The following is a 115,343-nucleotide window of genomic DNA, read 5'->3' as shown; positions in this document are numbered from 1 at the left end:
GCCATCGTCGCAGAGCGTGCGCGCGGCTTCGACCAGACCGAACGGGTCGGGCTGCAACGTGTCGTGGTCGCCGATCACTTCCAGCTTGATCCAGTTGGTGCCGAAGATTTCACGCGCCATTTTGGCCGTGGTCACCGCTTCGCGCGGCGTGTGGCAGCCTGCCGTATTGGGCAGAACGGCCACGCCCAGTTTTCGGATCAGCGCCCAGAAGTCCTGTCCGGCGCGCGCATCGCCGCTTTCACGGCGCAGCGACACGGTGACGATACCGGCCTTTGATGCGCGCACCGCATCGGCCAGAATGGCGGGCGAGGGATATTGCGCCGTGCCGAGCAGCAGGCGGCTTTCGAACTTTTGGCCATAAAACTCCAGCATCTCAGCCTCCCTGCATCGGGGCCAGAACTTCGATGCGGTCGCCAGCCGACAGGACCGCGGTCGCGCGTTCGTCGCTGGCCACGAACTCGCCATTCAGCGCGGTTGCAACAACCGCTTCATCCAGTTCGATCTCGGTAAGCAGTGCCGCCAGATTGACGGCTGCCGTGGTGATGACCTCACCGTTCAGCACGATAGTCATGCATAGTCCTCCACAAATTCAGGGATAGGCTCTGGCGCATCTTCCGGCATGGTCGCGCTCGCAACCGCCATGCGCGCTATCGCCGGCGCAAGCAGGAAGCCGTGGCGGTAAAGCCCGTTGACGTAAATGGTTTTGCCGCGTCGTCTTACGCGAGGCAGGTTGTCGGGAAAGGCCGGTCGTGCATCGACGCCGATTTCGAGAATTTCAGCCTCGCCAAAGGCCGGATGCAAGGCGTAAGCAGCACTTAAAAGTTCCAGCGTCGAGCGTACGCTGATGCCGTGGCGGTCGTCGCTTTCGATCATAGTCGCGCCGATCATGTGCACGCCGTCACCGCGCGGCACGATATAGAGCGGAATGCGCGGATGCAGGAGGCGCACGGGCCGCGTCAGATTGATGTCGCGCGAGCGGACAATCAGCATTTCGCCCTTGACCCCGCGCAGATCCTGCAAGGTATCGCGGGCGGCAAGGCCCCGCGCATCCACGGTGATATCCGCCTCCACGGATATGTCCTTGGCGTCCACGCCGAGATGAAAGACCGCGCCCTGCTTTCGCAGCCGTTCGGCGAGTTCGATCAATGTCTGGCGCGGATCGAGATGGCCTTCTCCGGAAAAGAACAGGCCCTGCCGGAACCGCCCGGCCAGATCCGGCTCCAGCGCATCAATGCATTCATGGTCGATTGTGTCGAAGGCTTTCGTCCGGCGGGCGAAACGGCGCAACTCGCTCATGTCTCGCGTGTGGGAGAGCACGAGCGTCCCCTTGCGCCTGACGGTCGAGACATGACGCTCCCACCAGCCAATGGACTCCTGCCCGAGGCGCACCACCGGTTCCTCGGCGCTTTCGCCCTCGCACCATGGCGCGAGCATACCGCCCGCAAACCATGAGCAGCTATCCGAGCCAATCTCGCTGCTCTTGGCGATGATGGTGACGGTATGGCCTTGATCGGTGAATTCTGCGGCTGTGGCAAGGCCGGCGACGCCCGCTCCGATAATGGTGACCCGCATCACGCAATCTCCTCTGTTCGGGTTTTCCAGAGGTCATGGAAATGGTGCACCGGCCCATGGCCGTGTCCGATCTTCAATGCGTCGGCAGCGCGGATTGCCCCTTGCAGATAGGTGTGGGCTGCAAGCACTGCCTTTTCGAGCGGCAGGTTCCTGGCAAGTTCTGCGGCAATCGCCGATGAAAGCGTGCAGCCTGTGCCATGGGTGTTGGCAGTCAGGATACGTCGCGCTTCAACACGCAACGTCGGTTGATCGCGGCGCACCAGCAGGTCGACGCATATTTCGCCCTCCGCATGGCCGCCCTTCATCAAAACGGCTTTTGCGCCGAGTTCGAGCAATGCGCGGCCTTGTTGTTCGGCGTCCTCGTCGTCGAGCGCCAGACCGCTGCCGAGCAGGCAGGCCGCTTCAGGCCGGTTGGGGGTCAAAAGCGTTGCCAGCGGCACCAGTTTCTGGCGCAAAAGTGCAATGGCGTTTTCGCTCAAAAGCCGGTCGCCCGACTTGGCCACCATCACCGGATCGAGAACGATGGGACCGGAAAAATGGGCAAGCCCCCGCGCAATGGCCTCGATGGTTTCAGGCACGGAAACCATGCCGATCTTCACCGCAGCAACGTCGAGATCGCTGAAAACGGCGTCGATCTGCCCCGCGACAATGGCGGGCGGGATGTCGTGCACTGCGCTTACCGTGCAGGTGTTCTGTACGGTCACGGCGGCAATGACGCTCGCGCCGTAGACGCCGAGTGCCGAAAATGTCTTGAGGTCGGCCTGAATGCCAGCGCCACCGCCACTATCGGAACCGGCAATGGTCACACAGATGGGGGTCACGCATATGGGCACAGATCGCATCTGGCCATTGTTAGATTTGGTTCGGGAGAAACTGTCGTTTTGGTCCATCATGTCGTCTCTCATTCCGAACGGAAAGATGAGACGTCATGAACCTTTGTGGAGCATAAGCTCCTGGTGGGGCGAACCCCGTCCGCGACGCGTCAAACTCCGTTCCCTACGCAGGTATTACCCGGATCAGGTTCAATGGGTTAACGCGAGAACGCGCCTCTCAGCCTCTTTCGAGGCACCCCAACGAATTTTGCTCCCATAGGCATAGGCCGGAAGTTTTGAGCGGTCAAGCGGTCTTCGGCAATCTCCTGTTGTGTCTGGTTCTGCGCCTGACGCGATAAAACGCCGTTGTCAGGAAAAACTTATATGAAAGGGCTTTTCATATATGGTTTGTTAAAACCATTGGTCGTACTCTCCCTGCGGGGAAGTGTGCCCGGGTGGTGATCCTCGCCTGTGGTTCGTGAACTTTTCTGTTCATGAACTCATGCGGAATATGATGTTCCAGTGAAAGGTTTTGTTGGCTAAATTAGACAGGCGACAAGTGTCGGCTCGGAGCAAGGGGTACATGATGGTGAAGCGGAGAGCCGGTCCGGAACGGGCGGAATGCACCATGGCGAGCACGTCCCAGCAGGATTTCCGCATTCTTTTCACCACCCATCCGACGCCGATGTGGGTCTACGATCCAAAAACCCTGGGCTTCATCATCATGAACGATGCGGCCTATGCGCTTTACGGTTACACGCCCGATGAGTTGCCGGGCATGACTGTTCTCGATATTCGTCCGCAGACCGAGCGCGAGCGTATGCTGAGCGCCGTTCGCGAGCGCAGCGATCTGGAGCGCCCGGAACGCTGGCAGCATTTGCGTGCCGATGGGGAGGTCATCGAGGTTCTGACCTACGGTCGGGAAGTGCAGTTCGACGGCAAGGAAGCAATTCTGGCTATTGTTCAGGATAGAACGGAGTTGGCGGAAGCCAATCGTCAGGCAAGTCACGCCCAATCCTTGCTGGACAGTCTCGTCAACAATCTGCCACTCGGTGTTTTCGTCAAGGATATGCACGACGATGGCCGTTATGTGCTTTACAATCAGGCTGCGTCAACAGCGAGCGGACAGCCGATAGAAGAAGCTATTGGCTCGACCGACCTTGATCTGTTTCCCGAGCGCGAGGCTGCTGTTTTTAGCCAGCAGGACCGCATGGCGATGCGACGCCGCGAGGTGTTGAGCGTTGAACGCAAGGTTACGCGCAAGGATGGGACTTCGCGCACGATGCGGATCATCAAATGCTCGATCCCACCGGTCGAGGACAACGAGCCTCGCTATTTGATTGGGCTTGTTGAAGATATAACCGAACGGCGCGAGATCGAGGAGCGCATGGCACATATCGCCATGCATGACAGCCTGACCGGCCTGCCGAACCGTGCCTATTTTGCGCACCATGTTGAGAGCCTGCTGAAAAAAGGCGGAGATTCCGAACCCTTCGCATTGTTCTATCTCGACATAGACCATTTCAAGAACATCAACGACAGCATCGGCCATCAGGCAGGTGATCAGCTTCTGCAGGAAGTGGCGCGTCGGCTGAAGCAGATCACGACTTCAGATGAATTCATCGTTCGACTTGGTGGCGACGAATTTGCCATCGTTTATCGCAGCGGAACGCTGGCCCAGATCGCGATGTTCGCCGACCGTATCCTTTCCGCTTTTCAGGATCCGTTCAAACTGGTTGGCAATTCGGAGTTTGTCACTTGCAGCATGGGTATTGCTCAAGCGCCATTGCACGGCGACACCCCCGATGCGCTGATGCGCAATGCCGATCTTGCGCTTTACGCTTCAAAATCAGGCGGACGTCGCACATTCCGTTTTTATCAGCATTCCCTGCGCCTGGCAGCGGAGAAGCGTCATGTCATGACCGGTGAACTTCGACAGGCTCTGCTGGACGAACAGTTCGAGCTTCATTACCAGCCGATATTCAATCTTGAGAGCGGTAAGATTTCCGGTTTTGAAGCGCTGATCCGCTGGCGTCATCCGGGTCGCGGTATGGTTTCGCCTGCAGAGTTCATCCCATTAGCCGAAGAAACAGGACTGATTGGACCGATTGGGGACTGGGTTTTGAGGGCGGCATGTCGGGAAGCTGTTCTCTGGCCGGAGGACATCAAAGTTTCCGTCAACCTCTCGCCGGTCCAGTTCAGCCAGACAACGCTTTTGCACTCCGTCATGGACGCGCTCGACGCGGCGCGCCTTTCACCGGACAGGCTTGAGCTTGAAATCACGGAGTCGGTCTTTCTTTCCAACAGCAAGAACAATATCGAACTTCTGTTCGAACTGCGCCGATTGGGCGTTCGTATTGCAATGGATGATTTCGGAACCGGGTATTCATCGCTCTGCTATCTGCGAGCATTCCCATTTGATAAAATCAAGATTGATCGCAGTTTCGTTTCGGGGATTGAGGTCGATACGCGCGATCTGGCAATCATCCAGGCTGTAGCAACGCTTGGCGCAGGCTTCAATATTGTCACCACGGCTGAGGGCGTGGAAACTGCACAACAACTGGAACGTTTGAAGACAGAGCGTTTTGGCGAAGTGCAAGGCTTTCTGACCGGGAGACCTATGCCCGCCGGGGACGTGCATTCCTTTATCCAGAGCCGCAGCAATGTTGGTCTGGAAATGCCCGCGGCGCAAAACAGATTGCCAATTTAAGATATGCTACATCGCCAATGCGCGGAGCTTGAGAAGCGTTGGCGCCAAATGAAAACCCAAATCGAACACTGCTTCGAAAAGGGGCTTGACCTTCCAACGGTGGGAAGGACTATCTAAGGAGCAACTCTCGAATTGTGCCCTTCAGGGCAATGAAAAGGGATTGCCATGAACAAGCCTGTTAATCACGAAACCATCAGTTTTCCTGTGCCTGTCGAAGGGATGAGTTGCGCATCCTGCGTGTCGTCCGTGGAAAAAGCCGTATCCAAAGTTCCGGGCGTCGACAAGGTTTCCGTCAACCTCGCAACGGAACGCGCCGACGTGACTTTCAAAGGCGCGCCGGACCTGCCTTCGGTGATCGATGCCATTCGCAAGGCAGGTTACGAAGTCCCCGCAGCCAGCATAGACTTGGCAATTGAAGGCATGAGTTGTGCGTCCTGCGTCAGCAAGGTCGAGAAGGCGTTGAGCGGCGTGCCAGGTGTTACCCGCGCCAGCGTCAATCTCGCAACCGAACGGGCTCATGTCGACCTGGCGGGTCCGGTGCCGGTTAGCGAGCTGATGAAGGCGATTGAAAATGCCGGTTACGAGGCGCGGTCGCTCGACAGCAAGCAGGGCAGCGACAAACAGGAAACTCAAACGGAGAAACGGGATGCGGAAGCGGCTGAGCTGAAGAAAAGCGTCATCCTTGCCGCCATTCTTACATTGCCCGTATTCGTGCTCGAGATGGGGTCGCATCTCATCCCGGCGGTTCATATGTTCGTCATGGACCGGATCGGGATGCAGAATAGCTGGTATCTGCAGCTTGTGCTCACCACACTGGTTCTATTCGGACCGGGACTACGTTTCTTTAATAAAGGCATACCGACGCTCCTGCGTGGCACACCTGACATGAATTCTCTTGTCGTGGTGGGTACACTTGCGGCTTGGGGCTTCTCCGTCGTCGCGACATTCTTTCCCGGTGTGTTGCCCGAAGGTACGGTAAACGTCTATTTCGAAGCTGCCGCGGTCATTGTCACGTTGATCCTGATCGGGCGTTATCTGGAAGCGCGCGCCAAGGGACGCACCAGTGCAGCGATCAGCCGGCTGGTCGGCTTGCAGGCAAAATCAGCGCGGGTTCTGCGTGATGGTGAAGCTATTGACGTACCGCTGGAAGATGTTCGCGCTGGCGACATCGTTCAAGTTCGCCCCGGCGAGAAAGTTCCAGTCGATGGCGAAGTGATTGAAGGTTCGTCCTATGTCGATGAATCGATGATCACCGGTGAGCCCGTGCCCGTTGCCAAGGAAAAGGGCGCAGAAGTGGTCGGCGGCACGATCAACAAGACCGGCGCTTTCACCTTCCGCGCGACCAAGGTTGGCCGCGACATGGTGATCTCGCAGATTATCCGCATGGTCGAGGATGCGCAAGCCGACAAACTTCCTATTCAGGCTAAGGTCGACAAGGTGACAGGCTGGTTTGTTCCCGCGGTGATGGCAGCCGCTGCATTGACCTTCGCTTTGTGGCTTGTAATTGGCGGCACAGCTATGCTGGGCTATGCACTGGTGAACGCGATTGCAGTTCTCATCATCGCCTGCCCATGTGCCATGGGTTTGGCCACGCCAACGTCCATCATGGTTGGCACTGGTCGTGCAGCCGAGTTTGGGGTTCTGTTCCGTCGCGGTGATGCGTTGCAGACCTTGCGCGATGCTTCGGTGATCGCCGTCGACAAGACCGGTACGCTGACACAGGGAAAGCCTGCACTGGCGCATTTCGCAGCCGTCGAAGGCTTCGAAAAGGACGAACTTCTGGCGCTTGTTGCGGCCGTTGAAGCACGCTCCGAACATCCGATTGCCGACGCGATCGTGGAAGCAGCGAAAGCGAAAGGATTGAAGCTCGCAGATGTGTCAGCCTTTGAAGCCGTGCCCGGTTTTGGTTTGAAGGCTCATGTCTCCGGTCATGAGGTTGCCATCGGCGCCGATCGTTATATGGCGAAGCTCGGTCATGACGTTGCTGTCTTTGCAGAAGATGCGAAGAGGCTGGGCGATGAAGGCCAGTCGCCGCTCTATGCCGCTGTTGACGGCAAGCTTGCGGCCATAGTGACCGTTGCTGACCCGATGAAGGAAACCACGCCTGCGGCCATCGCTGCCCTGCACGAACAGGGGCTCAAGGTGGCGATGATCACCGGCGACAACCGCCGCACTGCACAAGCCATCGCAAAACGCCTGGGCATCGATGAAGTGGTGGCGGAAGTGCTGCCGGACGGCAAGGTCGAAGCGTTGAAGCGTCTTTCGGCAGGCGGCAAGAGGATCGCCTTTGTCGGTGATGGCATCAACGATGCGCCCGCGCTGGCTGCTGCCGATGTCGGTATCGCGATTGGCACCGGCACGGATATCGCGATTGAAAGCGCCGATGTGGTGCTGATGTCGGGTGATTTGCGCGGCGTGGTTAATGCCATCGCCATATCGAAGGCGACGATCCGCAATATCGGTGAAAACCTGTTCTGGGCTTTTGCCTATAATGTCGCCCTGATCCCTGTTGCTGCCGGTGTTCTTTATCCGTTCACAGGAACGCTGCTGTCTCCGGTTCTAGCAGCGGGAGCTATGGCATTTTCAAGCATTTTCGTGCTTAGCAATGCCTTGCGGCTCAAAGCTTTCAAAAGCCCTATCGAAGTATAATCTAACAAAAAAGGCGCGGTCTTGGCCGCGCCTTTTTGTTTCAGTGGGTTCCGACGGCCTTGCCGTAAATCCGCACCACGTTGCGGACGGCTTCCACCATCAAGGCGTGGGGCGTCGGTTCAATCTCACCCGATGCGACTGCCGGATAAAGCGTGCCGAGATACTGGCTGATCAGCGTTTCAGGTATTTTGCGGCCTTCAAGGCGCTTCAAAAGCACGTCCACGGCAGCGGTTGCGGCCGGATGCGGCCAGTAATAGCGAATGCGGTCACTATAGGAGAAATGGCGTTGCAGGCGCAGCTCCTCCGCATCGCCGTGGTAATATTTTTCCCAGTTCTTCGGCTCAGCCAGAAGTAGTGCTTCCATCTTGCCGCGCAGGGTTTCTTCTTCCGGCAGCTTGTCGAGGAAAGCCGCAATCTGGTCGAGGCCATAGAGCGCCTCGCGCAGTGCGAAAGTCAGGCCGGGCCCGACTTTCAGAATGGCGAACCCGTCATCCACCAGATCGGAAAGTGCTTCCACCGGCTGATAGTCGGTCGAATGCGCTTCAAAGACGAATTGCGGCATTTCGCCGAGAACGCCGCTGAGAGCTGTCGCCTTCTCGCTGTTGTAGAACACGACATTCTCATTGCCGAACTCGACGCCCGGCTGTACCACGACGCCGATGGCGCGGGCAAAGGCATCTTCCAGCCCCAGTGCCGCGAAAGCCTTGCGGTGAATGGCGACAGTTTCAACTGCCGCGCCCGGCCTGGTCAGCTCCAGCTCTTCGATTTCTTCCATCGCCCCGCCGGGGATAGGTACTTCGGTGCCGATAATATAGACCGGCAGGTCGTATCCGGCTTCGCGGGCCGCCGTTTCGGAAACCTTGGCCAGACGTGCGGCACGCTCGGCGGTGACAGCATCGGGCAGCGCAACCGGTTCGCCAGCGCAGCCCATTGATGTGTCGAGATGGATCTTGGTGAAACCCGCACGCACGAATGCATCAATCATGATATCCGATTTCAGCAAGGCTTCTTCGGCAGGCAGGTGCTTCCACGGGTTCGGGCCGAGATGGTCGCCGCCCAGAATGAGCCGCTTGGTGTCAAAACCGACGCGGGCGGCGATGTCCTCCACGAAGCGGCGGAAGTCGGCAGGTGTCATGCCGGTATAGCCGCCCTCCTGATTGACCTGATTGCAAGTGGCCTCGATCAGAACATCCGTATTGGTCGCGACGCCTTCAAGGAGGGCTGCTTCGATCACCAGAGGATGCGCAGAGCAGATCGACGTGATGCCGCCACGAACTCCGCTGGCGTAACGTGCGGGAAGTGCGCTCAGAACTTTCGTGCTGCTCATGCTGGAACTCCGTTTTTCTGAAGGAAGGCTTCAATTTCGGCCATGGTCGAGGTGCCTTCCATCGGCCCTTTGACACCGACGGCGCGTGCGCCGGTGGCATTGGCGATGACGAGGGCTTCTTTCGGTGCCATGTCGCGCAGCCAGTAGGTGACGAATGCCGCGCCAAAACTGTCGCCTGCTCCGGTCGGGTCGATTTCCTCGACCTTGAAAGCGGGCGCGAAAACTTCGCCGGACTGGTCGAAATAGCTGGCGCCTTCAGCGCCGCGCTTGATGACGATGGCCTTGATGCCGCGTGCCAGCAGTTCTTCCACGGCGGCTTTTTCCTCGGTCGCCTTGGTGAAGAGGAAGATTTCCGGGCCGCTCGGCATGAACAGGTCCGTGTTTTCCAGCGCATGGGCCAGCGCCTGGCGCATGCCCGGCAATTCCAGCATTTCCTTGCGGATATTCGGGTCGAAGGACACGGTGCCGCCCTTCGCCTTGATGCGGATGGTTGCCTCGTGGATCGCCGAAACAATGCCGTCGGAGAACAGGGCCGATCCCATGATATGCAGGTGATCGGCGGTCTCGATCAGCTTTTCGGCTTCAGGCGTCAGGCCGATAGCGCTGCATGCGCTGTGCTTGATGTTGAAGATGAAATCGCGATTGCCATCCGGGCGATAACGCACGAAGGCGCTGCCGGTCGCGGCTGTCGGATGCACACCGATGGCCGATACATCCACGCCGTCCTTTTGCAGGCGCTCGACATTGAGGGCACCAAAATCGTCATTGCCGACCGCGCTGACCATGCCGCAAGGCTGGCCCATTTTTGCGGCCTGATCGATGAAGATTGCAGGCGCACCGGAGGCGAAAGGCCCGATCAATGGGATGGCGGTTTTGAAACCGTTGCCGGTTTCCACGGCCATGATTTCGACGACGATCTCGCCGATGGTGATGATCTTTTTCATTAGGTACACCGCGATTATGTGCGCATGGATTTTGAGCGCACGTCGAGCCAGACAGCGACCAGAATGACCACGCCCTTGACGATGAGCTGATAGAAATAAGGCACCGACAGCATGTTCATGCCGTTGTTGATGACACCGATGATAAGTGCGCCGAGAATGGTGCCGACCATGGTGCCGACGCCGCCGGCAAGCGAGGTGCCGCCAAGCACGACTGCCGCAATGGCGTCGAGTTCGTAGCCCATGCCCGCATTGGTCTGCGCTGAGGACAGGCGCGACGAGAGCAGAATGCCGCTAATCGCCGCCATGACGCCGGAAAGCATGAAGACAATGATCTTGATGCGATCGACGCGAATACCCGAATAGATCGCAGCTTCCTTGTTGCCGCCGGTCAGGTAGATGCGGCGACCGAAAACGGTCTTGGACAGGAGGACATAATTGAAGATGAACAGGATACCGACGATCCAAATGATGATCGGCAGGCCGAGCCAGCTTTCCGAACCGATGGCGAGCCAGGTGTCGTTTTCGATGATCTCCGGAGCACCGTTGGTCGGAAGGCTCACCATCCCGCGATAAATGCCCATTGTCGCGACCGTCACGATGAAGGAGGGCAGCATCAGTTTGGCGGAAAGCACACCGTTCAATCCGCCCATGATGGCGCCTGCGGCAAGCGTGAACACGACGGTCGGCAAAAAGCCGAACCCCATCGCGAATGCCTGCGCCGCCACCATGCCGGAAACCGCGATGATGGAGCCTATGGAAAGATCAATTTCACCAAGCAGGATCACATAGGTCATGCCATAAGCGGCAACGGCGATCACCGCCACCTGCTGCATGATGTTCATGAAATTGTTGAAGGCGAGAAAGCGCGGATTCAACACCGCAAAGACCACGCAGAGCACGGCCAGAGAGATGATGATGCCGCCATATTGGCGAACCAGCGGGGAGCTGAAAAGCGAACGGCGGACTTCCGCGTCCACGGCTTTCTTCTGAATATCTGCATTGCTCATTGATGCATTCCTGCTGCGTAGCTCATGACGGTTTCGGGCGTGAGGCCATCGGCATCGACAATGGCAGCAACATGCTTGTTATGCATGATCGCCACGCGGTCGCTGAGACCCAGCACTTCCGGCAGTTCGGAGGAAACCATCAGGATCGCCGCGCCATTGGCGGCAAGTTCACGGATGATACGATAGATTTCGAATTTCGCGCCGACATCGACGCCGCGCGTCGGCTCATCGAGAATGAGGATGCGTGGCTTGGTCTGGAGCCATTTGGCCAGCACGATCTTTTGCTGGTTGCCGCCGCTGAGCGATCCGGCAACGGTGTCAAGCGACGCGGTCTTGATCGCGAGGCGCAGGACCTCTGCCTTGGCCGAAGAACGCTCCGCCCTGGAACGCATCAGGCCGAACGGGCCTGCTAGCTGGCCAAGTCCCACCATATTGATATTGCGCTCGACACTATGCTGAAGAACGAGCCCTTCTTCCTTGCGGTTCTCGGTCACGAACGCAATACCGTTGCGAATGGCATCGGTCGGTGAGGCAAGGGTGATGATCTTGCCGTCGAGCCTGATTTCGCCGGTGGGCCGCAGCATCCCGAACAGGGCTTTCATCACATCAGAACGACCGGAGCCAACAAGGCCGAAAAGGCCCAGTACTTCGCCCGGCTTCACATTGATGGAAACATCGTTAAATTTGCCCGGAACGGATAGGTTCTTCGTTTCGAGAATTGGCGGAACGCTTGTCGCAGGGCGCGGCGCTTCACGCGGCGGATAGATGTCGTTCATCTCGCGACCGACCATCAGTGCGATCAGCTTGTCGATGCTGGTCTCGCTCTTTTCGGCGGTCGTGACATATTCGCCATCACGCACGACGGTAATGTCGTCGGAAAGCCGCATGATTTCTTCCATGCGGTGCGAAATATAGATGACAGCAGTGCCCTTCGCTTTCAGGCGGTCGATGATCGAAAACAGGATTTCGGCCTCGCTGTCCGACAGCGACGAGGTTGGCTCATCCAGAATGACCACATCGGCAGGAAGGCTGAGGCCCTTGGCGATTTCGACCAGTTGGCGCTGGGCAATCGACAGGTCGCCGACCTTGGCGCGGGCATCGACCGGCAGGCCGAGGTCGGCCACCAGCTTCATCGCTTCCGCGTTCAATTCGCGCTCGCGGATGAAGCCGAAACGGCTTGGCTCGTGGTTTGCGAAAATGTTCTCGGCAACCGTCAGATTGCGGGAAAGGCTCAGTTCCTGAAAGACAATGGCAATGCCATGCGCACGCGCGTCGCGTGGGTCTCTCGGCGCATAGGGCGCGCCTTTGAGCAGGATGGTGCCGGAGGTCGGCTTGAAAACGCCAGCCAGAATCTTCATCAGCGTGGATTTGCCCGCGCCGTTCTCACCGAGCAGCGTATGCACGCGGCCCCGTCGAACGGTGAGGTTCATGCGCTTCAGCGCAACCACGGGGCCGAAGGATTTCGCGACGTCGCGAATTTCGAGCACGACATCAGGGGCTGCTATCGGTTCGGATCTGGTGGCGGTCACGGGATCTGTCACTTTGGGGCCTCCTGCTATCTAAGGGGATGCGGCGGCGGCAGGCGCGTGGTGTTCGCCGGGCCGCCGCACGCAGAATGGAAACAGCGACTGGGAGGAGTGTCACTGTTTCACGCGGTGTTACTTGGTTTCGCCGTCCTTGGTGACGACGCCCGGAACGATGGGCTGCTTGGCCGGAACTTCCTCGCCCTTGATGACCTTGGCCGCGGTTTCAACTGCAACCTTGCCCATCTGGTCCGGATACTGTGCGATAACGCCGACCATGACCGGGTCGTTTTTCACGGCATTGCGGGCTTCTTCCATACCGTCGAAACCGATCACCTTGACCTGGCTTTCAAGCTTGGCCGACTTTACAGCCGAGGCGGCGGCAAGTGCTGCATCGTCACCGAAGCCGAAAATGCCGACGATATCAGGATTGGCCTGAAGGATGTTCTGTGCAGCCGAAAGCGCTTCCGGACGGGTGATGCCCGGCTGGATCGCCACGATCTCGACGTCCGGATATTTGGCGATGCCCTTCTTGAAGCCTTCAACGCGGTCCACGACCGACTGAACGGTCGGGTAGTCGATGATCGCGACATTGCCTTTTTCACCGATGGACTTGGCCATCAGTTCGGCAGCCTTTTCGCCGCCCGCGAAATTGTCCGTGCCGACGAAGGAAGTCACGTCGACATTGTTGGCCGGAACGTCGACAGTGATGACCTTGATGCCAGCCTTTTCAGCCTTGTTGATGGCCGAGCGAACGCCCTTGCTGTCAACCGGCGAGATGATGATGACGTCGACGCCCTTGGTGATGAAGTCTTCCACATCGGCGAGCTGCTTGCTCAGGTCCTGATTGGCGATGGAGACTTCCAGCGGCACATTCTCTGCCTGCGCTTCCTTCTTCATCGCGTCTGCGAGCGAGATGTAGAAAGGATGCTGCTGGGTCAGAAGCGATGCGCCGATGCCTTCGGCAGATGCAGCACCTGCCATCATGGCCAGAGCCACGCCGGAAAAGAGAATACGGCTGAGCGATTTGCGAAACATGATTTCCTCCGAATGACCGGCGCTCGCCGGGACGTCCTTCTATGGGACATGAACAACGGTTTTCCTGCTGGCTCGTCAGTTGTCGCCAACTGCAAACCTCCCGAAGGGCAGGGCCTTCAGCCCATGATTGAGCTCCCCTAGACATGCTAGAGCTTGTTCAGTGTGTCAATATAAAATTTTTCACGTGTAAAAATTATAACGATTGAATTTAGGCGCGCGACACGGGTGTGAGCTGCAGAAAAGAGGTGAATGCGTCGGCTACTGATCACTAATGTGCTGAAATTTGTTGCTTCTGATCGGAAATAAATTTACGCATGAAAAGAAAAGTGGGCAGCACCGAAAAATCGCTTCGATACCCCAATGGGAAAAGCAGGGCATGACCGAACAGAAGATCAGGACGATGGAAGAGTTCGCGGCGGCAAGCGGATTGTCTCGTCCTACGGTCTCGAAATATTTCGACAATCCTGAAAGCGTAAAGCCTTCCACGCGGGCTCGTATCGAAAAGGCGCTGAAAGACTATAGTTATCAGCCGAATATTTTTGCAGTCAGCCTCAATCGCAAGAAGCCGAAGAATATCGGTGTTATCGTTCCGCATATATCCGATCCATTTTATGCGGAGATCATCCGCCAGATCGAAATGCGTTGTCTGGCGGAGGGCTACTGGACCATCGTGCTGTCATCTCATGGTGACAGAAAACTCGAAGCGCGAGCGATGCGCACGTTGATGTCTCTCAAGATTGCGGGTGTTCTGATGGCTCCGCTCGGTTTCGATACCGATGAGAAGCTTCTTTCCAGTCTGTCGAACTCGACACCTGCGGTCTTCCTGGACAGTCGCATCAGCGATGACCAACCGTTCGTCGGCACGGATAATCGTCAGAGTATAGGGAATATCACTGAATATCTTTATCGAACGGGGGAGCACCCCTGCTTCCTCGAAATGCCGGCTGTAAACCAGAATGCGCTGGAGCGGCGTTCGGCCTATATCGAAACCATGGAAAGGCTTGGCGTTGAACCGATCGTCCTTCCCATAGCTGCGAAGAACTGGAATTTCGAGGAACTGGGCTATCAGGAGGCAGGCCGGATTTTTGATCGCGGCGGTTTTCCGACGCGCACGGTTCTATGTGCCAATGATCGTCTGGCCTTCGGCGTTATCTCCGCTGCATTCGAGCGTCGGCGCCATGTCGGACGCGAAGAGGGCTGCGATCTTCGTGTCGCAGGTCATGACGATCATCCTCTCAGTCGCTTCACTTGTCCGCCGCTGACGACGGTTGCGCAGGATTATCGGCAAATCGCGCAGTTGGGTCTCGATATGCTTTTCTCGCGGATCAATGCACAGGAAAGCGGGGCGGCAGTCGAGAAGGAAATACGCCGTCTCGATAGCCACCTCATCATGCGCGGCTCTGCATGATGCCGCCGAAAAGCCTCCTGAAAGCCGGAATATACACAGTTTTGCCATGCGTTCGCCGCAATTGATGGGCGAAAATATGCATGCTCCGGCACCGTTTTACGTCTTTTGACTGCCCAAAGACCCTTTTCTGCACTCTGCCTTAATTAAGGATGGCGCTTGAATGGAGGCCAGTCCCTTTCGATCTTGCCGGGGTAAGAATTACTCTGCCGCTCCCTAGATTTTTTCCATGCTCGCCTATGTGGATATCTAGGCAGCATGGAGTTGTGCGGCACACGGATTGCTGCAAGACTTGCAACCTATATCTGGAATGCCTCGAAATTGGTGAGCGGCTAATCCGCACGGTTTCCCTGCGCGTATGACAGGATGCCGTTTATGCTGGAAGGGGTAATGTCTTGCTTATCTGGTTAACTTCCATCGTTCTTTTTCTGATTGGACTTGCGCTCGGCGCAGGAGGTATCTGGCTCGCCGCACTCGGCGGCAGTTGGTATTACATACTCGCGGCGATCGGCTTTCTGCTGACCGCCGTTTTGCTTTCCCGGCGCAGCGCCTCGGCATTATGGGTCTATGCGCTTGTTATCCTCGGATCGCTCGGCTGGGCCGTTTATGAAGTCGGCTTCGATTGGTGGCAGCTTGGCGCACGCGGCGGCATCATCGTACTGCTCGGCTTCTGGATGCTGACGCCCTGGATCAGGAAACCACTGAACAACGGGGCAGGCGATAGCGGTCTGCCGCTTGCCATTGCCTCGCTTGTCGCCTTGGTCGTTGCCGTCTACTCGATGACGCAGGACCCCTACAACATAGCAGGCAACCTGCCGACCGAAAAGGTTGCTGCAACGCCGGATATGGGCGGCAACGTTCCTGACGGCGAGTGGCATCAGTATGGGCGCACGCCCTATGGCCAGCGCTATTCGCCGCTGGCTGAGATAACGCCGGAAAATGTTTCCAAGCTTCAGGTTGCCTGGCAATATCAGACCGGCGATGTGAAACAGCCGCAGGATGTGGGAGAAACGACCTATCAGGTTACTCCACTCAAGATCGGCGATTCCCTTTATCTCTGCACGCCGCATAACTGGGCCATCGCGCTGGATGCGGCAACCGGCAAGGAAAAGTGGAAATTCGATCCGAAGGTTGGCTTCAATACGGATCGCCAGCACCAGACCTGCCGTGGTGTGAGCTACTGGAAGGATGCGACCGCAACGGCGGGAGCAAAATGCGCCGAGCGTGTCTATCTGCCGACATCTGACGCACGATTGATTGCACTGGATACGGCCACCGGAGAAATCTGCACGGATTTCGCCAATGGTGGTACGCTCGATCTCAGCCATGGCATGAAATACAATCCAGCGGGGTATTATTACTCCACGTCACCGCCTGTTGTCGTCGGCGACAAGATCATCGTTGGCGGTGCCGTCAATGACAATTACTCGACGGAAGAACAGTCCGGCGTCATCCGCGCATTTGATATCCGCACCGGCCAACTGCTGTGGAACTGGGATTCGGGCAATCCGGATGTAACCACGCCGCTGCCGGAAGGCGAGCACTACACGACCAACTCACCCAATAGCTGGTCCGTTTCCAGCGTCGATGAAAAGCTTGGTCTGATTTTTGTGCCGCTCGGCAATAAGGTGCCGGACCAGCTTGGCATGGACCGCAGCGAGAATGTGGAGAAGTTTTCCTCGTCCATCGTCGCTCTCGATGTGAACACCGGACAACTTCGCTGGGTGCGTCAGACGGTTCACCATGATCTATGGGATATGGACGTTCCAGCCCAGCCGGTCCTGCTGGAAATCAACGGGGTCCCGGCGCTGGTCGGCCCGACCAAACAGGGCGATCTCTATGTTCTGGATCGACGTACCGGCGAGCCGATCATTCCGGTCAGGGAAATTCCGGCGCCGACCGGCGCGATCCCGGAGGATCACACGGCACCGACACAGCCGATCTCCGACCTCACTTTCAGCCCGCCACCCTTGCGTGAAAGCGACATGTGGGGCGTGACCATGTTTGATCAGCTCGCTTGTCGTATCAAGTTCCACCAGCTTTTGTATGAGGGGCGCTACACGCCGCCATCGCTGCGCGGAACGATTGTCTATCCGGGCAATTTCGGTGTGTTCAACTGGGGTAGCGTGGCAGTCGATCCGGTACGGCAAGTCATGTTCGGCATGCCGACCTATCTGGCCTTCACCTCGCGTCTGGTGCCGCGCGCGGATATTCCTCCTCGCGGTCAGGATGAAAAGGGCAGCGAACAGGGGCTGAACCGCAACGACGGCGCCCCCTACGGAGTCTTCATGGGGCCGTTCCTCGGCCCGCTCGGCATTCCCTGCCAGACGCCGCCATGGGGTTATGTCGCTGGTGTTGACCTGCGAACCGGCAAGATTGCCTACAAGCACCGGAATGGAACGATCCGCGATATGTCACCGGTTCCACTTCCGCTGAAGGTTGGCGTTCCGGGCATTGGCGGACCGATGATTACCGCAGGCGGCGTTGCCTTCCTTGGTGCAGCCGTGGATGACTATCTGCGCGCCTATGACCTGACTTCGGGCAAGCAGCTCTGGGAAGCACGGCTTCCTGCTGGCGGTCAGTCGACGCCAATGAGCTATACGGTCGGCGATCAGCAGTTCGTGCTGATGGTGGCCGGTGGGCATGGTTCCATTGGAACCAAACCGGGTGATTATGTGATTGCCTATACTTTACCGAAAGGTTGAGCCGGAGACGCAACAGAAAAACGCCGGAAGCAGTTCCGGCGTTTTCATTTGAAAATCTCAGATTTTGCCGTGCAGCAATTCACCTTTTCGCGGAGCCGGACGTTTGCGGCTCTCCACGCTGTTTTCTGCAAGCTGGTGAATGATCGGGCAATCGGGACGGTTATCGCCGTGACAGTTTTTCGCGAGGTAGCGCAGCGTATCAGCCATTTCCTGAAGCTGGCGCATCTTGGCTTCCAGCTCCTCGACATGACCGAGGGCCACCTTCTTGACATCAGCCGATGCGCGGTTGCGATCGCGCCAAAGCGTCAGGAGTTCCTTGATCTGCTCGACCTGAAAACCGAGATCGCGGCTGCGGCGGATGAAGCGCAGGGTCTCGACATCTTTCTGCGTATAGACGCGATAGCCCGAACCGGTTCTCTCGGCAGCTTCAATGAGTTCGATTGTTTCATAATGGCGGATCATCTTCGCCGATATGCCAGATGCTGCGGCTGCCTGCCCGATGTTCATCCCGTTCCTCGCTGGCTGGTCGTTTGCAAGGATATAGGAATGCGGTGGCGTCTTTCAAAGGCCCCGTCCGGAACGTTTCAGGAGATAACGCTCAATTGCCTGAAACCCATCGAAGATGAGTATGGCAAGTGCCGCTACAACGAGTCCGCCTTGCAAAACGAAAGCAAGGTTGTTGGAAATGAGACCGGCTATGATGACTTCCCCAAGTGTTCTGGCGGCCACCGTCGAGCCGATGGTGGCCGTTGCAAGGCCGATCACGGCGGAAAGTCTGATACCCGCCAGAATAACCGGCATGGCGAGGGGAACCTCGATTTTCACAAGCCGTTGCGCGCTGGTCATCCCCATGCCGCGCGCAGCTTCGACAACCGGAGGCGGCAAAGTCGTTAGTCCTGTCAGCGTATTCTCAAAAATCGGAAGCAGACCATAGAGGAAGAGGGCAATCAGGGTCGGTTTGTCTCCGAAACCGAAGACCGGCACTGCAAGTGCCAGCACTGCAACTGGGGGGAAGGTCTGGCCGATATTCACAAGGCTGCGTGAGAGCGGCAGAAACTCCGCACCCTGCTTTCTGGTAACAAAGATTGCCATCGATACAGCCACAATCGTGGAAGCCAGTGCGGCCAGAGCGACCAGACCGAGATGCTGCAAAGTCAGCGTGACGAAGTTTGCACGATCATAAATGACCGGAACACCCTCGTCGACGAGCGGTCGAAACAACGGCTCGAAAAGATGAGGCTGCCACAAAAACAGCAACAGAACGCCCAGAAGCAGCGCACGCGGAACAAGGGACAGGAACAATTTCATGCCGGACGCTCTGCCTGATGCAGAAGCCTGTCGAGCGTGACTTGTCCAAGTGGTCTGCCATCATGGTCAAGAACGGGAAGGGCCTTTCGTCCTGACCACAGAAGCTCGGCAAGGGCATCACGTTGCGACGCCGTTACCGGCATTGTTGCACCGCCCGCATCACCGGGCTGGAGCACGGTTTTCAGGTCCATCAGAGAGAGGAGACGGAAGGGCCGTTCGCCCGTACCGACAAGGCGCTCGACGAAATCGGTTGCCGGGCGGGCGAGAATTTCTGCCGGCGGACCATATTGCAGCAGTTTTCCGTCATCCATGACGGCGATACGGTCCCCCAGCGATATCGCTTCCTCCATGTCGTGCGTGACAAGGATAATGGTTGTGCCAAGCCGCTTCTGGATCGCCTTCAGATCTTCCTGCGCCTTGGCCCGGATAACCGGATCGAGCGCCCCGAACGGCTCGTCCATGAGAAGGATGTTCGGTCCGGCAGCGAGCGCACGCGCCACACCGACGCGTTGCTGTTGCCCTCCGGAAAGTTCATGCGGATAGCGGTCGCGGTAGTCCACCGGTTCAAGCTGGAAAAGGTCAAGCAGTTCATCGACGCGGATATCGATGCGCTGTTTTTGCCAGCCGAGCAGAAGGGGTACCGTCGCAATGTTCTCTGCGACGGTGCGATGCGGAAACAGTCCGTTCTGCTGGATGACGTAGCCGATCCGCCGCCGCAGAACATGGCCGGGCTCATCCATGATGCTGCGGCCGTCGATAAGGATTTCTCCATCAGTCGGCTCGACCAGACGATTGACCATCCGTAAGAGGGTCGTCTTGCCGGAACCTGACGTCCCGACAATGGCAGCAATACTGTGAGGTTCGATGGTGAAGCTCACCGCGTCCACAGCCGCGCGTCCGTTATAGCGCTTTGTGATATGGTCGAACTCGATCATAGGGAGCTGCCTCTTTCGGTGATTTGTATCGCTGCATCGAGAATGACCGCAGCACCAAAGGCGAGGAGAACGGTAGGCAAGGCGCCCAGCAGAACGAGATCCATTGCCGTTTGCCCAATGCCCTGAAAGACGAATGTTCCGAAGCCACCACCGCCAATCAATGCCGCAATGGTCGTCAGGCCGATATTCTGCACCATGACGATCCGTATGCCGGTGAGAATGACCGGGAAGGCCAGTGGAAACTCTGTCTTGAAGAGACGCTGCAGGCGCGTCATTCCCATGCCGCGGGCTGCGTCCGTTACCGGTTCAGGCACCTGTGCCAGCCCCGCGACTGTGTTTGCCACGATAGGCAGCAGCGAATAGAGGAAAAGTGCGACGAATGCCGGTGCAGCGCCGATTCCACGGATACCGATCGCGCCCGCCCATGGAAACTGCGTGGCGACCCAACTGAGTGGCGCAATCAAAATACCGAACAGGGCCATTGACGGAATGGTCTGCACGATATTGAGGCTGTTCAGAACGAAAGCGCGCAACCCGGCCAAGCGATGGCAGACAAGCCCCAGCGGAATGCCCACTGCGGTCGCCGCTGCAAGCGATCCCAAAGCCAAGGCTATATGCCGTTCTGCTTCGTTCCAGAAGCTGTCCGCGCGGCTTTGATATTCCTTCATGAATGAGATGCTGTCCCAGAGTCCCGAGGAAAGCAGCGCGGCAAGCAGCAATCCCGCAATGACCAGCAGTCCGACCCGTAAAAACGGGCCGGCACGCAACCGGACCAGCCCATCCGCGACATAAAGCGCGCTCGCGAAGAACAGCAGCCAGAAGCCGGAAGCTGGAGAAACGCGCGCATATCTGTTTCCTTCGGGCGACAGATATGACGCGGCCAGGCCGATTGCCACCATGACGGATGCGAGGCAGAACAGAGCCGCGAATAGCCGCAACAAATTGTTGCTACGGGCAAAGCCGATCAGCAGTCCTGCCGCTACGACAGCGGCGAACAGCAGCGCCAACGAGGTCGGCAGGGCATCCAAAAGATAACGCGGCTCGCCTTGAACGATGCGGTTTGCCCGAAAGTTTGCAAATGGCAGAAGCAATCCCGATAAGCCGATTGCCGCTATGACCAATCCGAGCTTGTCGATATATGCAAACAAGCTCTTCGTGCCATTTGCCTGGATCGTCTGGTGTGTTGCACTCATGCCCGGCAATTATCCGTTATCGCGCTCTCTACTTCAGAAATCCGTTGGTCTTGAGAAAATCCTCGGCGACCGCCTTTGCCGGTTCACCACCAAGCTGCACGCGACCGTTGAGTTCCTGAAGGGTTGTCAGGTCAAGCTTCTCGAAAACCGGCTTCAGAAGTTCCTCGATCTTCGGGTTCTTCTTCAGAACCTCTTCGCGGATGATCGGGGCGGGTTGATAAACCGGCTGCACATGCTTGTCGTCTTCCAGCACGGTGAGCCCGGAAGGGGCGATGCCGCCATCGGTGCCGTAGACCATGGCCGCATTAGCGCCATTGGTCTGATTGGCTGCGGCTGCAATCGTCGCCGCAGTGTCGCCACCTGAAAGCGTGATGAGCTGATCGGGTTTCAGGGTGAAGCCATAGGCGGTCTGGAAGGCTGGCAGGGCGGCTGCCGAGTTCACGAACTCCGATGATGCCGCAAGAATGGTCTTTCCGCCTCCCGAAATGTACTTTCCGAACTCGCTCAGATTGGTAAGCTTGTTCTCGTCGGCCACATCCTTGCGGACGGCGATGCCCCATGTGTTGTTGGCGGGAGAGGGGGCGAGCCATACGATCTTGTTGGTGTCGTAATCAAGTTTCTTGGCTGTTTCGTAAGCCTTGGCCGGGTCTTTCCAGAGCGGATCGTCCGCCTTGTTGAAGAAGAAGGCGGCATTGCCGGTATATTCAGGATAAATATCGATTTCGCCAGCGGTGATCGCCTTGCGAACGACCGGCGTTGCGCCGAGCTGAATGCGATCCGTTGTCTGGATACCATTCGCATTGAGAACGGCAAGAATGATGTTGCCAAGGACGCCGCCCTCAGTGTCGATCTTGGAAGACACGACCACCTGTGCCTGCGCGAGGCTGGAAAATTGAATTGCGCCCGCAAAGAGGGCAAGTGCGACGGCACTTCCCTTGAATAGATTTCCGTACGACATGCTTTTCATCCCATCGCGCTGGTTGTTCCTTGTGGAGGTAAACTATAGCGCAGGCGGGAAAAGGAAACCGCCGTTCGACACCCCTCCTGACAGCGGGCTGGCAGGAGGGGTGATGTCAAAAGGCTGGATCAGGCAGCAAAATCGTTTTGCGTGCCGTGTGCTTCAATAGCCTGTGCAAGACGCTGCAGCGCATGAACATAAGCTGCCGAGCGAACTGTCACATTGTGCTGCTTGGCATGGTTCCAGATGGCGCGGCCTTCACGCTCCATGATGGTTTTCAGGCGCTCATGGATTTCTTCAAGCGTCCAGTAATAGCCCTGACGGTTCTGCACCCATTCGAAATAGGAAACTGTCACGCCACCGGCATTGGCCAGAATATCCGGCAGAACGATGACGCCGTTATTCGCAAGGATTTGGTCTGCTTCCGGCGTGACAGGACCATTCGCAAGCTCGACAATCAGCTTTGCCTTGATGGATGCCGCATTGTCTGCGTGGATCATGTTTTCCATGGCGCTTGGCACGAGAACATCGCATTCGGCTGCAACCAGCTCATCCGGCGTGATCGCTTCATGGCCGTTCTTGCCAGCCGTTGAAACAACCGACTTGTTCTGTGCCTTAGCTTCCAGAAGCGCATCGAGATCAAGACCATTGGCGCAATAAACAGCACCGGACGAATCCGATACGGCAACGATCTTGTGACCATCGCTCGCCATCAGCTTGGCGATGAACTGACCGGCATTGCCGAAACCCTGAACCGTGACGCGAAGCTGCGAGGCAAGGCCCAGATCGTGTGACAGATGACGCACCAGATAGAAGCCGCCGCGTGCGGTTGCATCATTGCGTCCGAGCGAACCGCCAAGCGCCAGCGGCTTGCCGGTGATGACGGCAGGCGAGGACTGTCCGACGATCTGGGAATATTCGTCTGCCATCCAGCCCATGATCATGGAATTGGTGTAGACATCCGGTGCCGGAATGTCGCGATCCGGCCCGATAATGCCGGAGAAAGCCTGGATGTAGGCGCGTGAAAGACGTTCCAGTTCAGCCTTTGAAAGTTGACGTGGATCGACCTGGATAGCACCCTTGCCGCCGCCATAAGGCAGGTTCATGACCGCGCATTTGAAAGTCATCCAGAAGGCCAGCGTCTCGACTTCTTCAGCGGTCGCTTCCGGGTGATAGCGGATGCCACCCTTCGTCGGGCCGCGCGTATCATCATAACGGCAGCGCCATGCAAGAAAGGATTTGCGCGAACCGTCATCCATACGAATCATCAGACGCACTTTCATGGTCTCACGCGCATATTTCAGCTTCTCGATGACATCCGCATCGATGTTGATGTGGCTTGCCGCTTCGTCCAGACGAACGAGTGCGCTTTCGAGTAGATTCTCCTTAGTCACGGAATCACCTTTCTTGCGTTTCTTTTATTTTGGGCGCGATTTTACGAAAGAATGCCTAGACCTTTGCGCAATAAAAGAAAAGGGAAAAGGACAATAATGTTGTCCTATTTTACAGGGGCGATTTTTGAAACTGCTTTGCCGTCAGGTTGCAGACGCGGAGCCACTTGTTTGGGGCGGACGAGATGTCGCGAAATGGTGGGCATGTCGTATTTGTGGCGTCTTTTGACGCAAGCCTGCTGTCGGGTTTGAAACGGAAACAATAGAAATATCATCAAAGGCTTCGCTTGCGCCGACACGGCGCTTGCGGTCGCGAAACTGGTGGTTGTCCATGTCCCGTTTTTCTGCAGCTTCTATTATTAAAAATGCGCTTTCCGGCAACAAGAACTGGAAGCCGCAATGGCCGAATGCCGAACCCAAGGCCGAATATGACGTAATCATCGTCGGCGCAGGCGGGCACGGTCTGGGTGCCGCCTATTATCTGGCGAAGGAACATGGCATCACCAATGTCGCGGTTATCGAAAAAGGCTGGCTTGGCGGCGGCAATACGGGGCGTAACACCACGATCATCCGCTCCAACTATCTCTATGATGAGAGCGCGCATCTTTACGAACATGCGATGAAGCTGTGGGAAGGCTTGAGCCAGGACCTCAACTACAATGTCATGTTCTCGCAGCGCGGTGTTATGATGCTGGCACATACGGTGCATGATGTGCAGAGCTTCAAGCGCCATATCCATGCCAATCGTCTCAATGGCATCGACAATGAATGGCTGACCAAGGAGCAGGCGAAGGAATATTGCCCGCCGCTCGATATTTCAGCCAATGCCCGTTATCCGGTTGTTGGTGCAACCTTGCAGCGGCGCGGCGGCGTGGCCCGTCACGATGCGGTTGCCTGGGGCTATGCACGCGGTGCGACGGAGCGCGGCGTTGATATCATCCAGAATTGCCCCGTCACAGCAATCCGCCGCGATGCATCGGGTCGCGTGACCGGCGTGGATACGCCACGCGGTTTCATCAAGGCGAAGAAAGTGGCGGTTTCTGCTGCTGGCAGCACATCCATTGTCATGGACACGGCAGGCGTTCGTATGCCGCTTGAAAGCTTCCCGCTACAGGCGCTGGTGTCCGAGCCGGTCAAGCCGATCTTCCCTTGCGTGGTCATGTCCAACACGGTTCATGCCTATATCAGCCAGTCTGACAAGGGCGAGCTGGTGATTGGTTCCGGTACTGACCAGTATGTGTCTTACAGCCAGCGCGGTGGTCTGCCGCTGATCGAGCATACGCTTGCGGCCATCTGCGAAGTCTTCCCGATCTTCACCCGTATGCGAATGCTGCGCAAATGGGGTGGTATTGTTGACGTCACGCCGGATCGTTCGCCGATTATTGGCAAGACCCCGGTTCCGGGCCTCTTCGTGAATTGCGGCTGGGGTACGGGCGGCTTCAAGGCAACGCCGGGTTCGGCGCATGTCTTTGCGCATACGATCGCCCGCGATGAACCACACTGGATCAATGCGCCGTTCACGCTTGAACGTTTCACCACCGGTCGCCTGATCGATGAAGCGGCTGCTGCCGCCGTTGCGCACTAAGGGAGATAAAACATGCTTCTTATCCGTTGCCCTTATTGCGAGATGGAACGGCCGGAACTGGAATTCGCCTATGCAGGCGAAGCGCATATCGCGCGGCCTGCCGATCCGTCCACTCTGAGCGATGACGAATGGCGTGATTTCCTGTTCACGCGTACCAATCCGCGCGGCACCCATTATGAACGCTGGCGGCATATCAACGGCTGTGGCCGCTTTTTCAATGCTGTACGCGACACGGTGAGCGACAAGTTTGTCACCACCTACAAGGCCGGTGAACCACGCCCAAAGCTTGAACAAACTCCGGCTGCGGAGACGAAATAATGACCGATATGCGCATTCATAATAAAGGCCGTGTCAACAAGGCCAAGTCCGTGCGGTTCAGCTTCAACGGCAAGACCTATTCCGGCTTTGAAGGCGACACGCTGGCATCCGCCATGCTTGCCAATGGCGAGCATCTGGCCGGTCGTTCGTTCAAATATCACCGCCCACGCGGCATTCTTTCTGCCGGTTCCGAAGAGCCAAATGCGCTGATGGGCGTTTCACGCGGGCCGGGCCGGTTTGAGCCGAATACCCGCGCCACGGTGCTGGAACTCTATGACGGACTGAAAGCCGAAAGCCAGAACCATTGGCCGTCGCTCAAGCACGATGTCGGCGCGATCAATGACGCGTTCTACATGTTCTTCTCGGCAGGCTTTTACTACAAGACCTTCATGTGGCCGAAGAGCTTCTGGAACAAGGTTTATGAGCCTTTCATCCGAGGCGCTGCCGGTCTTGGCAAATCGCCATCCGAACCCGATCCGGACACCTATGCCAGCCGCTATGCATTCTGCGATGTGCTGATCGCGGGTGGTGGACCTGCCGGTCTGGCGGCTGCTTTAGAGGCCGCAAAAAGCGGTGCGAAGGTTATCCTCGTTGACGAGCAGGCCGAATTTGGCGGCTCGCTTCTGTCGGAACCGGAGCCGGTCATCAATGGCCGCGCAAGCTGGGACTGGCTCAATGAAACCATAGAAGCGCTGAAAGCCAATCCGAATGTCACGCTTTTGCCGCGCACGACGGCCATCGGCTATTACCATCAAAACATGGTCGGCCTTTGCGAACGCCTGACCGATCATCAGGCAAAGCCTGCCGCCAATGCACCGCGTGAACGCATGTGGCGCGTGCGCGCAAAACAGGTGGTGCTGGCGCAGGGCGCTATCGAAAAGCCGCTGGTCTTTGCAGGCAATGACCGTCCCGGCGTGATGCTGGCATCGAGCGCACGCACCTATCTCAATCGCTATGGCGTCAAGGTCGGCAATCAGGCTGTCGTCGTCACCTCGCATGACAGTGCATGGCTTGCGGCTTTCGATCTCGCTGTTGCAGGCGTCAAGGTCCCGGCCATCATCGATGTGCGTTCAAGTGTTGCCGACAGCCTCGTCAACCGCGCCAAAATGCTCGGCATCGAGACGCTGACTGGCTGGACTGTGACGGATACCGGCGGACGCCATCGTGTGTCGTCCGTGCGGGCTAATCCGGTTTCTAACGGCTCTGTCGGTGCTGCGCGCACGATTGCCTGCGATGTGCTGCTGATGTCAGGCGGCTGGAATCCAAGTGTGCATCTGTTCTCGCACACAAAGGGCTCACTCGTCTGGGATGAGGCGCGCCAAATCTATCTGCCGGGCGAACGCACCGAGGAAAGCCGCTGTGCCGGTGCAGGCAATGGCAATTTCGATCTGCAGGCTGCTCTTCGTGAAGGTGCAGAAGCGGGTGCCGCTGCTGCCAATGATGCCGGGCATAAGGCTAAGGCGTCTGAATATGCGGTTGCCGGCGATTTTGTCTGCGATGGCGTGAGCTGTCGCGAATTGCCAACCGATCGCGATCCGGGCAAAGCCAAGGCTTTCATCGATTTCCAGAACGATGTGACCGCCAAGGATATTCGTCTGGCGGTGCGCGAGGGTTTTCACTCCATCGAGCACGTCAAACGCTATACCACCAATGGCATGGCGACCGATCAGGGCAAGACCTCGAACATCAACGGTCTGGCTGTTGCAGCCGATGCGCTCATGCGTCCGACGCCGCAGGTTGGCCTCACAACGTTCCGTCCGCCTTATACGCCGACGACCTTTGGCGCTTTCTGCGGTTACAATCGCGGCAAACTGTTTGATGTGACACGCAAGACGCCAATCGATAGCTGGGCCGAACAGCACGGCGCTGCTTTCGAGCCTGTGTCGCTGTGGCGTCGCGCATGGTACTTCCCGAAAACCGGTGAAGACATGCATCAGGCCGTGGCACGCGAATGCAAGGCGACCCGCCAGTCGCTCGGCATGTTCGACGCCTCCACGCTTGGCAAGATCGAAGTGGTCGGTCCGGATGCAGCCGAATTCATGAACCGCATGTACACCAATCCATGGACGAAGCTTGGTGTCGGGCGCTGCCGTTATGGTCTGCTGCTTGGCGAAGATGGCTTCATCCGCGATGACGGTGTTGTCGGCCGTCTGACGCAGGATCGCTTCCATGTGACGACCACAACCGGCGGTGCCGCGCGTGTTCTCAACATGATGGAAGATTATCTGCAGACAGAATGGCCGGAGCTGAAAGTCTCGTTGACCTCGACCACCGAACAATGGGCAGTGGTGGCAATCAATGGCCCGAATGCGCGCAAGCTCATCGAGCCGATGGTTGAAGGTCTGGATATTTCGGACGAAGCCTTCCCGCATATGTCGGTTGCTGAATGCACATTCCTTGGCGTGCCGGCGCGTCTGTTCCGCATGAGCTTCACCGGCGAACTGGGCTTCGAGATCAACGTGCCGTCGCGCTACGGTCTGTCGTTGTGGAAGGCGCTTTATGAGGCCGGCCAGCAGTACGACATCACACCTTACGGCACCGAAACCATGCACGTTCTGCGCGCTGAAAAAGGCTATATCATTGTCGGTCAGGATACTGACGGCACGGTGACACCGGATGATGCAAGCCTTGGCTGGGCCGTCGGCAAGCAGAAGCCGGATTTCGTCGGCAAGCGTTCGCTGGCGCGTCCGGACATGCTGAAATCAGATCGCAAGCATCTCGTGGGCCTGCTCACCAACGATCCGAAGCTGGTGCTGGAAGAAGGGGCGCAGATTGTCGCCGATCCAAAACAGGCGCTGCCGATGACCATGCTTGGTCATGTTACTTCGTCCTATTGGAGCGAGGCGCTTGGCCGCTCTATCGCCATGGCCGTGGTATCAGGCGGCAAGGATCGTATGGGCGAAACGCTTTATATGCCGATGCCTGATGGTACAGTACATGAAGCGGTTGTTTCGGGCATGGTCTTCTATGATCCCGAAGGCAAGAAGTTGAACGGATAAGGATTGAACCATGCTTGTTGAGACAAAACCTTATTCGAACCGCAAGGTCGTCATTCCCGGTCGTCTGGAAATCCATGCAGCCGATGACGCCGCCCGCTTCATCCTGCGCATTGCTCCGGCAAAACTCGCTTTGGCTGAAAAGGCACTGGGCGCAAAAATCCCGGCCAGGATCGGTGGTCTTGCGCGCACCGGCGATATTGCTGTCGCCTGTATCGGACCGGATGAATGGTATATCTGGGCCGAGGAAGCCAAGGGCGCAGCTATCGTGCAGGCCTTTGCCAAGCTTTATGAAACCGAGCCTCATAGCCTCACTGAGGTTAGTCATCGCGAAACCGGCATCGATATTTCCGGACCCAAAGCCGAATGGCTGTTGAATGCTGCGTCACCGCTTGACCTTTCGCAGATGAAGGCTCCGGGTGCTGCCCGCACGATCTTCGATCACGCTCAGATCATTCTGTTGAAGTGGGATGCCGATCACTACCGGATCGAAGTGTGGAACTCATTCGCAGATCACGTCTGGACCTTGCTGGAACTGGCCAGCAATGAGGTTTAACACGCAATCGAATTCATCAAATAGCGACTGAAAACGCCGCCCAACCGGGCGGCGTTTTTGCATTCTAAGCCCAATTTCAGTCTTGCCTTCCATAAATCCATATGTGAAGACTATATTCACATAAGAAATTCATGAGGAGGGAATTTCCCGATGTCGGAAAGCGAACTGCCGCTGAGCGGGCTTGTTGTTGTCGATATGAGCCAGTTTCTGTCGGGGCCTTATTGCTCGTTGCGTCTGATGGATCTGGGCGCACGCGTTATCAAGATTGAACGGCCCGATGGCGGCGATCTCTCGCGCAGGCTTTATCTGAGCGACACGGAGATTGGCGGTGATTCCACGATTTTTCATGCCATCAATCGCGGCAAGGACAGCCTTGCGATCGACCTCAAGAATCCCGACGATCTGGCTGCGTTGAAGAAGCTTCTCACGCAGGCCGATGTGCTGATCCAGAATTTTCGTCCCGGTGTCATCAAGCGTCTTGGTCTTGATTACGAGGCAGCCAAAGAAATCAATCCGCGTCTCGTCTATGCATCGATCAGCGGCTATGGCGAAGAAGGTCCATGGGTCGGTCGTCCCGGACAGGATCTGCTGGCGCAGGCGCGTTCGGGCCTCATGTGGCTGAATGGCGATGAAGGGCAGGGGCCCGTGCCCTTCGGTCTTGCTGTTGCCGATATGCTGGCAGGGGCTGCGGCCGCACAGGGAATTCTTGCAGCGCTGGTTCGCCGCGGCATCACCAACAAAGGCTCTCATGTCGAAACCAGCCTTCTCGAAGCGCTGGTTGATTTCCAGTTTGAAGTGCTGACCACCCATCTCAATGATGGTCGTCGCCTGCCGAAACGTTCCGATTTCCGCAGCGCCCATGCCTATCTTGCTGCACCCTATGGCGTCTATCCGGCTGCGGACGGCTATCTTGCCATTGCCATGATGCCGATTGCGAAACTGGCGCCACTGTTGGAGGCGGATACGCTCATCCCGTTTGCCGATGATCCCAAAAGCGCTTTTGCCAAACGTGATGACATCAAGCGCCTGATCGCTGATCGCATTGCCGAGAAGACCGTCGATGAATGGCTCGCCATTCTGGAACCGGCTGATATCTGGTGCGCCCGCGTTCTCAACTGGGAAGAACTGCTTGCAAGTGAAGGCTTTTCGGTCCTCGACATGCTCCAGACAGTGACGCGTGAGGATGATGTTTCCATCACCACCACACGTTCACCGCTGCGCATCAATGGGCAGCGCCCGAAGGTGGCACGCGCCGCACCGCGCATTGGCGAAAATAGCGAGCAAATACGCGAGGAGTTCGGTCTATGAGCAAGATCAAGCTTAAAGGCATGACCTGGAGCCACCCGCGCGGCTACGATCCGATGGCTGCAGGGGCCGAACAATGGCTCGCGGACAAAGGCGTTGAGATCAAGTGGGAAAAGCGGTCGCTACAGGATTTCGAGACCTTTCCGGTTGAGGAACTGGCGCGCAATTTCGATATGATCGTGATCGACCATCCGCATGTGGGTCAGATCACCAAGGAAGGCTGTCTGCTGCCGCTTGATGTGCCGGGCCGCGAAACCGAGTTGAAGGCGCTTGCCGATGGCTCTGTGGGTCAATCCTTCCCAAGCTATAACTGGCAGGGGCGGCAATGGGCGTTTCCGCTGGATGCTGCAACGCAGGTTCAGGCATGGCGTTCGGACCTGATGGACAAGCCAGCCACCTCATGGGGCGAGGTGCTGCGTCTTGCCCGCGCCGGGAAAGTTCTGCTGCCACTGCGCTCGCCGCATTCGCTGATGTGCTTTTATACACTCGTTGCCAATGCCGGAACGCCTTGCGCGGTCGAAGGCGAGTTGGTCTCTGTCGAGGACGGCTCACAAGCTTTCGAGCAACTGCGCGAAATTGCTTCGCTCGTAAAGCCGGAATGTTTCGGCATGGATCCGATTGCCGTGTTCGAGGAAATGGCAAAGCCTGAATCCGAAATCGCGTGCTCACCGCTGATCTACGGCTATGTGAATTATGCCATGCCGGGTTTCCGCGACCGCCTGATCCGCTTTGCCGATATTCCAGCGGGCGCCGCAGGTGTTGCAGGCTCTGCTCTGGGCGGCACGGGGATTGCGGTTTCAGCCTTCAGCAAGCATTCGGAAGCCGCTATCGATTTTGCCTATTGGGTTGCGAGTGGCGACGTGCAGAAGGGGCTTTACGCGGCCTCCAATGGTCAGCCGGGACACGCGGAAGCATGGGAAGACGACACTGTGAATGCCGCGACGTCCGACTTCTATCGCGACACGCGTGCAACGCTGGAAGGCGCATGGGTGCGTCCGCGTCACGATGGCTATATGCCGTTTCAGGAAGCGGCCTCCGAGCGTATCAACAAGGGCTTGCTGGACAATGAGAAGGCGGAAGATGTTATCGCCGATCTCAACTGGCTTTTCCGCGAAAGCTTCTGATTTATACGGAAAGGCTGGCGGCTTGCCGCCAGCCTGATCAATTTTAAAGTTTCCAGAGACGCGTTGCATTCTCGGAGAGAAGCAGCGCTTTTTCGTCTTCGCCGCATCCTTCAAGAAGCGCATGGGTTGTTGCCACCCATGTTGAAAGACCTGCATCGATATTGCTCGCTAGTGTGCAGACCGGCCAGTCGCTTCCCCACACGATCCGCTTCCAGCCAAAGGCCTGAATGACATGCTCGACATAGGGGCGCACGGTGTCGACGGTCCAGCTTTCAGCATCGGCATAGGCAACCACACCGGAAATCTTTGCCGTCACATTGTCGCGCTGCGCAATCTCGGTAATGCCCTTCTGCCAGACTTCCAGCGCACCTGACTTGATGTCTGGAACGCCGCAGTGATCGAGCACGAATTGCACGTCCGGCGCTAGATCGGCCAGTGCCGTCACCTTGTCGATCTGGTGCGGCAGTGTGCAGAGATCGAAGGTCAGGCCGGTGCCTTCCAGCCGCTTGATATTCTCGCGGAAAAGAGCACCCTCAGAAACGTCATCAGGCACGACATGCAGCACGCGGCGAAACCCTTTGACGAAAGGATTGCTGCGCTGTCGCTCCAGATATTCCGCGAATCCCGGCTCTTCCGGGCGACAGGAGGCAATTGCACCTTTTATGAAACCACCATTCGCGATTGAAATCTCCTGAATGTGGTCCGTTTCAGCCTGAATGGCATCGGCTGCCACATCCACTTCCATATGCAGTGCCGCCTTGATGCCGCAGCGCTCAGCCTGCTTCCGATAGGTCTCAAACAGAAAGTTGCGGTCGAGCGCCGGAACACCGCCCAGCCACGGATAATTAAGCGCGCTTTTGTCTATCAGATGCAGATGGGTATCGATAATCATGGAAACTCTCCTCCGATGACATACTTTCAAAAAAGAAGAGAGTTTTCAAATAAGAATTTCCGCAGTCCCTAATCCGCAGCAACGATATCAGAGCCAACCAGTTTCGAGAGGTCTTTGACGGTCTTTTGCAGTAGGCTGATGGTCTGCGTGATATCGGGTGCGGAAGCCGAATTGACGAGCGTAACATAGGGGCAGGTAAGCGCTGCAATGCATGTGCCGTCCGGTCCGAGAATGGGAGCCGAGAGGTTGTAGACGCCCGCGACCTGGGCGCTGGGCATCATTTCGTATCCGCGTTCGCGAATCTGATCGAGACGTTCATAAAAACTCTGATCGAGCTTTACGCTTTCACTGTCTTTAACATATTCGGTAATCATCATCTTGCGGTCTTCCGGGGATCGGAAGGCGAGAAGCACATGGCCGGAACCGGTGTCGAACAGGCTGATATGCGAACCGACACGGATCGAAATCCCCCAGTAGTCCGGGGCTTCCTGCTGTGCGATGACCACGACAGAGCCGCGATCGAACACGGCAAGCTGGTTGGCCTGTTTCGAACGATCGGCAAGCTCGCGCATGAAGGGCGTGGCAAAGGAAGCAAGTCTGCGCACCGGTGCATGAAGGTGTGCAAGACCGAACAGCTTGAGCGTCAGTGAATAGCGGTCGCCTTCGAGCTTTGTGACGTATCCGCGCTTCACCAGCCGGTCAAGCATCCGATAAAATTCGTTGGGGCTGCGGTCGAGGTGCTTGGCAATCTCGGCCTGGCTGAGACCTCCATCAACGCTTGCCAGCAATTCGAGAATGTCCAGCCCCTTGTCCAGCGCTGGCGCGCGATAACGGTCATCTGTTTCCAAACTCGTCCCCTTCATGAATAGCCTTCTTCATATACGAACATTGCAAATGACGAAAGTCGTGAACGCATCGAAAGCGCCTTGACCGGGTGTGAATATTATGTTTGCATATAAATACCAAATTCACAATTGGGGGCGGGCCGGGGAAAAGCCCGTCGTGAGGAGGAGAAGCATCATGAATTTCAAAGCGTCCTGCCTGGCGGGAACTGCTCTATTGGCATTGGCAATGGGGTCCGCTGGTGCGGCCGATCTGCCGGGTAAATTTGAAGGCGTAACCGTAAACGCCAAGCTGATCGGCGGTCAGCAATATGAAGCGCTGTATTCGCGCATTGCCGAATGGGAAAAGGCGACCGGTGCCAAGGTCAATATCCTGTCCAAGAAGAACCACTTCGAGCTGGACAAGGAAATCAAGTCGGACATCGCGTCGGGCTCGATCAACTGGTGCGTCGGCTCCAACCATTCGTCTTTTGCACCGCAATATCCTGATCTCTATGCCGACTTGAATGGTTTGCTTCCATCGGGCGAAATCGAAGGTTTCGTGCCTTCGGTGATCAAGGCTTCGACGCTCAACGACAAGCTGGTCATGCTGCCGCGCGCGCAGTTCGACGTCTCGGCGCTCTACTATCAGAAGAGCCTTTACGAAGACGACGCCAAGAAGACCGCGTTCAAGGAAAAATACGGCTACGATCTGGCGCCGCCAAAGACCTGGAAAGAAGTTTCCGATCAGGCTGTGTTCTTTGCCGATCCGCCGAATTTCTATGGCACGCAGTTTGCGGGCAAGGAAGAAGCCATCAATGGCCGCTTCTATGAAATGCTAGTCGCTGAAGGCGGCGAATATCTCAAGGACGGCAAGCCAGCTTTCAATTCCGAAGCCGGTGTCCGTGCGCTCGACTGGTTCGTCAATCTCTACAAGGCCAAGGCCGTTCCTGCAGGCACCACCAACTATCTCTGGGATGAGCTGGGCGCTGGCTTTGCATCCGGCACCATCGCAATCAACCTGGATTGGCCGGGCTGGGCGACCTATTTCAACGATCCAAAGTCGTCGAAGGTCGCAGGCAATGTCGGTATCGTTCCGCCTCCGACAGGTTCTTCCGGCAAGCGCACCGGCTGGTCGGGCCATCACGGCTTCTCGGTCACCGAATCCTGCGCCACCAAGGAAGCTGCTGCTTCGCTCGTCTGGTTCCTGACCAACGAGGATTCGCAGAAGCAGGAATCGGCTGCAGGCACGTTGCCAACCCGCACCGCTGTCTGGGATTATGTCATCGAACAGGCTGCTTCCGATCCATACAAGAAGGAAGTTCTGTCGGTATTCCAGGAAACGGCAAAGACCGCTTTCCCGGTTCCGCAGACCCCGTCATGGATCGAAATTTCCAACGCTGTCTATCCTGAACTTCAGGCAGCGATTCTTGGCGACAAGACCTCACAGCAGGCGCTTGACGATGCAGCCAAGAAGGCAACGCAGATCCTTGAGGATGCTGGCGAACTCTGAGCACGCCGTTTGATTTAAACTATGACTTCATGGCCCGTTCTGAACGGGGCGGGCCATTCCAAGCGCATCCCAAAAAGTGCGTAGCGGTTTTTGGATAAGATGCGCGTATGCCTTGATGCTGCTTATCAACGCACCGCTTCGGAAGAACAATGTTTAAACGAATTTCCCCGCCGGTTCTGCTTTTGCTTCCGGCCATTATCATCCTTGCAGCGGTGGTTCTGTTTCCCCTCGCGCTTTCGCTTTATTCAAGCTTCACGCCGTTCCGGCTGACGCGCCCTGACAGCCTGTTCAACTTCATCGGCTTGCGCAATTATCAGCGCATCATGAGCGATTGGGTGTTCTGGGCTGCATTCATCCGCACGGTGATCTTCCTCACCATCGCGCTCAATCTGGAAATGCTGCTCGGCCTTGGACTGGCGCTGCTCATCAACAAGGCGACCCATGGCCAGCGCGTTTTGCGCACGCTGATGATGTTCCCGATGATGTTTTCACCGGTTCTGGTCGGCTTCCAGTTCAAATTCATGTTCAACGACAATATCGGTCTCGTGAACAATGCGCTGCAATCGCTGGGTATCACCGACACCGCCATTCCATGGCTGATCGACGGCAATCTGGCGCTGTTTGCGATTTTGCTCGCAGAAGTATGGATGTCGACCTCGGTATTCGCAATCCTCATTCTGGGCGGTCTTCTGTCCATGCCGCAGGACCCGGTTGAAGCCGCGCGCGTTGACGGCTGCACGCCATGGCAGACGTTCCGCTATGTCATCTGGCCTTACCTGATGCCATTTGCTTTCATTGCAATGACCATTCGTTCGCTCGATGTGGCGCGCGCTTATGACATCGTGAAGATCATGACCGACGGTGGCCCGGCACGGCGAACCGAGCTGATCTGGACGCTGGTTGGGCGCACCGCCTATTCGGATGCGCAGATGGGCTTGGCCAATGCCATGGCCTATGTCGCGATCCTGCTTTCGATCCTCTTCACCGTAATGTTCTTCCGCAAGCTTGCAGCCGCACGCGCGCAAATTGGAGCGGAGTGGTAATCATGGCATCAACAACCCTCTCTAATGATCAGCATCGCCTGCTACGTCGCGTCAAGAAAGTCGCCTACCTGATCGGCCTGTTTCTGGCGATGGCGATCATTTGCCTGCCCGGCCTGTGGATCGTGCTGTCCTCGCTGCGTCCGCCGGTGGAAATCATGGCAAAGCCGCCGGTCTGGATTCCGCAGGAAATCACCTTCGAGGCTTATCGCGCCATGTTCTCAGGCGCAGGCGGTGGTGGTATTCCGGTCTGGGATTATTTCCGCAACTCGCTGATTATCTCGGTCACATCCACCTTCATCGCGCTGATCGTTGGCGTTTCGGGCGGCTATGCCTTTGCGCGCTTCCGCTTCTGGGGCAAGTCGACCACCTTTCTGGGCCTCATGCTGACGCGTTCGGTGCCGGGCATTGCGCTTTCGCTGCCGCTCTTCATGGTCTTTTCCCGTATCGGCATCATCGACACGCATTTCGGCCTCATCCTGACCTATGTGGCGCTCAATGTGCCATTCACGATCTGGCTGATCGACGGCTTCTTCCGTCAGGTGCCAAAGGATCTGGCGGAAGCAGCCCAGATTGACGGTTGCACGCGCTGGCAGGCTTTCTGGCAGGTGGAATTCCCGCTGGCTGGTCCCGGCATTGCGACCGCAGGCATCTTCGCCTTCCTCACCTCATGGAACGAATATGCGCTGGCTTCCCAGCTTACCCGTTCCGTCAATTCCAAGACCCTTCCTGTTGGTCTTCTCGATTACACCGCTGAATTCACCATCGACTGGCGCGGCATGTGCGCGCTGGCGGTCGTGATGATTATTCCGGCGCTGACCCTCACATTCATCGTCCAGAAGCATCTTGTTGCTGGTCTGACGTTCGGCGCGGTTAAAGGTTGATATTACAATGGCTCAGCTTTCCATTAAAAATCTCGTCAAGCGCTACGGCAATGTCGAAGTGGTGCATGGCATCAATCTCGAAATCGCCGACAAGGAGTTTGTAGCGCTGGTCGGTCCATCCGGCTGTGGCAAGTCCACGACGCTGCGCATGATTGCGGGTCTTGAGAGCATTTCCGACGGTGCGCTCGAAATCGGCGGCAAAGTCGTCAATGATCTGCCGCCGCGTGACCGCAACATCTCCATGGTGTTTCAGTCCTATGCGCTTTATCCGCATATGTCGGTGCGCGAGAACATGGGTTTCTCGCTCAAAATTGCCAAGCAGCCGCAAGCGGAAATCGACCGTCGCGTCAATGAAGCGTCAGCCATTCTTGGCCTCGAAGCCTTGATGGAACGCCGTCCGGCACAGCTTTCGGGCGGTCAGCGCCAGCGTGTTGCCATGGGTCGCGCTATCGTGCGCAATCCGGAAGTGTTTCTGTTCGACGAGCCGCTGTCGAACCTCGATGCGAAGCTGCGCACGCAAATGCGCACGGAGATCAAGAAGCTTCATGCCAAGGTGCAGTCTACAGTCGTTTATGTGACGCATGATCAGGTTGAGGCCATGACGCTGGCCGACCGCATCGTCATCATGCGCGATGGACATATTGAACAGGTCGGAACGCCGGATGAAGTGTTCAAGCGTCCGGCAACGCAGTTTGTTGCGGGCTTTATCGGCTCGCCGCCGATGAATATGGCCGAGGCCACCGTGCAGGGTTCGGAACTGGTCTTTGCCAGTGGCGACCGTCTGCCAGTGCCAGCACAATTCAAGGCCAAGGTCACGGATGGTGCAAAGGTCACATTCGGTCTGCGTCCGGACGATATCTTCCCGAAAGGTCACGGCATTTCCACCGGCGACGCCGTGCACGAAAAAGACATGCGCGTTTCGATCACCGAGCCGCTCGGCAATGAAACACTGGTCTTCGCCGAGTTCGCAGGCAAGGAATGGGTGGCACGTATGCTCAACCCGCGCCCTCTCAATTCCGGTGAAGCAATCTCCATGCATTTTGATTTGTCGCAGGCGCATCTGTTTGATGCGGCAAGCGGCAAGAGTTTGGCGGTATAATCATGGCACGCATTGAAAAAGTCGAACTGCGCATGGTCGACCTTCAGCCGAAGGTCAAGCGTACCGATGCGATCCAGAGCTTTGTCAGCCAGGAAACGCCTATCGTTACCATCACCGATAGTGATGGTGCGGTCGGCACCGGCTATAGCTACACCATCGGCACTGGCGGCTCGTCCGTCATGCGCCTGTTGAACGACCATCTGGTGCCGTTGATTATCGATGAAGATGCGGATTGCATTGAGGCGATCTGGCGTAAGCTCGAATTTGCGACCCACGCCACAACCATTGGCGCGATTACAGCCTTAGCACTTGCTGCCATTGATACTGCCCTCTGGGATCTGCGTGCGAAGAAACAAAACCTGCCGCTGTGGAAACTTGCAGGCGGTGCCAAGGATCGTTGTCCGCTTTACACGACCGAAGGCGGCTGGCTGCATATCGAAAAAGAAGCGCTGGTCGAGGATGCTCTGCAAGCCAAAGCCAAAGGTTTCTCCGGTTCCAAGGTGAAGATCGGCAAGCCGCATGGCTCGGAAGACTATGCGCGTCTGGCGGCTGTTCGTGCAGCCGTTGGTGACGGCTTTGAGATCATGACCGACTGCAATCAGGGCTTTACGGTGGATGAAGCGATCCGTCGCGCAGAACGTCTGAAAGAACTTGATCTGGCGTGGATCGAAGAGCCGCTTCCGGCGGATGATCTTGATGGTCATATCCGCCTGACGCGCTCGACCGCGACGCCAATTGCAGTGGGTGAATCGATCTATTCGATCCGCCATTTCCGCGAATATATGCAGAAGGGCGCTTGCTCCATCGTACAGGTCGATGTGGCGCGCATCGGCGGCATCACGCCATGGCTGAAAGTGGCACATGCGGCGGAAGCCTTCGATATTCCGGTTTGCCCGCACTTCCTGATGGAGCTGCATGTCAGCCTCACCTGCGCGGTGCAGAATGGCCGTTATGTCGAATATATCCCGCAGCTCGATGATCTGACCACCAAGAGCATGGAAATCCGCGATGGCCACGCCATCGCGCCGTCCGAGCCGGGCATTGGTATCGAGTGGGATTGGGACGCCGTTCGCAGCCGTTCTGTTGCTGAGTTCACCCGTGAGATCGTGAGCGCGGCATGAGTACACGTATGGGCATGGTTATCGGGCTCAAGCCTGAAAAGATCGCAGAATATAAAAAGCTGCATGCGAGCGTGTGGCCGGAAATTCTGGCGCTCATTTCCGAGTGCAATATCACCAATTATACGATCTTTTTGAAAGAGCCTGAGAACCTGCTTTTCGGTACGTGGGAATATGTCGGCCAAGACTTCGAGGCCGACATGAAGAAGATGGCTGATAACCCTAAAAATCAGGAATGGTGGTCGGTTTGCATGCCATGCCAGAAGCCGCTTGAAACCCGTAAAGAGGGCGAGTGGTGGGCAATGATGGAGGAGGTTTTCCATCATGACTGAGACCTTCGATCCCAAAACCTTGCGCCAATGGTGGGCCAAGCCGTCTGAGCCGAAGCCCATCGTGATCTTCGGTGCAGGTAGCATTGTCGGCGACGCGCATCTGCCCGCCTATAAGCAGGGCGGCTTACCGGTTGCTGGGATTTTTGATCCCAATTTCGAGAAGGCCAAAGCTTTGGCTGACCAGTGGGGAGTAAAGGCTTTTGGAAGCCTTGAAGAAGCGATTGCGGTTGAAGGCGCGATCTTCGATCTCGCAACGCCGCCTTCAGCCCATGCTTCGATCCTCGCGCAATTACCGGAAGGTTCTGCGTGTCTCATTCAGAAGCCGATGGGCAGTGATTTAGGTAGCGCTACGGAAATCCTGAAGGTTTGCCGCGCGCGCAATCTCAAAGCTGCGGTCAACTTCCAGCTTCGCTTCGCCCCGATGATGTTGGCACTTTACGATGCCGTCGATAAGGGCTTGCTCGGCGAAGTCGTGGATTTCGATGCATGGCTGGCGCTTGCGACTCCTTGGGGTCTGTGGCCTTTCCTAAAAGGCCTGCCGCGCATTGAGATCGCCATGCATTCGATCCATTATCTGGATTTCGTGCGCGGTCTGCTCGGTAATCCGCAAGGCGTTCACGCGAAGACTATCGGGCATCCAAACCACGAAGTTGCCCAGACGCGCACGGCTGCAATCCTCGATTATGGCAACCGTGTCCGCTGTGCTCTGTCGATCAATCACGATCATGATTTTGGCCGCAAGTTTCAGGCCTGCGAGTTCCGCATTTGTGGAACTGAGGGTGCTGCCTACGTGAAGCTTGGCGTTAATCTCGACTATCCGCGTGGCGAACCGGACGAGCTCTGGATCAAGCCGAAGGGTGGCGACGATTGGGTGCAGGTCGCGCTTGAAGGCGCGTGGTTCCCGGATGCATTTCTCAATCGCATGGCGCAGTTGCAGCGTTTTGCGTGCGGTGAAGATGCAGCACTCATCGGCTCGGTCGAGGATGCCTGGCATACAATGGCATTGGTCGAAGCGGCCTATCAGTCAAGTAGCTCACCCGCTACCCCGCTCGTTGCAAAGCCGGAGTTTTAATCATGTCCGAACAGACGATCTATTTTGAAGATTATGAACTTGGCCATGAGCGCGTAACCTATGGCCGCACCATCACCGAAACGGATTTCGTGGTGCACGCTGGACATACGGGTGATTTCTTTCCGCACCATATGGATGCGGAATTTGCCAAGACATTGCCAGGTGGTCAGCGCATTGCCCATGGCACGATGATCTTTGCTATCGGCGTTGGATTGACGGCGACGCTTATTAACCCTGTTGCGTTTTCCTATGGCTATGATCGCCTTCGTTTCGTGCGTCCGGTGCATATCGGCGATACGATCCGCACGCGCGTGACGATCAGTGCCAAGGAAGATGATCCGAAACGGACAAATTTGGGCCGCGTTATTGAGCGGTGCGAAGTGCTTAATCAGCGGGACGAAGTGGTGCTTGCTTGCGACCACATCCTGCTTGTTGAACGGAAGGCATAAAGATGACGATACGATTTGATGGAAAAACCGCGCTGGTGACAGCCGCAGCTCAGGGCATTGGTCGTGCGAGTGCGCTGGCTTTTGCTGAGGCCGGTGCCAAGGTCTATGCGACTGACATCAACGAGGCAGCACTCAAAGAACTCGAAAGTGTCTCTAACATCATCACGCGCAAGCTCAACGTGCTTGATGAGGCGGAAGTGAAGTCACTCGTTACTGAAATCGGTCAGGTCGATATCCTGTTTAACTGCGCAGGTGTTGTCCATGGCGGTTCGATTTTGGAAATGAAGGATGAAGACCTCGACTTTGCGGTCAATCTAAACGTCAAGGCGATGATCCGCACCATCCGTGCGGTGCTGCCGGGAATGCTGGAACGCAAAGACGGCGCAATCGTCAACATGGCGTCGGTTGCTTCAAGCGTGAAGGGCGTGCCGAACCGCTTTGCTTATGGCGTCACCAAGGCTGCCGTCATCGGTCTTACCAAGGCTGTTGCTGCCGATTATGTTGCCAAAGGCATCCGCTGCAATGCCATCTGCCCCGGTACAGTTGAAAGCCCGTCGCTGCAGGATCGTCTGCGCGCGCAAGGTGATTATGAAGAGCAGCGCGCAGCCTTCATCGCCCGTCAGCCGATTGGCCGTATTGGCCAGCCGGAAGAGATCGCGGATCTCGCGGTCTATCTCGCTGGTGCCACCTATACCACGGGTCAGGCTTACAACATCGACGGTGGCTGGACGATCTAGTCCAAGCTGCCAATTCTATCCCCGCAAAGGAGTAAACTCATGAAATTTCTTCGCTATGGCGAAACCGGTCACGAAAAGCCGGGCCTTCTCGATGCTGACGGCAATATCCGTGATCTGTCCGCTCATGTGAGCGATCTGTCGGGTGCCGCTTTGAGCCCTGAAGCGCTTGCCAAGCTCGGTTCGCTCGATGTGAATTCTCTGCCAAAGGTTGAAGGCAATCCGCGTCTTGGTCCTTGCATTACTGGCACCGGCAAGTTCATCTGCATCGGTCTCAACTATTCCGACCATGCGGCGGAAACGGGTGCAACCGTTCCATCCGAACCAATCATCTTCATGAAGGCAACCTCTGCCATCGTTGGCCCGAATGACGACCTTCTCATCCCACGCGGTTCTGAAAAGACCGACTGGGAAGTGGAGCTCGGCATCGTGATCGGCAAGACCGCGAAGTATGTCAGCGAAGCCGATGCGCTTGATTATGTCGCCGGTTACTGCACCATCCACGACGTCTCCGAACGCGCATTCCAGATCGAGCGCCAGGGTCAGTGGACCAAGGGCAAATCCTGCGACACTTTTGGTCCAACCGGCCCATGGCTGGTGACGAAGGAAGAAATCGCTGATCCTGAGAACCTTGCCATGTGGCTCAAGGTCAATGGCGAAACCATGCAGGACGGCTCGTCCAAGACCATGGTTTATGGCGTGCGCTACCTCGTTTCCTATCTCTCTCAGTTCATGTCTCTGCAGCCCGGCGACATCATCTCCACTGGCACACCTCCCGGCGTCGGCATGGGCATGAAGCCACCGCGCTATCTCAAGGCTGGCGACACTGTCGAACTCGGCATTGAAGGCCTCGGCTCGCAGAAGCAGAACGTGCGCGCTGACGTTTAATTTTTTTGAGCATGATTCCCAAAACGCGTTGCTACTTTTGGGGATCATGTTCGGATCGCGGAATTACAAATGACCAAAATTACTGATCTGCGCGTTTTTGATCTGCGCTTCCCGACTTCGCAAAGTCTGGACGGTTCTGACGCGATGAATCCGGACCCGGACTACTCGGCAGCTTATGTCATCCTCGATACGGATGACGAAGCGCTGAAGGGCCATGGCCTCACCTTCACCATTGGTCGCGGCAATGACATCTGCTGTCAGGCTATTCTTGCGATGCGCCATCTGGTGGTTGGCGTCGATCTCGACGTTGTCCGCTCCGCACCTGGCAAGTTCTGGCGCCATCTGACAAGCGACAGCCAGCTACGCTGGATCGGCCCTGAAAAAGGTGCGATGCATCTGGCAACCGGTGCTGTCGTCAACGCTTTCTGGGATCTTTTGGCAAAGCAGTCCGGCAAGCCGGTCTGGCGTCTGGTGTCGGAACTCTCAGCAGAGGAAATCGCCGACATCGTCGACTACCGCTATCTGACCGACGTGCTGACCCGTGACGAAGCCGTTGAAATTCTGCGCAAAGCAGAAAGCGGTAAGGCGGAGCGTATCGCGAAGCTCGAAGCCGAGGGCTATCCTTGTTACACGACTTCCGCTGGCTGGCTCGGCTACGACGACGAAAAGCTGCGCCGTCTTTGTCAGGAAGCCATCGACGAAGGCTTCAATCATGTGAAGATGAAGGTCGGTCGTGATCTTGAAGACGATATTCGTCGTCTTACCATCGCACGTGAAGTCATCGGTCCAGACCGTTATCTGATGATCGACGCCAATCAGGTGTGGGAAGTCGATCAGGCGATTGAGTGGGTCAATAAGCTTGCGTTCTCAAAGCCGTTCTTCATCGAAGAGCCGACCAGCCCGGATGATGTTGCAGGTCATCGCAAAATCCGCGAAGCCATTGGCGACGTGAAGGTAGCGACCGGCGAAATGTGCCAGAACCGCATCATGTTCAAGCAGTTCATCGCAGAAGGCGCCATCGACATCGTTCAGATCGATTCATGCCGCATGGGTGGTCTGAATGAAGTTCTGGCTGTGCTGCTGATTGCTGCCAAGTACAACAAGCCGGTCTGGCCACATGCAGGTGGTGTTGGTCTGTGCGAATATGTGCAGCATCTTTCGATGATCGATTACGTTGCCGTTTCAGGCACCATGGATGGTCGCGTGATCGAATATGTCGATCATCTGCACGAGCACTTCATTGAACCATGCATCATCAAGGATGCGGCCTATATGCCGCCATCGCTGCCGGGCTTCTCCATCGAAATGAAGCCGCTGTCGATTACGGAATACACCTTCAAGGGTTGATAAAAAAAGCCGCGCTGAAAAAATACAGCGCGGCTTTTGCTTTTAGAGCGCGTTTCGATCTGATTGGATCAGATCGGCGCTCTAATTATCTGTTTTAACGCGCATCTTTGTCCGAAAACCGTTTCACACTTTTCGGGATGCGCTCTAGAGAAAGCGGATCATCAAAGCGCCGGTCAGCAATAATACGGCTCCGGCTACGCGCCCTGCAGTGATTTCGCGCACTGCTACCCCCATAAAACCGATACGATCTGCGGCAAGCCCCGCCATCAATTGCCCGGCGACTGCGAGCCCCATCACGGCCGCAGCACCGATGCGTGGTGTGAGCAATACAGATGTTGTCACATAAATACAGCCAAGCGCACCGCCAGCCACGAACAGCCAGCCAGAAGGCACGTTGAACGCGGGCATCGCGCCCGTTGCACGTGCGGTTATGGCTGCGATCATGCCAAGAATGACTGCGCCTGACAGAAAGGAAATCGCTGCTGCGGTGACCGGAGAACCAAGTCCGCGCGCGAGCGCCGCATTGATGGGAGCCTGAATGGCGATACAGGCACCCGAAAGAATGCCGAACAAAGTCCAGAGCATGGAGATTTCCTCACTTGGGGAAGAATTTGGAGGGCGCTTATTAAACTACGAGCACTTGCAGAGGAAACCCAATAGGTCAACATTCCAGACGATCATGCCGATAGTCTAACACACAAAAGATCCGGTGAACTAAGCACAGCTATGTACATATATGAAGATTTAAATGGTGCCCGGAGGCGGATTCGAACCACCGACACGCGGATTTTCAATCCGCTGCTCTACCAACTGAGCTATCCGGGCATCCGTAACAAGCAGCTTGCTTGTTCAAGGCGGTGTTGGTTTCCGCCGGAAGTGGGTGGGTTATAGCATTAAATTTCGTGCTGTCCAGCACCGTATCGCAATTTTTATCAGCTTTTCTCACATCTTTGATAAATAACTGATTTTATTGGAGGAAGCCGCTTTGCGGAACGCCTAGTTCCCTTCTTCTTCCTCTTCGTCAATCGGCTTTCCTGGCAGTACATAGCTGCCGGACAGCCAACGATTGAGATCGATGCTTTTACAGCGTGGCGAACAGAACGGATAGGATTCGCGTGCTGAAGGTTTTCCGCATTCCGGGCAAGGGCGTGTCGGACGCAACGGTGTCACGCGTGCACCCGCTGCTGCTGTTATGTCCTTCTTGTCGCTCATGCTTGTTCTTCAGACCTTCCCGCTATCCCAGTTCGCGTAAACCGGATAGTCGACATCATTCAGCAGGCTTATGGTTTCCTGCAGCGGCAATCCCACTACGTTGGTATAGGAGCCAACGAGCTTCACGACGAAACTACCCGCCAGTCCCTGGATAGCATAGCCGCCGGCTTTCCCCCGCCATTCACCGGACGAGAGATAAGCATCCATCTGCTGGCGAGAGAGTCGTTCGAAGCGCAGGCGTGTTTCAACCAGCGTCTGACGTAAATTCCCGTTCGGCAAGACAAGGCTTACCCCTGTAAAAACCTTGTGTGTACGTCCGGAAAGCAGACGCAAACACTCTCTTGCTTCGTCGGCGATCTCGGTCTTTGGGAGAATGCGACGACCAACAGCCACAACCGTGTCGGCCGCAAGAATGAACGCATCGGCGAAACTCGCATCGTCCTTGAGCTGTTCCTGTGCCTTGCGCGCCTTTTCCCGCGACAGACGTCGCGCCAGCGAGCGCGGGTGTTCCGCGCGCTGCGGCGTTTCATCTATATCGGCCGGATAGATATGGTCCGGTTCGATGCCTGCTTGCCCAAGAAGCTCGATCCTGCGTGGAGAACCGGAGGCAAGAACCAGCTTGTGTTGCGCGCTCATCGAATAGACATTTCCTGGAACGGGGACGGTTTGCTTACTTGAAGCGATAGGTGATGCGGCCCTTGGTTAGATCGTATGGGGTCATCTCAACCAGAACTTTGTCACCGGCCAGAACGCGGATGCGATTCTTGCGCATACGGCCTGCCGTATGAGCGATGATTTCATGTTCGTTCTCGAGCTTCACGCGGAACATAGCATTCGGCAGCAGTTCCGTAACAACACCCGGAAATTCTAGGACTTCTTCTTTCGCCATGCGATACCTGTTTCTTTCTTTGATAAAATGCCGCTCTCGAGCGGTCTTTAGGTCGGAATTTGCGCGGAACCTATATGATTAGGCGGCATTTGTGAACAACGGAATTCCGCGAACTTAATGCCGGAGCATTTCCCGCAAAAATGCGAAGCAGTTTTGTGTAGGATAATGCGACAAAACAAAGAGTTAGAACGGTTCCGTATTACCCGGAACCGTTCTTGTCAAAACGCTGCACGATTTGCCGCTTCAGACGGTCACGCACATCGCGATAAGCCGCCATGATCTGGCTTCTGCTACCCGCCACGAGTGTCGGGTCCGGCGTTGGCCAATATTCGACATCGACCGAGAAACCGCGCATTCGCTCGAGCACTGTATGGTGAGCGAGCGGTGTGAGCGTTACGATCAGATCGAAATAACCATCCGCAAGTTCTTCAAGGCCACGTGGTTGCCGATTGTCGAGCGATAAGCCTTCTTCCTGAAGTACAGCATCGACAAAGGGATCGCGCTCGCCCCGTTTCACACCGGCGGAAGCTACATAAATATTGGGTGGCAAGGCCTGTCTTGCAAGTAATTCCGCCATTGGTGAACGAATTGCATTCTTGCCGCAGACGAAAAGCAGCGATGTCGGCAAACGCTGTTTATGATCTTCGGAGTCATCGGCACTAGCAGTCACGGGAGGTACATCGGTGATGGCCATCGATGATCAGCCCCTCCAGTGTAAAACGCAGACAAGCGTGAAGAGCCGCCGTGCAGTGCTGAAATCAACCTCGATCTTGCCCTTCAGTCGAGCTTGAAGTGTTTGTGATCCTTCATTGTGCAATCCACGGCGACCCATGTCGATCGCTTCGATCTTGCTCGGTGTGGCTGAACGGATCGCCTGATAATAGCTTTCGCAAATCATGAAATAATCCCGAACGACACGACGCAAAGGCGTGAGCGAGAGAATATGGGTTGCGACGTCTTCGCCGGCTTCGCGGGTGATGGCGAAGATCAGTCGCGATTCCATCAACGAAAGCTTTAGCCGGTAAGGCCCGCCCGTGTCGTCACCGATAGGATGGAAAGAATTCTCTTCGATGAGATCAAAAATGGCCACCGCACGTTCATGCTCGACGTCAGGCGTCGAACGCCCGATGGACTCATCGAGCTCGACGTCAACAAGGCGGGCATTTGGAACACCGGCAGTCATGTCACCTCATAGATTCAACCGGATGGCAACAGACTGCGCGTGAGCATCAAGGCCTTCGGCACGGGCGATCTCGATTGCTGCAGGTCCGAGGACACGCAGTTGATCAGGACCGAGCTTGAGAAGCGATGTACGCTTCATATAATCGAGAACGGATAAGCCGGATGAAAAACGCGCCGAGCGTGCCGTTGGCAGAACATGGTTGCAGCCGCCGACATAATCCCCGATCACTTCCGGCGTATAGCCGCCGATAAAGATCGATCCTGCATTGCGGATTTTTGGCAGCAAGGCTTCCGGATCGGCTGTGGCGATTTCCAGATGCTCGGCTGCTATGCGATTGGCAAGAGGAACAGCGGCTTCGAAATCATCGATCAGAATGATTGCACCGAAATCACGCCAGCTCGCGGCTGCGGTTTGCGCGCGTGGCAGGTTACGAAGCTGTCTTTCGACAGCCGCTTCGACAGCCAGAGCTAAAGCCTCATCATTGGTCATAAGGATCGATTGTGCAGCAGTATCGTGTTCCGCTTGCGCAAGAAGATCGGCCGCGATCCAGTCGGGATTGTTGTCCTTGTCGGCAATGACCAGCACTTCGGACGGACCGGCGATCATGTCGATGCCAACCGTGCCGAAAACGATGCGCTTGGCGGCCGCCACATAGGCGTTTCCTGGGCCGACGATCTTGGCGACCGGTTGAATTGTTTCGGTGCCATAGGCAAGCGCTGCGACAGCCTGCGCACCACCGACACGGTAGATTTCGGAAACGCCAGCCAGACGAGCTGCCACCAGAACCAGTGGATTGAGGATGCCGTCGGGGGCCGGGACCACCATGACGATGCGCTCTACGCCTGCCACTTTGGCAGGAACGGCGTTCATCAATACAGAACTGGGATAGCTTGCGGTCCCTCCCGGAACATAAAGCCCCACAGCCTCGATGGCTGTCCAGCGTGAGCCGAGTTCCACGCCGAGCGCGTCTGTATAGCGGTCATCCTTCGGCAATTGCCGCGCATGATGCTTTTCGATGCGCTCATGAGCCAGTTTCAAAGCCTCGATAGTCGATGCCGGAGCAAGTTCGAAAGCTGCATCGATTTCCGCTTCGGTGACGGCAATTCCTGTCTGTTCAAGGTCGATACGATCAAAACGGCGGGAATAATCGATGAGTGCACTGTCGCCTTCACGACGCACCCGATCAACGATTTCGCGTGCTGCGCGATCTACATCCTCGGAAGCTTCGCGCTTGCTGGCCAAAAATGTAGCGAAATTCTTTTCGAAATCGAGATCGGTTTGTCTGAGCGTCTTGACCACGCTTCTATTCCTTCAAATATGCTTTGCCTGACTGGCGTCTGGCTGACGAAAGGCGGTTCAGTATGAGCCTTTCTCAGACGCTATGGCGAGGAAGTGATTCCGTTTCCCACGCCGCGCCGAGGTCCGTCATTTGCGCTTCGATACATTCTACTTCAAGACGGATAGCCGCATTTGCCGAAAAAGTCAGTTCTATTGTTCCGGCAGGTGTTTCACCGGCACTGAACTGAATGGCCATCAGGGAAAGCACTTCATCCGGTTTTTGGCGGTCAATGCCCGTCGCCTTGGCTGCAACGACACGGTTGAAGTGCAGGGCCGTTTTCCGGCGTTGGAATTGCGGTTTGCGCAGAAATTTCGGCTTGCTTTCTTCCCAGACGAAACGATTTGCCGTCAGGATGAAGCGCTTTTCGTTCCCGATATACTGGAGATCGGATACTTTCAAAACTGCGTCCTGAAGATGAGCGGAGAGGACCTGCAAATCCTCCTCATCCAGCGCCACGAGCTTCAACATATCCATATTCCAGCACCACTTTCCAGTTTTCGGTCAATAACAGCTCCGGCGGGCGGAAAATCAATTACCCACTTCGCCAATTATCAACTTCGCATGCCAAAACAAAAAAATCGACAGACTTTTCAAGCCTGTCGCCCTTCAACTGGAATCTCAAACGTTATGCAAGAAAAAGCCGGAGCAATGAACGTCACTCCGGCCCGGTCATATCAACCGCTGATACGTTCCACTATTGCGCCGCAGCGCGATAGTTTTTCTTCCAGGCGCTCGAAACCGCGATCCAGATGATAAACGCGGTTGACCATGGTTTCGCCTTCGGCGGCAAGCCCAGCAATGACTAGAGACACCGACGCGCGGAGATCCGTTGCCATCACCTGTGCACCTTTCAGGCGCTCCACGCCTTCGACGGTCGCAGTCTGGCCGGACAGGGAGATTTTTGCGCCAAGGCGTGCAAGCTCCTGCACGTGCATGAAACGATTCTCAAAAATGGTTTCCGTGATACGCGAAGTTCCCTTCGCCTTGGTCATCAGGCCCATGAACTGAGCCTGCAAATCGGTCGGGAAACCGGGGAAAGGGTCCGTCGTGACGTCGACGGGATGGATACCGTGACCATTGCGAACAACGCGAAGACCGCTATTGGTTTCGGTGATTTCCGCCCCCGCCTGTCGCAGCGTTTCGAGGGCGGCAGAAAGCTGACTTTCCTGTGCGCCTTCCAGAAGCACATCGCCCCCGGTCATGGCGACAGCCATGGCATAGGTTCCTGCTTCAATACGATCCGGTATAACGCGCACGCGCGCGCCAGAAAGGCTGGTAACACCTTCAATGTGGATAGTATCGGTTCCGGCACCGGTAATCTTCGCGCCCATGGCATTGAGGCAGTCGGCGAGATTGACGACTTCCGGTTCGCGCGCCGGGTTTTCGATCACGGTTTCACCCTTGGCCAGAGCTGCGGCCATCAACATGACATGCGTGGCACCAACTGAAACCTTCGGGAAGCGATACCGCCCGCCGACAAGACCACCCTTCGGCGCACGCGCCTTGGCATAACCGTTTTCGATATCGATTTCCGCGCCCAGTGCCTGAAGGCAATCGAGCAGCAGATCGACCGGACGCGTGCCAATGGCGCAGCCGCCCGGAAGGGACACTGTTGCTTCGCCCATGCGCGCCAGAAGCGGGCCTATCACCCAGAAGCTTGCGCGCATTTTAGAGACCAGCTCATAAGGTGCGGTGGTATCCACAATGTTGCGAGCGGTAAAATGGATCGTGCGCGAATAGGCACCGTTCTGGTGTTCGCGACGGCCATTGACCGAATAATCGACACCATGATTGCCGAGGATGCGGATCAATTGCTCCACGTCGGCCAGATGTGGCACATTTTCGAGCGTCAACGTATCGTCAGTCAAAAGCGAGGCGATCATCAACGGCAGAGCGGCGTTCTTTGCGCCGGAGATTGGAATGATGCCGTTGAGCTTGTTGCCTCCGACGATTTTGATGCGATCCATGCTGTGTCACCTTCTGGGCGGATGCCTTGCCCGATAAAATTGCGCCCAATCCGGCAGCCCTTGTGGCGCGGTGGCGCTGCGTCATGAAATTACGAGTCTTGCGGCCAAATTACGTCAAAAACGAATCACAATGGGACGATATCGCTGCAAAGAACAGAAATGAGCTTTTACCGTAGAGCCTCCCTATCATCAAGGAAGGCTTTGTTGTTGTGATTCTCAGTCGGTATCGTCGCTGGCAGCAGTGATACCATCGTTGCGTTCATCTGCTTCACCTGCGCGACGCGATCGCGATTGCGCTTTGCGGCGCATCAGATTCGCGCGCAATTCTTCGGCGCGACGCTTTTTGCGTTGCTCCGATTGGGCTTGCTTCTCTCTGCTGGTCGTATTTTCGCTCATGGTGGTCTTCTACTACGGGAAAAAGGGCCAGAAAAGCGGCTTTCAAATGCATGCCCGACAGATTTCCACATTATGTGAAAAGAAATGCAATTGCTTGCTTGCGATTTGCGTAATGATGTGGCAGAAGTCCGCCGCACTCAAGAGATTGCTGCGGTAGCTCAGTGGTAGAGCACTCCCTTGGTAAGGGAGAGGTCGAGAGTTCAATCCTCTCTCGCAGCACCATTATCTTCTGATTGAAATCCCAAAATTTAGTTTTGCACGTGGTTCCCATTAATGCTTGTCATTGTGGAAAGCGCTTTTCTTTCGCGACCGGTCTTTTCGATGTATACTGGGCGATAGTTGAATAGAATGAGACCGTCTGGGCTTCAGCCTGGCGGATTGGTGTCACGGAAAGGCGGACTTATCCGGCGACCGTGCGAAAGCAGAAAATTGCGTGCAGGCCATGTCCTGACCGCTACCTCGCCGTCAGGACTGCCTAACCCGCAGGAGGAGCGTCATGGCACAGTTTCATGTTATTGCAGGACGAGACCAATCAACCTTCTATCCCGAAGTTAAACGCATCCGCATGGTGGATGTATTTGAAGCCTTGCGTCTGGGATTTGACGATTTCTGGGCAAAGCCTTCGCATTATGTTTTTCTTTGTCTCATATATCCCTTTGCGGGGTTGCTCATCACTTATTGGAGCACGAACGCAAACGCGCTGCCGCTTTTGTTCCCTTTGATGTCAGGTTTTGCTTTGATCGGGCCGATTGCTGCGTTGCCACTTTACGAGATGAGCCGACGTCGTGAAGAGAAGTTGGGTACGTCGTGGAAACGTGCGCTTGATGTGACCCATTCTCCCGCATTGCCTTCTATCCTGGCTGTCGGTGCTTTTCTCTTCGCAATCTTTGTCGCGTGGCTGCTGGTGGCCCAGAACCTCTATATTCATTATTTCGGCCCGATGCCTCCCGAGAGCTTCTCCATGATGATGAACCAGGTATCATCGACTGAAGAAGGTCGTAGTTTGATCTTCACGGGCTGCGGGGTCGGATTGCTTTTTGCCATTGTTGTGCTGTGTTCGACGATCGTCACTTTTCCAATGCTGCTCGATCAGGACTGTGGTGCGGCGGTGGCAACTGCGACATCGTTGCGGGTCGTCATGCGCAATCCCTTGGAATCGCTGCTTTGGGCGGCAATCGTAACTGTGATGCTGATCGTGGGTTTTGCTACGATGTTTGCCGGATTGGCGCTGGCAATACCGATCCTTGGGCATGCGACTTGGCATCTGTATCGCAAGACGGTTAGGCGCCCAGCGCCAATACGTACTTGACGACGGAATTGATCGGTAATTCCTATCTGAAACATCGCTTCGGATGGGATTGCGATGGCTTTCGATGAAACTCTTTCAATCTTTCCGGGGTGTGGCGGCGTCCTGCCGCACCCCACCCCCCTTTATTCTGCGGCCGGATCTGCTTTAGAAGAGCTATACGAGATTCGCGCAGATGATAATAAATAACAATAAGTTAGCGGAGCTCTCCTCGCAGCGCGTCAACGGGCTGGGTGGGCTTTCGATACATTTCAAGGACGGGCGTTCGCGCATTTCCAGGCTTTACCAGGAAGGCGCAGCCAAGATCCGCATGCCGCAGATCGGAAGTGATCCGCTGGAAGCTATCCTGATCAACACATCAGGAGGGCTGACGGGCGGTGACCGACTGCAATGGGATGTGGAGCTTGGCGAAAAGGCCTCGGCTGTTATCACCACGCAAGCCTGCGAGCGTATCTATCGCTCAGGGGGCGGCGAGGCACGCATTGCCACGCGTTTGAAGGCAGCAAAAGGCACGCGTCTTGCTTGGCTTCCGCAGGAAACCATTCTGTTCAATCACTCTGCCTTGTCACGAACGCTGGATGTAGAGCTGGAGGACGGGGCGGAAATCCTGGTGGTGGAGGCGACTATATTCGGACGCCTTGCCATGGGTGAGCGAGTTGATGAGGCAGCGTTCAGTGATTGCTGGCGCGTGCGTCTGGATGGACGGCTTGTGCATGCCGAAGAATTACGGCTGGGACCAAACGTCGGAGCCGAATTGCAGGCCCTTCCAGTGACAGATGGAGCCTTTGCTGTCGCCACGGTGCTTCTGATTTCCGAGGATGCTGGGAAACATCTGGAAACTGCCCGGCAGATCATTGGAGAGGAGGGTGGTGCCAGCCTCTGGCAGGTTGGCGCGGCCACCAAGCTGATGATGCGGCTTTACGCGCCCGATAGTTACGCCTTGCGTAAACGTCTGGGGCCATTGCTTGGCCTGCTTAATGGCAAGGCAGGACTGCCCAAAGTTTGGACATTTTAAGTTCGCGGCAATCCCGCCGCTTTTAACGCCAGCGGAATACATCCCGCTTTGAAAGTATGAAGTTTGGAACGAAGTCATGAATTTGACGCCCAGGGAAAAAGACAAGCTTTTGATCGCGATGGCCGCCACGGTTGCCCGCCGCCGCCTGGAGCGTGGGGTGAAGCTCAATCATCCGGAAGCTATCGCATTGATCAGCGATTTTGTCGTTGAGGGTGCCCGCGATGGACGCACGGTCGCCGATCTCATGGAAGCAGGCGCGCACGTCATCACCCGCGAACAGGTGATGGATGGTGTGGCTGAAATGATCCACGACATTCAGGTCGAAGCCACATTCCCCGATGGCACAAAGCTCGTGACGGTTCACGAGCCAATTCGCTGATTTTCAGGTTTCGCCGAAGCGAACCTGTTTTTTGAAAGGTACGATAATGAAGAAGACTACGGTTCTCGCCGCGGTAGCGATGGCGCTCACCGCAAGCCCTGCCTTTGCCCATCTTAATCCGGTCGAACATGGCTCGTTTGCGGCGGGCTTCACGCATCCGCTCTCCGGTACGGACCATATTCTGGCGATGGTTGCGGTGGGGCTTTGGGCCGCCATGCTCGGTGGACGAGCACTCTTCGTCGTGCCAGCAGCATTTGTCGGCGTGATGCTGCTTGGCTTCGTGGCGGCACTTCTGGGCATGCCACTGCCCTTTGTTGAGCCGGTCATTCTGGCTTCGGTCGTCGTTCTGGGTCTTATGGTGGCGCTCGCCCTCCCTGTCTCTCCGGTTGTCGGGGCGCTTATTGCCGGTTTCTTTGCCTTGTTTCACGGACATGCACACGGCGGGGAAATCGGAGGCGCAACCTTCCTTTCCTATGCGGCTGGATTTGCGCTTGCGACCGCACTGCTACACGCCGCTGGCATGGGTATTGGCCTCGCCGCAGGACGGCTTCTGGCGGACAGGAATGGCAGAATTGCTTTGCGTCTGGCGGGTGGTGCTACCGCACTTGGCGGCCTGATGCTGATGGCCGGGTGAGGTGCGAGATGATCCCCGGCGAAATTATTACGCAGGACGGCGATATAGAACTCAATCAGGGCCAGCCGACCATCACGATCAAGGTCGCCAATACCGGCGACCGCCCCATTCAGGTCGGCAGCCATTTTCATTTTTACGAAGTGAATGCGGCCCTTTCTTTCGAGCGCGACAAGGCGCGCGGGCAGCGGCTGGATATAGCAGCCGGAACTGCTGTGCGCTTCGAGCCCGGCCAGGAGCGCGACGTGACATTGGTTCCCGTGAGCGGCAAGCGCGAAATCTACGGATTTCGCCAGATGGTCATGGGAAAACTTTAGAACAAGGTGACGGAGACATTTCATGCCAGCCAGAATTAGTCGCGCCACCTATGCGCAGATGTTCGGCCCTACCGTCGGCGATAAGGTGCGCCTCGCCGATACGGAACTTTTTATCGAAGTCGAACGGGATCTCACCACCTATGGTGAAGAGGTGAAGTTCGGCGGAGGCAAGGTTATCCGCGACGGTATGGGGCAAAGCCAATTGTCCCGCGCTGATGGCGCAATGGATACGGTTATTACCAATGCCCTGATCCTCGATCATACCGGTATCTACAAGGCCGATGTGGGACTTCGAGACGGGCGTATCGCAGTGATCGGCAAGGCCGGGAACCCGGATACGCAGCCAGGTGTTTCGATCATCATCGGACCCGGCACCGAAATCATTGCAGGCGAGGGTAAGATACTCACTGCGGGCGGTATCGACACGCATATCCATTTCATCTCACCGCAACAGGTGGATGAAGCACTCAATGCGGGTATCACCTGCATGGTGGGTGGCGGCACCGGACCGGCCCACGGCACGCTTGCAACCACATGCACGCCGGGGCCGTGGCATATCGCTCGTCTCATTCAATCGTTCGACGGCCTGCCGATGAATATCGGTGTGTTCGGCAAGGGAAACGCTTCGCTGCCCGGTGCATTGGAAGAAATGATCCGCGCCGGTGCCTGCGGTTTGAAGCTGCACGAAGACTGGGGTTCGACACCGGCCGCAATCGACAATTGCCTTTCGGTCGCAGACCGGTTCGATATTCAGGTTGCGATCCATACCGATACGCTGAACGAAGGCGGCTTCGTTGAAGATACGCTCAACGCCTTCAAGGGGCGCACAATCCATTCCTTCCATACGGAAGGTGCGGGCGGTGGCCACGCGCCAGATATCATTCGCGTGTGCCAGTATCCGAACGTATTGCCGGCTTCCACAAATCCGACCCGGCCTTACACGGTCAATACGATTGCGGAGCACCTCGACATGCTGATGGTGTGCCATCATCTGTCCCCGGCAATCCCGGAAGATATTGCCTTTGCAGAAAGCCGTATCCGCAAGGAAACCATTGCGGCAGAAGACATCCTGCACGATATGGGAGCGTTCTCCATCATTTCCTCCGACAGCCAGGCTATGGGCCGTGTCGGCGAAATGATTATTCGCTGCTGGCAAACTGCGGACAAGATGAAGAAGCAGCGCGGCAGTCTCCCCGACGACAAGCCGGGCAATGACAATTACCGGGCGCGTCGCTACATTGCGAAATACACCATTAACCCCGCCATCGCCCATGGCATGGCGCACGAGATCGGTTCGGTGGAAGTCGGCAAGCGCGCCGATCTCGTTTTGTGGAACCCTGCTTTCTTCGGCATCAAGCCGGAAATGGTATTGCTTGGCGGCTGGATCGCAACCGCGCCAATGGGTGATCCGAATGGCTCGATTCCAACGCCGCAGCCGATGCATTACCGCCCGATGTTCGGCTCATTCGGGAAAGCCCGCACCAATACGTCCATTACCTTCGTTTCGCAGGCCGCAATGGATGAAGGGCTTCGAGAGAAGATTGGGGTGGACAAGCAGATGATTGCCGTGGCCAATACCAGAGGCGGTATCGGCAAACATTCCATGATCCTCAACAATGCGATGCCGCAAATGGAAGTTGACCCGGAAACCTATGAGGTGCGCGCGGATGGCGAACTTCTGACCTGCGAGCCCGTCGACGTCGTGCCAATGGCGCAACGTTACTTCATGTTTTGATCTTGAAAGGCAAACAAATGTTTCGTGCCACTGCCATTATTCGTGCGGATAAGGTGATCGATGCCGTGCCTGCCGGTCATGCCGTACTTGAACGCGATGAGCGTCATCTGCGCCGCAAGGCCATTGCTCTGGAAGGCGGCGAGAAGGTGCTCGTCGATTTTGCAGAGCCGGTGGTGCTCGAGCACGGCGACCGGCTCGTCCTCGATGACGGACGCGAGATTGAAATCCGCGCCGCAAGCGAGGAACTTTACGAAATCCTTGGGCGTGATCCGCTGCATATTGCCGAACTCGCCTGGCATATCGGCAACCGCCACCTCGCGGCCCAGATCGAGAGTGATCGAATCTTCATTCTTCGCGACCATGTCATAAAGGCGATGCTTGAGGGGCTGGGTGCGACAGTTACGGATGTAACGGCTATTTTCAGTCCGCTACGCGGTGCTTATTCCGGCGGCCATTCGCATCATGACCATGGGCATGACCACGATCATCATCATGGTCATCACGAACACGATCATGAACATCATCACCACCACCACGACTGATACCACCACCACTTTGCTGCGGCTGATGGCCTGGCTGTCGCCCGTCTTTCCGGTCGGGTCGTTCAGTTATAGTCATGGGCTGGAGCGGGCCGTCCATGATGGCTATGTCGCAGACACAGCCACGATGGGCGATTGGCTGCGCTGGCTTGTAACACGTGGCTCCGGCTGGAACGATGCCGTGCTTTGCGCGGAAAGCTGGCGGCGTGCGGTTACCGAAGGCGATCTTGTCGAAGTTGCAGAACTGGCCGAAGCACTGGCCGGTTCGCGCGAACGTCATATGGAAACGATGCTGCAGGGCGAGGCGTTTCTGGCTGCAGCCCGAAGCTGGCCCAGCTCCGTTTTCGACCGACTGCCAGCGGATTGTCCCTATCCGGTGGCAGTCGGTGCTGTAGCGGGCGGCAACGGAGTATCGCTTGGATTGACACTCGCCGCCTTTCTGCAAGCCTTCTGTATCAATCTTTTGCAGGCATCCATCCGTCTTTCGGTCATGGGGCAAAGCGGCGTGACTGCGACAATGTCAGACTTGGAGCCGGTTCTCGCCGAAACAGCGGCGCGAATAGAAAAAACTTCATTGAGTGACCTTGGTTCCGCGACTTACATTAGCGACATCATGGCCATGAAACACGAAACCCAACATTCGAGGCTTTTTCGCACATGACACAGAAAAACGGACCCTTGCGTATCGGTATCGGTGGACCGGTGGGATCGGGAAAGACGACGCTGACCGAAAAGCTTTGCAAAGCGCTACGTGATAAATACTCGGTCGCCGTGATCACCAATGATATCTACACGCAGGAAGACGCCCTCATTCTGGCGCGTTCTCAGGCTTTGTCCGAAGATCGGATCATGGGCGTCGAAACAGGTGGATGTCCGCATACAGCAATCCGCGAGGATGCTTCCATCAATCTGCAGGCAATTGCCGAAATGAACCGGCGGTTTCCCGATCTGGAGATCGTCTTCATCGAATCCGGTGGTGACAATCTCGCAGCCACATTCTCACCTGATCTGGCCGATCTGACACTTTATGTCATCTCTGTTTGTCAGGGCGAGGAAATTCCGCGCAAAGGCGGTCCGGGTATCACACGGTCAGATTTTCTTGTGATCAACAAGAGCGATCTTGCCCCTCACGTTCATGTCGATCTCGATATTATGCAAGGCGATGCGGCACGCATGCGTGGCAAGCGTCCATTTGGGTTCACCGACCTCCATCGCGGTAAGGGCGTACCGGAGATCATTGATTTTCTCGTTGAGAACGGTGGGCTGGAACCGCGCTAATTATGGTTGGTGGTTAAGCCGTTTGCGGGCCTCGCGTTGCGAGGCTCGCAAATCGATAAGTGGCTTGGGATAAGTGTCACCTAGAACAAGACCAGCGCTGGCAAGCACATCATTCGGCGCCTCAAATGGCTTGTGCAGCCACTTGTTCGGCAAGTTGGAGAGTTCCGGCACCCAGTGCCGGACATAATGCCCGTCGGCATCGAATTTTTCGCCCTGCAAGAGCGGGTTGAATACCCGAAAATAGGGTGCGGCATCCATGCCGCAGCCAGCCACCCACTGCCAACTTCCCGGATTGCTGGCGACGTCCCCATCAACGAGCGTGTCCCAGAACCATTCCTCGCCCTTCCGCCAATCAATGAGCAGATTCTTGGTGAGAAAAGATGCAACCAACATGCGCACACGATTGTGCATCCACCCGGTGGCCCAAAGCTGACGCATGCCAGCATCAATAATGGGAAAGCCCGTCTGCCCGCGACGCCACGCTTCGAATGCGGTCGGATCATCATGCCATTCTATGCCGGACAGTGTGTCACGCATATCGTATTGGCTGATGTCCCGGCGGTGAAAGAGCTGGTGATAGTTAAAATCGCGCCAGATCAGCTCAGATAGAAATTTTTCACCGCCTGCACGTGCCGAATGATGCTCGTCCATAAACGCCAGCGTGGAATACCACGCCTGACGTGCGCTGATTTCACCAAACCGAAGATGAGGCGAAAGTCGTGAAGTTCCATCGGTGCCGGGGGTGTCGCGATCCTCGGCGTAAGTTGACAGCGTGGCCTCCAGAAAGCGTGTCAGGCAGTCGCGTGCCGCGTCTTCTCCAATGGCCCAAAGACCATTCAGTTTTTTCGACCATGCTGGCGTATCGTGCGACGAGCAGACTTCCTGCGTGGGTTTGATGTCCCATCGTCTTCGCGGAAGCGGACGTGGCACATGATGCCTGTGCAGGGCTTTCGCAAATGGTGTAAAGACCTGATAAGGTGCATTGCTACCCGTTTTCAACTCCCAGGGTTCGAGAAGAAGATTGCCGGGAAGGGATGTTACACGCGTGCCGTTTTCTTTGAACTGTGCCTTCAATTCTGCATCGAGTTCGCGTTCCGCCGGTGCGTAGCGACGGTTCCAGAACAATTCGGTGACGACCAATTTTGTGAGCAATTGAGGGAGGATATCCCTCGGGTCACCCGTCTCAATAACGAGTTCGATGCTGCGGTCAGCCAGTTGTTTTCTTAACGCTTCCAGACTTTGATCCAACCACCACCGCGCCGCGCCGCCCGGTGCGCGAACTGCTTCGATAGTCTCGTGAATGTAAACCGTTGTGATATGGCCACCTGTTTCTGCGGCAGCACCCAATGCGGGATTGTCGTTGATTCGAAGATCGTTACGCAGCCAGACAAGCGCGTGATGCTTCATGAGAAAAATTCCACTGCAGAAATATGATGCCGATACGTCGAGCCACATATAGCGGAGAGAGAAAAAACATCACGAGGTCGGGATCAGTTAATTCGGGAAATATGCAAAGCAACGCATGAACATTTTCGTCATGTGTCGCAACAAATCACTGAATTGTTTTGAGAAAAATGGCGCACCCGAAAGGATTCGAACCTCTGACCCCCAGATTCGTAGTCTGGTGCTCTATCCAGCTGAGCTACGGGTGCTTGCCTTAGTGCCGCTCGCTGCGGCGATGGGCGGTTGATAATCGGACAGATCGCTAAATGCAAGCGTCTTCTTAGAAAAAAATGTGGTTCTGTGAAGATTTCTTGTCAGGCCCCGCATTTCTGGGCTTTTCGGTTGCAAGCTGGCACAACGGCAGATTGCTCAGGCGTTTTCTTCGGTGCGCTGGTTGTTGCGGCCTTCGCGTTGCGTAGGCAAATCAGGGATGCGAATCTCGAAATGCGCTCCAACAGGACGGTCTTCCCGAAGCTCGATTGTCCCACCATGCGCGCGGATCAGTTCTTGTGCGATAGCGAGGCCGAGGCCAGTGCCGTCACTACGTGTCGATCCTTTGAAAGCCGTGAAGAGATTGTCGCGTGCCTTTTGTGGCAGGCCGGGACCGGTATCCTCAACACCGATGATCGCCGTTGTCCCAATTCTTCCAGCAGAAATCGTGAGCCGTTTGACGGTCGCCTCATCATTGGTCTGATCGCGTTCCATCGCTTGCACAGAATTCCGGCAGAGATTGCTCAGTACACGGAATAGCTGCTCCGAATCGACATTCAGTTCGAAATCTTCTGGGACAAGATTTTCGAACTCTATGATGCTTTCTGAATTGGGGCTCAGGGTTTCCTGTACGTCCGCGATAATTGTGTGCAGCAGAACGCGGCGCGGGCGCGGTGGTGCTTCTTGCGAGCGACCATAGGCCATCACGCTTTCCGAATAGCTGATTGCGCGGCTGAGTGTGCGAATGAGTTTAGGCGCAAACCGCTGCACCATAGGGTCTTCGGTATCGGCAAGCCGGTCCGACATCAATTGCGCCGAAGCCAGAATATTGCGCATGTCGTGGTTGATCTTGGAAACGGTGAGGCCGAGGTCGGCGAGGTGTTTCTGTTCCTTGAGCGTTCTCTGAAGATCGCTTTGAATATGGGATATCTGGCGCTGGGCAACGCCGAATTCATCCTTGCGGCTTTCAGGCACGAGGATGAGTGCGGGATTGTCCGGCGAGGTGGCGAAATCGATCATGTTACGATGCATGATGCGCACCGGCCGCAGCAGCATTTCGTGAATAATCAGGTAGATCAGGCTTGCCGCTATCACCGAAATGATGAGCGAGATGAAAGTCACATTGCGCGCATAGACGAGCATGGCATGTCGGAGAGGAGCATCCGAGGTCACGATTTCAATGATTCGATCCGGAGAACTGGAAACCGAACCATAGATTCGCAAAATCCTGTTTCCGCCGTTGAACAATGTTCCGAATGCGTCCCAAATGGCAGCAGCTTCGCTGATATTGTTGAGGTCAATGACTTGATCGATCTTGCCAGGAACCTCTGACATGGCGAGCAGACGCGATGCACCGGCTTCACGCATAGCAATGGCCTTGGTACCGGTTGCCAGAAGTACCTTGTCCTGAATATCGCGCGGTACATCCATGTCGCCACCGGCGGCGAGAACTTCACTGACGGCCCCCACGGTATCCAGTCTGGAGCTCATCCAGCGCACACGCATATTGGCGACGGAAGGGACAAAGATCAGAACTTCAGTGATCAGCACTGCAAGCGCCGTCAAGAGCAGCAGTTTGCTTGAAAGCCGGTTGCGCCAGGGCAAACGTGTGAACTGAGTTGGTGAGAGCCGTTCAACGGTCGCAGTCTGAGGGGCCGCTTCAGGGGAAGGCGTGCCTGTGTCTGTGGTCTTTTCAACAACCGCCATAGCCTGCTTCCAATTCAAAGCGCACCGGCCTAATTGCCGCGGTGCTTCAACCGGTGCGCCGTCGAAACGCAATACATAAAGGTAGCCTCCTATATATGGAGCAAACCGATAAATCCAACAGCCTTTGTTCAATCGGTTAAGAACACACTCGCTTCTTAAAGCTCGTGGGGCAGCATTACCGAAATTTAACTCGACGGCTTGAAGTCCTGCGTGCAAAATCTTGGTCGGGAAAAATCCATGCATCCTTATGGGTTGTGTGATTTGCGTGATGTGAAGGCAATCATCATTCTGATACTATTTGCTGGCATTTTCCGCGTCCGACATAGTGGTATTCGAATACGAGGTCCGTCAGGGTGACGGTAAACCTTGCCGGAGAGCTGAATGAAATCCTGGAAGCAGATTGCCTTGTGCCTGCTCATAGCTGCGGTCGCCATTGGTGGCTGGTATGCATATAAGAACAAAAACGACGTGGTGAAAGCTGCGGCAACAGGCGAAGAAACGCCCAAAAGTGGCGGCGGACGTTCAGCGCCGCTCGTGGTTGTCGAGGCGGCCGGCGAAGAGACCATCAATAACCGTTTGACGGCTATCGGTTCGGCAAGGGCTCTTAGTACCGTATCGATAACGCCGTATTCCAGCGGTTATATGACCAAGCTCTACGTCAAGGCCGGCGATAGTGTGAAGGAAGGCGATCCGATTGCCGAGCTTGATGCCGAGACGGAGAAAATAGCCGTCGCCAAAGCCGAAACGGCGTTGAAGGATGCGCAGACGACCCGCCAGCGCATCGCAAAATTGCGGGCGACGAACACTGTAACAGAAGTCCAGGTGGTTGAGACTGAACTGGCAGTCGCCAATGCGCAGCTTGCTTTGCAGGATGCGCAGCTTGCTTTGAGCAGGCGCACAGTCCGTGCACCAATTTCCGGTATTGTTGGCATTCTTCCTGTCAATGTGGGTAACTACATTACTGCACAGACATCCATCGGTCGTATCGATGACCGATCCAAAGTGCTGATCGATATATGGGTGCCGGAGCGGTTCGCGCCGCAAATCAGAGTTGGCCAGCCGTTGACTGCGGAATCGACGGCGTTCCCAGGTGAGACCTACAGCGGCGAGATCAACGCCGTTGACAACATGCTGGATGAGGCCAGCCGCACGCTGCATGTTCGTGCAGAAGTGCCAAATACGCTGGATCGTCTGCGTGCGGGCATGTCATTCTCCGTTACGGTTCTGTTTCCGGGGGATCGCTATCCTTCGGTCGATCCGCTTGCCATTCAGTGGGGTGCGGACGGTTCCTATGTCTGGCGCGTTGAAAACGGCGTCGCCAAGAAAATTGACGCTCGTATCGTACAGCGCAATTCAACCAACATTCTGATCGACGGCCCGGTCAAGCAGGGCGACATGATCGTTACGCAGGGTGTTCAAACCGTACGGGATGACGCACCTGTGCGCGTAAAGAACGAACAAGGCACAGCACTGGCTGATCCTGCCTCGATAAAGCGTGTTGCAGGCTGAGGATGAAAGCGTGACCAGTCACAATTCCCCATCCGGCAACGGCGGATCGACGGCATTATTCATCCGCCGTCCAGTTTTTGCTTTCGTTATCAACGTCCTGATTGTCGTCGCGGGTCTTGCTGCATTCACGGGCGTCGATATTCGCGAACTGCCGGACGTTGACCGGCCTGTCGTAACAATCAGCACAGATTTCAGCGGTGCATCCGCTGAAACCATTGACCGTCAGTTGACGCAGGTTCTCGAGAACGCTGTCGCGCGCGTCTCGGGCGTGAAGTCTATTTCCTCGACATCGTCATTCGAACGCAGCCGTGTCACGGTGGAGTTTAACGACGGCGTAGACCTGAACGTTGCAGCCGCCGATATGCGCGATGCGATTTCCCGTGTCGCCAATGACGTGCCGGAAGAGGCGGACCCATCACGCATCATCAAGGCGGACTCCAATGCCGATCCGGTGATGCGTCTGGCGGTTACGTCCGACACTATGTCCGTCGACGATATGACGGTGCTGGTCGAGGATCAGATCCAGGATATCCTGTCAGCAGTGCCGGGTGTTGCTGACGTCCAGATCAACGGTGACCGCGACAAGATTTTCCGTATCGATATCAATCAGGCGCGCCTTGCGAGCTACGGTCTGACCATCGCCGATATAACCAAGGCGCTGTCCTCCATGGGGCTGGACGCTCCGGCTGGCTCCTTGCGCAGTGCCGATCAGTCCATCGTGGTTCGTGCTACGGCCAATCTGGAAAAGCCTGAGGATTTCGAAAACGTCTACATCAACGGACGCACGCAAATCCGCGATGTCGCAACCGTTACGCTTGGGCCGGATGTCGAGAGCTCGGCAGTTCGTTCGAATGGCAAGACGGCAATCGGTCTCGGCATCGTGCGTCAGGCACAGTCGAATACGCTCGACATTTCGGAAGGCATACGTGCTGCGGTTGCCAATTTGCAGAAGACTTTGCCTGAGGGTGTCAATATTGCGGTCACCAGTGATGATGCGAATTTCATCAATGGTGCAATCCACGAGGTGGAAATCGCGCTGATCGCATCAGTGATCATCGTTGTTGCGATCATTTTCGTCTTCTTGTGGGATATACGCGCTACGCTCATCCCGGCCTTGTCCATGCCCGTCGCCCTCATAGGCACGATTGCAGCCATCTATCTGGCGGGCTTCTCGGTCAATATTCTTACCCTTCTGGCTTTGGTGCTCGCCACAGGTCTCGTGGTGGATGATGCCATCGTGGTGCTGGAAAACGTTGTCCGGCGACGCAATCAGGGTATGGGGCCGCGCGCTGCGGCAGTGCTTGGCACACAGGAAGTCTTCTTTGCCGTTATCGCTACCACGCTGACTTTGGCGGCAGTCTTTGTTCCCATTTCGTTTTTGCCGGGGCAGGCGGGTGGCCTGTTCCGTGAATTCGGCTTCGTTCTGGCGATTGCAGTTCTTCTGTCGTCAGTTGTAGCGCTGACGCTTTGTCCGATGCTTGCCTCGCGTTTCCTCAAGGAAGGAAGTGGGGAAGATGGTGGCCACGGCCCGCTTTTCTTACGTCGTATCGGCGGCGGGCTCGCGAGCTTTTATAAAAAGACGCTGCACATCTGTCTGTCGGCACCATTCGTTGTTGTCCTCGTGGCAATGCTTTTCGCAGGCGCATCCTTTGTCAGCTACGGCCTGATCCGTCAGGAACTGACGCCCTCGGAAGATCGCGCCGTTGCACTGCTGCGTATCAATGGGCCGCAGGGCATCAGTGTGGAGTTTCTCCAATCACAGCTCGACAAGATTGAAGAGGCAGTCCAGCCTCTGCGCGATAGCGGTGAAATCACCACTACCTATGCCATCGCAGGCTCCGGCGGATCGTCAAATAACGGTTTTGTCGTCCTGACATTGGCACCATGGAAGGAGCGCGCACGCAGCCAGCAGGAAATCATGGCTGACATTACCGAGCGCATCAAGGGCATAACGGCGGTGCGTATCTTTACCACCCAGCCGAACAGCCTTGGTATTCGCGGCGCGGGTAATGGTTTGCAGTTTGCCATAGTCGGCAGTGACTATGCCAAGCTACAGCCTGCTGCCCAGGCGGTCGTTGCCGCGCTGGAAAAGGATCCGCGCTTTGTCCAGCCGCGACTTTCTGTGGAGCCGACCCAGCCGCAGCTTTCCGTCGAGATTAATCGCGAACGAGCCTCCGATCTCGGTATCGACATCACCGGACTTGCGAATGCCGTGCAGTCGGTACTCGATGGTCGCAAGATCGGGTCAGTCTATGTTGGGGATCGCAGTTTCGATGTGAAGCTCGTTGCCACAACAAACCCGATCAACGATCCAACCGATCTTGAAAACATATTCATGAAAACAACGGACGGCCGCTATGTACCGATGTCGTCCATTGCAACGGTTGTTGAAAAAGCAGTCCCGCCGCAGCTCAATCGCGAGACGCGCCAGCGGTCGGTTTCTATAACGACAAATCTGCGCGACGATTTTGCGTTGGGTGATGCCTACAAGGCGGCACAGGAAATCGCAGCACCTTTGTTGCCGCCGGGAAGCCATATCATTCCGCTGGCGGAAGCCTCGACGCTCAGCGAAACATCAAGCGGTCTGGCAATGGTGTTCGGTTTTGCCATCATCATCATTCTTCTGGTGCTGGCAGCGCAGTTTGAAAGCTTTGTCAGTGCGCTGATCGTGATGGCGACGGTTCCTCTTGGGCTTGGTTGTGCCGTTTTTGCCATGCTGCTCACAGGCACGAGCCTGAACGTCTACAGCCAGATCGGCCTCGTGCTATTGGTCGGCATCATGGCCAAGAACGGTATCCTGATTGTCGAATTCGCGGATCAATTGCGCGATAAGGGCTTGAGCGTTCGCGAAGCAATCGAGGAAGCATCCAACATTCGTCTTCGCCCTGTCTGCATGACGATGATCTGCGCCGTGCTTGGCGGCGTGCCGCTGGTTTTGGCAAGTGGCGCTGGCGCAGAGGCCCGCGTGGCTTTGGGCTGGGTCATTGTTGGTGGCCTTGGCCTTGCGACGATTGCCACACTTTATGTAACACCAGTCGCCTATCTGCTGCTGGGCCGCTTTACGCAACCCAAAGCCGAGGAGGAAGCCCGGCTTGAGCGGGAACTCAACCATGCCCTCAAAGGGACACCGCCAAGAGGCGGCACGGCTGAACCGGCGGAGTAAACTCAGAACAAAAAACCGGCCTTTTGGGCCGGTTTTCTTTTTCGCAATTTTTAAACTGGCTCACATCTTCATGGCGTCAGTTATCTTCGCGGTCCACGCACCTTCCGGTTTCTTGGTGATGACCGGATCGGAACCGCCGCCGAGAAGTGTTTCCACCGTGCGGTCAGCCGCCGCTACATCAAGGGTGCCATCGGAACCGTCAACCAGCTTGCCGATTTCCTTGACCATACGCTCCTGAACTTCCTTGGTCTGTGCACCGGAAGCATCATTGTCGAGAATGATATCGGCGGCTTCCCCCGGATTTTCGGAGGCATATTTCCAGCCCTTCATCGATGCGCGGACAAAACGGGCAAGCTTGTCGACCATTGCAGGGTCGTCAAGGCTCTTATCAAGGACATATAGCCCGTCTTCCAGTGTCGCGACGCCCTGTTCTTCATAAGGGAATACAACGAGTTGGTCGGCTGGAATTCCGGCGTCGATCACCTGCCAATATTCATTATAGGTCATGGTGGAAATGCAGTCGGCCTGCTTCTGGATCAGCGGGTCGACGTTGAAACCCTGCTTGAGCACAGTCACGCCGTCCTTGCCGCCTTCGGTCGGAATTTTAAGATGGCTCATCCATGACAGGAACGGATACTCATTGCCGCCGAACCAGACGCCAAGCGTGCGACCCTTGAAGTCTTCAGGTTTGGTGATGTTGGTGTCCTTACGGCAGGTCAGCATCATGCCGGACTTCTTGAACGGTTGAGCGATGTTGACGAGCGCGACACCCTTTTCGCGGGTGGCGAGCGCAGACGGCATCCAGTCCACCACCACATCAGCACCACCACCGGCAATGACCTGTGGAGGAGCTACGTCGGGTCCACCCGGCTTAATCTCGACGTCGAGATTTTCGGCTTCATAGAAGCCCTTGTCCTTGGCGACGTAATAGCCTGCAAACTGTCCCTGCGTTACCCATTTAAGCTGCAAGGTCAGCTTGTCGGCTGCCATTGCCGAGCTGCTCATGAGCGCGAGCGCCAGTCCGGCTGTTCCAAGGCATAAAGAAATTGCCTTTTTCATTTCAGTTCTCCTCTGGTTCTTTTTTATTGCGCGCATTTTGCCCGAAAACCGGTTCCCACTTTTCGGAATGCGCTTTGGTCTACCTTATGATGGCAGATGCCAAATCGTTCGGCTCAGGCCCTCCTGTATGAAGGGTGCCAGAATGTCATTTTGCGCTCGATCAGCGCGATCAGCCCATAAGAGAGCGACCCGGCCAGAGCGGCTACGAAAATTTCAGCCCAGACCATATCGACATTCATACGTCCGATTTCCGCAGAGATACGGAAGCCCATACCCACAATCGGCGTACCGAAAAATTCCGCCACGATTGCGCCGATAAGGGCGAGGGTGGAATTGATCTTGAGGGCGTTGAATACGAACGGCATGGCCGCTGGAAGACGCAGCTTGAACAACGTCTGCCAATAATTGGAACCATAGGTTTCCATCATGTCTCGTTCCATCGATCCGGTACTGGCAAGGCCTGCGACCGTGTTTACCAGCATCGGGAAGAAGGTCATGATGATGACGACCGCCGCCTTCGACTGCCAGTCGAAGCCGAACCACATCACCATGATCGGTGCGACACCCACGATGGGAAGTGCTGCAGCCAGAGTGCCGAGTGGCAACAATCCTTTGCGCAGGAAAGGAATCCGGTCGGCGATGATGGCAGTTATGAAACCAAGACCGCAACCGGCGACGTAACCGATAATCACGGCCTTCAAAAATGTTTGCCTGAAATCCGCCCACAAGATCGGTACGGAGGCAGTGATGCGCGCCCAGATTGCCGATGGCGCTGGCAGAAGAACCTGCGGAATGGCAAAGAGCCGGACCGTCACTTCCCAGAGCACCAGCATCGCGATACCGAAGAGCGCCGGCACTGCAATATCCAAAAGCTTTTGACCTACGGGATTGCGGGTCTTCAGGCTTGCTACCCAACCGACAAGCAACCACGAGACAGCGATGAGCGCTATGACCGAAAGAATGCCTGTCATCATGCGGCTGCCCTTTCCGGCTTTGCGCCCATTCGTCGATTCACAAGTTGTGCTGTAATTCCAATCAGTGCAACCAACACAGAAGCCATCAGGGCAGCGACAACAAGCGCGGCCCATATCTGGACCGTCTGTCCATAATAAGAGCCAGCGAGCAGCCTCGCACCGAGGCCGGCGACTGCGCCGGTTGGCAATTCACCGACAATCGCGCCAACGAGGCTGATCGCGACGGCGATCTGCATCGATGTAAAGAGGAACGGCATGGCCGCAGGCCAGCGCAGTTTCCAGAACACCTGCGATCTCGATGCATTGTAGGTGCGCATGAGGTCGAGATGCATCACGTCTGGCGACCGCAGCCCTTTCACCATGCCGACAGCGACCGGGAAGAAGGACAGATAGGTCGAGATGATGGCTTTGGGCAGCAAGCCCGATATGCCAATGGCATTCAGCACCACGATAATCATCGGCGCGATGGCGAGGATCGGGATCGTTTGCGAGGTGATGATCCACGGCATCAGGCTCTTGTCGAGCGTGCGGGAATGCACAATGCCGACCGCGAGAAGAACTCCGAGTGCGGATCCAAGCACAAAGCCGAGCAGCGTGGACGATAATGTTACCCATCCGTGATAGATCAGGCTGCGCTTGGAACTAGGCTTGACCCCGAAGACAGTTTTCCAGATTTCTTCAGCCACCTGATGCGGTGCGGGCAGGACCGGACGGTCCTGATGCATCGTATTGGCAACAAGCGTCGAGAAGGCGATTTCTGTCCCTGCGCGTGTCGCCTGATCCCGCTCGAACGGCGCGTTGAGCACCACCGCCAGGCCGTACCAAAGCGCAATAATGACGGCGAGTATGGTTGCCACCGGAATGAATCTATCGTGCAGAAAGCCTTTCATGGGCGATCTCCAGCACGATGCGGTTGCTGAGTATCCTCAATCATGGATATGCCCCAGACGTAATCCCTCACGAACCCGATGTGCAATCTTTAGAAACGCCTCGGATTCCCGGATCTCCAGCGGTCTGTCTGGACCAAGGTCGCAATCGATGATTTCATGAATGCGGCCTGGGCGCGGGCTCATGACCACAATCTTGGTCGAGAGAAACACCGCTTCCGGGATCGAATGTGTGACGAAAATCACGGTTTTGCGTGTCGCGGCCCAAAGCTTGAGAAGCTGTTCGTTGAGATGATCGCGCACGATTTCGTCCAGAGCGCCAAAGGGTTCGTCCATCAGCAGCATATCCGGGTCGAATGATAATGCGCGAGCTATCGATGCGCGCTGTTGCATGCCGCCGGAAAGTTGCCAGGGATATTTTTTGCCGAAGCCCGCAAGGTTCACAAGCGCGAGGTTTTTCTCGATGCACGCGCGCCTCTCTGCCTTCGAGAACCCCATAATCTCGAGCGGCAGGCTGATATTGTCTTCGATGGTGCGCCACGGAAACAGGGCCGCCGCCTGAAATACATAACCGTAGGATCGGTCGAGGCGGGCTTGTTCAGGCGTCTTTCCGTTCACCGTTACGGAGCCTGATGTCGGCTGTTCCAGATCGGCCACGACGCGCATCAGCGTGGTCTTGCCGCATCCCGAAGGTCCGATGAAGGAAACGAACTCGCCGCGCTTGACGGCAAGATCAATGTTGGACAGCGCATGGACCGGCCCGTCATTCGTCTCGAAGACGAGCGACAAGTCTTTGATGTCGATCACTGTCTGCGCATTTGCCTCGCCCCTCTCCGGGGCCATGCTGTCATTCAAACTCATGCGCGGTTCCCGAAGCTGGACGATGGCCATGTCTCAGACCCCTATCGGCATATGTTCGGCGCTGCGCTCCACTTTGCGCGGCGCAACGATTTCTTTCCATTGCGACAGCGCACGATTGACCGGGCCATTCGGCTCACGCTCGATGAAGCGTCCGTCGCCCGGCTCTGCCGTGACGTGCCCCTTGTCGAATGCGATACGCCCACGTGAAAGCGTCATCTTCGGCAGGCCCTTGAGTTCAAAGCCTTCGAACACGTTGTAATCAATGGAGGAATGCTGCGTTTTTGCAGAAATCTTCTTGGTTGCCTCTGGATCCCAGATGACGAGGTCAGCATCTGCGCCCGGCAACACTGCGCCTTTCTGCGGATAGATGTTCAAAATCTTGGCGATGTTGGTCGAGGTGACAGCCACGAATTCATTGGGTGTCAGGCGACCGGTACGAACTCCGCGAGTCCAGAGCACGGGAAGCCGTTCTTCCAGACCACCTGTACCGTTTGGAATCTTGGTGAAATTGCCGATGCCATAGCGCTTTTGTTCGGTGGTGAATGCGCAATGGTCGGTCGCAACGCATTGCAGGCTGCCCGCTGCAAGGCCGGCCCACAGACTATCCTGATTGACCTTGTCACGAAACGGCGGCGACATTACACGGCGTGCCGCATAATCCCAATCCCGATTGTGATATTCGCTTTCATCAAGCGTCAGATGCTGAATGAGCGGCTCGCCATAAACACGCATACCCTTCTGGCGGGCGCGGCGGATCGCTTCATGGCCTTGCTCGCAGGAAACATGCACGACATAGAGGGGAACGCCTGCCTGATCAGCAATCATGATGGCACGGTTGGTCGCTTCGCCTTCCACTTCCGGTGGGCGCGAATAGGCGTGGGCTTCCGGCCCATCGTTGCCCTCGGCCATCAGCTTGGCCTGCAATTGCGCAGCGATATCGCCGTTTTCGGCATGAACGAGCGGCATGGCACCCAGTTCAGCGCAGCGCTGGAACGAGGCGAACATTTCATCGTCATTCACCATCAGCGCGCCCTTATAGGCCATAAAATGCTTGAAGGTGTTGATGCCGCGCTTCACAACTTCCGGCATTTCATTGAAAGCGCGTTCGCTCCAGCCGGTGATCGCCATATGGAATGAATAGTCGGTGCGGGCCTTGCCTGCCTTCTGGAACCATTCCTGCAATGCGTCGAGCAGATTGCCTTCCGGTCCGGGCAGCACGAAATCGACAACCATCGTCGTGCCGCCGGCAAGGGCTGCCGCAGTGCCGGTGTCGAAATCGTCGGAGGAATAGGTGCCCATAAAGGGCATTTGCAGATGAGTGTGCGGGTCGATACCGCCCGGCATGACATAGCAGCCGGATGCATCTATGACTTCATCGCCGGAGAGATTGTCGCCGACAGCAACAATCTTTTCGCCTTCGATGAGAACATCGGCTTTAAAGGTGCGGTCAGCCGTAATAACGGTTCCGCCTTTGATGACCTTTGCCATTGTTCGTCGTTCCCCTTTTTGGTTTTGTTGCGAACAGTAGCAGTAGTGGATGGTTGTGAAATCAGCTTACAATTTCAGCAGTCTCCAATACCGCATGCAGAAGCACGTCGGTTCCCGCCGACGCCCATTCCTTCGAAATATCCTCGTCTTCGTTGTGACTGAGACCGTCTACGCATGGACACATAACCATCGCAGTCGGCGCAACGCGATTGACCCAGCAGGCATCGTGGCCCGCGCCAGAAACGATGTTACGGTGGCTATAGCCGAGCCGTTCCGCCGCGTTGCGGATCGCCACCACGCAGCCATCATCAAAGGTCACCGGGTCGAAATGTCCGGCCACTTCAATCTCGATGCCGATGCCCAGTTCTGCGGCGATCTTCGGCGCTTCCTTTTCAAACCGCGTTTTCATGTCGTCCAGCACATCTTGGTTGGGCGAGCGGAAATCGACCGTGAAAACGATCTGGCCCGGCAGCACGTTGCGTGAATTGGGTGAAACGTCGATATGGCCGACGCCGCCCACCGCATCCGGCTGGTGAGACATGGCGATTTCGTTGACGAGCTGCAGCATCTTGCCAAGGCCAAGGCTTGCATTCTTGCGCATCTTCATAGGCGTAGAGCCGGTATGCGCCTCCTTGCCGGTCAAGGTTACCTGCAGCCACCACAGCCCCTGGCCGTGATTGACCACGCCGATATCCTTGTGCTCGGCCTCTAGGATTGGCCCTTGTTCGATATGAAGCTCAAACATTGCATGGATTTTACGCTGCCCAACCGGTTCACTACCTTTCCAGCCGATGCGCTCCAGTTCGTCTCCGAATTTCTTGCCTTTGGCGTCGGTGCGCTGATAAGCCCAGTCCTGCTCGTGGACACCGGCAAAAACACCGGACGAGAGCATGGCCGGGGCAAAACGCGTGCCTTCCTCATTCGTCCAGTTGACGACGACGATAGGTCGCTTTGTCTTGATATTCATATCGTTGAGCGTGCGCATGACTTCGAGGCCGCCGAGCACGCCCAGCACGCCATCGAATTTACCGCCCGTCGGCTGCGTGTCCAGATGGCTGCCCATATAGACCGGATCGGCGTCGGAATCTTCGCCGGGGCGCGTGAAGAACATGTTCCCCATCGTGTCGACGCCCATGGTAAGCCCGGATTTTTCGCACCAGCTCTGAAACAGTTTGCGGCCTTCGCCGTCTTCATCGGTCAAGGTTTGGCGGTTATTGCCACCGCGCACACCAGGCCCTATCTGGGCCATGTCCATCAGACTGTCCCAAAGACGATCGCCGTTGACTCTAAGATTGCTGGTGAGCACCATGCGCTCTGCCTCCGCATTATGTATGTGCGTTCAAATTCGAGCCATTATACTGCTAGCTCGTATCCACCCGCCAATATATGTTCCCACGACCTGGCTCTTTGGCCACAATATTCTTGCCTTGCGGGCAAAAACTTGACTAGTTGGTCAAATTGCAGGCTAGAAGAGCGTTTGAATATGGTCAAGCGCTTTTGAAAAATTCTACACTGCTGAAAGGTGTCAAATGGCCACAGCTCCTTCAGACTCACGGACCGACACAGTCGGAAACGAGAAGATGTCGAACGAGAAATCGGAAGGTGCGACGCGTATTCAGGGTATAAATCGCAGGCTTATCCTCGACGCAGCACTCGAGGTTTTTTCAGCCTACGGATTTCGGGGGTCGACGGTTGATCAGATCGCCGAGAAGGCGGGCATGTCCAAGCCGAACCTGCTCTATTATTTTCCGCGCAAGCAGAACATCTACGTGACCGTGCTGGAAGATACGCTCGCCACCTGGCTGGAGCCTTTCGAGCACATCGACCCTGAGGGTGACCCGCTGGACGAGTTGCGCCGTTATATCGCCGTGAAGTTGGAAATGTCGGCGAAAAAGCCGGAGGCCTCGCGCCTTTTTGCCAATGAAATTCTACACGGCGCTCCGGCAATCTCCGATTTTCTGAAAGGACATCTGAAGCAGTTGGTGGATGAAAAGGCGAGGGTTATTCATCGATGGATAGCTGAAAAGCGCTTAGCACCCGTCGATCCTTATCACCTGATTTTCACCATATGGGCTGTTACCCAGCACTATTCGGATTTCTCCGTGCAGGTCGGCGCCGTTCTCGGTCGGCGTTCGGAGGAGGTTGGGTTCTATGATGAAACGGCCAAAGCATTGAGCGCCATCATTCTTGACGGTATCCGCCCACGGAACGAAAATCCGCCATCATGAAAACGATTCTTATTGCAGCAGCCATTGTCCGGGACGAAGCGGGCCGTTTCCTTCTTGTGCGCAAGCGCGGCAGCGAGATATTCTTCCAGCCCGGCGGCAAGATTGACGCAGACGAGCAACCTGAAATCGCGCTTGTGCGTGAGATCAAGGAAGAGCTTGGCATTCTCATTGACGAGAGCCAGTTGCGCTACGCGGCAAAGATGTCGGCGCCCGCCGCCAACGAAGACGATGCAACGGTCGAGGCGGAATTGTTTCATCTGACATTGAAAGCCGGGCAGGTGCCGGTAGCGTCAAGCGAGATCGAAGAGCTGCTGTGGAACGCGCCAGGTGACACAACGCGTCCCGTCGCTCTGTTGTCGCAGTGCATTCAAATGCGTTTCGCGAAGGATTACTGAGCCCTTCGCGGCTCTACACGATTTCCATCCTTATCGAACAGGTGCAGGTGTTGGGTGGGAAAACTCACGTGAACTGTACCTTGCGCGTGTAGGGCATCGCGATCGAGCGTGAAAACTTTGAACGGCAATCCATGCAGACTGAGATGCAGGATAATACCGAAGCCAGTCGGCTCAACCAGATCCACATGCGTCGGGAGATTGCCTGCTTGTTCCATCGTCACATGCTCGGGCCGGATACCGAGTGTCGCCTTGTCTCCGTCGTCAAGGAACATGGGCGACGCCAGTGCGATCTGCGTTCCGTCCGCGAGGCTCAGATGGGCTTTGCCGTCTTGTTCCCGGTAGGTGACCTCCAGAAAATTCATCGCGGGTGAGCCGATGAATCCCGCCACGAAAAGGTTCGCAGGACGGTCATAGAGTTCGAGCGGCGATCCGACTTGCTGCACCACACCACCATGCATGGCGACGATACGATCGGCAAGTGTCATAGCTTCGATCTGATCGTGGGTAACATAGATCGAGGTTGCTTTCAGCTCACTGTGCAATTTCTTGATTTCGGCACGCATCTGCTCGCGCAGTCGAGCGTCGAGATTGGAAAGCGGTTCGTCAAAGAGAAAAGCCTTTGGTTGGCGCACAATAGCGCGGCCCATTGCGACACGCTGGCGCTGCCCACCTGAAAGCGCCTTCGGGCGTCGCTCCAGAAATGGTTCAAGACCGAGTTTGGTGGCTGTCGATTTGATGGCGCTCGCGATCTTTTCTTTCGGTGTTTTGCGCAGCCGCATACTGTAGCTCATATTGTCGGCCACACTCATATGCGGATAGAGCGCGTAGGACTGGAAGACCATCGCAATGTCGCGGTCTTTTGGCGCAAGCTCGTTGACACGCTTGCCACTAATCTGCACCTGACCGGCAGTTATCTCTTCAAGTCCGGCAATCATGCGCAAGAGCGTAGACTTTCCGCAGCCGGAGGGCCCGACCAGGACAATGAACTCACCGTCTTCGATCTCAAGATCGACACCGTGAAGAACGGCCAGTTCGCCATACCCCACATGGCCAGGTTGGGATCGGAGAGAATATTGTTCGGTTCGCTCATCAATCCGAGTGCGTAGAACCAGTGCGGCAACGGACCGATGACAGGATTGAAAAGCCAGGCCCAATTCAGACCCGAGAGAAATGTAGGCACAGCCCACGGCAGGAAGACCAGAGCTTGAGCGATACCGCGTCCGGCAAAGGGCTTGTCCAGGAGCAACGCCAGAATTAGCCCAAAGACGAATTGCAACAGAACGGAACCGCCGGTCCACCACAGGGTGTTTTTAAGCGCGTCATAGAAAGAACTGTCATCGGCGAGCGTGCGAAAATGCTCCAGTCCGATGAAGTCGCCAGAGAATGGATTGAGGAGTTGTATGTCGCGGAACGCATAGGAAATACCAAGAACCAGCGGCACGAGCATGATCGCACCGATCAGGATCAACGCTGGAGCGCTATAAAGGTAAGGTTCCGATGCATGGGCAAGCCGCTGCAGGAAATTGCGTCTGTCTTGTAGAGGGATAGTGGTGGTCATCACTCGCTTTCCCGTTGGAGCGTGGATGGGCTGCGACATGAAAGTTCGCGCCAATTCAGGGGACAGGCGCGGATGATCCGCGCCTGTCTTCTCGGCTTACTTTTTGCCAGCCAGGAATTTTTGCTGCGCCTTGGTCAGATACTCTGCCCATTGGTCAGCCAGTTCGTCGGGGGTGATTTCACCCAGCAATGCCTGCTGCGATGTCTTGATGACGAGCGAATCCTTGAAGAAGGCGAATTCTTCGAGGTAAGTCGGCATAACAGTCGGCGTCACGTCCTTGTCGGAAAGCTCGTCGAACCAACCTTTGAATTGAGGCGTCTTATAGAATGGGTCGTCCTGTGCGGATTTCAGAACCGGCAATGCTCCGGTTCGCTTGTTCCACGTGACATTACCCTCCGGACCTTCCAGTGTCGCAATCAGCTTCCAGGCCAGATCCTTGTTCTGGCTGCCACTCATGATTGACCAGCCAGCAAAGCCGATAGTCGGGAAGGCTTTGCCATCCGGCCCCTTTGGCATAATGGTAACACCAAAATCCTCCGGCTTCATACGTTCGGCAATGGCTATAAGTGCGTCCGGGTCCTGATTGAGGAAGGCACAGGTGCCGCTATAGAAACCGGCCACGGTTTCATTGAAGCCCCAGTTGACGCTGTCCTTGGGCGCAAGGCCGTTCTTGTAAAGATCGACGACCCAGGCAATGCCCTTCTTCCAGCCGTCGCTGTTCATGGTCGAGGTGCCATCCTCGTTGAAAAACGTATTGTTGCCTGCCATCGATGCGCCAAAGATGGCCCAACTGTTGAGGCCACCCGGTCCGCCGCGCAGACAGTAGCCAGACTTGCCCGGAAGCGCTGAAATCTTCTTCGAGGCTTCAAGGAATTCGTCCATGGTCTTCGGCGGTTCGGAAACACCGGCTTCCGCAAGCAGTTTCTTGTTGTAGAACATGGCATTCAGGTAGAAGCCATAAGGCAGCATGTAGGCCGTGTCCTTGACGCTGCGGCCAAGTTCCAGCGCACGGTCAGTCAGGTCTGGCGTGGTCTGCCATTCCTTCAGATACGGCTCTAGGCTTTCCAACATTCCGTTGTTGGCATAGAGCGAAACCCAGGTGTCCGGCATTTCCATGACGTCGGGAATTTCGCCCGACGACACCATGGTCGCAAATTTCTGGAAAGATTCACCCCATGGCAGGGAGATGATTTCCACTTTCGTGCCGGGGTTTGCTGCTTCAAATTTAGCAACGATAGACTTCAGCGTTTCGGTGCGTTCCGGACTGGTGATGACTTCCACCAGCTTCAAGGTCGTATCGGCCATGGCCGTACCGCTCATCAACATGGCGGCGAATGCGGTTGCGATCAGTTTTTTCATGTGTCGTTCCCCTTTATTATCCTCACGACTGTTTGTTTATGCGGTGGATGCGGCGATTGCCTCCTCAAGGTCCCGCCACAAGGCCTCCGTACCTTCCAGGCCGACATGCAGACGGACGGAGCGCGGATCGATGCCAAACGTATGCGCGGAATTGGGCTGGGCGCGTTGCTGCAACACAACCTCGCCAGGGACGATCAGGCTTTCATGCCCACCCCAGCTCACACCGAGTTTGAACAACTTCAAATGATTGCAAAGTGTCCGAACGTTCACGCTGTCGTTGAAAATGACCGAAAAAAGCCCAGAGGTGCCCGATAATCCGGCAGGAAGACGATTGGCCAATGCTGGGTGGCAGACAGTTTCGACAATATCGAGTGCCTGCAGGCGTTTGGCGATTTCCAGCGCGGATGCTTCATGTGCTTTCATCCGGGTGGGTAAAGTGCGCATGCCTCGGACAAGCAGCCAGGCATCAAAGGGTGAAAGCTTACCGCCAAGATAGGGATAGGTCTCCGCCCGGATCATGTCGACGAGAACTTTCGATCCGGTTACAACGCCGGCCACGACATCGCTGTGTCCACCGAGATATTTGGATGCAGAATGCACCACGAGATCAACGCCGAGCGTCAACGGACGCTGAAAGATCGGACTTGCCCAACTGTTGTCGATAATGGTGAGGACGCCATTGCGCTTGGCGATGGCGGCTAACGCGCCAACATCATGGGCTTCCATGACCCAGCTCGTCGGGCTTTCCATATAGAAGAGCTTGGCACCGGGGAGGGCTTGCGCGACCGCTTCTTCGTCGCGGCCATCGATATACTCGACTTCGACACGCATGCGCTTCAGGATCGTGCCGAACAGACGGAATGCATCGGGATAGACATGGCGCACGGCGACAATACGATCTCCCGGCTGAACAAAAGCCAGAACGCTTGCTGAGATCGCCGCCATGCCGCTCGCAAAGCCCAGCGCGTCTTCACCGCCTTCCAGCTTGGCCAGCATTTCTTCAAATGCCCGCACAGTGGGGTTCAGGCCGCGCGTATAGATAGGCCTCACCTTCTCGCCCCGATAGGAGGCGACCATGTCGTCATAGCTTGGAAAGGTGAAAAGCGATGTCTGCACGATGGGCGGTACGACGGCGTCGAAGGCGTTGCCTTCATCATGCGCAACTGTGAGTGCAGCGAAATCGAGCGGGGCCATCCCGTCAGTCATTTGGACATTTCCTTGATGTCTTCCTCGACGATGTCGAGGATTTTCAGAGTTTCATGCCTTGCGGTCTCAGGATCCTGAGCCACGATGGCGTTGAAGAGTGTGCGGTGGAATGGAAAGGTCCGTCGTGCAAAATCAGGCCGATCAAATGGCTCCGACCAGAAACTGACAAAGGCATCGCGCATCTGTTCCAGTAATTGCCCAAATAGCGGATTGTGGGTGGCGTCATAAATGGCGAGGTGAAAAGCGAGATCTTCCGGACCAGATGTGCCCTTGGCGAGGTGCACCCGCTCCATCTCGTTGAGCTTTTCCTCGATTATTATCAGGTCTTCGGCAGTTCGTTTGCGGGCGGCAACCATGCTGGCTTCGGCTTCGATGCCGCGCCGTATCTCCAGCGTCTGCAGCAAGGCATCGCGCAATTGGGTGGGATTGAAGGAAAGCGGCATGTGAATCGTGGCCGCTGTGATTGGCTTGAGAAGATAGGTGCCGCTGCCTTTGCGGGTCTCAATGACACCGAGGGCCTGAAAATGTCGGATTGCCTCCCGAATGGTGGAGCGCCCGACGGCAAGTGCGGTCATGAGTTCCCGTTCAGCGGGCAGGCGATCGCCTGCTTGAAGCTGCGCAGTCTGGATATAGGTGGCAAGTGCCTCCGTGACCTGCCGCGCCCGGTCCATGGGCGGCAGAGGTGCTATGGAAAGCTTCCCATCTCCCATTGCAAAAATCCTGTCCTGATTGTCTGCTTTAGTGACGACAGCTTGACCAGACCTGTTCCCACTTATGATTAAATTGGTCTGACATCATAGTACTATGGCGCAAAAACTTGCCCTGTCAAGCCGTGAGACTGGCAATTTCATTTGCATGTGAATGGACCATTCGCATGCGCAGTTTTTCTTATTGCGGACAGAAGAGGTTGCCCCTATCAATCCGGTGAGGAGGCAACGTATTGTTTGCGTTGCGAGGGAGTGAAATCGCATGCAGTTAAAAGCAGCAGAAAAGCAGACGCTTGGCCGTACCGGTCTGACCGTAACTGCGCTTGGTTTAGGAACGGCGCCTTTGGGCGGGCTTTATGCTCCTGTGTCCCGTGCCGATGCGAATGCTTTGCTGGAAGCCGGTTGGAACAGCGGTATCCGTTATTTCGACAGCGCGCCGATGTATGGTTATGGTCGCTGTGAGCATCTGCTTGGCGATATGCTGCGCGAAAAGAGCGAGCGCGCAGTTGTTTCCACCAAGGTCGGGCGCTTGATGGCCAATGAGCGCGCTGGCCGCACGTTACCGCCAGCGCCGCCAAAGAATCCGCTCGATTCGGGCTGGCACAATGGCCTCAATTTCCGTGAGGTTTTTGATTACAGCTATGATGGCGTCATGCGTAGCTTCGATGACAGCCAGCAGCGTCTTGGCTTTCCGGAAATCGATCTTCTGTATGTTCATGACATTGGCCGCGTGACCCATGCCGACAGGCACGAATTTCACTGGAACGCGCTGACCAAGGGTGGCGGCTTCCGTGCGCTGACCGAACTGCGTGAGGCAGGCAACATCAGAGGTTTTGGTCTTGGTGTGAACGAATGGCAGATCATTCGCGATGCGCTTGAAGAGGCTGATCTTGATTGTTCGCTTTTGGCCGGACGTTATTCGCTACTCGATCAGGTGTCGGAAAAGGAATTTCTGCCGCTGGCGCAAAAGCGTGGCATGGCGTTGGTGATTGCTGGTGTGTTCAATTCCGGCATTCTGGCTGCGCCGCGCGGCGGCGAACAGAAGTTCGATTATGCCGATGCGCCTGCTGAAATCATTGCTCGCACCAATCGCCTGCACGACATTTGCGATGAGTATCATGTCCCGCTTGCTGCTGCCGCCATGCAGTTTCCGATGAGACATGAGGCAGTCAGCTCCATTCTGATTGGTGTGCGTTCGCCAGAACAGATCAGGCAGAATGTCGTCTGGTTCGAGCAGTCGATACCGGACGAATTCTGGACGACGCTTCGCTCGGAAGGTCTCATTTCCTAATCATGACTTCCAAAGTTCTCTGCGTCGGTGCCCTGACCATGGACACCATTCTCCGCCTTGATGAACTCCCACACACGGCAGGTAAATATCTGCCGCGCGAAGCCGTAGAAATCGCGGCTGGCATGGCTTCAAGTGCAGCCGCTGCCATTGCCCGGCTTGGCGGTAACGTGGCGCTCTGGGCTTCTGCCGGACTTGATCCGGTGGGCGACCGCGCCGTCGCGGAGCTTGAAGCAGAAGGCATCGATTGTTCCTATATCCGGCGGCTGAAAGGCACGCGTACTGCATTTTCTTCGATCCTTGTCGATGCGAGCGGTGAACGCATCATCGTGCCTTTTTATGATAGCAGGCTAGCAAGTCCGTCTGATCCGGTGCCGCCGATTGCGACGGGAGCCTATGCGGCTGTCATGACCGATGTGCGTTGGCCGTGGGCCGCTGAAACGGCGCTTCGTGCCGCACGCAATGCCGGTATTCCGGCTATATTGGATGCCGATACCGCGCCTGTCGAATTGCTGGAAACGCTGTTACCACTCGCAACCCATATCGTAGCATCAGAACCTGCAGCAATCAGCGTGGCAGGGACGACAGATTTGAGCGAATGTGTCCGTATTCTTGCCAATCGTTATGATGTATTCACGGCAGTCACCGCTGGCGCAGATGGCTGCTATTGGGCGGAAGGTGCTGGCAAACCCGTTTCCCACGTGGCTGGCTTCAAGGTCGATGCAGTGGATACGCTGGCTGCGGGCGACGTGTTCCATGGTGCTTTTGCACATGGTTTGGTTGAGGGCAAACCGATCACGGACGTCATTCGCTTTGCCAATGCCGCAGCCGCCATTAAATGCACGCGTTTCGGCGGACGAGCCGGTTCACCACATAAAGCGGAAGTTCTTTCGTTCATCGAAAGCGGCGTTGTTCCAACTCGATAGGTCGAGTGTAGGACATCTTCCTCCCTCATCCTGAGCCGGTGCGAAGCACCGTGTCGAAGGAATAGGGCAGGCATTTGGTCCGCTTTCCCTCGTCCTTCGAGACGCTGTTTTCAACAGCTCCTCAGGATGAGGGGGGGGGATATCAGCGCTCTGAACTGACTCGCGTTTCAGGTATTTTGCTTTCTCTCCCATTCTCCCAAAATCATACGATTACACACTGAACCCGAATTGACTATTTACTAACATGTTAGTATGTGCAAACTTAAAGTTCAAATTTGGGAGGAGCCAGTTTTGGCACACGATAATTCTGGTCGGGAGCGCTTTGGGCTCTCTGCAGCGCTTACGACGCCATTCGATGCGGACGGCAAAATCGATGTCAGTCGTGCGCTTAGCCATGCACGCGCACGACTTGACAATGGCTGCTCAAGCGTGACCTTGTTTGGCACCACAGGCGAAGGTTCGTCGATCGCGGATGCCGAACGTGCGGCACTTCTGGATAGCTTCATTGCTCAAGGCTTTGAGGCTTCCAACATCGTAGTCGGCGTTATGGAAAACTCGGTTGCCGATGCGATCCTGCAGGCAGGCGACGCGCTGCGTCGCGGCTGCAAGGCCATTCTTCTGGCGCCTCCGTCCTATTTCAAGAACCTTTCCGATGATGGCCTGTTCAACTGGTTTTCTGCTGTCTTCAAAGGTCTTGGAGATAATGCGCGCAGCATCATTCTTTACAATATTCCGTCGGTTACTGCCGTGGAGCTTTCAGTCGATCTTATCAGTCGTCTGCGTGCAGCTTTTGGCGGCATCATCATCGGCGTGAAGGATTCATCCGGTAACTGGGCCTTTACGGAAAAGCTGCTTGCAGCGCACAAGGACATTGCGATCCTGATCGGTGATGAGCGCGATCTTGCTGCTGGCGTACGCCTCGGCGGGCAGGGCGCTATTTCCGGCATGGCCAATCTGTTCCCGGATCGTCTTCTGCGCATGGTCAACGATGGTCAGGACGACGCTGAACTCGTAAGCACCGTACAGCAGTTGCTGAACTATCCGGTCACGCCTGCAGTCAAGGCTATGGTTGCCCGTCATACGGGCGATATGGAATGGCGTCGCGTGCGTGCGCCGCTCGTTTCACTCAACGACGCGGATTTCAATGCAATTGGCAGTGTATTCGACCGTTTGCATATGGCAAAAGCGGCCTGACCACGGCATAAGCAAACGGGACTGAGAGGGGACAGGCTTTGGCGGAAGATCACAGCGAACCGGTAAAATTGCGGGACAAGGCTTATCAGAGCTTCACCCAGCATTTGCTGGCACGTGATTTCCATCCGGGCCAATTCGTTTCTCAGCGTCAGCTCGTCACCATGACGGGATTGCCGCTCGGTGCGATCCGCGAACTGATCCCGCGTCTTGAAGCGGAAGGTCTTATCAAAACTGTACCGCAGCGCGGGCTTCAGATTGCGCATATCGATCTCAATCTCATCCGCGAGGCGTTTCAGTTTCGCCTTTTCATCGAGAAAGAGGCGATTGCCATCTTCTGTCAGGCGGCATCTGATGAACTGTTACGTTCGTTGCGCGCCGAGCACGAAGATACATTGAATCGGGCTATGAGCGAAGGCGAGACGCCGGAGCTTGAAGAACGGGCACAGAATATCGACTGGAGTCTGCATGACACCATCGTCGGCTCGCTCGACAATGAAATCATCTGGCGTGCCTACCAGACAAACACGATCAAGATGCGCCTGATCAATCAGGAGCGGTTCCGCATAACCGGGCGCGTTATCCCGGTGATGCAGGAGCATTTAGCCGTCCTTGCAGCAATCGAAACACGAGATCCGCAGACTGCCATGGATGCCATCGCCGTTCACATCAACAACGCACGGAAGCTGGCTTTGCAGATTTAACGACCAGGGCTAGGCAAGAGGAGTTGCCGGGCCGGAAAAATTATAGGGGAGGAGAATGCAATGAATCTATTACGTCCAACACGTCGTCAGTTTCTGGCGGGAACAGCAGCAATCGCTGCGTCTGGCATGACGGGCATAAGTCCGTCTTTCGCCCAGTCGACCGTCGATTGGAAGAAGTATGCTGGCACAACGCTTGAAGTAAACCTCATCAAGAGCCCGCGCGGCGAAATCCTTCAGAAATATCAGAAGGAATTCGAAGATCTGACCGGCATCAAGGTGAACTCCGAGCAGATGCCGGAACAGCAGCAGCGCCAGAAGGCCGTGATCGAGCTGACTTCGGGCCGTCCAAGCTTCGACGTCATTCACATCAGCTATCACGTTCAGAAGCGTCAGTTTGAAAAGGGCGGCTGGCTTGCCGACCTGAACCCATTCCTGAAAGACCCGACGCTGACCGATGCGTCGCTTACAGAAGATGATTTCGCAAGCGCCGGCCTGACCTTCGCCAAGGATGCCAATGGCCGCTTTGGCGCACTGCCGTTCTCGGTCGATTACTGGATCATCTATTGGAACAAAGAACTCTTTGCCGCCAAGGGCATCGAGTTCCCGAAGACCTTTGAAGAGCTGGTCGCAGCCGCTGAAGCGCTTACCGATCCATCGACCAACACCTATGGTTTCGTCGCACGCGGCATGAAGAATGCCAATGCGCCGGTCTATACCAGCCTCCTGCTCGGCTATGGCAAGCAGTCGGTTGATGCTGATGGCAACCTGCAGACGGATTCGGCTGAAGGTATTGAAGCTGCCAAGCTCTATCAACGCCTGATGACCAAATCGGCGCCTCCCGGCGTTGCGGGCTTCAACTGGGCTGAATGCCAGTCGAACTTCCTGCAGGGCCGTGTCGGCATGTGGCTTGACGGTATCGGTTTTGCGCCACCGCTTGAAGATCCGAACAAGTCGCGCGTTGTCGGCAAGGTTGGCTATGGCGTCATGCCAGCAGGCCCGAGCGCACAGGCAGCACCGACGACCGGCGACGGCATCGGTGTGACCGAAGCTTCCAAGAACAAGGAAGCTGCATATCTCTACTGCCAGTGGGCGATTTCCAAGGAAATGGGTGCTCGCCTGTTACAATCTGGGTCGGGCGTTCCGTTCCGCAAGTCGGTCATCGACGATGAAGCAGTGCGCAAGGGCGTCACCATGCCGGCAGGCTGGGTGGAAGCGCTTTCGAAGTCTGCCCCGATCAGCGAACTTTGCCTGCCGGTCATCGTGCCCGTCACGGAATTCCGCGACATTATCGGTGTTGGCCTCACCAATCTTCTCAATGGTGCTGACGCAGAAGCTGAAATGAAACGCGCGACGGAAGAATTCCGGCCGGTCCTCGCACGGAGCGAAGGAAAATGACATCTGCCGCCCCGATAGGAGCAAAAGCGGAAGCTGCTGCCAAAGCAGCTTCCTCCACCAAGTCGGTCACGAGCCGCTTGCGGCCCAGTTACTGGCCGTTTGTTCTTCCAGCCTTGATCACTGTCGGGGCGGTGATCGTCTTCCCGTGGGTGTTTACGCTCTGGATGAGTGCCAACCAGTGGCAGCTTGGTGGAGAGCAGAGCTTTGTCGGCTTCGACAATTATCTGCGTCTTGCAACCGATATGCGTTTCTGGGAATCCATGTGGCACACGGTTGTTTACACGGTTCTGTCCGTCGTGGCCCCGATGATATTGGGTACGATTGCAGCGCTGGTCTTTGACAGCAAACTGCCCATGCGCGGGCTGTTGCGCGGTATCTTCGTCATGCCGATGATGGCAACGCCGGTGGCGGTCGCCCTTGTCTGGACGATGATGTATCACCCGCAATTGGGTGTGCTCAATTACCTGCTTTCACTGATCGGCATTCCGCCGCAGGAATGGATCTTCAACCAGAGCACGGTTATCCCGTCGCTGGTTGCTGTTGAAACCTGGCAGTGGACGCCGCTGGTCATGCTGATCGTGCTGGGTGGCCTTGCGTCTATGCCGCGCGATCCGTTTGAAAGCGCGGAAATCGATGGTGCCAATGGTTGGCAGAAATTCCGTTACATCACGCTTCCGATGATCCTGCCGTTTATCATGGTTGCCGTCATCATCCGCTCGATTGATGCGCTGAAAAGCTTCGACATCATCTTTGCGATGACGCAGGGCGGCCCGGGAACGGCGTCGGAAACCATCAATATCTATCTCTATAATGTGGCGTTTTCCTATTACGACATTGGCTATGGATCGGCGATTGCCGTGGTGTTCTTCATTGTCATTATCGCCATGTCGATGATCCTTCTGGCGCTGCGCCAGCGGACCAAGTGGAACGCTTGAGGACCGATCATGGCACGCAAGTCAATTCTTTCCAAGCTTGGCACGGCACTCATGGTTTTCGTCATTGTGTCGCCTGCAATCTTCTTCTTCGTTTGGATGTTGTCGCTTTCGCTCAAATATGAAATCGACAACGGCGCTTATCCACCGATCCTGATCCCCGACCGCATAGCGTGGTCGAACTATACCGGAATTTTCGAGACCAACGACTTCCTGCTCTATTTCTGGAACAGTCTTCTGGTCACAGGAACCGCGACCTTGCTGGCATTGATTGTCGGCGTTCCGGCAGGTTACGGCATTGCGCGACTGCGCGCCAACAAGTCGGCAATCGTCATCATGATTGCACGTATGACGCCGGGCCTGTCTTACCTGATCCCGCTGTTCCTTTTGTTCCAGACCTTGGGCCTGCTTGGCACGCTCTGGCCGCAGATCATCATCCATCTGGTCGTCACCGTTCCAATCGTGATCTGGATCATGATCGGCTATTTCGAGACAACACCGATGGAGCTTGAAGAAGCAGCCATTATCGATGGTGCATCGTCGTGGCAGGTGTTCATGAAGGTTGCACTGCCAATTGCCAAGCCCGGCGTTGTGGTGTCGCTCATCCTCGCGGTGATCTTCTCGTGGAACAATTTCGTTTTCGGCATCGTGCTCGCAAGCCGCGAGACACGCACCCTGCCGGTCGCGGTCTATAACATGCTGTCCTTTGAACAGGTCAGTTGGGGTCCGCTTGCCGCCGCAGCACTCGTGGTCACATTGCCGGTCCTGTTGCTGACAGTTTTCGCGCAGCGCCAGATCGTTGCGGGTCTGACCGCAGGCGCCGTCAAATAAGAGTTGAGGTTCAAGATGGCATCTGTATCCATCCGAAATGCAATCAAGAAATATGGCAATGTCGGCGTTCTGCATGGCGTGTCGGTCGATATCGAAGATGGTGAATTTGTCGTGCTGGTCGGCCCGTCGGGCTGCGGAAAATCCACGCTCCTGCGTATGATCGCGGGGCTTGAGGAAATCAGCGATGGTGAAATCGCCATTGGTCCGCGTGTGGTCAATGACCTGCGCGCGAAGGAACGCGATATTGCCATGGTGTTCCAGAATTATGCGCTCTATCCGCATATGACGGTGGCCGACAATATGGGCTTCGCGCTCATGCTGAAAAACGCGCCGAAGGAAGAACGCGACAGCCGCGTCAATCGTGCAGCGGAAATTCTCGGCCTCAACAAGCTGCTCGACCGCTTTCCACGCCAGCTTTCCGGCGGTCAGCGTCAGCGTGTAGCCATGGGCCGTGCGATTGTTCGCGATCCACAGGTCTTTCTGTTTGACGAACCGCTCTCCAACCTTGACGCCAAGCTGCGCGTGCAGATGCGCGGCGAGATCAAGGGCCTGCATCAGCGTCTGAAGACCACCACGATTTACGTGACCCACGATCAGATCGAAGCCATGACCATGGCCGACAAGATCGTCGTCATGCGCGATGGTTTGGTGGAGCAGATCGGTGCGCCGCTCGATCTTTATGACCGTCCGGCCAATATGTTCGTCGCGGGCTTCATCGGCTCGCCATCGATGAACTTCGTCAACGGCAAGATCGAAGAAGGTTCGTTTGTGGCTGATGGCGGCTTCCGTATGCCCTTGCCTCAAGGCGATTATGCAAGTCTTTCGGGCGAGGCCGTTTATGGTATGCGCCCTGAGCATATGAAGATTGCCGACAACGGCGTGCCGGTCACAGTCGAAATCGTTGAGCCGACCGGTTCGGAAATCATGGTCATGGGCAAGCTTGGCGATCAGCCAGTCACCTGCCTGTTCCGTGAACGCCTGACAGTGCGTCCGGGTGATGTGCTGACCATTGCGGTTGATCCAGCAACCAGCCATGTGTTCGAGCCGGAAAAAGGCATGCGCGTCAGTCGCTAAATCATCTGTCAGCAATGAAAAACGCCGGGGTTTTCCCCGGCGTTTCTGTTTTACTCTGCGGCTTCTTTGACAGCCATCGGGTTATTCGGATGGGTCGTCCAGTTGGCATATTGTGCCGGGATGGGTGCCTTGGTGCGCGGATCGAAATCGCCGATCTGCTCCATGGTGATGCAATCCTCGACCGGGCAGACATTGACGCAAAGATTGCAGCCAACGCATTCCTCATCGATCACCTCAAAGTGCCGCGCACCATTCACCAGATTGGTGATTGCCTGATGTGAGGTATCTTCGCAGGCAATATGGCAACGACCGCACTTGATGCAGGAATCCTGATCAATCCGTGCCTTGGTGACATAATTGAGGTTGAGATACTGCCAGTCACTGACATGTCCCACGGCCATGCCGCGGAAATCATCAAGCGTCTGATAGCCTTTGCTGTCCATCCAGTCGGAAAGACCGTCAATCATTTCTTCAACGACCTTGAAGCCATAGGTCATTGCAGCAGTACAGACCTGAACCGTGCCGCAGCCGAGCGCGATAAATTCAGCCGCATCGCGCCATGTGGTAATGCCGCCAATGCCTGAAATCGGCAGGCCATAGGTTTCAGGATCGCGTGCAATTTCCGCCACCATGTTCAGCGCAATCGGCTTGACTGCTGGTCCGCAATAACCGCCGTGGCTGCCGCGACCGTCAATGGATGGAACCGGCGACATGCTGTCGAGATCGACCGACACAATGGAATTGATCGTGTTGATTAGCGATACAGCATCGGTGCCATTGGCCTTTGCGCCGCGTGCAGGCTTGCGGATATCGGTGATGTTCGGCGTCAGTTTGGTGATCACCGGCATCCGGCTATATTGCTTGCACCATTTCACGACCATGCCGACATATTCCGGCACCTGACCGACGGCCGCACCCATGCCGCGTTCGCTCATGCCGTGCGGACAACCAAAGTTCAGCTCAATACCGTCAGCGCCGGTTTCTTCCACCAAAGGCAGAATGGCCTTCCATGCTTCTTCTTCGCATGGCACCATGATCGAAGCGATCAACGCGCGGTCGGGCCAGCGCATCTTCACTTCTTTCATTTCACGAAGGTTCACTTCAAGCGGCCGGTCGGTGATCAGCTCGATATTGTTGAGACCGAGCAAGCGCCGGTCAGCACCATGGATAGCGCCATAGCGCGGACCATTGACATTGACCACCGGAGGGCCTTCCGCGCCCAGCGTTTTCCAGACCACGCCACCCCAGCCGGCCTTGAAAGCACGCTCGACGTTATATGCTTTGTCGGTCGGTGGAGCAGATGCCAGCCAGAACGGGTTTGGAGACTTGATACCGAGGAAGTTCGTTGAAAGATCAGCCATGTTTACTCTCCTCAGCCCTGTTCCTGGCCCAAAGGCACACTGCGGTCACGATGAGCAGACGGGGTTGGCGCATGAAGCGCGCCGCCCGACAGCACCGCATCGGCAAAGCCTTCAATCGCTTCGGGACGTTTTGTCAGCGTCGCATGGATGGATTCGGCAGCAACCTTGCCGTCTTCCACCGATGCAACGGTCAGATCCTGACCACCTGCAACGCAGTCGCCCCCGGCCCAAATGCCCTCAACGGATGTGCGGCGCTCGTCATCGACGCTGATGCGTCCTTTGGAGAGTCCGATGCCTGAACCTGCAATTGGCTCCGGTTCAAACTTCTGACCGATAGCCTTGAAGACCTGATCGGCTTCAAGAATGAGATATTCACCGGTGCCGGAAAGCTTACCGTCTTGCGCAGCGGTGTATTCAAACACAACTGCATTGACCGTGCCGTCTTCGCTTCGTTCAAGCGCGTGTGGCTGCAACCAGTGACGGATAACTACGCCATGAATCTGCGCCAGTTCCTGTTCATAGGCGCTGGCATTCATGCTTTCCTGACCGCGACGATAAACGATGGTCACGTTTTCAGCGCCGAGCTTTTTGGTCTGGATTGCAACGTCCACCGCCGTCATGCCGCCACCGATAACCACGACATTGCGGCCCACAGGCAGGGATGAGAGGTCTTTTGCCTGACGCAGATTGGCAATGTAATCGACGGCATCAATCACATTGGGCGCATCTTCGCCGGCAAGTGCCAGGTCATTGACGCCCGGCATTCCCATGCCGAGGAACACCGCATCATAACCCGCCTTGAGCGCTTCAATGGTGATGTCCTGACCGAGTGTCTCGTTATACTCGATATTGATCGCGTCGATTTTCAGCACGAATTCCAGTTCGCGCTGGGCAAAATTATTGACCGTCTTATAGGCGGCAATACCATATTCATTAAGACCGCCGCCCTTGGGGCGCGCTTCAAAAATCGTCACCTGATGCCCATACATCGCAAGGCGATGTGCTGCGGAGATACCTGCCGGACCCGCGCCAACAATGGCGATGTGCTTGCCGGTATCGGGTGCGCGCTTGAATGGATGATTGCCGGTTTCCATCAAAACATCAGTGGCATAGCGCTGCAATTCACCAATCTTGACCGGCTTGCCTTCCGAAGTTTCGCGAACACACACTTCTTCGCAGAGAGTTTCGGTCGGGCAGACGCGGGCGCACATGCCACCTAGAATATTTTCTGAAAGAATGGTCTTTGCCGCACCGATTGCATTGCCGGTGTTAATCTGGCGAATGAAACGCGGAATGTCGATGCTGGTCGGACATGCATTCATGCAAGGCGCATCATAGCAATAATAGCAGCGGTCGGATTCAACGAGGGCTTCATGCTTGTTGAGCGGCGGATGCAGATCATCGAAAACATGCGCATAATCGGCCTTTTCTAGCCGCGAGCCATGGATATCGGGCCCGTTCGCGTGTCCCGGATTATCAATTGCATCAATAGGTGAATTCTCTGCTGATCTCATCGATCGCATCTCCCATTTTTGCTTGTTCAGGCGCGGGTTCCCTTTGCGCACCGTGAACGTTGTTCCGGGCTGCGATCTTTACCGTCGCGTGGTACCCGTTATCGACAGGATGACAGATTTTTACGGAAGGTCAAATTTTTTATCATCTGGTCAATTTATGGCAGTCACGCACTACAAATGCAAAAAAGGCCCGGCTTTGGAAGCGCGGGCCTTTGACATTGAGCTGAGATGGGAAATCAGAGTGGATCGGATTTGAGGCCGCCCGTTGCAGGTTCCGTTGTCGCTTCTGCGTTCTGGAAAGCTTCCAATTCTTTAGGCAGGGCAGGGTGTGAGCTTAGGACCAGCGCACAGCCAGCAATGATGACGGCAGCGCCGATAAACTGGATGAGGGAGAGCTGTTCTTTCAGGAAAACCGCACCGACCAAAACCGCAATCACCGTGACAGCAAATTCGACGCTGATGGCTTTTGTCGGTCCGACATTTCCGACCAGTCTGAAATAAAGCACATAGGTGAGGGCGCTCATCACACAGGCCGAAATCAGCAGGTAGATGAAGTCAACAAGTCCCGGCATAGCTGGTACAGGGATGGCAACGATCAGTGGCAAAGTCAGGATGCCGCCAAAGACGAATGCGCCAATGGTGGTTTCCCATGAGCCGGTGCCTGACAGGCGGCGGCTGGCATAATTGCTGCCGAATGCCGCCGAGAAGCAGGAGAAAAGCACAGCAACACAGCCCATGATAAATTCAGGCGTCACCGCAACAGCCGGGAAGCCAACCAGCAGCACGATGCCGGTGACACCAAGCAGCAGGCCGATCAGGCCGCGTGATGTAATGCGCTCAAGCCCCCAGAGCTGGCTGATGACCATCGAGAAAAGCGGAATGGATGCAACGCAGATCGCGGCCATCGCCGTTCCGATCAGCGGTGTGCCGTAGGAAAGACCGATAAGCTGACCCGCAACCGTGGTCGCTCCAACGACGGCGAAGGGTTTCCAGCCAGCGTGAAAATCAAGCTTACGTCCGGAGAGTTTTGTAATCGCAGAAAGCGTTCCGGCAGCAATGAAGGAGCGGAAGGCAACCGCACCAACCCAGCCGAAAGCTTCGACCACACGCAGCACCACGAGGAACGATAGCCCCCACGCCAGGGCAAGGAAAATATAGGTTGCGATATCTCTCGGTTTCATACCGATGGGCTTTCAGAAAGTATTGTGAATTATCAAATACCGGATTGCGAAAAGGGAAGGCAGGGCTATCGGTTCTATAAGGGTGTAGCTAGATCAGGTCGTTTTTGCGGCGGTGTTCGACGCCGCTTCTGCGATATTGGCAAAGAAGCGGTCTGCGATCTTTCGCGCGACCGAGCCGAGCAATTTCGTTCCGATCTGGGCCACTTTGCCACCGGCATCTCCCCGTATCGTGTAGGATAGCACCGTACCATCACCATCTTCTTCCAGACGCACATCGGTCGCGCCATGTGCAAACCCGGCTATGGAACCTTCACCGTGGCCCGAAATCGTATAGGAGATCGGCGGGTTCATATTCGACAGTTCCAGAATGCCGTGAAAGCGTACTTTCAGGATTCCGAAGCTCACTTTGAGGGCGGCGCGTATTTCGGTTTCCGAAATGCGCTCTATATCTTCGCAACCGGGAATGCAGTCTTTCAGCGTCTCAATGTCGTTCAGCGCGTCCCACACCGCCCATCTTGGCGCTGTTATGCGTTCTTCACCGGTCAGGTCCATGCTTTTCTCCAGACGCGTCCTGCTATCAATGTAATTTGATTGATAAGATGTATATGGCAATCTATCCAAATAGTAAGTTTCGGTGATTTTAAGCACATCCCGAAAAGTGTGAAACGGTTTTCGGAAAAGATGTGCGTAAAAACAAATGGTTAGAGCGCTGATCCGATTTAATCGGATCAATGCGCTCTAATCGTCACAAACTTTCTTAAACTGCCCTAATATCCGCGATTAAATCGATTTGATTCGGGAGTAGCATCATGGCAAGAGACGCGACGAAGCTTGAAGCAACGGTCGCAAAGCTGAAAAAGCACTGGGCAGATTCGGCCCCGCACGATATGCGTGCGGCGTTCAAATCAGACCCAGGCCGGTTCGAGCGGTATTCGCTATCCCTGGATGACCTTCTGTTTGACTGGTCAAAATGCCGGGTCAACGACGAAACGATCACGCTCCTCAAGGAACTGGCCGTTGCTGCCGATGTTGAAGGCCGTCGTGCGGCGATGTTTGCGGGTGAGCACATTAACAATACGGAGGACCGTGCCGTTCTCCATGTTGCGCTGCGCGATACTTCCTCTGAAGAAGTGCTTGTTGATGGTCACAATGTTCTGCCGGACGTGAAAGAAGTGCTCGACCGTATGGCGACGTTTTCGGATGGCATCCGTTCCGGCTCTATCAAGGGCGCGACAGGCAAGAAGATCACCGACATCGTCAATATCGGCATTGGCGGTTCCGATCTCGGTCCGGTTATGGCGACGCTTGCGCTGGCCCCTTATCATGATGGTCCGCGCGCCCATTTCGTTTCCAACATCGATGGCGCGCATATTGCCGACACGCTGGCTCCGCTCGATCCGGCGACGACGCTGATCATCATCGCCTCGAAAACGTTCACGACCATTGAAACCATGACCAATGCGCAGACTGCGCGCAAATGGATTGCTGATGCGCTGGGTGAAGCCGCCGTTGGCGCGCATTTCGCCGCCGTGTCGACGGCGCTCGACAAGGTTGCGGCCTTCGGCATTGCCGAAGACCGTGTCTTCGGCTTCTGGGACTGGGTGGGTGGTCGCTATTCGGTATGGTCGGCCATCGGCCTGCCGGTGATGATCGCTGTCGGTCCCGATAATTTCCGCAAGTTCCTTGCCGGTGCGCACGCCATGGATGTGCATTTCCGCGATGCGCCGATGGAAAAGAATCTGCCGATGTGGCTTGGCCTGATCGGCTATTGGCACCGAGCGATCTGCGGCTATGGCAGCCGGGCGATTATCCCCTACGATCAGCGTCTTTCGCGTCTCGCCGCCTATTTCCAGCAGCTTGACATGGAATCGAACGGCAAGAGCGTGACCGTGGACGGCAAGCCGGTTTCCGGCCCGACCGGTCCGGTTGTCTGGGGCGAGCCGGGCACCAATGGCCAGCACGCTTTCTTCCAGCTTCTGCATCAGGGCACGGATACGATACCGCTGGAATTCATCGTGGCTGCGAAGGGCCATGAGCCAGCGCTCGACAATCAGCACGAAATGCTTTTGGCAAACTGCCTCGCGCAGTCGGAAGCGCTGATGAAGGGCCGCACGCTGGACGAAGCCCGCGCCCAGTTGCAGGCGAAGAAAATGCCGGAAACCGATGTCGAGCGTATTGCGCCGCATCGCGTATTCTCCGGCAACCGCCCGTCGCTGACGCTGGTTCACGACATGCTCGATCCTTATGCGCTGGGTCGCCTCGTCGCGCTTTATGAACACCGCGTGTTCGTCGAAGCGCAGATTTTCGGCATCAATGCGTTCGACCAGTGGGGCGTAGAACTGGGTAAGGAACTTGCGACCGAATTGCTGCCGGTGGTTTCCGGCAAGGAATCGGCTGGCGGTCGCGACGCCTCGACGCAAGGTCTTGTCGCGCATCTGCACGCACGACGCAAAGCTTGACGCCATTATCCATCGGAATAGAAATGATGTGGAGCCGGGTTAGACCCGGCTCCATTCGTATAAAAATGAAATGGGATGAGAAATGAAGACTGAGATCATCAAATTTGCGGGCGACGTGCCGGGCAATGCCATCGAACTGCGCGTGCTGCGCTTTGCGGGCAAGGGTGGCGATGCGCCGACCGCTTATCTGCAATCCTCGCTGCACGGTTCGGAACTGCCAGGGCAGGCTGCGCTTCATTTCCTTATCCCGATGCTGAAAAAGGCTGGTGAAGAAGGCCGCATTCTGGGCGATATCACCGTCGTGCCGCAGGCCAACCCGATTGGTTCGAACCAATGGCAGGCCTATCAGCATCAGGGCCGTTTCGAGATGTTCTCGGCGGTGAACTTCAATCGTGCATTCCCGCTTCTGCCGGATTTCGACACGTCGGAACTGCCCGGTCCCGATGCGCCGGAAGCGCTGGCCAAGCGCCTCAAGGCGACGCTTCTGAAACTCGCACTGCCGAACGACATCGTGCTCGATCTGCATTGCGACGACGAGAGCGAAAACTATGTCTATATCGCGGATGATTTCGTTGAAGACATGAAGGATCTGGCCGTCGCGCTCAATTCCACGGCAATCCTTGCCTGGGACACCACGGCGGATGCTGCCTTCGAGGAAGCCTGCGCGCATCCCGTTCTGCAACTACCGAAGGACAAGCGCGACATGAAGCGCCGCGCAGTGACCACGGTGGAATTCCGCGGCCTGACCGATGTCTATGCCGATATGGGCAAGGGCGATGCGGAAGGTCTCTATAAGTTCCTGGTGCATCGCGGCGTCATCCGCGACGAGAGTGTCAAGCTCGACCTCGACTATAAGGGCCTCATATCGCCGCTTTCGAATGTCGAAATGGTCCGCGCGCCGCAAGGCGGTATGGTGTTCTTCCATGTCGAACCGGGCGATGTGGTGGAAGCAGGCGCGAAGCTCGTCACGATTGTTACCGTGCCGGGTGAACCGGAGCACGACATCGTCATGACCGCACCGCAGGCCGGTCGCATCCTGACGCGCCGCTCGCTGCGTTATGTGCGCCGGGGCGACGATCTTCTCAAGCTGCTCGGCGCTAAGCCATCTTCTGTCAAGAAGCGTGCAGGCGCTCTCGAAGCATGAGTGCGATGCCCTTTGCCGACCGCCTGAAAGAAATCCGTGCCGTTCTTTTCGACAAGGACGGCACGCTGATCGATTTTGACCGCACCTGGTTTTCGGTGTCGTGGACATTGGCCCAGCGTTCGGCCCAGCGATTGGGAAAGGGCGATGAACCGCATGCGCGTTCCCTGCTCGATGCCGGTGGGTATGACTGGACGGCAAAGCGCTTTCGAGCCAATTCGGTGATTGCGGCGGGAACGGTGGAAGACATCGTCTCGCTCTGGCATCCGGAACTGGACGGCGCCGATCTGCGCCGTCTGATCGGCGAATATGATCGTTATGCGGTCGAGGAAGGTGCGCGTTCGGCGGTTGCCATCGAAGGGTTGCGCGAAACGTTGGAAGCATTGCGTGCCATGGGCTATCGACTTGGCATTGCGACGAATGATTCCGAGGCAGGCGCTCATGCGACCGCCAAGGCGCTCGGCATCGAAGGCTTCTTCGACGTGATCATCGGCTACGACACGGCGGCGCGCCCGAAACCCTATCCAGATCCATTGCTTTATTTTGCCGACAAGCTGGGACTTGATCCAAGCGCCATTGCTATGGTGGGCGATAATCTGCACGATCTTGAAACCGCTCATGCGGCATCTGCGGGGCTTGCGGTCGGCGTTCTGTCGGGTAACAGCCCGCGTGAGGCGCTGGAACCGCATGCCGATGTGGTGCTCGATTCCGTCGCGGGTCTGCCGCAACTGCTGAAAGTTAAAGGTTGAATCATTCCATTTTCTGATGCTGTCTTCAGAAGAATTCATCCTGGCGGCTCTTGCGGACGACTGGACCTACGGTAGCATGCTCGGATCACAATCTGATCCGAGCGATACCTATGATCCTTATCGGGCAATATGATTCTCCATTCGTGCGACGTGTCGCAATCGCCATGCGCCTTTACGATCTGCCTTTCGAGCATTGGCCGTGGTCCACATTCGGCGACCGCGACCGGTTGGCGGAATATAATCCGCTCAGCCGCGTGCCAACCCTGTCGCTCGCCGATGGTGATGTGCTGATCGAAAGTGCTGCCATCCTCGATTATCTTGATGAGATTGCCGAGGCCAGAAAGCCGCTAATTGCGGGTCACGGCGTTGAACGGCGTCAGGCGCTTAAGATTTGTGCCTTGGGCACGGGCCTTGCCGACAAGGCGGTGAGCCTTCTCTATGAAGGACTGCTGCGCAGCGAACAATCGCCAGTCTGGGTGGAGCGATGTGAAATGCAGATCGGGCGTGTGCTGGATGTTCTCGAACAGGACCTTGCCGCACGTGGCTCGCCGTTTTGGTTTGGAGCCGATATCGGCCACGCGGATATAGCGGTGACCTGCGCCTTGCGTTTTCTGCGCGAGGCGCATTCGCATCTTTTCGACGAAAGGAAATATCCGGCCTTGACCACCTTGGCGGGGCGCTGCGAGGCCCTCGCACCATTTCAGGAAATTGTGCAGCCGCTGGCTCCGCCGTCGGCGTGATCGAAAGATAGTGGCCGGGGTGAAAACCCCGGCAGTTATCGCGTCAGGCCAATGACCTTAAAGCGTGTCGCATTCTATCGTACTCGTACGACACGCTTTAAGCGTTTGTTTTCATGCATGTCTTTATCCCAAAACCGGTTCCCACTTTTGGGAGACATGCATTAAAGCGCGTTTCGATCTGATTGAATCAGATCGGCGCTCTAACTGTTTGTTTTGACGCGCATCTTGTCCGAAAACCGTTTCACACTTTTCGGGATACGCTCTAGTCGCGTAGTTCGCGACGCAAAATCTTGCCCACATTGCTTTTCGGCAGGCTTTCGCGGAATTCGATTTCACGCGGGCGCTTGTAGTTGGTGAGACGTTCGGCACAATAAGCCTTCACATCATCTTCGGACAGGCTCGGGTCGCTTTTGACGACGTAGAGTTTCACCACTTCGCCGGAATGCTCGTTCGGTATGCCGATGGCGGCCGATTCCACGATGCCGGGATGGCCGGCAGCCACTTCCTCGATCTCGTTCGGATAAACATTGAAACCGGATACGAGGATCATGTCCTTCTTGCGGTCGACGATCTTGGTATATCCGCGTTCGTCCATGAAGCCCATATCACCGGTACGAAAGTAACCATCGGGCATGATTGAGCGTTTGGTCTCGTCGGGACGGTTCCAATATCCCTTCATCACCTGCGGGCCGCGCACACAGATCTCGCCCACTTCGCCGAGCGCGAGGTCATTTCCATCATCATCGCGTATTGCGATATCGGTCGACGGAATCGGTACGCCTATCGTGCCTGAAAACTCGGTCGCATCAAGCACATTGGCACTGGCGACGGGCGAGGTTTCAGACAGGCCGTAACCCTCTGTGATGACGCAGCCGGTCATTTTCTGCCATCGTTCGGCAACAGGGCGTTGGACAGCCATGCCGCCGCCAAGTGTCAGAAGCAAAGGCTTGAAATCGAGCGTCTGGAAATCCGGATTGTTCATCAGCCCATTGAACAGCGTATTGAGCCCCGGAAAGATATGGAACGGATATTTCTTGAGTTCCTTGACGAAGCCGGGAATATCGCGCGGATTGGGGATGAGAATATTGCGCGCACCGAGTTTCAGGCCAGTCATCGCATTCACGGTGAGTGCGAAGATGTGATAGAGCGGCAGCGCACACACAAAATTCATCGCCTTCGGTTTGCCCTTGTTGCGGAACGCTACCGCTATCCAGGCATCCATCTGCTCGACATTGGCGATGATATTGGTGTGGGTGAGCATCGCACCCTTCGATATGCCCGTTGTTCCACCGGTATATTGCAGGAAAGCAAGATCGGAGCCCTGAACAGGCACGGGGTTGAGTGATTTACCACGCCCCTGCGCGAGTGCGTCCTTGAAACGGACATGGCCAGGGATCGTCCATTCGGGTACAAGTTTTTTCACCTTGCGGACGACAAAATTAATGATGTGCCCCTTGAAACCATGCATATCGCCCATCGACGCGACAATGATGTTGGGTACATGGATGGAAGACAGGGTCTTCTGTACGGTCGCTGCAAAGTTTTCAAGGACGATGAGTGCCTTGGCGCCCGAATCGTTCAACTGGTGCTCAAGTTCGCGTGGGGTATAAAGGGGATTGACGTTCACGACGACAAAGCCCGCACGGAGAATTGCCGTAAAGGCAATCGGATAATGCAGGATATTCGGCATCATCACCGCAACGCGGTCACCCTTGACGAGGCCGCGCGACTGTAGAAAAGAAGCCAATGCGCGCGAGTGTTCGTCGAGTGCCTTATACGTAAGATCTTTACCCATACAGGTAAATGCGGGGCTGTCTGCGAATTGTCGGCAAGACGCCAGGATCATATCGCCAATGGAGGTCGCCTTGCTGAGGTCGATCTCGTGCGGAACGCCTGCCGGATATGATTTGAACCAGATTTTTTCTTGCGTCGGCGTACTCTTGCCTGTTGAGTCTGCCGCGACGGATTCAACTACGGATGCACTTTGCCCAGTCGTTTTTTTCGCCATTTCTTCTCCCCGGATTGCTCCGTCTTAAATTGGGCAGCCTGTGCGCCCGCCGTCTCCCAAACCGTCCGCCCCACGGACAGCTTCCTCGTTCATAAATGTGGTCGAGTTTTATACTCTTCGCAAGAGTTACATTGACGTAAGCGTAAATTATAAAAGAGTCGAGCGTCTTTCCCAATTTTGAAGTTTGGCAATCACAATAGGTTGAAACTTGCCACTGCGGAAAATAGCAGGCCCGGCAGGCACACGATATCGCAATTGTATCCGGCAATGCCTCTGGAGCGCGTTTCGATCTGATTGAATCAGATCGGTGTTCTAAACAATTGTTTTAACACGCATCTTTTCCGAAAATCGTTTCGCACTTTTCAGGATACACTCTAATGGGCTTCGGCCGCCTGATTTCTCATGGATCGAATGAGTATCGAGATCGCCTTGCCGCCATAGGTTACAAGATCATAACCTCTGTCGCCTCGCAACCATTCGTTGAGAAGTCCGCTCAATATGGAGAGCAGGACTGGTGCTGCCGTATCAGATGTCCATTCCTTCGAAAGTTCCCCGCGTCTTGCGGCCACGTCCAGTAATCCCGCGAACAATGAGAGGGCATTGGCACGCGCTTCCCTGAGGCGGTCTTCGAGCGGGGCCATTTCGCCAACGAACTCGCATCGCTGGTTGATGATTATGAAAATGTTCTGTTGGCGCTCATCGTTCGAGAAAAGCTGTAGTGCTTGAATAATCGATTGCTCCAGAACATGCATCGGATTGGGGTGATTGACCGCCGCTGCCTGCAACATGATTTCTTCTTGCGGGAACCGCACACTGCCTATGATTGTACGTACGATCTCAAGCTTGTCGTGAAAGTGGAAATAAATAGCACCACGCGTTACTCCGGCATGACAGGCGATTTCCATCAGTGTAGATTGATTGACACCGCGCTCGAGGAAAACCTGCTCGGCAGCCACCAGAATGGCTTCCCGGGTTTCGGCGGCCTCGGCTTTCGTTCTTCGCATGACTTCTCTCGGGTGGATGCAGGCTAATGGCCCAATTTATCGCTAAATCTGGATAACTCATTCGTGATCTGTAATATTAGGTGATTGACTATAACACAGTAGTTCGTGTTTACAAACACTCGTGTATGTTAAATTGGCAGCACCGCGCGACAGCAAGGGCACTCCCATCATGACTATGAACCGTTCTATTCGGCTTTTTGCGGCAGGGGCCGCATTTCTTGTCTTTGCGGGGCAACCCGTTCTGGCGCAAGCACCGGGAGGCGCAACACCACCTCCGCCACAGGTATCCGTTATCGCGGTTAAGCCGCATGACGTACCTGTTACCTATGAATATGCGGCGCGTATCAGTGCCTATCGTGATGTTCAGGTGCGCGCGCGTGTGGGCGGAATATTGCTTCACCGCAATTTCACCGAAGGCACGGAAGTCAAAGCTGGCGACGTGTTATTTGAAATAGACCCTGCACCTTATGAGGCGGAGCTTGAAAAGGCTCAGGCACAGGTAGCTCAGGCTGAAGCGCAGTATCAGCAATCCATCCGAGATGCTGAGCGCGCCGAACAATTGGTTCAGCAGAAGGTACAGAGCACAGCCGTTCGCGACTCAGCTTTTGCGACCCGTGACTTGAACAAGGCATCGGTTGCAGCAGCCAAGGCACAGTTACGTACGGCAGAGCTCAATCTGAGCTATACCAAGGTAACCGCGCCAATCAGCGGTATCACCAGCCTCGAACAGGTCAATGAGGGCAGCCTCATCGGTACCGATGCATCCTCAAGCCTCTTGACCTCGATCATGCAGCTCGATCCGGTTTACGTGAACTTCTCCTTCACAGACACGGAAGCAGCCGAAATCGACCGCTTGCGCGCTGAACGCGGCGCTACGGGCGAAGATGCCAATCGCCTCAAGATCAAGGTACTGTTCGGTGACGGGCAAGCCTATGATCATGAAGGAACAATCGACTTCACGTCCTCGTCGCTTGATACGGAAACGGGAACTCTTGGCGCCCGTGCTGTCGTTGAGAATCCAAATCGCCGCCTGATTCCCGGTCAGTTCGTTCGCGCGGTGATCCTCGGCATCGAGGTCAAAAACGCTATCACGATCCCGAAGGCCGCGTTGCTTCAGGGCCCGCAAACGCAATTCGTTTATGTGGTCAACAAGGACAACGTCGTCGAAGTGCGACCGATTACGGTTTCTCGTGAGCTGAGCGATGCATGGTTGGTTTCCGAGGGCCTTAACTCAGGTGATCGGGTCATAACCGAAGGCCTCATCAAGGCCGCTCCGGGGCATCCAGTCAATCCGGTCGACGCAGCTACTGAAGCAAGCAATCAGACATCGCCCGATAAGGCTGGCGCTGATTCTGGCAAAGAACAGGCGGCAGACAAGCAATGAATAGATTCTTCGTCGATCGCCCCGTTTTTGCGGCGGTCATCTCCATTGTGCTCGTGCTGGCTGGCCTGATCTGTATCCGGATCCTGCCGATCGCCCAGTACCCTGAATTGACACCGCCGCAGGTGGTTGTCAGTGCGACCTATCCCGGTGCAAGCGCCGAAACGGTGGCGCAGACTGTTGCTGCACCGTTGGAACAGCAGATCAACGGCGTCGAGAACATGCTTTATATGCAGTCCTCGAGCCTTGGTAGCGGCACCATGCAGTTGACGGTAACCTTCGCTCTGGGCACTGACCCGGATCAGGCCACCATCAATGTCAACAACCGCGTGCAGCGTGCGACCTCGTCCCTTCCGCAGGAAGTGCAGCGTCTCGGTGTCACGGTGGACAAGCGCTCCACCACGATTCTGGGCATGGTTGCCATGTTCTCCGATAGCAATCGCTATGACCGCACCTATGTCGGTAACTACGCGCTTCTAAACGTGGTCGATGACCTCAAACGTTTGCAGGGCGTCGGCGATGTGCAGTTGCTCGGCAATATCGACTATTCGATGCGCATCTGGCTGCGTCCGGATAAGCTGGCGCAGTATAATCTGACCCCGAGCGATGTCTCGACGGCTATTCAGGAACAGAATGCGCAGTTTGCCGCGGGCCGCTTCGGCGACCAGCCGGACCCGCAAGCCGGGCCGTTCACCTATACGGCGACCACGCAGGGACGTCTGCCGGATGCTGCGGCATTCGAAAACATTATCCTGCGTTCAAGCCCCAACGCTGCCACTCTCCGTCTGAAGGACGTTGCGCGCATCGAACTGGGGACAGAAAGCTATCTCGTCGACAGTAATCTTAACGGCACGTCTGCTGTTCCGATTGCAATTTATCTGCAACCCGGCGCAAACGCGCTCAATACGATGGAACTCATTCAGAACCGTATGAATGAGCTGAAGGCGAGCTTCCCGGCTGGTATCGATTACTCGATCCCGTTTGATACGACGAAGTTCATCAAGGTCTCCATCGAGGAAGTGATTCACACCTTCATCGAGGCGATCATTCTCGTCGTGCTCGTGGTGTTCATCTTCCTGCAGAACTGGCGCGCGACGCTTATTCCGATCATCGCAGTGCCGATCTCTATTATCGGTACATTTGCTGGCATGTATGTGCTCGGCTTCTCCATCAACCTCTTGACGCTCTTCGGTCTGGTGCTGGCAATCGGCATCGTGGTCGATGATGCTATCGTGGTTCTGGAAAACGTCGAACGTATCATGACGACCGAGAAACTTTCGCCGCGCAAGGCCGCCATCAAGGCTATGGGTGAAGTGACGGGGCCGGTTATCGCGATTGTTCTCGTGCTCTGCGCCGTGTTCATTCCGGTGGCCTTCATGGGCGGTCTTGTCGGCGAAATGTACAAGCAGTTTGCCGTCACCATCGCGATCTCGGTGACGTTGTCCGGTCTTGTGGCTCTGACACTGACACCGGCGCTCTGTGCGTTGATCCTCAAGCCGGGTCATCACGAGCCGATGTTGCCGTTCCGTATTTTCAACCGCTTCTTCGAGCGGGTGACAGATGGTTACTCCAGCGGTGTTCGCTTCTTTTTGAAGCGTGCAGCAATCGGCCTCATCCTGTTTGCAGGTCTTCTCGGCGCGACATACTATCTTTTCGAAAGAGTTCCGGGATCGCTGCTGCCGGATGAGGATCAGGGCTTCCTGTTCAGTGTTGCCGTACTTCCTCCTGCAGCCTCTTTGGAGCGTACAACGGCGGTTCTCGATCAGGCGAGCACGAATATCCGGAAGAACCCGGCTGTGGAAAGTGTCTTCGCGGTATCCGGTTTCGATCTTTTGTCGGGTGGTCTGAAAACCAGTGCGGGCACGATGTTCATTATGCTCAAGGATTGGAAGGAACGCACGACGCCTGAAACCGATGCGCGCAATCTTCCCGGTGCCATCATGGCGATGAATGCGGGCATCAAGGATGGGCTTGTTCTTGCGTTCAATCCGCCGCCGATCATGGGCCTGAGTACCACTGGTGGCTTTGAACTCTATGTTCAGGATCGTACGGGCGGCGGCGTGGAATCGCTGACGCGTGCAACCAAGCTCATTACTGAAGCTGCGGCCAAGCGGCCGGAGCTGCAGGGCGTCCGCACGACGTTTGATCCGAATGTTCCACAGTACGACATCCAGCTTGATCGCGAAAAGGCGAAGGCTATGGGTGTGCCGATCAACTCCGTATTCACTGCGATGCAGGCAACATTCGGCAGTCTCTACGTCAACGACTTTACGCTGTTTGGCCGCAACTATCAGGTCAATCTGCAGTCGGAAGCTGAGTTCCGCCGCGATCCAAGCGACCTCAAGCACGTCTTTGTACGGGCTAATTCCGGCAGCATGATCCCGCTCGACGCCCTCGTGACGGTCAAACGCATTGTCGGTCCCGATCAGCTTGAACGCTTCAACGCCTTCAATGCAGCCAAAATTACCGGCAATCCGGCACCGGGTTTCACATCTGGTGATGCGATCAAGGCAATGCAGGAAGTCGCTGCGGAAGTTCTTCCGCAAGGCTATCAGATTGCATGGACGGGCTCGGCCTATCAGGAAGTGACTACCAGCGGCACAGGCACGCAGGCTATGATCTTCGGTCTTGTCATGGTGTTCCTGATCCTGGCTGCACAGTATGAGCGTTGGAGCCTGCCGCTCGCTGTCATCACGGCAGTGCCGTTCGCAATCTTCGGCGCATTGCTTGCGACCGATCTGCGCGGGTTGACCAATGACGTGTATTTCCAGATCGGTCTGGTGACACTCATAGGTCTGGCAGCGAAGAACGCGATTTTGATTGTGGAGTTCGCGGTGCTTGAACGAGAGACCGGAAAATCCGCCATTGAGGCGGCAGCGTCGGCTGCTCGTCTGCGGTTCCGTCCGATCGTGATGACTTCGCTGGCCTTCATTCTCGGTGTGGTGCCGCTTGCGATCAGCACGGGTGCCGGTTCGGCAAGCCGTCACTCCATTGGTACAGGCGTCATCGGCGGCATGTTGGCGGCGACGTTCATCGCAACGTTCTTCATTCCGATGTTCTATAGTTTGATAGCGCGCAAGCCTCCGAAGAAGCCGGAGGATGAAGATGTGAATGAGACGACTAATTCGAACGGGCAGACGGATAACCAAATCTAGTCAGTCTCGAAGTTCAAACAAAAGCCCCGCCGAAAGGCGGGGCTTTTTGCATCAGCCTATGCTTGCACTCATGGGTGAGACTGGAACTAAATTGCGACCGGCCTTCGAAAAAGAAACCGCGCAGCTCCTAGAACAGCGATGCGATGCTCTGAACGATTGCCCACCCTAGAAAAGTTGCGGGCACGCTGAGTGCCGCAAGCATGATGCCAAGAAACACGTAAGCAGCCTCATTAGGCGAGCGCTTTGTTTGTTCCGGAGTCTTGTGCCATTGAGCAGGTACACCATCGAACATTGTATAAATCCTCCTTCTCCCTCAATCTGATTATTGATGAGAGGATGATTTGTTCAAGTAAAAATAAATGGATGTATTTGTTGAGCTTTTTATGTTAGAAGCGGCGCAATTCGTACTGAAGAGTGCGTACTGGTATCGGCTTTCATGCAATCAAATTGAGTTATATATTTGATAAAAAATAATTTTACTTTTGTACTGTAAGTATCGATATATCGGAATTTTCAAAAATATCTGAAAATTCGTTTGCCCCTGAATCTTCTCTGCGTCAAAATGGCACGCAATGACAGGCCCGATTTTATTGGCCAGATCCGTTTGATGCTCGGCTTAGTAAAAGCTGTTGGGAAAATAGCGCAGATAGAGCTCCGTTAGCGTGCCTTTCTGCTGCAGGGCCTGGAGAGCATTGTTGAGGGCATTGACGAGGGGAACGTTTTGCTGCGCTACAGCAATACTGAGGCCGCCGCCAAGATATTGCGGCGCAAGATAGGGGCCATCTGCGAATGTGCAACACGCATGGCCTTCAGGGCTATTCAGCCACATCGAAAGTGACATGCCGTCATGGAACACAGCACTTATCTTGCCGCTTTTGAGGTCGGCGAGCATGAGTGAATCATCAGAGTAAGGTTTAGCAACTGCCTCAGGAAAATAGCTTTTCAGAAGCTGCTCATGGGCAGTACCCGCAATCACGCCAACACTCTTTCCCTTCGTTGCCATAACTGCGTCTTCGCTAAACGCGCCTGCATTGGTCGTCACAAATCGTGCTGGCAACCGCATATAGGAGCGTGAGAAGACAAATTGTTCGCGGTTTGCTTCGGTTGGCTTCCACCCGGCTATGATCGCTTCGGCCTGCCCGCTAAGCAGGCGCCCTTCAAGCTCGTTCCATGGTGCAGCTTCAATCTGACAGATGTCATCGACACCCAATTGATGGCAAAGCGCTTTGGCAAGATCGACGTTATAGCCGGAAAGCTGCGCCTGATCGCCCAGCATGTTGAACGGAGGGAAGTCGACGGTCGTGATAAACCGCAACCGATTGAGCGCTTGCAAGGACGGCAATGGCAGGCGTTCTTTCTGGTTGATGAAGGATGGAGCCTCCGGTTGAGTGTCTGAAGCGAGGGCACCATGAGTACCGCATGCGAATACCAGCGCGATTAGAAGCCTTGGGAGGTAGCGTTTCATGATCGGCTTCTGCCTTTTTCTCTATAATCTCGCATTAACTGAAAAATCGGGTGACGAGCAATACTCAACTAAGGTTCAACGAAAATAAAGGTTGCAATTCGCTTTAAGTATATTACGTTTTGATTGTAGTTTTACCGAGATAAATTCCTAATAAAGTAATCGGTAAATTAAGTATAATTGTAAATTCCTAAAACATAATTATAGGTATTCAGTAGTGCGGGGGTGCTATGAGTAGTGTATCGATTGCGTTCGATCTGGAGATATGCAGTGCCATATCAGCCAGATTGGAACAATGTGGCGTGTCCAGAGATGCGTTGTTGGGGGCCTATAGTGCTGCGGCTCATCATGGAACATCTTTTTGTGCGGAACTGGTTCAGCGAGGTGATGTTGCGGAACCGGTCATCTACGCAGCTATTGCTGATATTTTGGGGGTGGAATTTACAAACGAGGCTCTACCCTCTCGCATTTTCGTCTCTGGTGAGGAAAAACCGTCGGCTTTTGTTGATGTTGGACAGGTCATGGTGCTCGGTACCGACGGAGGTAGCTATCTTTACATAGCTCCGTCAGAAAATCGCATCAGAAAGCTCCGGGATCATATTCTTGCGACACCACAGTTGAAGAACCGGATACGTATCTGCACACCGACGCTGTTGAAACACATTATGCGGCAGCGACATCAGAAGGATCTGATCACACGCGCACATGAAATGACGCCGCAGTCGCTTTCAGCGGCACGCGTTCTGGATACGCCTCAGGCGTTTATCATTGCCATGGGGGTCTATGCGTTCTTCGCCTGCATGTTCAACTGGCCGATGATAACGCTTCTGGTGCTTCACGTGACGCTGTCGATATTCTTCTTTGGTTGCGTGATGATCCGATTGTTCGCGGCTGCCTCCGGACGAAGATTGAAATTTCTCGAGCTCAAGAAATGCAGACCGCGCGATTTACCAAACTATTCCGTCCTCGTCCCGCTGTATCGGGAGCAGGACGTGATCGGTCAGCTTGTTATCAGCCTGAAGCGGTTGAACTGGCCGGCAAGTAAACTTGATATCAAGCTTGTCTGCGAGAAGGATGACTTTGATACGATAGCTGCAATACGTCGTGAGCGACTGCCATCAAATTTCGAATTGGTTCTCGTGCCGTCTGGCGGGCCTAAGACAAAGCCAAAGGCGCTGAATTATGCATTGCAGTTTGCACGAGGCGAAATTGTTGCGGTCTTTGATGCTGAAGATCGTCCCCATCCCGATCAGTTGCTTGAAGCATGGCAGACCTTTCAGGCAGAAGGCGACAAGCTCGCCTGTGTACAGGCGCCGCTGATTATCGGAAATTTTCGCCATAATCTGCTGACGCGAATGTTTGCCTTCGAATATGCCGCACTTTTCCGCGGGCTCCTGCCGTGGCTTGCTTCTCGAGGACTTGTCATTCCGCTCGGAGGTACTTCCAATCATTTCCGGCGGTCGTGCCTGGAGGAGGTCGGTGGCTGGGATGCCTACAATGTCACGGAAGATGCCGATCTAGGTGTGAGGCTCGCTCGATTTGGTTATCGTATCGGTGTCATCACGCGTGGAACGATTGAGGACGCACCGGTCAACTATGATATTTGGAGAAAGCAGCGCACGCGCTGGCTCAAAGGATGGATGCAGACCTGGCTCGTTCACGGGCGCCAGCCTTATAATACCTGGCGCGAACTGGGGTGGTTCAGATTCACCGTCAATCAGATCTATACCTTGGGTATTATCGGCTCTGCATTGTTGCATCCGCTTATGCTGGTCATGTTCTTCACATTGCTGGTGAGTACCGCATTCGGTCCGCTGACGCCTCACAGCATATGGTTGCTGGCGCTCGACGTAATGAACATTCTGATGGCTTATGTGAGCTTTTATCTTCTTGGCTCCAGAACTATGGAGCCAACGGAACTGGGAGGCTATGCCTACCTGCTTTCGATCCCGATTTACTGGATACTGATTTCGATATCGGCCTGGCGTGCGCTATGGCAACTGGTGCGGGTGCCGCATCTGTGGGAAAAAACTCCGCACCAGCCCAGCCTGTTTTACATCTCTGCGAATGAAGAGGTGAGGAATGTAGAACCGCGGCCGATGATCGATTGATCCTCGGCTCCAATTGCCTGAAGGTCTCTTCCTTCATAGGGCAATGTCAAAAGGATGCGCCGGATTGCAGCCAGTCTGGCGCGCCTCTTGTCATTCGACCGAATGATTGTCCAGGGCGCGTAACCTGTATCGGTCCTTTCAAACATGATGTGCAATGCGTCGGAATAATCATTCCAGCGAGAAATGCCCGCCACATCCATAGGTGAGAACTTCCAGTTCTTGAGCGGGCTGTGGCGACGCTCATGAAAGCGCTTGAGCTGCATTTCCTGACCAATATCCAGCCAGAATTTGAAAAGGTGAATGCCATCTGTAACGATCATGCGCTCGAAATCGGGTGTCTCGGTCAGGAAGGTTTCGAGCTGTGTCGACGTACAAAAGCCCATCACCCGTTCCACACCTGCTCGATTGTACCACGAACGGTCAAACGTTACGAACTCACCTGCCGTCGGGAAATGTGCGACATAACGCTGGAAATACCATTGGCCTTGTTCGGTTTCGGTCGGCTTCGGCAATGCAACGTTACGGGCGGTTCTGGGGTTCATGAACTCCCGGATTGTAAAGATGGTTCCACCCTTGCCTGCGGCGTCGCGACCTTCGAAAACGCTGATGACGCGTCCGCCGGTCTCCTGAAGCCAGTATTGCAGTTTGACAAGTTCGATCTGAAGCCGCTCGAGTGTTTCCTCATATTCATCCGACTTCATTTTGGAAGGATAAGGGTATCCGCCCGATTGCAGTGCATTATCGTCGATCCATTTCGGCAATTTCGGATCATTTATGTCAAACGAATGCGCTGCTCCGTCAATTTTCAGCTTGATCGCCTTGTCGCCTGGCTTCGCTTCGTCTTTTTTGTCTTTCTTTTTGTTAGCTGTCTTTGAACTGTCACCCACGGCAATTCCCTTTCGTTTATAGCAAACCATGATATGGGCTGTTTGGAAGCCGCGTAAAGGATGTTCCAACATTTCCGGACAAAGTCGATGCCACAACCGCAGAAGGAAGCAGCATGAGCGAGGCAGGCAACCGCACGGATCCAGAACCACACGCCGAGAAGTCGATTTTCGAACCGCTTCTCCGGGTCAAGGGCGTTGTGATCGCCAGCATGGTTCTTGCTGTCTGCGTGTTGGCCCTCGATCTCCCATTCTGGTTTCGCGCAGGACTCCTGGCCGTCGTCGTTCTTGGGGCTGTATGGCTTTCAAGCGAAGTTGCAAGCAGCGAGTCGGATGAAGCGCCGACGAAAAATATAGTACCCAATGAAATGGCGGGGGTCTCTGGCGAGCGCCTGGCTGATCTTCTGACCGATCCGATGGTCGTTTTCGATCATGGCGGTACGGTTCGATTCGCCAATTCCGCGGCTCTCGACGCGTTTCAGTCGCTGGAAACCGGCACGGCGCTTTATTTGCGTTTTAGAGCGCCGGAAATGCATGCCCTCATTCAAGGGGTTATTGCAGACGGCGAAGCGCGAAGCATTGAATATTTTGAGCGTGTCCCGATGGATCGCTGGTTCAAAGCCATGGTCAAGGCTCTGCCTGACAAGGATGGCAGGCCTGAACTTTTTGTTCTGTTGTTTCGCGATCAGAGTGAAACGCGGCGCATTGACCGCATGCGTTCGGATTTCATCGCAAATGCAAGCCATGAATTGCGCACGCCCCTGGCATCGCTTCGCGGGTTCATCGAAACGCTGCAAGGGCCAGCCCGAAACGATACGGCTGCGCGTGATCGATTTCTGGATATCATGCAAAAACAAGCCGAACGGATGTCACGGCTGATCGACGATCTATTGTCCCTGTCGCGCCTTGAAATGCGGGCGCATCTGGCGATCAATGAATGCGTGGACATGACTTCCATTCTCAATCACGTTGCCGACACGCTGACACCATTGGCGGCAGGCCTCGATATCAGTATCGAGCGTGATCTGCCGGATCACCCTGTGAATGTTACGGGCGCGCGCGATGAGCTTATCCAGGTTTTCCAGAACCTCGTCGAGAATGCCTGTAAATACGGACAGGCTGGTAAGCGTGTCATCGTGAAGCTGGACGAAGACAATAGCGGCAGTTCTGCGGAAGTCGTGACGTCAATTCAGGATTTCGGTCCGGGCATTGCCGCCGAGCATTTACCGCGTCTCACCGAGCGCTTCTATCGAATTGACGTCGAGACAAGCCGCGCTCAGAAGGGCACAGGTCTGGGGCTTGCCATCGTCAAGCATATTCTTGCTCGCCATCGAGGCCGTCTGGTCGTTCGCTCCCAATTGGGCGAAGGATCGACATTCACGGTGCGGCTGCCAAAGCGAGCCGCATAAGCTCTATCTAAGTTTGCGAAGCAACTGCCATTTCAACGGACGCAGTTTTTGATAGATGGAAACCGCGCGTATTCGCTCCAACGAGCGGGCGAGGATAAGCGACATACGCCCTTGGAAAGTGACCGGGCGAACATAGTCGCGCAGTGGTGTCGTTTGGTCACGCAAGCCGATTTTCCATGGCTCATCGCCAAATCCAAGATCGAAACACATGTGGCCGTCTGTTTTCAGTGCATATAGCAGGCGCAATATCAGCACTTTTCCGGGTGAAAACCTGCTCCATTTGCCATTTTCGAACGTTGTGACCATTACGGACGACGCTCCACACGGTGGCCAATATCGTTTCCCCTATCGCGAGTGCTGAAAGATGCAGGGCGTTGTGTCGAGCCAGATGCTCGGTCACTTCTTCAAAAAAGCGCTGCTTTTCAGGATGCACATCGAAACCAGGGACCATGGTTTCTTCAAAACGCCGTTGTTTCTGACGCAACATAACCTCCAGAATGGCGTGCCGCTCAGCTTCGATGTGCGCGACAAAGAAACGATATCCTTCCATCTGCTGAAGTGCTCGACCGTGCTTTTTTATGTTGCGGATACTTCGTATAGACTGCTCTATTGCCTCCATTGGACGTGCCAAAGAAATCGCATGTGTGGAGGCTTCTGACGAGAGGTTCGTCAACGGCCACAAAGGATTTGCAAGGGTTTCAACACGCTCCGGCATTTTACGGAGCGCAATCGCATCGTGAGGGGGGACGGATGCGACAACAGCTTCGAGAAGACGCATTACCGTATTTTGTGATAGCTGCTCCGTGCTGCTGTAAACCCGAATGTCAAAATCATTGGTCAGCATGAGATCTTTCAGAGCGTCCTAAAATTTGGGAAATCTCAACGACGTGAGCCTGCCGAATCTCATTTTATAGTTGAAGTGTTTAGTAGATTTGAAACCAAAGGAAACTATGAAATGCTGGCTTGACTGGCCTGAGCCATTAGATTGCTTTGCACATGCTTTCTCTCAAATAGGGCAACGATGTCTATTTCGATTATCATCAAAACTTTGAATGAGGAAAAGCGCATCGCCGAGGCTGTGGAAAGCGCCTTGAAAGCTCTGCCTGGCGGGAAGGTGGAAGTAATTGTAGCGGATAGTGGATCGACCGATCGCACGATAGAGATCGCACGATCCTATCCGATCAAAATTGTGCAGATCGAGCCTCCTGCGCAGGCTAGCTGTGGTCTCGGCCCGCAGCTCGGCTTCCAGTATTCGACGCAGCCCTATATCTGCCTGATTGATGGCGACATGATACTCGAGCCGGATTTCCTGCCGACAGCCCTCGATTATCTCGGCAAACATCCTGACGTGGGCGGTGTGACCGGCCATGTCGTGGACCAGATTCTGGAAAGTCTGGAGTTCCAGCGTCGTGCGAAGCGTCATTCACCGGAAGCGCGCGTAGGCGATGTTGATCGCATGAACGGCGGCGGGCTTTACAGACGCAGCGCGATCGAGCAGGCGGGATATTTCTCGGATCGCAATCTTCATGGTCACGAAGAGTTTGACGCGGGTGTTCGTCTACGCAGCAATGGCTGGAAGCTCTACCGATTGGATCGCCCTTTCGTGCAGCATTTTGGCTATACGATGAATGCCTACAAGCTTTTGGTCCGACGCTGGAAAAGCAAATATCTGCGTGGAACTGGTGAAGTGTTGCGTGCCGCAATTGGCCAGCCGCATCAGAAAAACTTGTTCCGTGAGCTGCCGGAACTCCGGCTTTGGGGGGCGGTCTATTTTTGGTGGCTGGCGATCATAGTAGCTCTTGTTTTTGTACCAGGATGGCCGCTGGCAATTCTGATCGCGGCCATGATTGCTGCGGCTCCGTTCGTGGCGATGTCTGTTCGGTCTCGTAGTATCGAACTGGGTGTCTATGCGGTGGTCGCATGGATCTTTCATGCAGCAGCACTACCGCTTGGCTTTTTTCAGCCCCGCCGCAAACCAACGGATTGGATCGAAAGCAAGGTTATAAGAGAACCTTGATGAAAATCCTGCGGCTGGCCATATCTGCTTCGCTTATAGGCCTCGCTATGCCCGGTGCCGATGCTGAAGAATGGCTTCCGGTCACTGAAAAAAATCTCGAAATTTCTGCGGGAAGCCCGCTGGATTTTTCGAGATTTCTGGCAAATACGCCGATTGAAGAAAAAAATCGTTTGATCGCCAATACTGCAGGGCATTTCGCACAGGCTGACAAGCCGGACCAAGCAATGCGACTACAGTGTGCGGCGATTGGCTGGGGGCCTCCATCTTCAGGCATCGTGGACCATGCCTTCATCGATCGTTATGTCCAACAGCTTCGCCTGCACGGCTACAATATAGCCCGGTTTCATTTTGTTGATGCCGATCTGATGCTTGGACAGGCGGGCGATTTCGATTTTCGCCCCGAAGCTCTCGACCGGATGCGCTACCTGATGGCGGCGCTCAAACGTGAGGGCATTTACTGGATCATTGACGGACTTACTTCCGAAAGCGGCGCTTTGGGCGGAAAGGACACTAATCGCTGGGGTCCAGGGGGTAATCTGAAACGCCGGGCCTATGTCGAAAATGAAGCATTCGAACATTGGCTGCGCTTCCAGAAAGAAGTCTACACCACTGTTAATCCCTATACCGGCCTTTCACCTCTTGAGGACCCCGCACTCACTCTGGTCATTCCGTTCAACGAGAACGGCATCGAGTTTACGAGCTTCGTGCATGAAAATGACGACGGGACCACATTCTGGCCAGGTTATCGTCCAGCATTCAATGCATTTCTCACAAAGCGCTATGCCGACACCGCTGCCTTGTCGAGAGCATGGGGTGGTTTGGCATCCGGCGAAAATCTGGAGCAGCAAACCATCCATTTGCCCGAAAGCCGCAGCAGTGGTGGAAGGCGGCTCCACGACTTTCAAGCCTTTCTCGTCGAAAGTGAACGTTTGCTGGCGCAACGGATGGAGCAGGCGCTGCGCGATCTCGGCTATCGTGGTCTGATCGCCCCTTATAACAACTGGTTCACGGTCCAGACCGCCCTTTCGCGACAGCCTCAGAAAGTAGTGGCCGCCAACACCTATCATGACTGGATCGGAACCCTCAGTCCTGGTACGGAAATCAAGCATACGAGTTCGATTGCCGACGCTGCTGCCTATGTCAGTGAGATCGCTGCCGGGCGCTGGATCGGCCGACCCTTTCTTGTGACCGAGTATGAGCATCTGTTTTGGAACCGTTATCGGTATGAGGCGGGTCTGGTGTTTCCGGCCTATGCCGCATTGCAAGGTTGGGACGGTATCTGCCGTCATGGGCAGGGGCCGCTAACGCTTGCATTTGACGAGGCAGCTCCTTTTCGTCAGCGTATCGTGCCGTACACTTTCGCGGTAGATCCTGTTGCGCGTGCCGGCGAAACACTGGCAGCGCTCCTGTTTCGCCGGGGAGACATCGAAACCGCAGCTTTCGATGTGCCATTAACGATGCAAGGGGAGACGAGCCTTGGTGAATCGCTCGAACTTCGAGAACCGGCCCGGTTGAAACCGCTAGCACTTCTTGGCGGGATTGGTCTTGCCACAAAAGAACTGGCATGGCCGCAAGGCTTGCAGAAAAAGGTCGCGGTTGACTACCGGAACGTGTCACTCGACAACGTGCTGCAGCGCTTGAAGGCAGCAGGACTTCTTGCGGATGATAACGCAACCAGTCCTTCGCAGGGCTTGTTTGAAAGTGCTACCGGTCAAATCCGACTCGATCGTAACAAGCTGCGGATGCACGTCGTTACATCTAAGACCGAGGCCATCGCCTTTGCCGAACTGAAAGATCGCCTGACTTTGAGTGAGTTATCCCTCGGTAATGCCGAGGAAAGAGGTTTGTTTGCTGTTTCGGCAATTGATGAAAAGCCGCTGAAGGACAGCGAAAAGCTGCTGATAATTTTCGCCAGCGATGCTCGCAATACTGATATGCGTTTCCGCGACAAGGCAGAGAAAATCATAGAGGATTGGGGGCAACTGCCAGTCACGTTGCTGCGCAATCGGGTGGATGTGAAACTGGCAGGAAATACGGTTTCGTGGACGCTCTCGCCGGTCGGTCTTGATGGCGAGGTTCATGAAAAAATAGCGTCAGGATCAGGTCCCGCTGCTTTCCGGCTGGACAACGGAGCGGGCAAGGAGGGGCCGACGACTTTCTTCCTTCTAGAGCGAAAGCTCGAAGTTCAATAAAAGTCCGTCGAAAGCCTGCTCCAGCTTTCGCCAGCCAATCCGCCAATAAAGATGTCATTGCGCTGTACCGCGTTCAGCATATCCGTGCTCGCTGTGACCACACAGACATTGGCTTTCAGACGGAAGAACATGATCGAGTGCTGCGAGAGCGCATTGAGATAACGCGGGTCAACTCGGCCTTGCGCAGCAATATGCCCCTCTTCCTGCAAGTAGAGCAGCATCGCATCGACGGCATGTTTTTCCGTCCCGGCTTTTGCGATGACGTTCAAAACTTCGGCCATGCCATTGGAGCGGCTGTAGTAACAGAAAAAGCCGCTCGGACTACCGGTATGGTCGTTGATTGCACAGAGGCGCAAGGTGCCAGCAGCCTGATTGTCGAATGCCATCTGAAACAACCAGTTGATGTCGCTTTCCGTCCAGGCCGGATGGGCCGAATAGCTCTCGATCAAGCCGGGAACGAGCGAGATTGCCTCATCCTGCGCTATTTCCTTCACACTCGCTGGGGACTTGGCGGCTTTCTTGATCGGGGGGATCGGGAAGAGCGGGTTAAGCATCTTGCCAACCGAACTTGTCGCCCACCCGTCAAGGATTGGACGCCGTTCGGCAAGGTAACTGGCCACATAGCTTGCAGCCTGGAACACGCGGGTCCATCCAAGCCCGTGCGTGCTGAGCGTTACCCCTCCGATCGCTTCGAAATGTCTGAGGCTCACGGGCGCCGCGCTGTCGCTGAAGTTGAGTATCTTGTCACTTGGGCGCAAAGTTAGGGTCAGTTCGGCCGCGCCACGGGGCGACATCTCGGGTTTCATCATGAAAGCGCATAACAGTCGCCCCATGACCGTTTGGCCATTGACCTTGTAGGGGATCGGGAGGACCGAGAGGGCGCTATCGATTTCGCCGTGGTCGTCCTCGTGCACGACGCTGCCGATCGCGGGGTCGTAATAGGGGTTCTCAAAAAAGAAGTTCCGAAAGTATAGATCGAAATTTTCGTTACACGATTTCGATCGTGGGCGGAAAACTCGCTGAAACAGGGTGCGGACGGCTGGAATATCATCGGTGTCCATCGCGCGAACACGCCGTGATTTGCTGCCATTTGCTGGTGTCGAGATATGCACCATCTAAGCCCCCGCTTGCTTGAAACCGCCCTTTTTCTCTTCTGCGTCACGACTCCGGCGAACGAGGTAGATAACGCATCCCCAGGATGCCAACACAATACTGATTTCAATTACGTAAATAGCCGCGAAAGTTCCTGTGATCGGCGCATACCAGGTGGCCAGTGCCAAAAGTGGCGCGCCGAGGATATTGCCTGTGTTCAGGACCGCAGTGCGATAGCTATGCTGGCTCGCTGCGCCCAGCAGATCGACAGCTATCGACCACAAGGCAACAAACACCGTGATCCAGCAAAGCGTGCGGCAGAATGAAACCAGCGTGTCGTACTCACTCCCGAACAGATATGGCAGGTAAGGCGCAATAATAAATACAGCCAGCGAGGTGAATATGCCGATGGCAAATGCTGCCCCGAGCAAGCGCATTGTTATCGGCAGGGCATGATGGATGCCATTAGCGCTGGCGCGCGCCAGATGAGGATAGACAAGACGGTTCATCGCCTCGACAGTCAAGGTGCTGCTGTCGATGATGCGGCGGGTGACGCCATAACTGCCGACTATGCTTGGTGGCACCAATGTGCCGAGAAGCAGGAGGTCGGCATTCTGGCGGACTGCCTTGAAGATGAACTGCGATGCAAACA

General features: G+C 55.7%; 104 protein-coding genes, 3 tRNA genes, 1 pseudogene and 1 riboswitch (2 of these 109 only partly in view). Of the genes and pseudogenes, 53 read left to right on the top strand and 55 right to left on the bottom strand.

The genetic code is table 11. The features are described 5' to 3' along the window. The 4 genes in view from FIB18_RS08475 to thiD are tightly spaced (at most 1 nt apart) and all read right to left on the bottom strand, a layout consistent with a single transcriptional unit that may run on beyond the window. Nucleotides 1-372, bottom strand: the start of a protein-coding gene (locus FIB18_RS08475; RefSeq protein WP_140020273.1) for a thiazole synthase. It extends 399 nt beyond the left edge of the window; only the first 372 of its 771 coding nucleotides appear in the window; its start codon is at nt 370-372; its stop codon lies off the left edge, out of view. Between the two features lies 1 nt (nt 373). Continuing rightward, nucleotides 374-571, bottom strand: coding sequence for a sulfur carrier protein ThiS (gene thiS, locus FIB18_RS08470; RefSeq protein ID WP_140020272.1), 198 nt, complete (start codon nt 569-571; stop codon nt 374-376). After that, on the bottom strand, nt 568-1,572 hold the full coding sequence (gene thiO, locus FIB18_RS08465; protein ID WP_140020271.1) for a glycine oxidase ThiO: 1,005 nt from the start codon (nt 1,570-1,572) through the stop codon (nt 568-570). Before thiO ends, thiS begins: the two co-directional genes overlap by 4 nt. Continuing rightward, nucleotides 1,572-2,462 (bottom strand): bifunctional hydroxymethylpyrimidine kinase/phosphomethylpyrimidine kinase, encoded by an 891-nt coding sequence (gene thiD, locus FIB18_RS08460; RefSeq protein ID WP_407921853.1) that lies wholly within the window; start codon nt 2,460-2,462, stop codon nt 1,572-1,574. The genes thiO and thiD overlap by 1 nt, the downstream gene beginning before the upstream one ends. 86 nt (nt 2,463-2,548) lie before the next feature. After that, nucleotides 2,549-2,655, bottom strand: a riboswitch (TPP riboswitch). Between the two features lie 315 nt (nt 2,656-2,970). Here thiD and FIB18_RS08455 point away from each other — a divergent pair. Further along, on the top strand, nt 2,971-5,094 hold the full coding sequence (locus FIB18_RS08455; RefSeq protein WP_140020270.1) for a putative bifunctional diguanylate cyclase/phosphodiesterase: 2,124 nt from the start codon (nt 2,971-2,973) through the stop codon (nt 5,092-5,094). Between the two features lie 165 nt (nt 5,095-5,259). Continuing rightward, nucleotides 5,260-7,743 carry a heavy metal translocating P-type ATPase gene (locus FIB18_RS08450; RefSeq protein ID WP_140020269.1) on the top strand — a complete coding sequence of 828 codons (2,484 nt, stop codon included), beginning with the start codon at nt 5,260-5,262 and terminating at the stop codon, nt 7,741-7,743. Between the two features lie 40 nt (nt 7,744-7,783). On the opposite strand, the gene FIB18_RS08445 is transcribed toward FIB18_RS08450, so the two are convergent. From FIB18_RS08445 to FIB18_RS08425, 5 genes are all read right to left on the bottom strand, one after another. Further along, nucleotides 7,784-9,070 carry a D-tagatose-bisphosphate aldolase, class II, non-catalytic subunit gene (locus tag FIB18_RS08445; RefSeq protein WP_140020268.1) on the bottom strand — a complete coding sequence of 429 codons (1,287 nt, stop codon included), beginning with the start codon at nt 9,068-9,070 and terminating at the stop codon, nt 7,784-7,786. Beyond that, nucleotides 9,067-10,014 carry a tagatose kinase gene (locus FIB18_RS08440; protein ID WP_140020267.1) on the bottom strand — a complete coding sequence of 316 codons (948 nt, stop codon included), beginning with the start codon at nt 10,012-10,014 and terminating at the stop codon, nt 9,067-9,069. The genes FIB18_RS08445 and FIB18_RS08440 overlap by 4 nt, the downstream gene beginning before the upstream one ends. Nucleotides 10,015-10,028: 14 nt before the next feature. Next, entirely contained in the window at nt 10,029-11,021 is a 993-nt protein-coding gene (locus tag FIB18_RS08435; RefSeq protein ID WP_168436572.1) for an ABC transporter permease, read from the bottom strand. Next, nucleotides 11,018-12,562, bottom strand: coding sequence for a sugar ABC transporter ATP-binding protein (locus tag FIB18_RS08430; protein ID WP_140020266.1), 1,545 nt, complete (start codon nt 12,560-12,562; stop codon nt 11,018-11,020). The genes FIB18_RS08435 and FIB18_RS08430 overlap by 4 nt, the downstream gene beginning before the upstream one ends. 117 nt (nt 12,563-12,679) lie before the next feature. Then, nucleotides 12,680-13,582, bottom strand: a complete 903-nt coding sequence (locus FIB18_RS08425) for a substrate-binding domain-containing protein (protein WP_140020265.1) — start codon at nt 13,580-13,582, stop codon at nt 12,680-12,682. 376 nt (nt 13,583-13,958) lie between these two features. On the opposite strand from FIB18_RS08425, the gene FIB18_RS08420 reads away from it, so the two are divergent. Both FIB18_RS08420 and FIB18_RS08415 read left to right on the top strand, forming a co-directional pair. Then, nucleotides 13,959-14,990: a LacI family DNA-binding transcriptional regulator gene (locus FIB18_RS08420; protein WP_140020264.1), complete on the top strand. Its 1,032-nt coding sequence runs from the start codon at nt 13,959-13,961 to the stop codon at nt 14,988-14,990. 392 nt (nt 14,991-15,382) lie between these two features. Continuing rightward, a complete protein-coding gene (locus FIB18_RS08415) occupies nt 15,383-17,692 on the top strand; it encodes a glucose/quinate/shikimate family membrane-bound PQQ-dependent dehydrogenase (RefSeq protein ID WP_140020263.1) in 2,310 nt (769 codons plus the stop codon). Between the two features lie 57 nt (nt 17,693-17,749). On the opposite strand, the gene cueR is transcribed toward FIB18_RS08415, so the two are convergent. From cueR to FIB18_RS08385, 6 genes are all read right to left on the bottom strand, one after another. Next, entirely contained in the window at nt 17,750-18,199 is a 450-nt protein-coding gene (cueR, locus tag FIB18_RS08410) for a Cu(I)-responsive transcriptional regulator (protein WP_140020262.1), read from the bottom strand. Between the two features lie 54 nt (nt 18,200-18,253). Further along, entirely contained in the window at nt 18,254-19,000 is a 747-nt protein-coding gene (locus FIB18_RS08405) for an ABC transporter permease (protein ID WP_140020261.1), read from the bottom strand. Beyond that, entirely contained in the window at nt 18,997-19,935 is a 939-nt protein-coding gene (locus FIB18_RS08400) for an ABC transporter ATP-binding protein (protein ID WP_140020260.1), read from the bottom strand. The genes FIB18_RS08405 and FIB18_RS08400 overlap by 4 nt, the downstream gene beginning before the upstream one ends. Further along, nucleotides 19,932-21,137: an ABC transporter permease gene (locus FIB18_RS08395; RefSeq protein WP_407921851.1), complete on the bottom strand. Its 1,206-nt coding sequence runs from the start codon at nt 21,135-21,137 to the stop codon at nt 19,932-19,934. The genes FIB18_RS08400 and FIB18_RS08395 overlap by 4 nt, the downstream gene beginning before the upstream one ends. Nucleotides 21,138-21,156: 19 nt before the next feature. Beyond that, entirely contained in the window at nt 21,157-22,086 is a 930-nt protein-coding gene (gene osmF, locus FIB18_RS08390; protein WP_140020258.1) for a glycine betaine ABC transporter substrate-binding protein OsmF, read from the bottom strand. Nucleotides 22,087-22,214: 128 nt separating this feature from the next. Then, nucleotides 22,215-23,480, bottom strand: coding sequence for a Glu/Leu/Phe/Val family dehydrogenase (locus tag FIB18_RS08385; protein ID WP_140020257.1), 1,266 nt, complete (start codon nt 23,478-23,480; stop codon nt 22,215-22,217). Nucleotides 23,481-23,808: 328 nt separating this feature from the next. On the opposite strand from FIB18_RS08385, the gene FIB18_RS08380 reads away from it, so the two are divergent. The 6 genes from FIB18_RS08380 (at nt 23,809) to FIB18_RS08355 (ending at nt 31,361) form a co-directional block, all read left to right on the top strand. Further along, nucleotides 23,809-25,062 carry a sarcosine oxidase subunit beta family protein gene (locus FIB18_RS08380; RefSeq protein ID WP_010658072.1) on the top strand — a complete coding sequence of 418 codons (1,254 nt, stop codon included), beginning with the start codon at nt 23,809-23,811 and terminating at the stop codon, nt 25,060-25,062. A gap of 12 nt (nt 25,063-25,074) precedes the next feature. After that, complete coding sequence (locus tag FIB18_RS08375) at nt 25,075-25,380, top strand: sarcosine oxidase subunit delta (protein WP_140020256.1); 306 nt, start codon at nt 25,075-25,077, stop codon at nt 25,378-25,380. Continuing rightward, complete coding sequence (locus tag FIB18_RS08370) at nt 25,380-28,379, top strand: sarcosine oxidase subunit alpha (RefSeq protein WP_140020255.1); 3,000 nt, start codon at nt 25,380-25,382, stop codon at nt 28,377-28,379. Before FIB18_RS08375 ends, FIB18_RS08370 begins: the two co-directional genes overlap by 1 nt. A 10-nt stretch (nt 28,380-28,389) precedes the next feature. Next, nucleotides 28,390-28,932, top strand: a complete 543-nt coding sequence (locus FIB18_RS08365) for a sarcosine oxidase subunit gamma (RefSeq protein ID WP_140020254.1) — start codon at nt 28,390-28,392, stop codon at nt 28,930-28,932. A gap of 150 nt (nt 28,933-29,082) precedes the next feature. Further along, nucleotides 29,083-30,240, top strand: a complete 1,158-nt coding sequence (locus tag FIB18_RS08360; protein WP_140020253.1) for a CaiB/BaiF CoA transferase family protein — start codon at nt 29,083-29,085, stop codon at nt 30,238-30,240. Beyond that, nucleotides 30,237-31,361, top strand: coding sequence for an extracellular solute-binding protein (locus FIB18_RS08355; RefSeq protein ID WP_140020252.1), 1,125 nt, complete (start codon nt 30,237-30,239; stop codon nt 31,359-31,361). Before FIB18_RS08360 ends, FIB18_RS08355 begins: the two co-directional genes overlap by 4 nt. Nucleotides 31,362-31,404: 43 nt before the next feature. On the opposite strand, the gene FIB18_RS08350 is transcribed toward FIB18_RS08355, so the two are convergent. Continuing rightward, nucleotides 31,405-32,253 carry an amidohydrolase family protein gene (locus FIB18_RS08350; protein ID WP_140020251.1) on the bottom strand — a complete coding sequence of 283 codons (849 nt, stop codon included), beginning with the start codon at nt 32,251-32,253 and terminating at the stop codon, nt 31,405-31,407. 68 nt (nt 32,254-32,321) lie between these two features. Beyond that, entirely contained in the window at nt 32,322-33,116 is a 795-nt protein-coding gene (locus tag FIB18_RS08345) for an IclR family transcriptional regulator (protein ID WP_140020250.1), read from the bottom strand. 157 nt (nt 33,117-33,273) lie between these two features. Here FIB18_RS08345 and FIB18_RS08340 point away from each other — a divergent pair, with 157 nt between their 5' ends. The 11 genes from FIB18_RS08340 (at nt 33,274) to FIB18_RS08290 (ending at nt 43,550) form a co-directional block, all read left to right on the top strand. Further along, entirely contained in the window at nt 33,274-34,587 is a 1,314-nt protein-coding gene (locus FIB18_RS08340; RefSeq protein WP_140020249.1) for an ABC transporter substrate-binding protein, read from the top strand. A gap of 149 nt (nt 34,588-34,736) precedes the next feature. After that, the gene (locus FIB18_RS08335) at nt 34,737-35,630 is read left to right on the top strand and encodes a carbohydrate ABC transporter permease (protein ID WP_061344912.1); all 894 of its coding nucleotides are present in this window, start codon (nt 34,737-34,739) and stop codon (nt 35,628-35,630) included. Between the two features lie 2 nt (nt 35,631-35,632). Next, nucleotides 35,633-36,511 carry a carbohydrate ABC transporter permease gene (locus FIB18_RS08330; RefSeq protein WP_140020248.1) on the top strand — a complete coding sequence of 293 codons (879 nt, stop codon included), beginning with the start codon at nt 35,633-35,635 and terminating at the stop codon, nt 36,509-36,511. A gap of 7 nt (nt 36,512-36,518) precedes the next feature. Then, entirely contained in the window at nt 36,519-37,610 is a 1,092-nt protein-coding gene (locus tag FIB18_RS08325; protein ID WP_140020247.1) for an ABC transporter ATP-binding protein, read from the top strand. A gap of 2 nt (nt 37,611-37,612) precedes the next feature. Continuing rightward, the gene (locus tag FIB18_RS08320) at nt 37,613-38,731 is read left to right on the top strand and encodes a mandelate racemase/muconate lactonizing enzyme family protein (RefSeq protein WP_140020246.1); all 1,119 of its coding nucleotides are present in this window, start codon (nt 37,613-37,615) and stop codon (nt 38,729-38,731) included. Further along, on the top strand, nt 38,728-39,060 hold the full coding sequence (locus FIB18_RS08315; protein ID WP_095445976.1) for an L-rhamnose mutarotase: 333 nt from the start codon (nt 38,728-38,730) through the stop codon (nt 39,058-39,060). The genes FIB18_RS08320 and FIB18_RS08315 overlap by 4 nt, the downstream gene beginning before the upstream one ends. Then, complete coding sequence (locus FIB18_RS08310; protein WP_140020245.1) at nt 39,053-40,132, top strand: Gfo/Idh/MocA family protein; 1,080 nt, start codon at nt 39,053-39,055, stop codon at nt 40,130-40,132. The genes FIB18_RS08315 and FIB18_RS08310 overlap by 8 nt, the downstream gene beginning before the upstream one ends. A gap of 2 nt (nt 40,133-40,134) precedes the next feature. Further along, nucleotides 40,135-40,581, top strand: coding sequence for a MaoC family dehydratase (locus FIB18_RS08305; protein ID WP_140020244.1), 447 nt, complete (start codon nt 40,135-40,137; stop codon nt 40,579-40,581). Between the two features lie 2 nt (nt 40,582-40,583). Next, the gene (locus FIB18_RS08300; RefSeq protein ID WP_140020243.1) at nt 40,584-41,318 is read left to right on the top strand and encodes an SDR family oxidoreductase; all 735 of its coding nucleotides are present in this window, start codon (nt 40,584-40,586) and stop codon (nt 41,316-41,318) included. 39 nt (nt 41,319-41,357) lie between these two features. Next, nucleotides 41,358-42,203: a fumarylacetoacetate hydrolase family protein gene (locus FIB18_RS08295; RefSeq protein WP_140020242.1), complete on the top strand. Its 846-nt coding sequence runs from the start codon at nt 41,358-41,360 to the stop codon at nt 42,201-42,203. A gap of 69 nt (nt 42,204-42,272) precedes the next feature. Beyond that, a complete protein-coding gene (locus tag FIB18_RS08290; RefSeq protein ID WP_140020241.1) occupies nt 42,273-43,550 on the top strand; it encodes an L-fuconate dehydratase in 1,278 nt (425 codons plus the stop codon). A 144-nt stretch (nt 43,551-43,694) separates the two neighbouring features. Here the strand turns inward: FIB18_RS08290 and FIB18_RS08285 are convergent, their stop codons facing one another. The 11 genes from FIB18_RS08285 to FIB18_RS08235 form a co-directional block, all read right to left on the bottom strand. Then, complete coding sequence (locus tag FIB18_RS08285) at nt 43,695-44,135, bottom strand: DMT family transporter (RefSeq protein WP_140020240.1); 441 nt, start codon at nt 44,133-44,135, stop codon at nt 43,695-43,697. Between the two features lie 164 nt (nt 44,136-44,299). Next, nucleotides 44,300-44,375, bottom strand: a tRNA-Phe gene (locus tag FIB18_RS08280). Between the two features lie 171 nt (nt 44,376-44,546). Further along, nucleotides 44,547-44,762, bottom strand: coding sequence for a DNA gyrase inhibitor YacG (gene yacG / locus FIB18_RS08275; RefSeq protein ID WP_140020239.1), 216 nt, complete (start codon nt 44,760-44,762; stop codon nt 44,547-44,549). Between the two features lie 9 nt (nt 44,763-44,771). Beyond that, a complete protein-coding gene (locus tag FIB18_RS08270; RefSeq protein WP_140020238.1) occupies nt 44,772-45,398 on the bottom strand; it encodes a Maf-like protein in 627 nt (208 codons plus the stop codon). Nucleotides 45,399-45,432: 34 nt separating this feature from the next. Then, nucleotides 45,433-45,651: a translation initiation factor IF-1 gene (infA, locus tag FIB18_RS08265; RefSeq protein WP_002965531.1), complete on the bottom strand. Its 219-nt coding sequence runs from the start codon at nt 45,649-45,651 to the stop codon at nt 45,433-45,435. 199 nt (nt 45,652-45,850) lie between these two features. After that, the gene (locus tag FIB18_RS08260; RefSeq protein ID WP_140020237.1) at nt 45,851-46,345 is read right to left on the bottom strand and encodes an arsenate-mycothiol transferase ArsC; all 495 of its coding nucleotides are present in this window, start codon (nt 46,343-46,345) and stop codon (nt 45,851-45,853) included. Nucleotides 46,346-46,351: 6 nt separating this feature from the next. Further along, nucleotides 46,352-46,834 (bottom strand): UPF0262 family protein, encoded by a 483-nt coding sequence (locus FIB18_RS08255; RefSeq protein ID WP_140020236.1) that lies wholly within the window; start codon nt 46,832-46,834, stop codon nt 46,352-46,354. A 6-nt stretch (nt 46,835-46,840) separates the two neighbouring features. After that, nucleotides 46,841-48,133, bottom strand: a complete 1,293-nt coding sequence (gene hisD, locus FIB18_RS08250) for a histidinol dehydrogenase (protein ID WP_140020235.1) — start codon at nt 48,131-48,133, stop codon at nt 46,841-46,843. Nucleotides 48,134-48,206: 73 nt separating this feature from the next. Then, entirely contained in the window at nt 48,207-48,647 is a 441-nt protein-coding gene (locus tag FIB18_RS08245) for a DUF2948 family protein (RefSeq protein WP_140020234.1), read from the bottom strand. Between the two features lie 200 nt (nt 48,648-48,847). Beyond that, nucleotides 48,848-50,140 carry a UDP-N-acetylglucosamine 1-carboxyvinyltransferase gene (murA, locus tag FIB18_RS08240; protein ID WP_140020233.1) on the bottom strand — a complete coding sequence of 431 codons (1,293 nt, stop codon included), beginning with the start codon at nt 50,138-50,140 and terminating at the stop codon, nt 48,848-48,850. Nucleotides 50,141-50,356: 216 nt separating this feature from the next. Beyond that, a complete protein-coding gene (locus FIB18_RS08235) occupies nt 50,357-50,536 on the bottom strand; it encodes a hypothetical protein (protein WP_140020232.1) in 180 nt (59 codons plus the stop codon). A gap of 147 nt (nt 50,537-50,683) precedes the next feature. On the opposite strand from FIB18_RS08235, the gene FIB18_RS08230 reads away from it, so the two are divergent. The 10 genes from FIB18_RS08230 (at nt 50,684) to ureG (ending at nt 57,736) form a co-directional block, all read left to right on the top strand. After that, a tRNA-Thr gene (locus FIB18_RS08230) sits at nt 50,684-50,758 on the top strand. Between the two features lie 274 nt (nt 50,759-51,032). Continuing rightward, nucleotides 51,033-51,845 (top strand): DUF2189 domain-containing protein, encoded by an 813-nt coding sequence (locus FIB18_RS08225; RefSeq protein ID WP_140020231.1) that lies wholly within the window; start codon nt 51,033-51,035, stop codon nt 51,843-51,845. Between the two features lie 172 nt (nt 51,846-52,017). Next, nucleotides 52,018-52,857, top strand: a complete 840-nt coding sequence (locus FIB18_RS08220) for an urease accessory protein UreD (protein ID WP_140020230.1) — start codon at nt 52,018-52,020, stop codon at nt 52,855-52,857. Between the two features lie 76 nt (nt 52,858-52,933). Beyond that, a complete protein-coding gene (locus FIB18_RS08215; protein ID WP_140020229.1) occupies nt 52,934-53,236 on the top strand; it encodes an urease subunit gamma in 303 nt (100 codons plus the stop codon). Between the two features lie 46 nt (nt 53,237-53,282). Further along, nucleotides 53,283-53,870, top strand: coding sequence for a HupE/UreJ family protein (locus tag FIB18_RS08210; RefSeq protein ID WP_140020228.1), 588 nt, complete (start codon nt 53,283-53,285; stop codon nt 53,868-53,870). Between the two features lie 8 nt (nt 53,871-53,878). Further along, a complete protein-coding gene (locus tag FIB18_RS08205) occupies nt 53,879-54,184 on the top strand; it encodes an urease subunit beta (RefSeq protein WP_140020227.1) in 306 nt (101 codons plus the stop codon). Between the two features lie 22 nt (nt 54,185-54,206). Further along, nucleotides 54,207-55,919 (top strand): urease subunit alpha, encoded by a 1,713-nt coding sequence (gene ureC, locus FIB18_RS08200; RefSeq protein WP_061344934.1) that lies wholly within the window; start codon nt 54,207-54,209, stop codon nt 55,917-55,919. 17 nt (nt 55,920-55,936) lie between these two features. Further along, the gene (ureE, locus tag FIB18_RS08195; protein ID WP_140020226.1) at nt 55,937-56,461 is read left to right on the top strand and encodes an urease accessory protein UreE; all 525 of its coding nucleotides are present in this window, start codon (nt 55,937-55,939) and stop codon (nt 56,459-56,461) included. After that, on the top strand, nt 56,433-57,119 hold the full coding sequence (locus FIB18_RS08190) for an urease accessory protein UreF (RefSeq protein WP_140020369.1): 687 nt from the start codon (nt 56,433-56,435) through the stop codon (nt 57,117-57,119). The genes ureE and FIB18_RS08190 overlap by 29 nt, the downstream gene beginning before the upstream one ends. Next, entirely contained in the window at nt 57,116-57,736 is a 621-nt protein-coding gene (gene ureG, locus FIB18_RS08185; RefSeq protein WP_140020225.1) for an urease accessory protein UreG, read from the top strand. Before FIB18_RS08190 ends, ureG begins: the two co-directional genes overlap by 4 nt. Here the strand turns inward: ureG and FIB18_RS08180 are convergent, their stop codons facing one another. From FIB18_RS08180 to FIB18_RS08170, 3 genes are all read right to left on the bottom strand, one after another. Further along, the gene (locus tag FIB18_RS08180) at nt 57,737-59,143 is read right to left on the bottom strand and encodes a cryptochrome/photolyase family protein (protein WP_140020224.1); all 1,407 of its coding nucleotides are present in this window, start codon (nt 59,141-59,143) and stop codon (nt 57,737-57,739) included. Between the two features lie 168 nt (nt 59,144-59,311). Then, nucleotides 59,312-59,388: transfer RNA gene (locus tag FIB18_RS08175), tRNA-Arg, on the bottom strand. A 160-nt stretch (nt 59,389-59,548) separates the two neighbouring features. Beyond that, nucleotides 59,549-61,096 (bottom strand): sensor histidine kinase, encoded by a 1,548-nt coding sequence (locus FIB18_RS08170; protein WP_140020223.1) that lies wholly within the window; start codon nt 61,094-61,096, stop codon nt 59,549-59,551. Nucleotides 61,097-61,477: 381 nt separating this feature from the next. On the opposite strand from FIB18_RS08170, the gene FIB18_RS08160 reads away from it, so the two are divergent. Then, nucleotides 61,478-62,605 (top strand): efflux RND transporter periplasmic adaptor subunit, encoded by a 1,128-nt coding sequence (locus FIB18_RS08160; RefSeq protein ID WP_140020222.1) that lies wholly within the window; start codon nt 61,478-61,480, stop codon nt 62,603-62,605. A gap of 10 nt (nt 62,606-62,615) precedes the next feature. Next, entirely contained in the window at nt 62,616-65,768 is a 3,153-nt protein-coding gene (locus FIB18_RS08155; protein WP_140020221.1) for an efflux RND transporter permease subunit, read from the top strand. Between the two features lie 60 nt (nt 65,769-65,828). Here FIB18_RS08155 and FIB18_RS08150 read toward each other — a convergent pair whose 3' ends face one another. From FIB18_RS08150 to FIB18_RS08125, 6 genes are all read right to left on the bottom strand, one after another. After that, entirely contained in the window at nt 65,829-66,827 is a 999-nt protein-coding gene (locus tag FIB18_RS08150) for an ABC transporter substrate-binding protein (RefSeq protein ID WP_140020220.1), read from the bottom strand. Between the two features lie 113 nt (nt 66,828-66,940). After that, the gene (locus FIB18_RS08145) at nt 66,941-67,801 is read right to left on the bottom strand and encodes an ABC transporter permease (RefSeq protein ID WP_140020219.1); all 861 of its coding nucleotides are present in this window, start codon (nt 67,799-67,801) and stop codon (nt 66,941-66,943) included. Further along, on the bottom strand, nt 67,798-68,691 hold the full coding sequence (locus FIB18_RS08140; RefSeq protein ID WP_140020218.1) for an ABC transporter permease: 894 nt from the start codon (nt 68,689-68,691) through the stop codon (nt 67,798-67,800). The genes FIB18_RS08145 and FIB18_RS08140 overlap by 4 nt, the downstream gene beginning before the upstream one ends. A gap of 36 nt (nt 68,692-68,727) precedes the next feature. Beyond that, the gene (locus tag FIB18_RS08135; protein ID WP_140020217.1) at nt 68,728-69,549 is read right to left on the bottom strand and encodes an ABC transporter ATP-binding protein; all 822 of its coding nucleotides are present in this window, start codon (nt 69,547-69,549) and stop codon (nt 68,728-68,730) included. A 33-nt stretch (nt 69,550-69,582) separates the two neighbouring features. Next, nucleotides 69,583-71,037 carry a dihydropyrimidinase gene (gene hydA / locus FIB18_RS08130; RefSeq protein ID WP_140020216.1) on the bottom strand — a complete coding sequence of 485 codons (1,455 nt, stop codon included), beginning with the start codon at nt 71,035-71,037 and terminating at the stop codon, nt 69,583-69,585. A 61-nt stretch (nt 71,038-71,098) separates the two neighbouring features. Then, entirely contained in the window at nt 71,099-72,346 is a 1,248-nt protein-coding gene (locus tag FIB18_RS08125) for a Zn-dependent hydrolase (RefSeq protein ID WP_140020215.1), read from the bottom strand. Between the two features lie 220 nt (nt 72,347-72,566). On the opposite strand from FIB18_RS08125, the gene FIB18_RS08120 reads away from it, so the two are divergent. Next, nucleotides 72,567-73,265, top strand: a complete 699-nt coding sequence (locus FIB18_RS08120; RefSeq protein ID WP_140020214.1) for a TetR family transcriptional regulator C-terminal domain-containing protein — start codon at nt 72,567-72,569, stop codon at nt 73,263-73,265. Beyond that, entirely contained in the window at nt 73,262-73,660 is a 399-nt protein-coding gene (locus FIB18_RS08115) for an NUDIX hydrolase (RefSeq protein WP_140020213.1), read from the top strand. The genes FIB18_RS08120 and FIB18_RS08115 overlap by 4 nt, the downstream gene beginning before the upstream one ends. Here FIB18_RS08115 and FIB18_RS08110 read toward each other — a convergent pair. From FIB18_RS08110 to FIB18_RS08090, 5 genes and pseudogenes are all read right to left on the bottom strand, one after another. Then, on the bottom strand, nt 73,654-74,706 hold the full coding sequence (locus FIB18_RS08110) for an ABC transporter ATP-binding protein (protein ID WP_140020212.1): 1,053 nt from the start codon (nt 74,704-74,706) through the stop codon (nt 73,654-73,656). The genes FIB18_RS08115 and FIB18_RS08110 overlap by 7 nt on opposite strands. Beyond that, nucleotides 74,664-75,218, bottom strand: a pseudogene (locus FIB18_RS08105) (carbohydrate ABC transporter permease); the annotation flags it as partial. The pseudogene FIB18_RS08105 and the gene FIB18_RS08110, both read right to left, overlap by 43 nt. Before the next feature lie 96 nt (nt 75,219-75,314). Continuing rightward, on the bottom strand, nt 75,315-76,577 hold the full coding sequence (locus FIB18_RS08100; RefSeq protein ID WP_140020211.1) for an ABC transporter substrate-binding protein: 1,263 nt from the start codon (nt 76,575-76,577) through the stop codon (nt 75,315-75,317). A 36-nt stretch (nt 76,578-76,613) separates the two neighbouring features. Beyond that, on the bottom strand, nt 76,614-77,783 hold the full coding sequence (locus FIB18_RS08095; RefSeq protein WP_140020210.1) for a PLP-dependent transferase: 1,170 nt from the start codon (nt 77,781-77,783) through the stop codon (nt 76,614-76,616). Then, complete coding sequence (locus FIB18_RS08090) at nt 77,780-78,493, bottom strand: FadR/GntR family transcriptional regulator (protein ID WP_140020209.1); 714 nt, start codon at nt 78,491-78,493, stop codon at nt 77,780-77,782. Before FIB18_RS08090 ends, FIB18_RS08095 begins: the two co-directional genes overlap by 4 nt. 259 nt (nt 78,494-78,752) lie before the next feature. Between FIB18_RS08090 and FIB18_RS08085 the strand changes: the two genes are divergently transcribed. The 8 genes from FIB18_RS08085 (at nt 78,753) to FIB18_RS08050 (ending at nt 86,831) form a co-directional block, all read left to right on the top strand. Continuing rightward, nucleotides 78,753-79,781: an aldo/keto reductase gene (locus tag FIB18_RS08085; RefSeq protein ID WP_140020208.1), complete on the top strand. Its 1,029-nt coding sequence runs from the start codon at nt 78,753-78,755 to the stop codon at nt 79,779-79,781. A 2-nt stretch (nt 79,782-79,783) separates the two neighbouring features. Next, a complete protein-coding gene (locus FIB18_RS08080) occupies nt 79,784-80,704 on the top strand; it encodes a PfkB family carbohydrate kinase (protein ID WP_140020207.1) in 921 nt (306 codons plus the stop codon). A 291-nt stretch (nt 80,705-80,995) separates the two neighbouring features. Next, nucleotides 80,996-81,898, top strand: coding sequence for a dihydrodipicolinate synthase family protein (locus tag FIB18_RS08075; protein WP_140020206.1), 903 nt, complete (start codon nt 80,996-80,998; stop codon nt 81,896-81,898). 38 nt (nt 81,899-81,936) lie between these two features. Then, nucleotides 81,937-82,599, top strand: a complete 663-nt coding sequence (locus tag FIB18_RS08070) for a GntR family transcriptional regulator (protein ID WP_140020205.1) — start codon at nt 81,937-81,939, stop codon at nt 82,597-82,599. A gap of 60 nt (nt 82,600-82,659) precedes the next feature. Next, on the top strand, nt 82,660-83,994 hold the full coding sequence (locus tag FIB18_RS08065; RefSeq protein ID WP_140020204.1) for an ABC transporter substrate-binding protein: 1,335 nt from the start codon (nt 82,660-82,662) through the stop codon (nt 83,992-83,994). Continuing rightward, a complete protein-coding gene (locus FIB18_RS08060) occupies nt 83,991-84,929 on the top strand; it encodes a carbohydrate ABC transporter permease (RefSeq protein ID WP_140020203.1) in 939 nt (312 codons plus the stop codon). Before FIB18_RS08065 ends, FIB18_RS08060 begins: the two co-directional genes overlap by 4 nt. A 9-nt stretch (nt 84,930-84,938) precedes the next feature. Continuing rightward, nucleotides 84,939-85,757 (top strand): carbohydrate ABC transporter permease, encoded by an 819-nt coding sequence (locus FIB18_RS08055; RefSeq protein WP_140020202.1) that lies wholly within the window; start codon nt 84,939-84,941, stop codon nt 85,755-85,757. Nucleotides 85,758-85,772: 15 nt separating this feature from the next. Continuing rightward, nucleotides 85,773-86,831, top strand: coding sequence for an ABC transporter ATP-binding protein (locus tag FIB18_RS08050; protein WP_140020201.1), 1,059 nt, complete (start codon nt 85,773-85,775; stop codon nt 86,829-86,831). A gap of 50 nt (nt 86,832-86,881) precedes the next feature. Here the strand turns inward: FIB18_RS08050 and preA are convergent, their stop codons facing one another. From preA to FIB18_RS08030, 4 genes are all read right to left on the bottom strand, one after another. After that, nucleotides 86,882-88,192: an NAD-dependent dihydropyrimidine dehydrogenase subunit PreA gene (gene preA, locus FIB18_RS08045; RefSeq protein WP_140020200.1), complete on the bottom strand. Its 1,311-nt coding sequence runs from the start codon at nt 88,190-88,192 to the stop codon at nt 86,882-86,884. Nucleotides 88,193-88,203: 11 nt separating this feature from the next. Further along, entirely contained in the window at nt 88,204-89,715 is a 1,512-nt protein-coding gene (locus FIB18_RS08040; protein ID WP_174977399.1) for an NAD(P)-dependent oxidoreductase, read from the bottom strand. A gap of 227 nt (nt 89,716-89,942) precedes the next feature. Further along, nucleotides 89,943-90,887: a DMT family transporter gene (locus FIB18_RS08035; protein ID WP_140020198.1), complete on the bottom strand. Its 945-nt coding sequence runs from the start codon at nt 90,885-90,887 to the stop codon at nt 89,943-89,945. A gap of 93 nt (nt 90,888-90,980) precedes the next feature. Next, nucleotides 90,981-91,439 carry an SRPBCC family protein gene (locus FIB18_RS08030; RefSeq protein ID WP_140020197.1) on the bottom strand — a complete coding sequence of 153 codons (459 nt, stop codon included), beginning with the start codon at nt 91,437-91,439 and terminating at the stop codon, nt 90,981-90,983. 257 nt (nt 91,440-91,696) lie between these two features. Here FIB18_RS08030 and pgi point away from each other — a divergent pair, with 257 nt between their 5' ends. The 4 genes from pgi to FIB18_RS08010 all read left to right on the top strand — a co-directional run bounded on the left by pgi (nt 91,697) and on the right by FIB18_RS08010 (nt 95,976). Then, the gene (gene pgi / locus FIB18_RS08025; RefSeq protein ID WP_140020196.1) at nt 91,697-93,346 is read left to right on the top strand and encodes a glucose-6-phosphate isomerase; all 1,650 of its coding nucleotides are present in this window, start codon (nt 91,697-91,699) and stop codon (nt 93,344-93,346) included. Nucleotides 93,347-93,428: 82 nt separating this feature from the next. Then, nucleotides 93,429-94,490, top strand: a complete 1,062-nt coding sequence (locus FIB18_RS08020; RefSeq protein WP_140020195.1) for a succinylglutamate desuccinylase/aspartoacylase family protein — start codon at nt 93,429-93,431, stop codon at nt 94,488-94,490. Further along, nucleotides 94,487-95,236 carry an HAD family hydrolase gene (locus FIB18_RS08015; RefSeq protein WP_140020194.1) on the top strand — a complete coding sequence of 250 codons (750 nt, stop codon included), beginning with the start codon at nt 94,487-94,489 and terminating at the stop codon, nt 95,234-95,236. The genes FIB18_RS08020 and FIB18_RS08015 overlap by 4 nt, the downstream gene beginning before the upstream one ends. 110 nt (nt 95,237-95,346) lie before the next feature. Beyond that, nucleotides 95,347-95,976, top strand: coding sequence for a glutathione S-transferase family protein (locus FIB18_RS08010; RefSeq protein WP_140020193.1), 630 nt, complete (start codon nt 95,347-95,349; stop codon nt 95,974-95,976). Between the two features lie 262 nt (nt 95,977-96,238). Here the strand turns inward: FIB18_RS08010 and FIB18_RS08005 are convergent, their stop codons facing one another. Beyond that, nucleotides 96,239-97,984, bottom strand: a complete 1,746-nt coding sequence (locus FIB18_RS08005) for a long-chain fatty acid--CoA ligase (protein WP_140020192.1) — start codon at nt 97,982-97,984, stop codon at nt 96,239-96,241. A 374-nt stretch (nt 97,985-98,358) separates the two neighbouring features. Beyond that, nucleotides 98,359-98,988, bottom strand: coding sequence for a TetR family transcriptional regulator (locus FIB18_RS08000; RefSeq protein WP_140020191.1), 630 nt, complete (start codon nt 98,986-98,988; stop codon nt 98,359-98,361). A 169-nt stretch (nt 98,989-99,157) separates the two neighbouring features. Here FIB18_RS08000 and FIB18_RS07995 point away from each other — a divergent pair, with 169 nt between their 5' ends. Continuing rightward, on the top strand, nt 99,158-100,372 hold the full coding sequence (locus tag FIB18_RS07995; protein ID WP_140020190.1) for an efflux RND transporter periplasmic adaptor subunit: 1,215 nt from the start codon (nt 99,158-99,160) through the stop codon (nt 100,370-100,372). After that, the gene (bepE, locus tag FIB18_RS07990) at nt 100,369-103,524 is read left to right on the top strand and encodes a multidrug efflux RND transporter permease subunit BepE (protein ID WP_140020189.1); all 3,156 of its coding nucleotides are present in this window, start codon (nt 100,369-100,371) and stop codon (nt 103,522-103,524) included. The genes FIB18_RS07995 and bepE overlap by 4 nt, the downstream gene beginning before the upstream one ends. 127 nt (nt 103,525-103,651) lie before the next feature. Here bepE and FIB18_RS24970 read toward each other — a convergent pair whose 3' ends face one another. Next, nucleotides 103,652-103,816, bottom strand: coding sequence for a hypothetical protein (locus FIB18_RS24970; RefSeq protein ID WP_006466025.1), 165 nt, complete (start codon nt 103,814-103,816; stop codon nt 103,652-103,654). Between the two features lie 324 nt (nt 103,817-104,140). Continuing rightward, nucleotides 104,141-104,989: a transporter substrate-binding domain-containing protein gene (locus FIB18_RS07985; RefSeq protein ID WP_140020188.1), complete on the bottom strand. Its 849-nt coding sequence runs from the start codon at nt 104,987-104,989 to the stop codon at nt 104,141-104,143. Between the two features lie 227 nt (nt 104,990-105,216). On the opposite strand from FIB18_RS07985, the gene FIB18_RS07980 reads away from it, so the two are divergent. Then, entirely contained in the window at nt 105,217-107,097 is a 1,881-nt protein-coding gene (locus FIB18_RS07980) for a glycosyltransferase family 2 protein (protein ID WP_140020187.1), read from the top strand. Here the strand turns inward: FIB18_RS07980 and ppk2 are convergent. Continuing rightward, a complete protein-coding gene (ppk2, locus tag FIB18_RS07975; RefSeq protein ID WP_140020186.1) occupies nt 107,040-107,984 on the bottom strand; it encodes a polyphosphate kinase 2 in 945 nt (314 codons plus the stop codon). The two genes, FIB18_RS07980 and ppk2, sit on opposite strands and share 58 nt — an antisense overlap. A gap of 113 nt (nt 107,985-108,097) precedes the next feature. Here ppk2 and FIB18_RS07970 point away from each other — a divergent pair, with 113 nt between their 5' ends. Continuing rightward, nucleotides 108,098-109,390: an ATP-binding protein gene (locus FIB18_RS07970; RefSeq protein WP_140020185.1), complete on the top strand. Its 1,293-nt coding sequence runs from the start codon at nt 108,098-108,100 to the stop codon at nt 109,388-109,390. A gap of 3 nt (nt 109,391-109,393) precedes the next feature. Here FIB18_RS07970 and FIB18_RS25345 read toward each other — a convergent pair whose 3' ends face one another. Both FIB18_RS25345 and FIB18_RS25340 read right to left on the bottom strand, forming a co-directional pair. Further along, the gene (locus FIB18_RS25345) at nt 109,394-109,645 is read right to left on the bottom strand and encodes a GNAT family N-acetyltransferase (RefSeq protein WP_268898989.1); all 252 of its coding nucleotides are present in this window, start codon (nt 109,643-109,645) and stop codon (nt 109,394-109,396) included. Then, a complete protein-coding gene (locus FIB18_RS25340) occupies nt 109,572-110,234 on the bottom strand; it encodes a GNAT family N-acetyltransferase (protein WP_268898988.1) in 663 nt (220 codons plus the stop codon). The genes FIB18_RS25345 and FIB18_RS25340 overlap by 74 nt, the downstream gene beginning before the upstream one ends. A 177-nt stretch (nt 110,235-110,411) precedes the next feature. Between FIB18_RS25340 and FIB18_RS07960 the strand changes: the two genes are divergently transcribed. Next, nucleotides 110,412-111,407 (top strand): glycosyltransferase, encoded by a 996-nt coding sequence (locus FIB18_RS07960; RefSeq protein WP_140020184.1) that lies wholly within the window; start codon nt 110,412-110,414, stop codon nt 111,405-111,407. Next, the gene (locus tag FIB18_RS07955; RefSeq protein ID WP_140020183.1) at nt 111,407-113,599 is read left to right on the top strand and encodes a glycoside hydrolase; all 2,193 of its coding nucleotides are present in this window, start codon (nt 111,407-111,409) and stop codon (nt 113,597-113,599) included. The genes FIB18_RS07960 and FIB18_RS07955 overlap by 1 nt, the downstream gene beginning before the upstream one ends. Here FIB18_RS07955 and FIB18_RS07950 read toward each other — a convergent pair. Continuing rightward, the gene (locus FIB18_RS07950; protein ID WP_235894858.1) at nt 113,593-114,513 is read right to left on the bottom strand and encodes a hypothetical protein; all 921 of its coding nucleotides are present in this window, start codon (nt 114,511-114,513) and stop codon (nt 113,593-113,595) included. The genes FIB18_RS07955 and FIB18_RS07950 overlap by 7 nt on opposite strands. 201 nt (nt 114,514-114,714) lie before the next feature. Then, nucleotides 114,715-115,343, bottom strand: the 3' end of a protein-coding gene (locus tag FIB18_RS07945; protein ID WP_140020181.1) for a lipopolysaccharide biosynthesis protein. 655 nt of this gene lie beyond the right edge of the window; the window shows 629 of its 1,284 coding nt (coding positions 656-1,284); its start codon lies beyond the right edge, outside the window — the gene reads right to left on this strand; its stop codon occupies nt 114,715-114,717.

The organism is Brucella pecoris (assembly GCF_006376675.1).
Lineage (GTDB): Bacteria > Pseudomonadota > Alphaproteobacteria > Rhizobiales > Rhizobiaceae > Brucella > Brucella pecoris.
The sequence above is the reverse complement of the archived record's forward strand: the minus strand, read 5'-3'. Positions and strand labels throughout refer to the sequence as shown.

Bases quoted from the DNA above. Each gene is read 5' to 3' on its own strand.
- FIB18_RS08000 (WP_140020191.1), bottom strand. From the start codon at position 98,988: ATGCGAAGAACGAAAGCCGAGGCCGCCGAAACCCGGGAAGCCATTCTG.
- FIB18_RS08115 (WP_140020213.1), top strand. From the start codon at position 73,262: ATGAAAACGATTCTTATTGCAGCAGCCATTGTCCGGGACGAAGCGGGC.
- FIB18_RS07955 (WP_140020183.1), top strand. From the start codon at position 111,407: ATGAAAATCCTGCGGCTGGCCATATCTGCTTCGCTTATAGGCCTCGCT.
- FIB18_RS08380 (WP_010658072.1), top strand. From the start codon at position 23,809: ATGTCCCGTTTTTCTGCAGCTTCTATTATTAAAAATGCGCTTTCCGGC.
- FIB18_RS08055 (WP_140020202.1), top strand. From the start codon at position 84,939: ATGGCACGCAAGTCAATTCTTTCCAAGCTTGGCACGGCACTCATGGTT.
- FIB18_RS08095 (WP_140020210.1), bottom strand. From the start codon at position 77,783: ATGACTGACGGGATGGCCCCGCTCGATTTCGCTGCACTCACAGTTGCG.
- FIB18_RS08205 (WP_140020227.1), top strand. From the start codon at position 53,879: ATGATCCCCGGCGAAATTATTACGCAGGACGGCGATATAGAACTCAAT.
- FIB18_RS08305 (WP_140020244.1), top strand. From the start codon at position 40,135: ATGTCCGAACAGACGATCTATTTTGAAGATTATGAACTTGGCCATGAG.
- FIB18_RS08345 (WP_140020250.1), bottom strand. From the start codon at position 33,116: ATGAAGGGGACGAGTTTGGAAACAGATGACCGTTATCGCGCGCCAGCG.
- yacG (WP_140020239.1), bottom strand. From the start codon at position 44,762: ATGAGCGACAAGAAGGACATAACAGCAGCAGCGGGTGCACGCGTGACA.
- FIB18_RS08360 (WP_140020253.1), top strand. From the start codon at position 29,083: ATGTCGGAAAGCGAACTGCCGCTGAGCGGGCTTGTTGTTGTCGATATG.
- FIB18_RS08190 (WP_140020369.1), top strand. From the start codon at position 56,433: ATGAACATCATCACCACCACCACGACTGATACCACCACCACTTTGCTG.
- FIB18_RS08295 (WP_140020242.1), top strand. From the start codon at position 41,358: ATGAAATTTCTTCGCTATGGCGAAACCGGTCACGAAAAGCCGGGCCTT.
- thiS (WP_140020272.1), bottom strand. From the start codon at position 571: ATGACTATCGTGCTGAACGGTGAGGTCATCACCACGGCAGCCGTCAAT.
- FIB18_RS08170 (WP_140020223.1), bottom strand. From the start codon at position 61,096: ATGGCGGTTGTTGAAAAGACCACAGACACAGGCACGCCTTCCCCTGAA.
- FIB18_RS08040 (WP_174977399.1), bottom strand. From the start codon at position 89,715: ATGCGATCGATGAGATCAGCAGAGAATTCACCTATTGATGCAATTGAT.
- FIB18_RS08320 (WP_140020246.1), top strand. From the start codon at position 37,613: ATGGCACGCATTGAAAAAGTCGAACTGCGCATGGTCGACCTTCAGCCG.
- FIB18_RS08420 (WP_140020264.1), top strand. From the start codon at position 13,959: ATGACCGAACAGAAGATCAGGACGATGGAAGAGTTCGCGGCGGCAAGC.
- FIB18_RS08060 (WP_140020203.1), top strand. From the start codon at position 83,991: ATGACATCTGCCGCCCCGATAGGAGCAAAAGCGGAAGCTGCTGCCAAA.
- infA (WP_002965531.1), bottom strand. From the start codon at position 45,651: ATGGCGAAAGAAGAAGTCCTAGAATTTCCGGGTGTTGTTACGGAACTG.
- FIB18_RS08085 (WP_140020208.1), top strand. From the start codon at position 78,753: ATGCAGTTAAAAGCAGCAGAAAAGCAGACGCTTGGCCGTACCGGTCTG.
- FIB18_RS08150 (WP_140020220.1), bottom strand. From the start codon at position 66,827: ATGAAAAAGGCAATTTCTTTATGCCTTGGAACAGCCGGACTGGCGCTC.
- murA (WP_140020233.1), bottom strand. From the start codon at position 50,140: ATGGATCGCATCAAAATCGTCGGAGGCAACAAGCTCAACGGCATCATT.
- FIB18_RS08145 (WP_140020219.1), bottom strand. From the start codon at position 67,801: ATGATGACAGGCATTCTTTCGGTCATAGCGCTCATCGCTGTCTCGTGG.
- FIB18_RS08050 (WP_140020201.1), top strand. From the start codon at position 85,773: ATGGCATCTGTATCCATCCGAAATGCAATCAAGAAATATGGCAATGTC.
- hydA (WP_140020216.1), bottom strand. From the start codon at position 71,037: ATGGCAAAGGTCATCAAAGGCGGAACCGTTATTACGGCTGACCGCACC.
- FIB18_RS08210 (WP_140020228.1), top strand. From the start codon at position 53,283: ATGAAGAAGACTACGGTTCTCGCCGCGGTAGCGATGGCGCTCACCGCA.
- FIB18_RS08340 (WP_140020249.1), top strand. From the start codon at position 33,274: ATGAATTTCAAAGCGTCCTGCCTGGCGGGAACTGCTCTATTGGCATTG.
- FIB18_RS08255 (WP_140020236.1), bottom strand. From the start codon at position 46,834: ATGACTGCCGGTGTTCCAAATGCCCGCCTTGTTGACGTCGAGCTCGAT.
- pgi (WP_140020196.1), top strand. From the start codon at position 91,697: ATGGCAAGAGACGCGACGAAGCTTGAAGCAACGGTCGCAAAGCTGAAA.
- FIB18_RS08335 (WP_061344912.1), top strand. From the start codon at position 34,737: ATGTTTAAACGAATTTCCCCGCCGGTTCTGCTTTTGCTTCCGGCCATT.
- FIB18_RS08425 (WP_140020265.1), bottom strand. From the start codon at position 13,582: ATGTTTCGCAAATCGCTCAGCCGTATTCTCTTTTCCGGCGTGGCTCTG.
- FIB18_RS08445 (WP_140020268.1), bottom strand. From the start codon at position 9,070: ATGAGCAGCACGAAAGTTCTGAGCGCACTTCCCGCACGTTACGCCAGC.
- FIB18_RS07960 (WP_140020184.1), top strand. From the start codon at position 110,412: ATGTCTATTTCGATTATCATCAAAACTTTGAATGAGGAAAAGCGCATC.
- FIB18_RS08140 (WP_140020218.1), bottom strand. From the start codon at position 68,691: ATGAAAGGCTTTCTGCACGATAGATTCATTCCGGTGGCAACCATACTC.
- preA (WP_140020200.1), bottom strand. From the start codon at position 88,192: ATGGCTGATCTTTCAACGAACTTCCTCGGTATCAAGTCTCCAAACCCG.
- FIB18_RS07970 (WP_140020185.1), top strand. From the start codon at position 108,098: ATGAGCGAGGCAGGCAACCGCACGGATCCAGAACCACACGCCGAGAAG.
- FIB18_RS08285 (WP_140020240.1), bottom strand. From the start codon at position 44,135: ATGCTCTGGACTTTGTTCGGCATTCTTTCGGGTGCCTGTATCGCCATT.
- FIB18_RS08035 (WP_140020198.1), bottom strand. From the start codon at position 90,887: ATGAAACCGAGAGATATCGCAACCTATATTTTCCTTGCCCTGGCGTGG.
- FIB18_RS08225 (WP_140020231.1), top strand. From the start codon at position 51,033: ATGGCACAGTTTCATGTTATTGCAGGACGAGACCAATCAACCTTCTAT.
- FIB18_RS08090 (WP_140020209.1), bottom strand. From the start codon at position 78,493: ATGGGAGATGGGAAGCTTTCCATAGCACCTCTGCCGCCCATGGACCGG.
- cueR (WP_140020262.1), bottom strand. From the start codon at position 18,199: ATGAACATCGGGCAGGCAGCCGCAGCATCTGGCATATCGGCGAAGATG.
- FIB18_RS08435 (WP_168436572.1), bottom strand. From the start codon at position 11,021: ATGAGCAATGCAGATATTCAGAAGAAAGCCGTGGACGCGGAAGTCCGC.
- FIB18_RS08365 (WP_140020254.1), top strand. From the start codon at position 28,390: ATGCTTGTTGAGACAAAACCTTATTCGAACCGCAAGGTCGTCATTCCC.
- FIB18_RS08080 (WP_140020207.1), top strand. From the start codon at position 79,784: ATGACTTCCAAAGTTCTCTGCGTCGGTGCCCTGACCATGGACACCATT.
- ureC (WP_061344934.1), top strand. From the start codon at position 54,207: ATGCCAGCCAGAATTAGTCGCGCCACCTATGCGCAGATGTTCGGCCCT.
- FIB18_RS08120 (WP_140020214.1), top strand. From the start codon at position 72,567: ATGGCCACAGCTCCTTCAGACTCACGGACCGACACAGTCGGAAACGAG.
- FIB18_RS08235 (WP_140020232.1), bottom strand. From the start codon at position 50,536: ATGAGCGAAAATACGACCAGCAGAGAGAAGCAAGCCCAATCGGAGCAA.
- FIB18_RS08005 (WP_140020192.1), bottom strand. From the start codon at position 97,984: ATGGCGAAAAAAACGACTGGGCAAAGTGCATCCGTAGTTGAATCCGTC.
- FIB18_RS08010 (WP_140020193.1), top strand. From the start codon at position 95,347: ATGATCCTTATCGGGCAATATGATTCTCCATTCGTGCGACGTGTCGCA.
- FIB18_RS08220 (WP_140020230.1), top strand. From the start codon at position 52,018: ATGATAATAAATAACAATAAGTTAGCGGAGCTCTCCTCGCAGCGCGTC.
- FIB18_RS08065 (WP_140020204.1), top strand. From the start codon at position 82,660: ATGAATCTATTACGTCCAACACGTCGTCAGTTTCTGGCGGGAACAGCA.
- FIB18_RS08440 (WP_140020267.1), bottom strand. From the start codon at position 10,014: ATGAAAAAGATCATCACCATCGGCGAGATCGTCGTCGAAATCATGGCC.
- FIB18_RS07980 (WP_140020187.1), top strand. From the start codon at position 105,217: ATGAGTAGTGTATCGATTGCGTTCGATCTGGAGATATGCAGTGCCATA.
- FIB18_RS07985 (WP_140020188.1), bottom strand. From the start codon at position 104,989: ATGAAACGCTACCTCCCAAGGCTTCTAATCGCGCTGGTATTCGCATGC.
- FIB18_RS08370 (WP_140020255.1), top strand. From the start codon at position 25,380: ATGACCGATATGCGCATTCATAATAAAGGCCGTGTCAACAAGGCCAAG.
- FIB18_RS24970 (WP_006466025.1), bottom strand. From the start codon at position 103,816: ATGTTCGATGGTGTACCTGCTCAATGGCACAAGACTCCGGAACAAACA.
- FIB18_RS08405 (WP_140020261.1), bottom strand. From the start codon at position 19,000: ATGAAATTGTTCCTGTCCCTTGTTCCGCGTGCGCTGCTTCTGGGCGTT.
- FIB18_RS08355 (WP_140020252.1), top strand. From the start codon at position 30,237: ATGAGCAAGATCAAGCTTAAAGGCATGACCTGGAGCCACCCGCGCGGC.
- FIB18_RS08160 (WP_140020222.1), top strand. From the start codon at position 61,478: ATGAAATCCTGGAAGCAGATTGCCTTGTGCCTGCTCATAGCTGCGGTC.
- FIB18_RS08450 (WP_140020269.1), top strand. From the start codon at position 5,260: ATGAACAAGCCTGTTAATCACGAAACCATCAGTTTTCCTGTGCCTGTC.
- FIB18_RS08245 (WP_140020234.1), bottom strand. From the start codon at position 48,647: ATGGATATGTTGAAGCTCGTGGCGCTGGATGAGGAGGATTTGCAGGTC.
- FIB18_RS25340 (WP_268898988.1), bottom strand. From the start codon at position 110,234: ATGCTGACCAATGATTTTGACATTCGGGTTTACAGCAGCACGGAGCAG.
- FIB18_RS08375 (WP_140020256.1), top strand. From the start codon at position 25,075: ATGCTTCTTATCCGTTGCCCTTATTGCGAGATGGAACGGCCGGAACTG.
- FIB18_RS07995 (WP_140020190.1), top strand. From the start codon at position 99,158: ATGACTATGAACCGTTCTATTCGGCTTTTTGCGGCAGGGGCCGCATTT.
- FIB18_RS08125 (WP_140020215.1), bottom strand. From the start codon at position 72,346: ATGGTGCTCACCAGCAATCTTAGAGTCAACGGCGATCGTCTTTGGGAC.
- osmF (WP_140020258.1), bottom strand. From the start codon at position 22,086: ATGTCGTACGGAAATCTATTCAAGGGAAGTGCCGTCGCACTTGCCCTC.
- FIB18_RS08015 (WP_140020194.1), top strand. From the start codon at position 94,487: ATGAGTGCGATGCCCTTTGCCGACCGCCTGAAAGAAATCCGTGCCGTT.
- FIB18_RS08310 (WP_140020245.1), top strand. From the start codon at position 39,053: ATGACTGAGACCTTCGATCCCAAAACCTTGCGCCAATGGTGGGCCAAG.
- FIB18_RS08315 (WP_095445976.1), top strand. From the start codon at position 38,728: ATGAGTACACGTATGGGCATGGTTATCGGGCTCAAGCCTGAAAAGATC.
- FIB18_RS08455 (WP_140020270.1), top strand. From the start codon at position 2,971: ATGGTGAAGCGGAGAGCCGGTCCGGAACGGGCGGAATGCACCATGGCG.
- FIB18_RS08290 (WP_140020241.1), top strand. From the start codon at position 42,273: ATGACCAAAATTACTGATCTGCGCGTTTTTGATCTGCGCTTCCCGACT.
- bepE (WP_140020189.1), top strand. From the start codon at position 100,369: ATGAATAGATTCTTCGTCGATCGCCCCGTTTTTGCGGCGGTCATCTCC.
- FIB18_RS08330 (WP_140020248.1), top strand. From the start codon at position 35,633: ATGGCATCAACAACCCTCTCTAATGATCAGCATCGCCTGCTACGTCGC.
- ureE (WP_140020226.1), top strand. From the start codon at position 55,937: ATGTTTCGTGCCACTGCCATTATTCGTGCGGATAAGGTGATCGATGCC.
- FIB18_RS08215 (WP_140020229.1), top strand. From the start codon at position 52,934: ATGAATTTGACGCCCAGGGAAAAAGACAAGCTTTTGATCGCGATGGCC.
- FIB18_RS08020 (WP_140020195.1), top strand. From the start codon at position 93,429: ATGAAGACTGAGATCATCAAATTTGCGGGCGACGTGCCGGGCAATGCC.
- FIB18_RS08300 (WP_140020243.1), top strand. From the start codon at position 40,584: ATGACGATACGATTTGATGGAAAAACCGCGCTGGTGACAGCCGCAGCT.
- FIB18_RS08260 (WP_140020237.1), bottom strand. From the start codon at position 46,345: ATGGCCATCACCGATGTACCTCCCGTGACTGCTAGTGCCGATGACTCC.
- FIB18_RS08325 (WP_140020247.1), top strand. From the start codon at position 36,519: ATGGCTCAGCTTTCCATTAAAAATCTCGTCAAGCGCTACGGCAATGTC.
- ureG (WP_140020225.1), top strand. From the start codon at position 57,116: ATGACACAGAAAAACGGACCCTTGCGTATCGGTATCGGTGGACCGGTG.
- FIB18_RS08270 (WP_140020238.1), bottom strand. From the start codon at position 45,398: ATGAGCGCGCAACACAAGCTGGTTCTTGCCTCCGGTTCTCCACGCAGG.
- FIB18_RS08350 (WP_140020251.1), bottom strand. From the start codon at position 32,253: ATGATTATCGATACCCATCTGCATCTGATAGACAAAAGCGCGCTTAAT.
- thiD (WP_407921853.1), bottom strand. From the start codon at position 2,462: ATGGACCAAAACGACAGTTTCTCCCGAACCAAATCTAACAATGGCCAG.
- FIB18_RS08400 (WP_140020260.1), bottom strand. From the start codon at position 19,935: ATGATCGAGTTCGACCATATCACAAAGCGCTATAACGGACGCGCGGCT.
- thiO (WP_140020271.1), bottom strand. From the start codon at position 1,572: ATGCGGGTCACCATTATCGGAGCGGGCGTCGCCGGCCTTGCCACAGCC.
- FIB18_RS08030 (WP_140020197.1), bottom strand. From the start codon at position 91,439: ATGGACCTGACCGGTGAAGAACGCATAACAGCGCCAAGATGGGCGGTG.
- FIB18_RS08100 (WP_140020211.1), bottom strand. From the start codon at position 76,577: ATGAAAAAACTGATCGCAACCGCATTCGCCGCCATGTTGATGAGCGGT.
- FIB18_RS08135 (WP_140020217.1), bottom strand. From the start codon at position 69,549: ATGAGTTTGAATGACAGCATGGCCCCGGAGAGGGGCGAGGCAAATGCG.
- FIB18_RS08180 (WP_140020224.1), bottom strand. From the start codon at position 59,143: ATGAAGCATCACGCGCTTGTCTGGCTGCGTAACGATCTTCGAATCAAC.